The organism is Streptomyces roseirectus (assembly GCF_014489635.1).
Classification (GTDB): domain Bacteria; phylum Actinomycetota; class Actinomycetes; order Streptomycetales; family Streptomycetaceae; genus Streptomyces; species Streptomyces roseirectus.
In genome coordinates, this window is sequence record NZ_CP060828.1 from 2,753,015 (window position 1) to 2,867,249 (window position 114,235).

The 114,235-nt window shown below is 71.0% G+C and carries 100 protein-coding genes, 5 tRNA genes and 2 riboswitches (2 of these 107 cut by a window edge); of the genes, 35 read left to right on the top strand and 70 right to left on the bottom strand.

Features of this window, described 5'->3' with window-relative positions; genetic code table 11:
* Positions 1-738, bottom strand: the 5' portion of a protein-coding gene (gene thiD, locus IAG44_RS11195) for a bifunctional hydroxymethylpyrimidine kinase/phosphomethylpyrimidine kinase (protein WP_187746990.1). It extends 48 nt beyond the left edge of the window; only the first 738 of its 786 coding nucleotides appear in the window; the start codon lies at positions 736-738; its stop codon lies beyond the left edge, outside the window.
* The gene (locus tag IAG44_RS11200) at positions 735-1,697 is read right to left on the bottom strand and encodes a thiamine-phosphate kinase (protein ID WP_187746991.1); all 963 of its coding nucleotides are present in this window, start codon (positions 1,695-1,697) and stop codon (positions 735-737) included. Before IAG44_RS11200 ends, thiD begins: the two co-directional genes overlap by 4 nt.
* A 206-nt stretch (positions 1,698-1,903) precedes the next feature.
* Between IAG44_RS11200 and IAG44_RS11205 the strand changes: the two genes are divergently transcribed.
* Together IAG44_RS11205 and IAG44_RS11210 are read left to right on the top strand one after the other, a co-directional pair.
* Entirely contained in the window at positions 1,904-2,137 is a 234-nt protein-coding gene (locus tag IAG44_RS11205) for an Lrp/AsnC family transcriptional regulator (protein WP_067238984.1), read from the top strand.
* Positions 2,138-2,157: 20 nt separating this feature from the next.
* Entirely contained in the window at positions 2,158-2,637 is a 480-nt protein-coding gene (locus tag IAG44_RS11210; RefSeq protein ID WP_187746992.1) for a DUF3515 domain-containing protein, read from the top strand.
* On the opposite strand, the gene IAG44_RS11215 is transcribed toward IAG44_RS11210, so the two are convergent.
* From IAG44_RS11215 to IAG44_RS11225, 3 genes are all read right to left on the bottom strand, one after another.
* Positions 2,634-3,788 carry a D-alanine--D-alanine ligase family protein gene (locus IAG44_RS11215; RefSeq protein WP_187746993.1) on the bottom strand — a complete coding sequence of 385 codons (1,155 nt, stop codon included), beginning with the start codon at positions 3,786-3,788 and terminating at the stop codon, positions 2,634-2,636. The genes IAG44_RS11210 and IAG44_RS11215 overlap by 4 nt on opposite strands.
* Positions 3,789-4,507: 719 nt before the next feature.
* A complete protein-coding gene (locus IAG44_RS11220) occupies positions 4,508-5,518 on the bottom strand; it encodes an NAD(P)H-dependent glycerol-3-phosphate dehydrogenase (RefSeq protein WP_187746994.1) in 1,011 nt (336 codons plus the stop codon).
* A complete protein-coding gene (locus IAG44_RS11225) occupies positions 5,515-6,279 on the bottom strand; it encodes a lysophospholipid acyltransferase family protein (RefSeq protein ID WP_187746995.1) in 765 nt (254 codons plus the stop codon). The genes IAG44_RS11220 and IAG44_RS11225 overlap by 4 nt, the downstream gene beginning before the upstream one ends.
* A gap of 201 nt (positions 6,280-6,480) precedes the next feature.
* On the opposite strand from IAG44_RS11225, the gene cofC reads away from it, so the two are divergent.
* Positions 6,481-7,119 (top strand): 2-phospho-L-lactate guanylyltransferase, encoded by a 639-nt coding sequence (gene cofC, locus IAG44_RS11230; protein ID WP_187746996.1) that lies wholly within the window; start codon positions 6,481-6,483, stop codon positions 7,117-7,119.
* 9 nt (positions 7,120-7,128) lie between these two features.
* Positions 7,129-7,320: a hypothetical protein gene (locus IAG44_RS11235; protein ID WP_187746997.1), complete on the top strand. Its 192-nt coding sequence runs from the start codon at positions 7,129-7,131 to the stop codon at positions 7,318-7,320.
* Between the two features lie 67 nt (positions 7,321-7,387).
* On the opposite strand, the gene IAG44_RS11240 is transcribed toward IAG44_RS11235, so the two are convergent.
* The 4 genes from IAG44_RS11240 to leuC form a co-directional block, all read right to left on the bottom strand.
* Complete coding sequence (locus IAG44_RS11240; RefSeq protein ID WP_187746998.1) at positions 7,388-7,975, bottom strand: HU family DNA-binding protein; 588 nt, start codon at positions 7,973-7,975, stop codon at positions 7,388-7,390.
* A 136-nt stretch (positions 7,976-8,111) separates the two neighbouring features.
* Positions 8,112-8,342 carry an SCO5555 family protein gene (locus IAG44_RS11245; protein WP_187746999.1) on the bottom strand — a complete coding sequence of 77 codons (231 nt, stop codon included), beginning with the start codon at positions 8,340-8,342 and terminating at the stop codon, positions 8,112-8,114.
* A 254-nt stretch (positions 8,343-8,596) separates the two neighbouring features.
* Entirely contained in the window at positions 8,597-9,190 is a 594-nt protein-coding gene (leuD, locus tag IAG44_RS11250) for a 3-isopropylmalate dehydratase small subunit (RefSeq protein ID WP_187747000.1), read from the bottom strand.
* Between the two features lie 5 nt (positions 9,191-9,195).
* Entirely contained in the window at positions 9,196-10,629 is a 1,434-nt protein-coding gene (leuC, locus tag IAG44_RS11255; protein ID WP_187747001.1) for a 3-isopropylmalate dehydratase large subunit, read from the bottom strand.
* A gap of 185 nt (positions 10,630-10,814) precedes the next feature.
* Between leuC and ndgR the strand changes: the two genes are divergently transcribed.
* Positions 10,815-11,531, top strand: coding sequence for an IclR family transcriptional regulator NdgR (gene ndgR, locus IAG44_RS11260; RefSeq protein WP_015036427.1), 717 nt, complete (start codon positions 10,815-10,817; stop codon positions 11,529-11,531).
* A gap of 130 nt (positions 11,532-11,661) precedes the next feature.
* Here the strand turns inward: ndgR and IAG44_RS11265 are convergent.
* From IAG44_RS11265 to IAG44_RS11305, 9 genes are all read right to left on the bottom strand, one after another.
* Positions 11,662-11,734 (bottom strand) — tRNA-Glu (locus tag IAG44_RS11265).
* A 4-nt stretch (positions 11,735-11,738) separates the two neighbouring features.
* A tRNA-Gln gene (locus IAG44_RS11270) sits at positions 11,739-11,810 on the bottom strand.
* 21 nt (positions 11,811-11,831) lie between these two features.
* Positions 11,832-11,904 (bottom strand) — tRNA-Glu (locus IAG44_RS11275).
* A gap of 31 nt (positions 11,905-11,935) precedes the next feature.
* A tRNA-Glu gene (locus tag IAG44_RS11280) sits at positions 11,936-12,008 on the bottom strand.
* Between the two features lie 39 nt (positions 12,009-12,047).
* A tRNA-Gln gene (locus IAG44_RS11285) sits at positions 12,048-12,119 on the bottom strand.
* 95 nt (positions 12,120-12,214) lie between these two features.
* Positions 12,215-12,946, bottom strand: coding sequence for an HAD family hydrolase (locus tag IAG44_RS11290; protein ID WP_187747002.1), 732 nt, complete (start codon positions 12,944-12,946; stop codon positions 12,215-12,217).
* 70 nt (positions 12,947-13,016) lie between these two features.
* Positions 13,017-14,501, bottom strand: a complete 1,485-nt coding sequence (gene gltX / locus IAG44_RS11295) for a glutamate--tRNA ligase (protein WP_187747003.1) — start codon at positions 14,499-14,501, stop codon at positions 13,017-13,019.
* A complete protein-coding gene (locus IAG44_RS11300; protein WP_187747004.1) occupies positions 14,485-15,261 on the bottom strand; it encodes a fumarylacetoacetate hydrolase family protein in 777 nt (258 codons plus the stop codon). The genes gltX and IAG44_RS11300 overlap by 17 nt, the downstream gene beginning before the upstream one ends.
* A gap of 738 nt (positions 15,262-15,999) precedes the next feature.
* Positions 16,000-16,182 (bottom strand): hypothetical protein, encoded by a 183-nt coding sequence (locus tag IAG44_RS11305; RefSeq protein WP_187747005.1) that lies wholly within the window; start codon positions 16,180-16,182, stop codon positions 16,000-16,002.
* A gap of 545 nt (positions 16,183-16,727) precedes the next feature.
* Between IAG44_RS11305 and IAG44_RS11310 the strand changes: the two genes are divergently transcribed.
* The 9 genes from IAG44_RS11310 to IAG44_RS11350 all read left to right on the top strand — a co-directional run bounded on the left by IAG44_RS11310 (position 16,728) and on the right by IAG44_RS11350 (position 30,753).
* Complete coding sequence (locus IAG44_RS11310) at positions 16,728-20,612, top strand: sensor histidine kinase (RefSeq protein ID WP_187747006.1); 3,885 nt, start codon at positions 16,728-16,730, stop codon at positions 20,610-20,612.
* Positions 20,613-20,621: 9 nt separating this feature from the next.
* A complete protein-coding gene (locus IAG44_RS11315; RefSeq protein WP_003993189.1) occupies positions 20,622-21,035 on the top strand; it encodes a roadblock/LC7 domain-containing protein in 414 nt (137 codons plus the stop codon).
* 112 nt (positions 21,036-21,147) lie between these two features.
* On the top strand, positions 21,148-21,546 hold the full coding sequence (locus IAG44_RS11320) for a DUF742 domain-containing protein (protein WP_055721152.1): 399 nt from the start codon (positions 21,148-21,150) through the stop codon (positions 21,544-21,546).
* Entirely contained in the window at positions 21,527-22,102 is a 576-nt protein-coding gene (locus IAG44_RS11325; RefSeq protein WP_010354691.1) for a GTP-binding protein, read from the top strand. The genes IAG44_RS11320 and IAG44_RS11325 overlap by 20 nt, the downstream gene beginning before the upstream one ends.
* Positions 22,103-22,469: 367 nt before the next feature.
* Entirely contained in the window at positions 22,470-25,844 is a 3,375-nt protein-coding gene (locus IAG44_RS11330; protein ID WP_187747007.1) for a nitrate- and nitrite sensing domain-containing protein, read from the top strand.
* Between the two features lie 10 nt (positions 25,845-25,854).
* On the top strand, positions 25,855-26,268 hold the full coding sequence (locus IAG44_RS11335; protein WP_007384910.1) for a roadblock/LC7 domain-containing protein: 414 nt from the start codon (positions 25,855-25,857) through the stop codon (positions 26,266-26,268).
* A 98-nt stretch (positions 26,269-26,366) separates the two neighbouring features.
* Positions 26,367-26,948 (top strand): DUF742 domain-containing protein, encoded by a 582-nt coding sequence (locus tag IAG44_RS11340; protein ID WP_187747008.1) that lies wholly within the window; start codon positions 26,367-26,369, stop codon positions 26,946-26,948.
* Positions 26,929-27,510 carry a GTP-binding protein gene (locus tag IAG44_RS11345; RefSeq protein WP_029183992.1) on the top strand — a complete coding sequence of 194 codons (582 nt, stop codon included), beginning with the start codon at positions 26,929-26,931 and terminating at the stop codon, positions 27,508-27,510. Before IAG44_RS11340 ends, IAG44_RS11345 begins: the two co-directional genes overlap by 20 nt.
* A gap of 108 nt (positions 27,511-27,618) precedes the next feature.
* The gene (locus IAG44_RS11350) at positions 27,619-30,753 is read left to right on the top strand and encodes an NACHT domain-containing protein (RefSeq protein ID WP_187747009.1); all 3,135 of its coding nucleotides are present in this window, start codon (positions 27,619-27,621) and stop codon (positions 30,751-30,753) included.
* A 48-nt stretch (positions 30,754-30,801) separates the two neighbouring features.
* Here the strand turns inward: IAG44_RS11350 and IAG44_RS11355 are convergent, their stop codons facing one another.
* Positions 30,802-30,993, bottom strand: a complete 192-nt coding sequence (locus tag IAG44_RS11355; RefSeq protein ID WP_187747010.1) for an acyl-CoA carboxylase subunit epsilon — start codon at positions 30,991-30,993, stop codon at positions 30,802-30,804.
* Between the two features lie 34 nt (positions 30,994-31,027).
* Positions 31,028-32,611: an acyl-CoA carboxylase subunit beta gene (locus IAG44_RS11360; RefSeq protein ID WP_187747011.1), complete on the bottom strand. Its 1,584-nt coding sequence runs from the start codon at positions 32,609-32,611 to the stop codon at positions 31,028-31,030.
* A 286-nt stretch (positions 32,612-32,897) separates the two neighbouring features.
* On the opposite strand from IAG44_RS11360, the gene IAG44_RS11365 reads away from it, so the two are divergent.
* Together IAG44_RS11365 and IAG44_RS11370 are read left to right on the top strand one after the other, a co-directional pair.
* Entirely contained in the window at positions 32,898-33,497 is a 600-nt protein-coding gene (locus tag IAG44_RS11365; protein ID WP_187752619.1) for a YceI family protein, read from the top strand.
* A gap of 134 nt (positions 33,498-33,631) precedes the next feature.
* Positions 33,632-34,702 carry a Hint domain-containing protein gene (locus IAG44_RS11370; protein WP_187752620.1) on the top strand — a complete coding sequence of 357 codons (1,071 nt, stop codon included), beginning with the start codon at positions 33,632-33,634 and terminating at the stop codon, positions 34,700-34,702.
* A gap of 33 nt (positions 34,703-34,735) precedes the next feature.
* Here the strand turns inward: IAG44_RS11370 and IAG44_RS11375 are convergent, their stop codons facing one another.
* A complete protein-coding gene (locus IAG44_RS11375) occupies positions 34,736-35,935 on the bottom strand; it encodes a GNAT family N-acetyltransferase (protein WP_187747012.1) in 1,200 nt (399 codons plus the stop codon).
* Positions 35,936-35,989: 54 nt separating this feature from the next.
* On the opposite strand from IAG44_RS11375, the gene IAG44_RS44245 reads away from it, so the two are divergent.
* Entirely contained in the window at positions 35,990-38,308 is a 2,319-nt protein-coding gene (locus IAG44_RS44245; RefSeq protein ID WP_187747013.1) for an ATP-binding protein, read from the top strand.
* Here IAG44_RS44245 and IAG44_RS11385 read toward each other — a convergent pair.
* Entirely contained in the window at positions 38,245-38,715 is a 471-nt protein-coding gene (locus tag IAG44_RS11385) for an ATP-binding protein (protein ID WP_246561642.1), read from the bottom strand. The two genes, IAG44_RS44245 and IAG44_RS11385, sit on opposite strands and share 64 nt — an antisense overlap.
* Positions 38,716-38,827: 112 nt before the next feature.
* Between IAG44_RS11385 and IAG44_RS11390 the strand changes: the two genes are divergently transcribed.
* The 3 genes from IAG44_RS11390 to IAG44_RS11400 all read left to right on the top strand — a co-directional run bounded on the left by IAG44_RS11390 (position 38,828) and on the right by IAG44_RS11400 (position 40,852).
* Complete coding sequence (locus IAG44_RS11390; protein WP_187747015.1) at positions 38,828-39,655, top strand: helix-turn-helix domain-containing protein; 828 nt, start codon at positions 38,828-38,830, stop codon at positions 39,653-39,655.
* Positions 39,652-39,888, top strand: a complete 237-nt coding sequence (locus IAG44_RS11395; protein WP_187747016.1) for a DUF397 domain-containing protein — start codon at positions 39,652-39,654, stop codon at positions 39,886-39,888. The genes IAG44_RS11390 and IAG44_RS11395 overlap by 4 nt, the downstream gene beginning before the upstream one ends.
* A 175-nt stretch (positions 39,889-40,063) precedes the next feature.
* Positions 40,064-40,852 (top strand): S1 family peptidase, encoded by a 789-nt coding sequence (locus IAG44_RS11400; protein ID WP_187747017.1) that lies wholly within the window; start codon positions 40,064-40,066, stop codon positions 40,850-40,852.
* An 88-nt stretch (positions 40,853-40,940) separates the two neighbouring features.
* Here IAG44_RS11400 and IAG44_RS11405 read toward each other — a convergent pair whose 3' ends face one another.
* Entirely contained in the window at positions 40,941-41,216 is a 276-nt protein-coding gene (locus IAG44_RS11405; protein ID WP_187747018.1) for a DUF1905 domain-containing protein, read from the bottom strand.
* 172 nt (positions 41,217-41,388) lie between these two features.
* On the opposite strand from IAG44_RS11405, the gene IAG44_RS11410 reads away from it, so the two are divergent.
* Positions 41,389-42,702 carry an aspartyl protease family protein gene (locus IAG44_RS11410; protein WP_187747019.1) on the top strand — a complete coding sequence of 438 codons (1,314 nt, stop codon included), beginning with the start codon at positions 41,389-41,391 and terminating at the stop codon, positions 42,700-42,702.
* 70 nt (positions 42,703-42,772) lie between these two features.
* Here IAG44_RS11410 and cimA read toward each other — a convergent pair whose 3' ends face one another.
* The 8 genes from cimA to IAG44_RS11445 form a co-directional block, all read right to left on the bottom strand.
* Entirely contained in the window at positions 42,773-44,368 is a 1,596-nt protein-coding gene (gene cimA, locus IAG44_RS11415; protein ID WP_187747020.1) for a citramalate synthase, read from the bottom strand.
* 956 nt (positions 44,369-45,324) lie between these two features.
* On the bottom strand, positions 45,325-46,416 hold the full coding sequence (locus IAG44_RS11420) for a branched-chain amino acid aminotransferase (protein WP_187747021.1): 1,092 nt from the start codon (positions 46,414-46,416) through the stop codon (positions 45,325-45,327).
* Between the two features lie 213 nt (positions 46,417-46,629).
* Entirely contained in the window at positions 46,630-47,673 is a 1,044-nt protein-coding gene (locus IAG44_RS11425; protein ID WP_187747022.1) for a 3-isopropylmalate dehydrogenase, read from the bottom strand.
* Between the two features lie 114 nt (positions 47,674-47,787).
* Entirely contained in the window at positions 47,788-47,919 is a 132-nt protein-coding gene (locus IAG44_RS44250) for a hypothetical protein (RefSeq protein ID WP_010356915.1), read from the bottom strand.
* Between the two features lie 225 nt (positions 47,920-48,144).
* Positions 48,145-48,735, bottom strand: a complete 591-nt coding sequence (locus IAG44_RS11430; protein ID WP_187747023.1) for a hypothetical protein — start codon at positions 48,733-48,735, stop codon at positions 48,145-48,147.
* Positions 48,732-49,346, bottom strand: coding sequence for an HAD family hydrolase (locus IAG44_RS11435; RefSeq protein WP_187747024.1), 615 nt, complete (start codon positions 49,344-49,346; stop codon positions 48,732-48,734). The genes IAG44_RS11430 and IAG44_RS11435 overlap by 4 nt, the downstream gene beginning before the upstream one ends.
* Positions 49,347-49,375: 29 nt before the next feature.
* A complete protein-coding gene (gene pruA, locus IAG44_RS11440) occupies positions 49,376-51,007 on the bottom strand; it encodes an L-glutamate gamma-semialdehyde dehydrogenase (RefSeq protein WP_187747025.1) in 1,632 nt (543 codons plus the stop codon).
* Positions 51,008-51,035: 28 nt separating this feature from the next.
* The gene (locus IAG44_RS11445) at positions 51,036-51,962 is read right to left on the bottom strand and encodes a proline dehydrogenase family protein (protein ID WP_187747026.1); all 927 of its coding nucleotides are present in this window, start codon (positions 51,960-51,962) and stop codon (positions 51,036-51,038) included.
* A 106-nt stretch (positions 51,963-52,068) separates the two neighbouring features.
* On the opposite strand from IAG44_RS11445, the gene IAG44_RS11450 reads away from it, so the two are divergent.
* The 5 genes from IAG44_RS11450 (at position 52,069) to IAG44_RS11470 (ending at position 58,190) form a co-directional block, all read left to right on the top strand.
* Complete coding sequence (locus IAG44_RS11450) at positions 52,069-53,223, top strand: PucR family transcriptional regulator (protein ID WP_187747027.1); 1,155 nt, start codon at positions 52,069-52,071, stop codon at positions 53,221-53,223.
* Positions 53,224-53,337: 114 nt separating this feature from the next.
* Positions 53,338-54,828: an ABC transporter substrate-binding protein gene (locus IAG44_RS11455; protein WP_187747028.1), complete on the top strand. Its 1,491-nt coding sequence runs from the start codon at positions 53,338-53,340 to the stop codon at positions 54,826-54,828.
* Positions 54,825-56,579 (top strand): ABC transporter permease subunit, encoded by a 1,755-nt coding sequence (locus IAG44_RS11460; protein WP_246561644.1) that lies wholly within the window; start codon positions 54,825-54,827, stop codon positions 56,577-56,579. Before IAG44_RS11455 ends, IAG44_RS11460 begins: the two co-directional genes overlap by 4 nt.
* Before the next feature lie 61 nt (positions 56,580-56,640).
* Positions 56,641-57,516 carry an ABC transporter ATP-binding protein gene (locus IAG44_RS11465; protein ID WP_187752622.1) on the top strand — a complete coding sequence of 292 codons (876 nt, stop codon included), beginning with the start codon at positions 56,641-56,643 and terminating at the stop codon, positions 57,514-57,516.
* A complete protein-coding gene (locus IAG44_RS11470; protein WP_187747029.1) occupies positions 57,513-58,190 on the top strand; it encodes an ATP-binding cassette domain-containing protein in 678 nt (225 codons plus the stop codon). The genes IAG44_RS11465 and IAG44_RS11470 overlap by 4 nt, the downstream gene beginning before the upstream one ends.
* 60 nt (positions 58,191-58,250) lie before the next feature.
* Here the strand turns inward: IAG44_RS11470 and serA are convergent, their stop codons facing one another.
* The 6 genes from serA to IAG44_RS11500 all read right to left on the bottom strand — a co-directional run bounded on the left by serA (position 58,251) and on the right by IAG44_RS11500 (position 68,277).
* Positions 58,251-59,840 carry a phosphoglycerate dehydrogenase gene (serA, locus tag IAG44_RS11475; protein ID WP_187747030.1) on the bottom strand — a complete coding sequence of 530 codons (1,590 nt, stop codon included), beginning with the start codon at positions 59,838-59,840 and terminating at the stop codon, positions 58,251-58,253.
* A gap of 249 nt (positions 59,841-60,089) precedes the next feature.
* The gene (gene ilvC / locus IAG44_RS11480; protein ID WP_187747031.1) at positions 60,090-61,088 is read right to left on the bottom strand and encodes a ketol-acid reductoisomerase; all 999 of its coding nucleotides are present in this window, start codon (positions 61,086-61,088) and stop codon (positions 60,090-60,092) included.
* Between the two features lie 85 nt (positions 61,089-61,173).
* Complete coding sequence (ilvN, locus tag IAG44_RS11485; RefSeq protein WP_055723150.1) at positions 61,174-61,698, bottom strand: acetolactate synthase small subunit; 525 nt, start codon at positions 61,696-61,698, stop codon at positions 61,174-61,176.
* A 19-nt stretch (positions 61,699-61,717) separates the two neighbouring features.
* The gene (locus IAG44_RS11490) at positions 61,718-63,568 is read right to left on the bottom strand and encodes an acetolactate synthase large subunit (RefSeq protein ID WP_187747032.1); all 1,851 of its coding nucleotides are present in this window, start codon (positions 63,566-63,568) and stop codon (positions 61,718-61,720) included.
* 327 nt (positions 63,569-63,895) lie between these two features.
* Positions 63,896-66,901, bottom strand: a complete 3,006-nt coding sequence (locus IAG44_RS11495) for a putative bifunctional diguanylate cyclase/phosphodiesterase (protein ID WP_187747033.1) — start codon at positions 66,899-66,901, stop codon at positions 63,896-63,898.
* A 389-nt stretch (positions 66,902-67,290) separates the two neighbouring features.
* Entirely contained in the window at positions 67,291-68,277 is a 987-nt protein-coding gene (locus IAG44_RS11500; protein ID WP_187747034.1) for a 2-hydroxyacid dehydrogenase, read from the bottom strand.
* Positions 68,278-68,355: 78 nt separating this feature from the next.
* On the opposite strand from IAG44_RS11500, the gene IAG44_RS11505 reads away from it, so the two are divergent.
* A complete protein-coding gene (locus IAG44_RS11505; protein WP_187747035.1) occupies positions 68,356-69,348 on the top strand; it encodes an aldo/keto reductase in 993 nt (330 codons plus the stop codon).
* 721 nt (positions 69,349-70,069) lie between these two features.
* Positions 70,070-71,239 (top strand): PQQ-dependent sugar dehydrogenase, encoded by a 1,170-nt coding sequence (locus IAG44_RS11510; RefSeq protein ID WP_246561646.1) that lies wholly within the window; start codon positions 70,070-70,072, stop codon positions 71,237-71,239.
* Between the two features lie 5 nt (positions 71,240-71,244).
* On the opposite strand, the gene IAG44_RS11515 is transcribed toward IAG44_RS11510, so the two are convergent.
* The 14 genes from IAG44_RS11515 to IAG44_RS11580 form a co-directional block, all read right to left on the bottom strand.
* On the bottom strand, positions 71,245-71,445 hold the full coding sequence (locus IAG44_RS11515; protein ID WP_187747036.1) for a DUF6191 domain-containing protein: 201 nt from the start codon (positions 71,443-71,445) through the stop codon (positions 71,245-71,247).
* Between the two features lie 222 nt (positions 71,446-71,667).
* Positions 71,668-74,670, bottom strand: a complete 3,003-nt coding sequence (locus tag IAG44_RS11520) for a helix-turn-helix transcriptional regulator (RefSeq protein ID WP_187752624.1) — start codon at positions 74,668-74,670, stop codon at positions 71,668-71,670.
* Between the two features lie 116 nt (positions 74,671-74,786).
* Positions 74,787-74,957, bottom strand: coding sequence for a hypothetical protein (locus IAG44_RS11525; protein ID WP_187747037.1), 171 nt, complete (start codon positions 74,955-74,957; stop codon positions 74,787-74,789).
* Positions 74,958-75,138: 181 nt separating this feature from the next.
* Entirely contained in the window at positions 75,139-75,684 is a 546-nt protein-coding gene (locus tag IAG44_RS11530; protein WP_187747038.1) for a hypothetical protein, read from the bottom strand.
* 35 nt (positions 75,685-75,719) lie between these two features.
* On the bottom strand, positions 75,720-76,295 hold the full coding sequence (locus IAG44_RS11535) for a GNAT family N-acetyltransferase (protein ID WP_187747039.1): 576 nt from the start codon (positions 76,293-76,295) through the stop codon (positions 75,720-75,722).
* A gap of 15 nt (positions 76,296-76,310) precedes the next feature.
* Positions 76,311-78,461 (bottom strand): MMPL family transporter, encoded by a 2,151-nt coding sequence (locus IAG44_RS11540; protein WP_187747040.1) that lies wholly within the window; start codon positions 78,459-78,461, stop codon positions 76,311-76,313.
* A gap of 182 nt (positions 78,462-78,643) precedes the next feature.
* A complete protein-coding gene (locus IAG44_RS11545) occupies positions 78,644-78,922 on the bottom strand; it encodes a hypothetical protein (protein ID WP_187752625.1) in 279 nt (92 codons plus the stop codon).
* A 208-nt stretch (positions 78,923-79,130) separates the two neighbouring features.
* Positions 79,131-80,645, bottom strand: a complete 1,515-nt coding sequence (gene gatB / locus IAG44_RS11550) for an Asp-tRNA(Asn)/Glu-tRNA(Gln) amidotransferase subunit GatB (RefSeq protein WP_187747041.1) — start codon at positions 80,643-80,645, stop codon at positions 79,131-79,133.
* 16 nt (positions 80,646-80,661) lie between these two features.
* Positions 80,662-80,904: a hypothetical protein gene (locus IAG44_RS11555; protein WP_010356884.1), complete on the bottom strand. Its 243-nt coding sequence runs from the start codon at positions 80,902-80,904 to the stop codon at positions 80,662-80,664.
* Positions 80,901-82,394: an Asp-tRNA(Asn)/Glu-tRNA(Gln) amidotransferase subunit GatA gene (gene gatA / locus IAG44_RS11560; RefSeq protein ID WP_187747042.1), complete on the bottom strand. Its 1,494-nt coding sequence runs from the start codon at positions 82,392-82,394 to the stop codon at positions 80,901-80,903. Before gatA ends, IAG44_RS11555 begins: the two co-directional genes overlap by 4 nt.
* A gap of 3 nt (positions 82,395-82,397) precedes the next feature.
* The gene (gene gatC, locus IAG44_RS11565) at positions 82,398-82,694 is read right to left on the bottom strand and encodes an Asp-tRNA(Asn)/Glu-tRNA(Gln) amidotransferase subunit GatC (protein ID WP_010356882.1); all 297 of its coding nucleotides are present in this window, start codon (positions 82,692-82,694) and stop codon (positions 82,398-82,400) included.
* Between the two features lie 379 nt (positions 82,695-83,073).
* Complete coding sequence (locus IAG44_RS11570) at positions 83,074-85,242, bottom strand: putative bifunctional diguanylate cyclase/phosphodiesterase (protein WP_187747043.1); 2,169 nt, start codon at positions 85,240-85,242, stop codon at positions 83,074-83,076.
* A gap of 202 nt (positions 85,243-85,444) precedes the next feature.
* Entirely contained in the window at positions 85,445-87,619 is a 2,175-nt protein-coding gene (ligA, locus tag IAG44_RS11575; protein ID WP_187747044.1) for an NAD-dependent DNA ligase LigA, read from the bottom strand.
* Positions 87,620-87,631: 12 nt separating this feature from the next.
* Positions 87,632-88,621, bottom strand: a complete 990-nt coding sequence (locus IAG44_RS11580; protein WP_187747045.1) for a methionine synthase — start codon at positions 88,619-88,621, stop codon at positions 87,632-87,634.
* A gap of 108 nt (positions 88,622-88,729) precedes the next feature.
* Here IAG44_RS11580 and IAG44_RS11585 point away from each other — a divergent pair, with 108 nt between their 5' ends.
* On the top strand, positions 88,730-90,184 hold the full coding sequence (locus tag IAG44_RS11585) for a hypothetical protein (protein WP_187747046.1): 1,455 nt from the start codon (positions 88,730-88,732) through the stop codon (positions 90,182-90,184).
* On the opposite strand, the gene IAG44_RS11590 is transcribed toward IAG44_RS11585, so the two are convergent.
* Both IAG44_RS11590 and IAG44_RS11595 read right to left on the bottom strand, forming a co-directional pair.
* The gene (locus tag IAG44_RS11590; protein ID WP_187747047.1) at positions 90,153-90,851 is read right to left on the bottom strand and encodes an SDR family oxidoreductase; all 699 of its coding nucleotides are present in this window, start codon (positions 90,849-90,851) and stop codon (positions 90,153-90,155) included. The genes IAG44_RS11585 and IAG44_RS11590 overlap by 32 nt on opposite strands.
* Before the next feature lie 7 nt (positions 90,852-90,858).
* The gene (locus IAG44_RS11595; RefSeq protein ID WP_187747048.1) at positions 90,859-91,389 is read right to left on the bottom strand and encodes an LOG family protein; all 531 of its coding nucleotides are present in this window, start codon (positions 91,387-91,389) and stop codon (positions 90,859-90,861) included.
* Positions 91,390-91,439: 50 nt separating this feature from the next.
* Here IAG44_RS11595 and IAG44_RS11600 point away from each other — a divergent pair, with 50 nt between their 5' ends.
* Entirely contained in the window at positions 91,440-91,763 is a 324-nt protein-coding gene (locus IAG44_RS11600; protein WP_187747049.1) for a DUF427 domain-containing protein, read from the top strand.
* A gap of 10 nt (positions 91,764-91,773) precedes the next feature.
* Here IAG44_RS11600 and mnmA read toward each other — a convergent pair whose 3' ends face one another.
* Positions 91,774-92,895, bottom strand: coding sequence for a tRNA 2-thiouridine(34) synthase MnmA (gene mnmA / locus IAG44_RS11605; protein ID WP_187747050.1), 1,122 nt, complete (start codon positions 92,893-92,895; stop codon positions 91,774-91,776).
* An 86-nt stretch (positions 92,896-92,981) separates the two neighbouring features.
* On the opposite strand from mnmA, the gene IAG44_RS11610 reads away from it, so the two are divergent.
* Positions 92,982-93,656, top strand: a complete 675-nt coding sequence (locus tag IAG44_RS11610) for an N-acetylmuramoyl-L-alanine amidase (protein WP_187747051.1) — start codon at positions 92,982-92,984, stop codon at positions 93,654-93,656.
* Positions 93,657-93,738: 82 nt separating this feature from the next.
* On the opposite strand, the gene IAG44_RS11615 is transcribed toward IAG44_RS11610, so the two are convergent.
* Positions 93,739-94,908 carry a cysteine desulfurase family protein gene (locus IAG44_RS11615; RefSeq protein ID WP_187747052.1) on the bottom strand — a complete coding sequence of 390 codons (1,170 nt, stop codon included), beginning with the start codon at positions 94,906-94,908 and terminating at the stop codon, positions 93,739-93,741.
* Positions 94,909-95,103: 195 nt separating this feature from the next.
* On the opposite strand from IAG44_RS11615, the gene IAG44_RS11620 reads away from it, so the two are divergent.
* Positions 95,104-95,844: an SDR family NAD(P)-dependent oxidoreductase gene (locus IAG44_RS11620; protein WP_187747053.1), complete on the top strand. Its 741-nt coding sequence runs from the start codon at positions 95,104-95,106 to the stop codon at positions 95,842-95,844.
* Between the two features lie 35 nt (positions 95,845-95,879).
* Here IAG44_RS11620 and IAG44_RS11625 read toward each other — a convergent pair whose 3' ends face one another.
* Positions 95,880-96,149, bottom strand: a complete 270-nt coding sequence (locus IAG44_RS11625; protein ID WP_187747054.1) for a DUF4190 domain-containing protein — start codon at positions 96,147-96,149, stop codon at positions 95,880-95,882.
* Between the two features lie 2 nt (positions 96,150-96,151).
* The gene (locus IAG44_RS11630) at positions 96,152-96,328 is read right to left on the bottom strand and encodes a hypothetical protein (RefSeq protein ID WP_187747055.1); all 177 of its coding nucleotides are present in this window, start codon (positions 96,326-96,328) and stop codon (positions 96,152-96,154) included.
* Positions 96,329-96,454: 126 nt separating this feature from the next.
* On the opposite strand from IAG44_RS11630, the gene IAG44_RS11635 reads away from it, so the two are divergent.
* Positions 96,455-97,081: a TetR family transcriptional regulator gene (locus IAG44_RS11635; protein ID WP_187747056.1), complete on the top strand. Its 627-nt coding sequence runs from the start codon at positions 96,455-96,457 to the stop codon at positions 97,079-97,081.
* A gap of 84 nt (positions 97,082-97,165) precedes the next feature.
* On the opposite strand, the gene IAG44_RS11640 is transcribed toward IAG44_RS11635, so the two are convergent.
* On the bottom strand, positions 97,166-97,486 hold the full coding sequence (locus IAG44_RS11640; protein ID WP_187747057.1) for a hypothetical protein: 321 nt from the start codon (positions 97,484-97,486) through the stop codon (positions 97,166-97,168).
* 120 nt (positions 97,487-97,606) lie between these two features.
* Positions 97,607-98,575, bottom strand: coding sequence for a helix-turn-helix transcriptional regulator (locus tag IAG44_RS11645; RefSeq protein WP_187747058.1), 969 nt, complete (start codon positions 98,573-98,575; stop codon positions 97,607-97,609).
* Positions 98,576-98,659: 84 nt separating this feature from the next.
* Here IAG44_RS11645 and IAG44_RS11650 point away from each other — a divergent pair, with 84 nt between their 5' ends.
* Positions 98,660-99,244, top strand: a complete 585-nt coding sequence (locus IAG44_RS11650) for a TIGR03086 family metal-binding protein (RefSeq protein WP_187747059.1) — start codon at positions 98,660-98,662, stop codon at positions 99,242-99,244.
* A 1,206-nt stretch (positions 99,245-100,450) separates the two neighbouring features.
* On the opposite strand, the gene IAG44_RS11655 is transcribed toward IAG44_RS11650, so the two are convergent.
* Positions 100,451-101,296: a thioesterase family protein gene (locus IAG44_RS11655; protein ID WP_187747060.1), complete on the bottom strand. Its 846-nt coding sequence runs from the start codon at positions 101,294-101,296 to the stop codon at positions 100,451-100,453.
* Between the two features lie 131 nt (positions 101,297-101,427).
* Here IAG44_RS11655 and IAG44_RS11660 point away from each other — a divergent pair, with 131 nt between their 5' ends.
* Positions 101,428-102,663, top strand: coding sequence for an alpha/beta hydrolase (locus IAG44_RS11660; RefSeq protein WP_187747061.1), 1,236 nt, complete (start codon positions 101,428-101,430; stop codon positions 102,661-102,663).
* On the opposite strand, the gene IAG44_RS11665 is transcribed toward IAG44_RS11660, so the two are convergent.
* The 10 genes from IAG44_RS11665 to IAG44_RS11710 all read right to left on the bottom strand — a co-directional run bounded on the left by IAG44_RS11665 (position 102,644) and on the right by IAG44_RS11710 (position 113,900).
* Positions 102,644-103,300 carry a trimeric intracellular cation channel family protein gene (locus IAG44_RS11665; RefSeq protein WP_187747062.1) on the bottom strand — a complete coding sequence of 219 codons (657 nt, stop codon included), beginning with the start codon at positions 103,298-103,300 and terminating at the stop codon, positions 102,644-102,646. The two genes, IAG44_RS11660 and IAG44_RS11665, sit on opposite strands and share 20 nt — an antisense overlap.
* Before the next feature lie 57 nt (positions 103,301-103,357).
* On the bottom strand, positions 103,358-104,749 hold the full coding sequence (locus tag IAG44_RS11670; protein WP_187747063.1) for a M1 family metallopeptidase: 1,392 nt from the start codon (positions 104,747-104,749) through the stop codon (positions 103,358-103,360).
* A gap of 224 nt (positions 104,750-104,973) precedes the next feature.
* Entirely contained in the window at positions 104,974-106,149 is a 1,176-nt protein-coding gene (locus IAG44_RS11675) for an ABC transporter ATP-binding protein (protein ID WP_425508435.1), read from the bottom strand.
* Positions 106,146-107,222 (bottom strand): ABC transporter ATP-binding protein, encoded by a 1,077-nt coding sequence (locus IAG44_RS11680; RefSeq protein ID WP_187747064.1) that lies wholly within the window; start codon positions 107,220-107,222, stop codon positions 106,146-106,148. The genes IAG44_RS11675 and IAG44_RS11680 overlap by 4 nt, the downstream gene beginning before the upstream one ends.
* The gene (locus tag IAG44_RS11685; protein WP_187747065.1) at positions 107,219-108,229 is read right to left on the bottom strand and encodes an ABC transporter permease; all 1,011 of its coding nucleotides are present in this window, start codon (positions 108,227-108,229) and stop codon (positions 107,219-107,221) included. Before IAG44_RS11685 ends, IAG44_RS11680 begins: the two co-directional genes overlap by 4 nt.
* A gap of 93 nt (positions 108,230-108,322) precedes the next feature.
* Positions 108,323-110,071 (bottom strand): ABC transporter substrate-binding protein, encoded by a 1,749-nt coding sequence (locus IAG44_RS11690; RefSeq protein WP_187747066.1) that lies wholly within the window; start codon positions 110,069-110,071, stop codon positions 108,323-108,325.
* A 28-nt stretch (positions 110,072-110,099) separates the two neighbouring features.
* Positions 110,100-111,098: an ABC transporter permease gene (locus tag IAG44_RS11695; RefSeq protein WP_187747067.1), complete on the bottom strand. Its 999-nt coding sequence runs from the start codon at positions 111,096-111,098 to the stop codon at positions 110,100-110,102.
* A 330-nt stretch (positions 111,099-111,428) separates the two neighbouring features.
* Positions 111,429-112,247: an enhanced serine sensitivity protein SseB C-terminal domain-containing protein gene (locus IAG44_RS11700; RefSeq protein WP_187747068.1), complete on the bottom strand. Its 819-nt coding sequence runs from the start codon at positions 112,245-112,247 to the stop codon at positions 111,429-111,431.
* 122 nt (positions 112,248-112,369) lie between these two features.
* Positions 112,370-113,161, bottom strand: a complete 792-nt coding sequence (locus tag IAG44_RS11705; RefSeq protein WP_187747069.1) for an enhanced serine sensitivity protein SseB — start codon at positions 113,159-113,161, stop codon at positions 112,370-112,372.
* Between the two features lie 70 nt (positions 113,162-113,231).
* On the bottom strand, positions 113,232-113,900 hold the full coding sequence (locus tag IAG44_RS11710; RefSeq protein ID WP_187747070.1) for an AAA family ATPase: 669 nt from the start codon (positions 113,898-113,900) through the stop codon (positions 113,232-113,234).
* Between the two features lie 186 nt (positions 113,901-114,086).
* Positions 114,087-114,186, top strand: a riboswitch (glycine riboswitch).
* A riboswitch (glycine riboswitch) is annotated at positions 114,187-114,235 on the top strand (it continues 59 nt past the right edge of the window).

The window sequence follows — 114,235 nt, forward strand, 5'->3', positions numbered from 1 at the left end:
GAGCGCGAACCCGGCCCGGATCGCCCCGGTGACATAACGTTTCGCCGCCGTCACCGCCTCCGGCACCCCCGCCCCCTTCGCCAGCTCCGACGCGATGGCCGACGCGAGGGTGCACCCGGTGCCGTGCGTGTGCCGGTTGTCGTGGCGGGGCGCCCGCAGCCAGTGCTCCTCGCGCCCGTCCGTGAGCAGGTCGACGGCGTCGCCGGGCAGATGACCGCCCTTGATCAGCACCCACGCGGGCCCGTACGCCAGGACGGCCGCCGCGGCCTCCCGCAGGTCGTCCTCCGCCGCGACGTGCACGCCGGTGAGCTGCGCCACCTCGTCGAGGTTGGGCGTGGCGACCGTGGCCGTCGGCAGGAGGAGCCGGCGGACGGATTCGAGGGCCGAGGCGGCGAGGAGGGCGTCGCCGTGCTTGGAGACGCCGACCGGGTCGACGACGACGGGCGCGTCGATCGTCGCCAGCAGTTCGGCGACCGTCTCGACGAGTCCGGCCGAGGACAGCATGCCGGTCTTGACGGCCTGGACGCCGATGTCGTCGACGACGCTGCGGTACTGGGCGCGCACGGCCTCGGCCGGGAGTTCCCAGGCGCCCTGCACGCCCAGGGAGTTCTGCGCGGTGACGGCGGTGACGACGCTCATGCCGTGCACGCCGAGCGCGAGCATCGTCTTCAGGTCGGCCTGGATCCCGGCGCCGCCGCCCGAGTCGGAGCCGGCAACGGTCAGGACGCGGGGGATCACTCGACGTCCCCGAAGTGGTCCCAGCCGCCCTGTCTCGTCCAGGGGGCGCCGTCCACGGTGACCTGGGGCAGCGCGGAGGGGCCCAGGACCTCGCCGATGACCTTCCAGCGGGCGGGGAGCTTCACGTCCGGCGGGAAGGTCGCGACGATCGCGTGGTCCTCTCCGCCGGTCAGCACCCACTGGATGGGGTCGACGCCGACGGCGTGGCCGATGTCGTTCATCTGGGTGGGGATGTCGATCGCGGCGGAGCGGATGTCGATGCGGACGTTGCTGGCCTCGGCGATGTGTCCGAGGTCGGCGATCAGGCCGTCGCTGACGTCGCACATGGCGGTCGCGCCGAGCCCCGCGGCGGCCGGGCCCGCGTGGTAGGGCGGCTCGGGGCGGCGGTGGGCCTCGACGAAGGCGCGCGGCGAGCGGAAACCCCGCGCGAGGACCGCGTACCCGGCCGCCGACCAGCCCAGCCAGCCGGTCACCGCGACCAGGTCGCCGGGCTTGGCGCCGTCCCGGGTGATCGGGTCCCGGCCCCGCAGGTCGCCGAGGGCCGTGATCGACACCATGATCGTGTCGCCGCGTACGACGTCCCCGCCGACGACCGCGGCGCCGGCGACCTGGCACTCGTCGCGCAGGCCGTCCATCAGCTCCGTCGGCCAGGTCACCGGGAGTTCCGCCGGGACAACGAGGCCGAGGAGCAGCGCGGTCGGGACGGCGCCCATCGCGGCGATGTCGGCGAGGTTCTGGGCGGCGGCCTTGCGGCCCACGTCGTAGGCGGTGGACCAGTCCCGGCGGAAGTGCCGGCCCTCCAGCAGGATGTCCGTGCTGGCCACCACCCGGCGGTCGGGCGCGGCGACCACCGCGGCGTCGTCCCCCGGGCCGACCCGGACCGCCGGGGTGGTGGTGAGCCGGGAGGTGAGCTCCCGGATGAGCCCGAACTCACCCAGCTCACCGACAGTGCCCTTCATCGCCCTTGAGCCCCTTCTCTGCCTGCCCGCGCCCGGTCGCGCAGGACCAGTGTCCTCGATACGGTCGAGGTGACCGTCAACTTCTGTCCCGTCCGCGCCCCGGCGCGCGGGCCCCGGTCCTCGCGGGTCTCCCCTCGGCGAGCGGCGACGCGATACCGTGGCGTTCCTTTTCCCCACATGATCCTCGTGGCCGCCCTGGAGGTTCCGTGGTACAGGCGTACATCCTGATCCAGACGGAGGTCGGCAAGGCGTCGACCGTCGCCGAGACGATCGGCAAGATCCCTGGCGTCGTCCAGGCCGAGGACGTGACAGGGCCGTACGACGTGATCGTGCGGGCCCAGGCGGACACGGTCGACGACCTCGGGCGGATGGTGGTCGCCAAGGTGCAGCAGGTGGACGGGATCACCCGGACCCTGACCTGCCCCGTCGTCCATCTCTAGCCCCCGTCTACCCTTGGCCGGTGAACTTCTTCCGTCACCGGCTCAGTGGTCTTTCCGCCCTCGCCCTGCTGTGCGCCGCCGGCTGCTCGTCGGCGGACGACAGCGCGTCGATCGCGGTTCCCAGTCCGTCGGCGAAAGCCGCGGAGATATGCGGGAAGCTGGACGCCGCGCTGCCGGCGACGGTGGACGGACTTCAACGCCGGGACCCCGAGCCCGCGTCGACGCTGACCGCGGGCTGGGGGAACCCGGCGATCATACTGCGGTGCGGTGTCGTGAAGCCGCCGAAGATGGACGACAAGAACGCGGACGCCGGTGAAGCCGACGGCGTCGGCTGGCTCGTCGAGAAACAGGACGACGGCAGCGTGCGGTTCACCAGCGCGCTGCGGGTCGTCTACATCGAGGTGACGCTGCCCGAGTCGCGGGCCGCCGAGGGGATGTCGCCGCTGATCGACCTGGCACCGGCGGTCAAGAAGACGGTGCCCGAGGGGATCGCCGACTAGCGCAGCCCGGTCGGCCGACGCAGGGCCGCCTGGATCAGACGGTCCACCAGCTCGCCGTACGCGACCCCCGACTCCTCCCACATCTTCGGGTACATGGAGATCGGCGTGAAACCGGGCATGGTGTTGATCTCGTTGATGACGAAGTCGCCGTCGTCCGTGAGGAAGAAGTCCGCGCGGACCAGGCCCTCGCAGGACGCCGCGTCGAACGCCTGGACCGCCAACTCGCGGACCTCTCCGGTCTGTTCGGGGGTCAGGGGGGCGGGGACGATGCCGGGGACCGAGTCGATGTACTTCGACTCGAAGTCGTAGTAGGCGTGCGCGGCGGGGATCTCGGCGGGGACGGAGGCGCGGGGGCCGTCCTCGAACTCCAGGACGCCGCACTCGATCTCACGGCCCTTCACGGCCGCCTCGACCAGGATCTTCGGGTCGTGCCGCTGGGCCTCGGCGATCGCCTCGTCCAGGCCGGAGGGGTCGTCGACCTTCGTGATGCCGATGGAGGAGCCGGCGCGGGCGGGCTTCACGAACAGGGGCCAGCCGTGGTCCGCCGCGAACTCGGCGACCCGCTTGCGGACGCCGGGCTCGTCGCCCGCCCACTCGCGGGGGCGGATCACCAGGTAGGGGCCGACCTTCAGGCCGAAGGAGGTGAAGACGCGCTTCATGTACTCCTTGTCCTGTCCGACGGCGGACGCGAGCACGCCCGAGCCGACGTACGGGACGCCGGACAGCTCCAGCATGCCCTGCAGCGTGCCGTCCTCGCCGTACGGGCCGTGCAGCACCGGGAAGACGACGTCGACGTCGCCGAGCGCCTTGGGGACGGAACCCGGCTCGCTGTAGACGACCTCCCGGCTGGCCGGGTCCACCGGGAGCACCACTCCCCCGTCGCCGCCCTCGGCCAGGTCGCCCACCTCGGGCGTCCGCCGGCCCTCGATCGCCATCCGCTCCGGCGCGTCCGCCGTCAGCAGCCAGCGGCCCTCCCGCGTGATGCCGATCGGCAGCACGTCGTACCTCTCCCGGTCGATCGCCTTCAGTACGGCGCCCGCGGTCACCACGGAAATCCCGTGCTCCGAACTGCGCCCACCGAACACGACGGCCACACGCGGCTTCCGCGTGGGCTGGGACTCGGGGCTCTGGGAAAGGTTCTCGGTGCTCATATCGCGACGAGAGTACCCGTTGGTAGCCCCCGAGTCAGCGTCCCCCGACCCGCTGTCGCTCAGCGTCGCGGGGCGTTCGCGGTATGTCGCCGGGTGGGGGGTGAGGGCGGCAGGGGGAACGGGGGGGGGTCGCGCGGGCAGGGGCGCTGAAGCGAGGCGAAGGTGGAACCGGGGCTGGGTTTCGTCGGCGGGTGACGGGTACGTCGTCGCTGGTCGCGCCCACCCGGCGGTAGCCGCACATCGAACACAGCCCCGCGCCGCTAAAGGACTGCGGGTGCGGCGCCGTCGTGGTCATTCGCGCAGTTCCCCGCGCCCCTGAAAGACCGCGGGTGCGGCACCCTCGTGGCTGGTCGCGCGGTGGTGGAGCAGCGGGCCTGCGCGCTTCGGGGCTCCGACTCACCTTCCGTGAGCCGCACTTGGCGGCACTTCGAGGCCGGACCTGCCGCCGGGGCCTCAACTGCCCCTGCCTGGAAGCTCGTCCAGCGGTCCGGCTGCCCCAGGTCCCGCGCATGCGCGCCGACTGCCGCTCGACGGGCCGGAGTTGCGGGCGGGGCCTCGCGGGGCCGGGGCAGCCGGCTGTCGCAGTCAGCCCCAACACCTGGCCCCTGCCGGTCCACCCCAGCCCGGCCCATCTCACCCCGTTCCGGCCACCTCACCTCACGCCGCCCCCGGTCCAAGCGCGTCCGCCAGCCGACGCCCGCCGGACGCCCCCAACTCCCCTACCGGCGTTCCGGTTTCGCGCTGCGGGACATCAGTTCCTTGAGGGCGACGACGGGGGGCTTGGACTCGTGGACGATGTCGACGACCGTCTCGGTGATGGGCATGTCGACGTGGTGGCGGCGGGCGAGGTCGAGGACGGACTGGCAGGACTTGACGCCCTCGGCGGTCTGTTTGGTGACGGCGATGGTCTCCGCGAGGGTCATGCCCTTGCCGAGGTTGGTGCCGAAGGTGTGGTTGCGGGAGAGCGGGGAGGAGCAGGTGGCGACGAGGTCACCGAGGCCCGCGAGACCGGCGAAGGTGAGGGGGTCGGCGCCCATCGCGAGGCCGAGCCGGGTCGTCTCCGCGAGTCCCCGCGTGATGAGGGAGCCCTTCGCGTTGTCGCCGAGCCCCATGCCGTCGGCGATGCCGACCGCGAGCCCGATGACGTTCTTCACCGCGCCACCGAGTTCGCAGCCGACGACGTCCGTGTTGGTGTAGGGCCGGAAGTACGGCGTGTGGCAGGCGAGTTGGAGCCGCTGGGCGACGGCCTCGTCCGGGGCGGCGACGACGGCCGCGGCCGGCATCCGGGACGCGATCTCGCGCGCGAGGTTGGGCCCGGTGACGACGGCGATGCGCTCGGCCCCGACCTTGGTGACGTCCTGGATGACCTCGCTCATGCGCATGGTCGTCCCGAGTTCGACGCCCTTCATGAGGGAGACGAGGACGGTGTCCGGCGCCAACAGGGGCGCCCAAGCGGCCAAGTTGGCGCGCAGCGTCTGCGAGGGGACCGACAGGACCGTGAAGTCGGCGCCCGCCATGGCCTCGGCGGGGTCCGTCGTCGCCCGGATCCGCTCGGGGAGTTCGAGCCCGGGGAAGTAATCGGGGTTCTGCCGCGCCGAGTTGATCGCCTCGGCGACCTCGGGGCGCCGCGCCCACAGCGTCACCTCGCAGCCCGCGTCCGCGAGGACGACGGCGAACGCCGTCCCCCATGAACCTGCGCTGAGGACTGCCGCCTTGACGGGCTCGCTCACTTGCCGATCTCTCCTTCGTGGCCGTGCTGCGCCTCGGTGCGGCGCCGCTGCTCGATCCGCTCCCGGCGCGGATCGTAGGGCGTCTCGGGCGCCTTCTCACCCCGGATGTCCTCCAGGAGGCGGGTGACGGCGGCCATGATGACCTCCGTGACCTCCTTGAGGAGTTCGGGGGTCATCTCCTTGCCGTAGTACGCCGAGAGGTCCAACGGCGGCCCGGCGAGCACGTGATGGGTCTTGCGCGGGAACAGGTCGGGCTTCTTCGCGTACGGCGGCAGCACCTCGTTGACGCCCCACTGCGCGATCGGCACGACGGGGCAGCGGGTCTGCAGGGCGACGCGCGCGGCGCCGGTCTTGCCGGTCATCGGCCAGCCGTCGGGGTCACGGGTGAGCGTGCCCTCGGGGTAGAACACCACGCACTCGCCGCGCTCGACGGCGTCGACCGCGCCCCGGAAGGCGCTGAGCGCGTCGGTGGACTCGCGGTAGACGGGGACCTGGCCCGTGTTCCGCATCCAGGCGCCGACGATTCCCTTCTTGAAAAGCCCGCTCTTCGCCAGGAAACGCGGCATACGTCCGGTGTTGTACTGGAAGTGCGCGTACGCGAAGGGGTCGACGTGGGAATTGTGGTTCACCGCGGTGATAAATCCGCCCTCGGCCGGAATGTGCTCCATTCCGCGCCAGTCCCGCTTGAGGAGAGGCACCAGCAGTGGTTTGCAGATCACCGCGGCGAAGCGGTACCAGAAGCCGATTCTGCGGCGGGGCACGCGGACACCTACCTCTTCCTACTGGGAGCCAGGACTTCCCACGGCCTGTTCCAGGGTCGGTCCGGCGGCCGGGAGCCGCACAAGTGTGGCCCCGGTCGGCGGGTCTGTCGAGAACACCGTACGCCCCGAAGGAAGAACTGCCAGATGGGCCAGGTTGCAGCCGGGTGACAATGACCGCGACGAGCAAGGGACGGTAAGCCGGTGCAGTGGATGTTGGTCATCCCCCTGAAACCCCTCGCGCGGGCCAAGAGCAGGCTGTCGGACACGGCCGGGGACGCGGTGCGGCCGGGTCTCGCGCTGGCCTTCGCGCAGGACACGGTGGCCGCGGCGCTGGCCTCGGCCGCCGTCCGGGATGTGGCGGTCGTCACTGACGACCCGCTGGCCGGGCGGGAACTCGCGGCGCTGGGCGCGCGGATCGTCCCGGACGCGCCGCGAGCGGGCCTGAACGCCGCTCTGGCGCACGGCGAGAGCGTCGTCCGCACTGTGCACCCACAAACGGCTCTCGCGGCCCTGAACGCCGACCTCCCGGCGCTGCGCCCTCATGAATTGACCCGGGTCCTCGATGCCGCCGCGGAATTCCCGCGCGCATTTCTGCCGGATGCCGCGGGCATAGGCACGACTTTGCTCGCCGCGACTCCGGGGCACCCCCTGCTGCCCGCGTTCGGCCCTGATTCCCGCCACCGCCACCGCGCTTCGGGCGCCGCCGAACTCGCCCTCCCCCACGTCGACTCCGTCCGCCAGGACGTCGACACCGGTGACGACCTGCGCGCCGCCCTCACCCTCGGCACCGGCCCCCGCACCACGACCGCCACCGCCCGCCTCCTCATCCCCGGCCAGTAGGCTGCGGCCATGCAGGCGACGGCTTACACCTACGACCCCGACACCCGCACGGGCCAGGTCCTCCTGGACGACGGCACCCCCCTCCCCTTCGACGCGGCGGCGTTCGACGCGGGGGGCCTGCGGCTGCTGCGGGTGGGACAGCGGGTCCGCATCGAGACAGACGGCCCGAGGATCACCCTGGTGACGCTCCAGACGTTCTGAACACACCGCGGGCCGGACTCCACAGGGTGTGGAAGTCCGGCCCGACGCGTGAGTACCTGCGACAGCCTTACGCCTTGGTGGCGACAGCCTTCTTCGCGGTGGTCTTGCGAGCAGTCGACTTCTTGGCCGGCGCCTTCTTCGCCGGGGCCTTCTTGGCGACGGCCTTCTTCGCGGTGGCGGCCTTCTTGGCGGTGGTCTTCTTGGCCGTGGCCGTCTTGGCGGTCGCCTTCTTGGCCGGGGCGGCCTTCTTCGCGGCGGCGGTCGCCTTCTTCGCCGGGGCGGCCTTCTTCGCGGCGGCCTTCTTGACCGTCGCCGAAGCCGTACCGCTCAGGCTGCCCTTGGGGGCCTTCTTGACGGCGACGTCGTTCTTCGGGAGCTTCTTCGACCCGCTCACCAGGTCCTTGAAACCCTGGCCCGCGCGGAAGCGGGGGACGGAGGTCTTCTTGACCCGGACCCGCTCGCCCGTCTGGGGGTTGCGGGCGTACCGCGCCGGGCGGTCGACCTTCTCGAACGAGCCGAAACCGGTGACCGACACGCGGTCACCCGCGACGACCGCGCGGACGATGGCGTCGAGAACCGCGTCGACCGCCTCGGCGGCGTTCTGACGGCCGCCGACCTTGTCGGCAATGGCTTCTACGAGCTGCGCCTTGTTCACGTCTTCCCCTTCGGAGACATTGCTGGAACGAAAGTGTCCAGGCTTTTTCGCACGTTAGGCAGATATATACCGCAAATCAAACACGAAACGGGCCTATCACCCTTGTGCCGCAACGGACTCGACCGCATTGGGCTGTTCAGCGTTCCTCGCCGGGGATTCGTCCCGCGTCGAGCTCCGCCATGAACCGCTCCAGCCGCCTTGTCGCATCGGCGAGATCGTGCTTGGCCGCGGCCGTAATGACCAGCAGCTTCCGGGTCAGCGCCATCCGTACGCCCTCCGGGACTTGCAGTGCGCGCACCCTTCTGTGCGCTTCCTTGAGTTGGTCCGCGACCGCCGCATAGAGCTTGAGTTGGCCGTCGTGTTCCATGCACAGATTGTGCCATCTAGGGCGAGTTGTCGCCCGCCAGGGGTGCAACTGCCGCCTCAGACAGCCGTCCGGGCACTGTTGTACGCCGTGTCCACAGCGGTCGCGTACCCAGTCAACCACCGCTTTAACGTGGGAAGTTGGGAAGATTTCGGGGAGATGTGCGGGGCCGAACGGGTGCAGAAAACGCCGTACCCCCGATCGGACGGATCGGGGGTACGGCGTGGCTTCGCGGTGGCCGAAACTCGCTCTGGCGCTCAGACCTTCAGCGTGCGCGGCTTGAACGCGGGGCGCTTGGCCTCGTAGGCGGCGATGTCGGCCTCGTTCTGGAGGGTGATGGAGATGTCGTCCAGCCCGTTCAGCAGCCGCCAGCGGGCGTTCTCGTCCAGCTCGAAGGAGGCGGTGACGCCCTCGGCGCGGACCTCCAGGGCCTGAAGGTCGACGGTGATCTCGGCCTGCGGGTCGCGCTCGACGAGGTCCCAGAGCGCGTCCACGATCTTCTGGTCGAGGATGACCGTGAGCAGGCCGTTCTTCAGGGAGTTGCCCCGGAAGATGTCGGCGAAGCGGGACGAGATGACCGTCTTGAAGCCGTAGTTCTGCAGCGCCCACACGGCGTGCTCGCGCGAGGAGCCGGTGCCGAAGTCGGGGCCGGCGACCAGGACGCTCGCGCCCGCGTGCTCGGGGCGGTTGAGGACGAACTCCGGGTCCTTGCGCCACGCCTCGAAGAGCCCGTCCTCGAAGCCGTCCCGCGTGACCTTCTTGAGCCAGTGAGCAGGGATGATCTGGTCGGTGTCGACGTTGGAGCGGCGCAGCGGGACGGCCCGGCCGGTGTGCGTGGTGAATGCTTCCATGGCTCTCAGACTCCAGCGGGCGTGCGGTCGGCGGTCGCGTCGGACAGGTCGGCGGGCGAGGCCAGGTGGCCCAGGACGGCCGTGGCGGCGGCGACCTGCGGGGAGACCAGGTGGGTGCGGCCGCCTTTGCCCTGCCGCCCTTCGAAGTTGCGGTTGGAGGTGGACGCGGAACGCTCGCCGGGGGCCAGTTGGTCCGGGTTCATGCCCAGACACATCGAGCAGCCCGCGTGCCGCCACTCGGCGCCGGCCTCCTTGAAGACGACGTCCAGACCCTCGGAGACGGCCTGCAGACCCACGCGCGCGGAGCCCGGGACGACCAGCATCCGTACGCCGTCGGCGACTTTGCGGTCCTTCAGGATCTCGGCGGCGGCGCGCAGGTCCTCGATGCGGCCGTTGGTGCAGGAGCCCACGAAGACGGTGTCCACGCTGATCGAGCGCAGCGGCTGGCCGGCCTCCAACCCCATGTATTCCAGGGCCTTTTCGGCGGCCAGGCGCTCGGAGGCGTCCGTGTAGGAGGCCGGGTCGGGGACGCTCGCCGAAAGGGGCGCGCCCTGACCGGGGTTGGTGCCCCAGGTGACGAACGGGGCGAGTTCTTCAGCCTTGATGACGACCTCGGCGTCGAACTCCGCGTCCTCGTCGGTCTTCAGGGTCTTCCAGTACGCGACCGCAGCGTCCCAGTCCTCGCCCTCGGGCGCGTGGGCGCGGCCCTTGAGGTAGGCGAAGGTGGTCTCGTCGGGGGCGATCATGCCCGCGCGGGCACCGGCCTCGATGGACATGTTGCAGATGGTCATCCGGGCTTCCATCGACAGCTTCTCGATGGCGGAGCCGCGGTACTCCAGGACGTAGCCTTGGCCGCCGCCGGTGCCGATCCGCGCGATGATCGCGAGGATCAGGTCCTTGGCGGTGACGCCGTCGGGCAGCTCGCCGTCGACCGTGATGGCCATGGTCTTCGGGCGGACCAGCGGCAGCGTCTGGGTGGCCAGCACGTGCTCGACCTGCGAGGTCCCGATCCCGAACGCCAGCCCGCCGAACGCGCCGTGCGTCGAGGTGTGCGAGTCACCGCAGACGACGGTCATACCGGGCTGGGTGAGACCGAGCTGGGGGCCCACGACGTGGACGACGCCCTGCTCGACGTCGCCGAGCGGGTGCAGCCGGACGCCGAACTCGGCGCAGTTCTTGCGCAGGGTCTCCAGCTGGGCGCGGGAGACCGGGTCGGCGATGGGCTTGTCGATGTCGAGGGTCGGGGTGTTGTGGTCCTCGGTCGCGATGGTCAGGTCGAGGCGGCGCACCTGGCGGCCGTTCTGACGGAGGCCGTCGAACGCCTGGGGGCTGGTCACCTCGTGCAGCAGGTGCAGATCGATGAAGAGGAGGTCGGGCTCGCCCTCGGCGCGCCGGACGACATGGTCGTCCCAGACCTTCTCCGCGAGTGTCCTACCCATCGCGTTCCCTCCGGCCGGACAGCGTCGCTCCGGCACAAGTTGAGATCTTGGAAGCGGCGCCCGCCCCTGTTCCGGGCACCCGCCACCGCGCCCGTTCGGTCTGCGGGCGGCTACAGAGCCAAGGGTTGCGCGTCTCACGGGAAAATGAACTTGCGTTTCACAGAGTGAGACGGGAGTATCGTTGCATGGACAACAGTAGCGGCGTCGGCGTTCTGGACAAGGCAGCCCTTGTCCTGAGCGCCCTGGAGTCCGGACCCGCCACCCTCGCAGGACTGGTCGCGGCCACCGGACTGGCTCGACCCACGGCCCACAGGCTGGCCGTGGCCCTGGAACACCACCGGATGGTCGCCCGCGACATGCAGGGCCGGTTCATCCTCGGCCCCCGGCTCGCGGAACTGGCGGCGGCGGCCGGCGAGGACCGCCTCCTGGCGACCGCGGGCCCCGTGCTCACGCACCTGCGGGATGTGACCGGCGAGAGCGCGCAGCTCTACCGGCGCCAGGGTGACATGCGGATCTGCGTGGCCGCCGCCGAGCGGCTGTCCGGACTGCGGGACACGGTACCGGTCGGCTCGACGCTCACGATGAAGGCCGGTTCCTCCGCGCAGATCCTCATGGCCTGGGAGGAGCCCGAGCGTCTGCACCGCGGCCTCCAGGGCGCCCGCTTCACCGCCACGGCCCTCTCCGGCGTCCGTCGCCGCGGCTGGGCCCAGTCCATCGGCGAGCGCGAGCCGGGCGTCGCGTCCGTCTCGGCGCCGGTCAGAGGCCCGTCCAACCGCGTCGTGGCCGCCGTCTCCGTCTCCGGCCCGATCGAGCGGCTGACCCGCCACCCGGGCCGTATGCACGCGCAGGCGGTGATCGACGCGGCGGCCCGCCTCTCCGAGGCGCTGCGCAGGACGGGCTGAGGCCCGCAGAACGAACGCAGGTGGCAAGGGTCGGCCTCAACGCCGCGGCAGACCCCTGTCACCTGGGTTTTTGTACAGGGCACAAGAAAATGACCACCCGCCTCGACTGAGGTGGATGGTCATTTATCTGTACCCCCGACCGGATTCGAACCGGCGCTACTGCCGTGAGAGGGCAGCGTGCTAGGCCGCTACACAACGGGGGCGGAGCTGGTCTACCTGGACTCGAACCAAGACTAACTGAACCAGAATCAGTCGTGCTGCCAATTACACCATAGACCAATGTTGGTTTAGACCAGTCAGTACCCCCGACCGGATTCGAACCGGCGCTACTGCCGTGAGAGGGCAGCGTGCTAGGCCGCTACACAACGGGGGCCCTAGCAGTCCCGACACAAGATCGGAACCAGTACCCCCGACCGGATTCGAACCGGCGCTACTGCCGTGAGAGGGCAGCGTGCTAGGCCGCTACACAACGGGGGCTTGTGAACTGTGTCCACTGTTGCAGATAAGCTCTGCGAGCTGGCCTACCTGGACTCGAACCAAGACTAACTGAACCAGAATCAGTCGTGCTGCCAATTACACCATAGGCCACTGGAACGCCATCCCTTGAAGGGGATCTTGCTCTAGCTTTGCTCCCCCGGGTCTCTCGGCCTTTCGGCCCGCTCCCCGGCGGCGCAGAAAGAACATTACCCGAAGGTGGACGGGGCTCCAAAACGGGTATCGGCGCCGAGGAGCGCGGGCAGTTCGGCGAGGCTCGCGATCCGGTGCCGGCCGGGCAGCGCGACGGCGCCCGCGCCGCCGTCGTAGCGGTCGATCCACACGGACAGCAGGCCCGCCTCGGCGGCGCCCCGGCCGTCGATGTCGGGGTGGTCGCCGACGTAGGCGACCTGCTCGGGCGGGAGGGACAGGGCCTCGCAGGCGGCGAGGAAGGCGCCGGGTTCGGGCTTGGAGACGCCGAGTTCGGCGGCGCACAGGATCGCCTCGAAGCGGTCGTGGACGCCGAGGACGCGCAGCTTGTGGTCCTGGACGTGGATGCTGGAGTTCGAGAGGACCGCGTGCCGGTGGGAGGCCGCGAGGAGGTCCAGGACGGGCAGGACGTCCGGGAAGAGCGACCACGCCTGTTCGTAGTGGGCCAGGTAGCGCGCGAACCAGGCGTCGGCCTCGGCGTCGGTCAGCTCCCGGTCCGTGAACACCCGGACGCGATCGCGGCGTTGGCCCTCGAAGGTGGTCTCGCCGGCGGAGAAGCGGGCCCACTGGCGGTCGGTGATCTCACGCCAGCGCGTGACCGCCTGCTCGACGTCGTCGTACCCGGCGTACAGGTCCTCGGCGACCAGGTGGGCCCGCATGCCGAGGCGGTCGGCGGTCGTGTAGTCGAAGAGGGTGTCGTCGACGTCCCAGACCACGGCGCGAATATCCATGATCCGAAGGTAACCCGGCAACGCCGAAGGGCGGCACCCCTGTTGGGTGCCGCCCCGGTGAACTGGCCGGTTACGCGGCCAGTTTGGCGAGGGCCGCGTCGATGCGGGCCAACGACGCCTCCTTGCCGAGGACTTCGAGGGATTCGAAGAGGGGGAGGCCGACCGTGCGGCCGGTGATCGCGACGCGGACGGGGGCCTGGGCCTTGCCGAGCTTGAGGCCGTGGGCCTCGCCGGCGGCCAGGACCGCTTCCTTCAGGGACTCGGGGGACGTCCAGTCGGCGGCGTCCAGCTTCTCGCGGGCCGTCGCGAGGAGGGCGTCGCTGCCGTCCTTCATCGCCTTCGTCCAGGACGTCTCGTCGAAGACGGGCTCCTCGAGGAACAGGAAGTCGACGTTGTCGGTGATCTCCGAGAGGACGCGCAGGCGGGTCTGGGCGTGCGGGGCGATCGCCTGCCACTTCGTCTCGTCGAAGTCCTCCGGGGCCCAGGGGGCGAAGGGAGCCTTCAGCCAGGGGGCGCAGCGCTCGGTGAAGTCCTTCACGTCCAGGAGGCGGATGTGGTCGCCGTTGATGGCCTCGCACTTCTTCAGGTCGAAGCGGGCCGGGTTGGGCTGGACGTCCTTGATGTCGAAGGCCGCGATCAGCTCGTCCGTCGTGAAGACGTCCCGGTCGGCGGAGAGCGACCAGCCCAGCAGGGAGAGGTAGTTGAGCAGGCCCTCGGGGAGGAAGCCCTGCTCGCGGTAGAGGTTCAGGGACGCCTGGGGGTCGCGCTTGGAGAGCTTCTTGTTGCCCTCGCCCATGACGTACGGCAGGTGCCCGAACTCCGGGGTGGTCTTCGCGATACCGAGTTCGATCAGCGCCTTGTAGAGGGCGATCTGGCGCGGGGTGGAGGAGAGCAGGTCCTCGCCGCGCAGGACGTGCGTGATCTCCATCAGGGCGTCGTCGACCGGGTTGACGAGCGTGTAGAGCGGGGCGCCGTTGGCGCGGACGATGCCGTAGTCCGGGACGTTCTCGGGGGTGAACGTCAGCTCGCCGCGGACCAGGTCCGTGAACGTGATGGTCTCGTCGGGCATGCGGAAGCGGACGATCGGCTTGCGGCCCTCCGCCTCGTACCGCTCGACCTGCTCGGGGGTGAGGGCGCGGCAGTGGCCGTCGTAGCCGGAGGGCTTGCCGGCGGCGCGGGCGGCTTCGCGGCGGGCGTCCAGTTCCTCCGTCGAGCAGTAGCAGCGGTAGGCGTGGCCGGCGTCCAGGAGCTTCTGGGCGATGTCCTTGTAGAGGTCCATGCGCTGTGACTGGCGGTACGGGGCGTGCGGGCCGCCGATCTCCGGGCCCTCGTCCCAGTCGAAGCCGAGCCAGCGCATCGCGTCCAGGAGCTGGTTGTACGACTCCTCGCTGTCGCGGGCCGCGTCGGTGTCCTCGATGCGGAAGACCAGGGTGCCCTGGTGGTGGCGGGCGAAGGCCCAGTTGAAGAGGGCCGTGCGGACGAGGCCGACGTGGGGGTTGCCCGTCGGGGAGGGGCAGAAACGTACGCGGACGGATGCGCTAGTCACGCTTGACAACCTTGTTGGTGAGTGTGCCGATACCTTCGATGGTGACGGCGACCTCGTCGCCGATCTCCAGGGGGCCGACCCCGGCGGGGGTGCCCGTGAGGATCACGTCGCCGGGGAGGAGTGTCATGGCCTCGGTGATGTTGACGATCAGGTCCTCGATGGGGGTGATCATCTCGCTGGTGCGGCCGAGCTGGCGCTGCTGGCCGTTGACCGTGAGCTGGATCGTCAGGTCGCCGGGGTCGAGGTCCGTCTCGATCCACGGGCCGAGCGGGCAGGAGGTGTCGAAGCCCTTCGCCCTCGCCCACTGCTTCTCGCGCTTCTGGACGTCCCTCGCGGTGACGTCGATCGCGCAGGTGTAGCCCAGGATGACGTCCTTCACCCGGTCCCTCGGGACCTCCCTGCACATCCTGCCGATGACGACCGCGAGTTCGGCCTCGTGGTGGACGTCCGTGGAGAAGGTGGGGTACTGGATGGCGTCGCCGGGGCCGATCACCGAGGTCGACGGTTTGAAGAAGGCGAAGGGGGTGTCCGGGACCTCGTTGCCCAGTTCCTTCGCGTGGTCGGCGTAGTTGCGGCCGAACGCGACGACCTTGTTGGGCAGGACGGGGGGCAGCAGCCGGACCTTGCTCAGCGGGACCTTCGTCCCGGAGAGCTCGAACTCGGTGAACGGGATGCCCTTGATGATGTCGAGGACGAGTTCGTCCTCCTTCTCCCCCTCGACCGCGCCGAACGCTACGTTGCCGTCGATGGAGAACCTGGCGATACGCACGGGATCCTCGTGCCCCTCTGAACCGACCGAAATCTGACGCCCCAGGCTAACGTGCGCGGCCTGGCGGGGGCTCGCGGAATGCCGGGGGGCGGGGTGGCTGGGCCGGGGAGGGGTGTGAGGTGCGGGTTCGGTGGGCGGGGTGGAGGTGGTCGAGGGCTGGGGGTGTGGGGTGTCTGCGGGCAGCGGGGGCTGGGGTGGGGGCCTTGTCGCTCGCCCGCGCCGGCGGGGTGCCGCTGCGCCCACCCGTGCCGCCAGGGGGTACCCCCTGCTCGAAGAGCTCGGGGGAGACACGACTGCCCGCAGCTGGGGCGGAGGGGGCGGGTGCGGGTTAGTGGGGGGGGCGGCGCGGCTGGCCGTAGCTGGGTGGGCGGCGGTAGCCGAGTGCGGGTGGGTGGGGGTGGCGCGGCTGGCCGCGGCCGGGGGAAGTCGGGTGGGTGGCGTCCCGCCGAGTGGTGTAGCCATGCCGGCCGTGTGGCTCCGCTCAGGGTCGAGACGGCGCCGGCCGGCTCGTGCGGCCGCAACGCGTGCTGCTCGCGGGCGTAAGCACCCCGATCCGGTGCCGAGGCGAACGCGTCGGCCAATTGACGTGCGGAGTCAAGAGCCCTGCGCCGCTACACCACTCGGCGGGACACCAGCGTCGGGTGCGGGTGAGTGGTGGGGTGTGGAAAGGGCGCCTCCTGGGGGAAGCGCCCTTGGATATGTGCGCCGGGGGTGAGTGGGCGGCGGGGTTGGGGCGTATTACTCCGCGGCCGCTGTTTCCGGGGTGTCCATGAGGATGGTGCGGCGGGGGTTGGCGGTCTGGGTGGGGAGGTCGGTGGGGTGGGTTTGGGGGGTGGGGTGCAGGTCGACGGCGTCCTTGAGGTGGGCCAGGGTGGTGCGGCGGGGGTTGGCGATCTTGCGGGACATCGTCGTCGTCTCCACGGTCGTGTCGGATATGCCGAATCTGTAAAGCGTCAGGCTAAACATGGCATTCCCGGGGAAGTCACGGAGGGTGGGACGGGTGGGTGTGAGTTTGCTCACGGGACAGCCGTCAAACCGGTCAATTCAGGCCCGCAAGTGAACGTAATGAAACGGACATTGGTCGAGTGAAGCACTCATTCCGCTCCTGATCATGGCGACTGGGACACCTTGATCGAGAGACCGGTTCGGGGGGAGTTGGGGCAGTTTAGGGGGATAGAAATCTACGGGTGGTGAGCGGTGGCGTACGCGCCGTCACGGATGTCACAGCCCGGCCAACAAGCCTTGTTGGAGATCCGGCACTGTGCTGGAATCTCACGGACCGCCGCGGGATCGAGCCGGCGCGCAGGGGGCGCACAGAAGCGCCGAGTGGCGGCGAGATAGGGGGAACCAGCGCCGGGTCACTCAACGACCATCCCGGGGGGCGTATTTCAGGGCGCCCCTCACAGACGCCGACACCGCCTGTCCGTTCACTCGGAAAGGCGCCTGGTCCAGAGGTTGCGACGCTAGTGCAGGGACGATTCAAGAGGGACGGCAGTGCCCCGGCAGGGCCGGAGCCGCGCGGCGGGACTGGCGCCAACACGGTCAGCTCCTCCCCCCAGCACGCCCAGAACCCGGGTTCCCCCACCCAGGCAGGCGACGGCAAGAGCCGACCCGGCGGCGGCCCCACGGCCCCGCTGACCCCCACCGCCGTCCCCCCGATACCCCCGGTCAAGGCGGCCAAGGGCGACACCGGCAACCGCGTCGCCCTGCGCAACTGGCGTATCTCCACGCGTCTCGTCGCCCTGCTGACCCTCCCCGTGGTCGCGGCGACCACCCTCGGCGCGCTGCGTATCAACCAGTCGATGGAGGACATCCAGCAGCTCGACAACATGCGGCTGCTGACCGACATGACGAAGCAGGCGACCGAGCTGTCGATCGCCCTGCAGAACGAGCGCGACCGCTCGGCCGGTCCCCTCGCCCACGGCGGCGGTGCGAACGACATCACCGTCAAGGGCCTGCGCGCGACGACCGACCGCTCGCTGGACTCCTTCGTCAACGCGTCCGAGGAGATCGACGCCACCAGCCGCAACGGCAACCTCCAGGGCGTCCGCGACAACCTCGTCGGCCTGGTCGGCGACCTCGGCAACCTGGCGAAGCTGCGCTCGACGGCGTACACGGCGTCCGGCAACTCGATGCAGACGGTCGAGGGCTACCACCGGCTGATCAGCCGCCTGGTCGACCTGTCCCAGGACATGGCCGAGGCCACCTCCAACCCGGAGATGATCCAGCGCACCCGCGCCCTGGCCGCGTTCTCCTCCGCCAAGGAGTACTCGTCGATCCAGCGCGCCGTCCTGACGGCCGCGCTGCCCACGAACAGCACCACCTTCGGCGACCTCAGCGACAACGACCGCAACTACGGTGAGACGGCCGTCGAGGGCGAGGACTCCGAGCTCGCGATCTTCCGCTCGATCTACGGCAGCGAGGGCGCCGAGTCGCTGCTCAAGCCGATCGAGTCGGGCAACGCGACGATCAAGGAGGCCGACGAGTACGCGGGCCGCGCGTTCGCCTCCAAGAGCGGTCTTGAGTCGCAGGACAAGCGGTCCTACCAGGACTGGCTGGACGCCTCGGGCACCAAGCTCCAGCAGATGAAGAACATCGAGTCGCAGCTCCTGGAGGACATGGAGCAGAAGGCCCGTGAGCTGCGCAACGAGACCGAGCGCGACGCGATCATCTCCGGTGTCCTGATCCTCCTGGTGCTCGGCGTCTCGCTGGTCGGCGCGTTCGTCGTCGCCCGGTCCATGATCCGCTCGCTGCGGCGCCTCCAGGAGACGGCCACGAAGGTCGCCCAGGAACGCCTGCCCGAGCTGGTCAAGCAGCTCTCGGAGTCGGACCCGCAGGACGTCGACACGTCCGTCGAGTCGGTCGGTGTGCACTCCCGGGACGAGATCGGCCAGGTGGCCGCGGCCTTCGACGACGTGCACCGCGAGGCCGTCCGGCTCGCCGCCGAGCAGGCCCTGCTGCGGGGCAACGTCAACGCGATGTTCACCAACCTCTCGCGCCGCTCCCAGGGCCTCATCCAGCGTCAGCTGTCGCTCATCTCCGAACTGGAGTCCCGCGAGGCCGACCCGGACCAGCTGTCCTCGCTGTTCAAGCTGGACCACCTCGCGACCCGTATGCGCCGGAACGGCGAAAACCTCCTCGTCCTCGCGGGTGAGGAGCCCGGCCGGCGCTGGACGCGTCCGGTGCCGCTGGTCGACGTGTTGCGTGCCGCCGCGTCCGAGGTGGAGCAGTACGAGCGGATCGAGCTGGCGTCGGTGCCGACGACGGAGGTCGCGGGCCGGGTCGTCAACGACCTCGTGCACCTCCTCGCCGAGCTGCTGGAGAACGCCACCTCGTTCTCGTCGCCGCAGACCAAGGTCAAGGTCACCGGTCACGCGCTGCCCGACGGGCGGGTGCTGATCGAGATCCACGACACGGGTATCGGCCTCTCCCCCGAGGACCTGGCCGCGATCAACGAGCGGCTGGCCTCGCCGCCGACCGTGGACGTGTCGGTGTCCCGGCGCATGGGTCTGTTCGTGGTCGGCCGGCTCTCCCAGCGGCACGGCATCCGCATCCAGTTGCGGCCCTCCGACTCCGGTGGCACGACCGCGCTGGTCATGCTGCCGGTCGATGTCGCGCAGGGCGGCAAGAAGCCGCAGCCGAAGCCCGGTCAGGGCGGCGCCCCGGCCGGTGGTCCGGCCGCCGCGCAGGCCGCCGCCGGTGCCGCCGCGGCCCGCCGTCAGAGCGGGCAGGGCGGTCAGGGCGGGCCGCAGGCTCCCGGCGCGTTCGGGAGTGGTCCGGCCGGTGTCGGCGCGCCCGGCAAGGGCGGCAACTTCGGCTCCGGGCCCGGTGGTTCGGGGTCCGGCGGTGCGTTCGGGGACTCCGGTGCCTTCGGCGGGTCCGGCGCGTTCGGCGCGGGTCCGGCCGGCAACGGCAACGGCAACGGCGGGTTCGGTGCGGGTCCCGGGGGCGGTGCCCTCGGTGGCGGTCCACGGACCGCGCTGCCCGGACGGGACGGCGCTCCGGCGCGCGGTCAGCAGCAGGGCGGGCGGCCGTCGGCTCCCGCGCCCGCCGGTACCGGCGCGTTCAACGGGCTCCAGGCCGCTCCCCCGCAGGGCCAGGACATGTTCGGCGGCGGTACGCGTCCGCCGCGCGGCAAGGACGGCCAGGGCGAGCAGGGTCGCGGCCGGCAGCCGCAGCTCCCGGCGCGCGGTGGTCCCCGTGCCGAGCTGCCGGGCGGCAACCCGCCGCCGCGCACGCCGAGTTGGGGCGACGACAGCGCCCGCACGCCGGCGCTGGACGCGCCGCGTGGGCACGACGAGCCGGAGGTGGCGCGCACCTCGCAGATGCCGCGCGTCGAGGGTCCCGGCTCGACCGCCGAAATACCCAGGATCGACGCGGACTTCGGGCGGCCTGGCACCGGTCAGGCGCCCAACTCCGGCCAGCAGACGGGGCAGTTCCCCGCGCTGGGCGCGCCGCAGCCGCAATCGCCATCGCAGGGCAACGGCAACCGGCGCGGCGTCCAGGACGACTTCCAGGCGACGAGCCAGTTCCCGGCGCTCGGCGCTCCGCAACAGGGCGACGGCCAGGGCCAGTTCGGGCGTCCGGGGCACAACCCGCTGGACAACGGCGGGCAGTTCCAGCGGCCGGACGTGTTCGGGACCGGCCAGCAGCCGACCGCACCGCAGTCGAACGCGCAGCAGTCGGGCGCGCCTCAGCACAGCACGCCGTCGCAGCACAGCACGCCGCAGGCGGGCGCGCCCCGTCAGGGGTACGACGGTTCGTCGACCGGGCAGCACGCGCTGCCGGGGGCGCGGGCCAACGGGTACTCCGCCCGGCCGGAGCCGGAGGCGCTGCCGCCGGCCGGTCCCGGGGACGGGCGTACGCCGCTGTACGACACGCTGGAGACGAACTGGTTCCACCAGCAGGGCGGCCAGGTCCAGGGTGCGCAGGGTGTGCCGCAGCAGCCGCAGGCCCAGGCACCGGCTCCGGCGGCCACGCCCGCTTCCGCGCCGTCGGCTCCTACGTCGTCGTCCGCGCCGTCGGCTCCGCAGCGGCCGGCCGCCTCTCCGGCGTCGTCGTCGTGGCGGTCGACGCCCAATGACGAGCTGGTCCGGCAGGCCGAGCGGGTGCGGCAGCCCGCGTCGGGCGGGATCACGACGTCCGGTCTGCCGCGCCGGGTGCCCCGGGCGAACCTCGTGCCGGGCACCGCACAGCAGCAACAGCATCAAACGGGTCCGCAGGTCTCGCGCGCGCCGGACGACGTGCGCGGCCGGCTGACCAATCTCCGTCGGGGCATCGCTCAGGGCCGTCAGGCCGGGAGCGGTCAGACAGACAGCTTCCCGAGCCCCACTCACCAGCAGGAGCGTTAGTTGAGTCAGATGAGCCAGGCGGCACAGAACCTGAACTGGTTGATCACCAACTTCGTGGACAACACCCCGGGCGTCTCGCACACGGTGGTGGTGTCCGCGGACGGGCTCCTGCTCGCGATGTCCGAGGGCTTCCCGAGGGACCGCGCGGACCAGTTGGCGGCGGTCGCCTCCGGGCTGACCTCGCTGACGGCGGGCGCGTCCCGGATCTTCGAGGGCGGCAGCGTCGCGCAGACCGTCGTGGAGATGGAGCGAGGGTTCCTCTTCCTCATGTCCGTCTCCGACGGTTCCTCGCTGGCGGTGCTGGCCCACCCGGAGTGCGACATCGGCCTCGTCGGCTACGAGATGGCGCTGCTCGTCGATCGCGCGGGCGCGGTACTGACGCCCGATCTGCGAGCCGAACTGCAAGGCAGTCTGCTGCACTAGACCGCCCCGGCACCACCCACCTCACCAAATCACCGTCCGGTCGGCACAAACCCCCCACCGGCCAGTACTGACGGCACGAGACCGAGACTTGCTTGTCCCGCCCGGAGGATCCATGACCCCGCCCACCGCCCATCATGATCCGTACGCGGACCCGTACGCGGACGAGGGCGACCAGCCGCTGGTGCGTCCGTACGCGATGACCGGTGGCCGGACCCGGCCGCGCTATCAGCTCGCGATCGAGGCGCTGATCAGCACGACGGCCGACCCGGCGGCGCTGATGGGGCTGCTCCCCGAGCACCAGCGCATCTGCCATCTGTGCCGCGAGGTGAAGTCGGTGGCCGAGGTGTCGGCGCTGCTGGCCATGCCGCTCGGGGTGGCGCGGATCCTGGTCGCGGACCTCGCCGAGGCCGGTCTGGTGGCGATCCACCAGCCGGGCGGCGACGAGAACAACGGTGGCGCTCCGGACGTGACGCTGCTCGAAAGGGTGCTCAGTGGACTTCGCAAGCTCTGACGGGGGACGGGCCACCACCTCCGCGAAGATCGTGGTGGCGGGCGGCTTCGGCGTGGGCAAGACCACGTTCGTGGGCGCCGTCTCCGAGATCAACCCGCTGCGTACCGAGGCCGTGATGACGTCCGCGTCGGCGGGCATCGACGACCTGACCCACACGGGGGACAAGACCACCACCACGGTGGCGATGGACTTCGGGCGTATCACGCTCGACCAGGACCTGATCCTGTACCTGTTCGGCACGCCGGGGCAGGACCGGTTCTGGTTCATGTGGGACGACCTGGTGCGCGGGGCGATCGGGGCGATCGTCCTCGTCGACACGCGCCGGCTCGCGGACTGCTTCCCGGCGGTCGACTACTTCGAGAACAGCGGGCTGCCGTTCGTCATCGCGCTGAACGGCTTCGACGGCAGTCAGCCGTACTCGCCGGACGAGGTGCGCGAGGCGTTGCAGATCGGGCCGGACACGCCGATCATCACGACCGACGCGCGGCATCGGGCCGACGCGAAGTCGGCGCTGATCACGCTGGTGGAGCACGCGTTGATGGCGCGTCTGCGCTAGGTGATCAAGTGGAGGCTGCCGTAGGGCAGTTGTCGTAGGCCGATCCGGAGCCGACTGTGGCCTTTGACACGGTCGGCTCCGGTGTTCATAACGTTTCGGCAGAGGAATCGGGTGGTACCGACACGCGTCGCGTTCGTGCGGTACCGCTGTGCGCATGGCAGCCCCGTCTTTTGACGGGGCTCGCTCTGTATGACCGTTTTATGCGCGCTTTACATCACACGCAATCGGCTCTTCTCACTGTTTGGAAGAGCACTGTTCGCCATGCTGGAATGCCTGAACTGCCCAATAGTCAATGACGTAACCAAGTAGGTCGCGGTCGTTGGACGGCTGGGCGTTGAGACACTGCCGCCGAGAGGTTGTTGGTCGAGTGAGGCGAAGCAAGAAAAGTCCCGAGCCTGAGGCCCGGGGCAACTTCACCCCGCCGCCGCGCGGAGCGGCGACCGCCCCTGTTCCGGGCTCGGAGCCCCAGGCAGCGCCCGCCAAGAGCGGCGGCCGGCTGTCTCCCCGCAACTGGCGGGTGCCGACCCGGCTGAACGCGATCCTGCTCATACCCGTGGTCGTCGGCCTCGTCATGGGTGGCTTCCAGGTGAAGAACTCGATCGACACCTGGCAGGAGGCGCAGGACGCGGAGAACACCGCGAAGCTGGTGCGCGCCGCGCTGTCCTACTCCAACGCGCTCCTCGTCGAGCGTGACGTCACCGCCGCGCCGCTGCTCCAGGGCAAGGGCGAGAACGACCCGACGGTGGTCTCCGCCCGCAAGGCCACCGACAAGGCGTCCGACGAGTTCGACGCCGCCGCGCAGAGCATGCCGGACCGGGCCAACCTCGTCCGCAGGCTGGAGGGCTTCCGCAAGGTCGAGCCCCAGCTCCAGACGCTCCGCGCGAACGCCTACACCGCCAAGATGACCGGCGTGAAGACGGAGGAGGGGTACGTCGAGGTCGAGCACAAGCTCCTGGAGTTCTCCAACGAACTCGGTCTCGGCACCGGCAACATCACCTCCTACGGCCGCACGGTCTACGCGCTCGCACTCGGCCAGGGCGCGCTGTCCCTCCAGCGGTCCATCGGCATGCACCTGCTGATCAAACCGGGCACCAGCCAGACGAGCCTGTCCCAGCAGCGGGTCGCCCTCACCTCGTACGCGTACCTGGAGAACATCGCGACCCAGGAGTACCAGAGCGGCGGCACCGCCGAGGACATCGCGAAGCTGACCGCGGCGCAGAAGCAGATCGAAGTCGACGCCGCGACGATGATCAACGAGCAGAAGGCCAAGAACCCGGACTACGTCGCCCCGCCGGCCGACCCCGTGCAGTTCCTGACCGCGATCGCCTCGATCGACTCGACGGACGCGAGCAAGCGGGCCGCGCTCGCCGAGCAGGGCGTGACCGCCGAGAACTGGTGGGCGCTGACGACCCTGAAGTTCGACGCGTACCGCAAGATCGAGTCGGGGCTGACCAACACCGCGGTGAACGAGGCGTCCGACATCGCTTCCAACGCCCAGCGTGACGCGTACATCACCGGCGCCATCGTCGTCGTCGCCCTGCTGCTGGCGTTCATCCTGGCCAGTGCCGTCGCCCGGCAGATGTCCCGGTCGATGCGGCAGCTGCGCAACGCGGCGTTCGGGATCGCCGAGCAGCGGCTGCCGATGCTGGTCGACCAGCTCTCGCGGACCGACCCGGGCCGGGTGGACACGCGGGTCGCGCCGATCCCGATCAACACGACGGACGAGATCGGCGAGGTCGCCCGCGCCTTCGACCAGGTGCACCGCGAGGCCGTCCGGCTGGCCGCCGAGCAGGCGCTGCTGCGGGGCAACATCAACGCGATCTTCACGAACCTGTCGCGCCGCAACCAGTCGCTGATCGAGGGCCAGCTGACCCTGATCACCGACCTGGAGAACAACGAGGCCGACCCGGACCAGCTGGAGAACCTGTTCCGCCTGGACCACCTCGCGACCCGTATGCGGCGCAACGGCGAGAACCTGCTGGTCCTCGCCGGTGAGGAGCCGGGCCGCCGCTGGGACCAGCCGGTTCCGCTGGTCGACGTGTTGCGCGCCGCCTCCTCCGAGGTGGAGCAGTACGAGCGCATCGAGCTGTCGGGCGTGCCGGAGGCCGAGATCCACGGCCGCGCGGTGACCGACCTCGTGCACCTGCTGGCCGAGCTGCTTGAGAACGCGACGACGTTCTCGTCCCCGCAGACCAAGGTCCGCGTCACCGCGACCCGGCTGCCCGACGGCCGTGTGATGATCGAGATCCACGACAAGGGCATCGGTCTGACCGCCGAGGACTTCGCGGACATCAACCACAAGCTGGCCAACCCGCCGACCGTGGACGCCGCGATCTCGCAGCGCATGGGCCTGTTCGTGGTCGGGCGGCTGTCCGACCGGCACGGCATCCGCGTCCAGTTGCGCCCCTCGGGCGAGCAGGCGGGCACGACGTCGCTGGTCATGCTGCCGGACGCGATCACGCACGGCGGCGGTGGCGAACAGCAGCCGGAGCAGGACCAGTTCACGGTCTCGCAGATCATCCCGGAGCAGCAGTTCGGCAAGGGCGGCCCCGAGGGCTTCGGCGGCGGCCAGCCGCAGCAGCCGATGCGGACGGCGGCCGAACTCGGCTTCGACGACACCCGCTACGAGGTGCCGGACGACATCCGCGACCTGGACCCGGTGGGCCGTTCGCTGATGCGCGACGAGCGGCGCGCGGCGCTGGAGTCGCCGCAGCCGCGCCCGGACACCTCCTTCGGTGGTCCTGACGCCGCCTTCGGTGGGCCGGACGCCTCCTTCGGCGGGCCGCAGGCCCAGCAGCCGGCGCATCCGCAGCCGACGCGGGAGACCCCGCTCTACGGCGATTCCTTCACGGATTCTCCGCAAGTCACCCAGCAGACTCCGCAACTCCCCTACGAATCCGCGCAGAACGGCTTCGACGGGGCCCCCACGGGCTTCGCGGAGCAGCCGCAGGCCCCCCAGTCCCCCTACGGTGCGCAGGCGCCGTACGAGACGACACAGCAGACCCCGTACTACCCGCCCCAGCAGGGCGACGGGTTCGCGCTGGGCGGCGGGTACCCGGAGCCGGCCGCCGAGGAGCGCTCCCCGGCCGCGTCGAACGGATACCCGGCGTTCGAGGAGCCGTCCTACCAGGACGACTGGCCGCAGCAGGGCGACTACCGCAACGGCTACCCGGACCAGTACGCTCCCGAAGCGGAATCCGCGCAGGTCGCTGACGCGGCCGAGGCGGAGCCCGTAGGCTTCGACCGTCCGGGTCCGGCCCCTTCCGCCGCCCAGTCGCTGACCGACGCCGGGCTTCCGCGCCGTGGCGGCGCGGCCGGTGGCGGCGCGGTGAACGGTGGCGGTACGGCCGGGGCACCCGGTGGCGGGATGAGCGGCGGTGGGGTGAACGGCGCCGCGCAGCCCGCGCAGCAGGAGACGGCGGCGGCGTCCGACGACGGTGGGGAAGGCTCATGGCGTTCCGCGAACGACGAACGCTGGCAGCAGGCTTCGCAGTTGCGCAAGCCCAAGGCGGGCGGGGTCACCTCCTCCGGCCTGCCCCGGCGGGTGCCCAAGGCCAACCTGGTCGAGGGCGCGGCGGAGGCCACCCCGCAGGGGGGTCCGCAGATCTCCCGTGCCCCGGAGGACGTCCGAGGCAGGCTGAGCAACCTGCGCCGGGGTGTCCAGCGCGGGCGCAACAACGCAGGCAGTGAAACGAACGGCCAGGGCTTCGGCCCTGACAGCACCTACAACCAGGAGCGTTAGTGTGAGCCCGATGAGCCAGGCGGCACAGAACCTGAACTGGTTGATCACCAACTTCGTGGACAACACCCCGGGGGTGTCCCACACGGTGGTGGTCTCCGCCGACGGCCTCCTTCTGGCGATGTCCGAAGGCTTTCCCCGCGACCGTGCCGACCAGCTCGCGGCCGTCGCCTCCGGTCTGACGTCCCTGACGGCGGGCGCCTCCCGGATCTTCGAGGGCGGCGCCGTGAACCAGACGGTCGTGGAGATGGAGAGGGGATTCCTCTTCATCATGTCCGTATCCGACGGCTCCTCGCTGGCGGTGCTGGCCCACCCCGAGGCGGACATCGGCCTCATCGGGTACGAAATGGCCCTTCTGGTGGACCGTGCCGGTTCGGTCCTGACGCCCGACCTTCGTGCGGAGCTCCAAGGGAGCCTGCTCAACTAGCAGACGGACGGTGCGTATTGACGTCCCGAGGCCGTAGGGTTTCGGGACGCGGCTCCACACACGGTGCGGGGCCCGGCACAGTCGGAGGAGGAGAGAAAGTGGCAACACCCCCAGGCGGTTCCCATCCGGGCGATTGGTCCTACGGCTCCGGCCACGGCGAGAACGCCCCGAACCCGAACCGCTACAACTTCCCCTCCGCACCGAGCCAGCCACGGCAGCCGTACGCCCCGCAGGGCCCCGGCCCCTCCCCGTACGACCAGCAGCCGGCCGCGCCGCGCATCCAGCCGGTGCAGCCGCCGCAGCGCCGCGCCCCCGAGCCGTCGCCCGCCGGTTCCTCGCACAACCCCCTGGTGCGTCCGTACGCCATGACCGGCGGCCGGACGCGCCCGCGCTACCAGCTCGCCATCGAGGCGCTGGTGCACACCACCGCGCAGCCGCACCAGATGCAGGGGCAGTTGCCCGAGCATCAGCGGATCTGCAACCTCTGCCGCGAGATCAAGTCGGTGGCGGAAATCTCCGCCCTGCTGACCATTCCTCTCGGCGTGGCCAGGATCCTCGTCGCCGACTTGGCGGAGGCGGGCCTGGTCGCCATCCATCAGCCCGGCGGCGACGAGAACGCCGGAGGCCAGCCAGACGTGACACTGCTCGAAAGGGTGCTCAGTGGACTTCGCAAGCTCTAGCGGCGGTCCTTCCCGCTCCACCACCTCCGCGAAAATCGTGGTGGCGGGCGGCTTCGGCGTGGGCAAGACCACGTTCGTTGGTGCTGTCTCGGAGATCAATCCGCTGCGTACCGAGGCCGTCATGACGTCCGCTTCCGCGGGCATCGACGACCTCACCCACACGGGGGACAAGACGACGACGACCGTCGCCATGGACTTCGGCCGTATCACGCTCGACCAGGACCTGATCCTCTACCTGTTCGGCACGCCCGGCCAGGACCGGTTCTGGTTCATGTGGGACGACCTGGTGCGCGGGGCGATCGGCGCGATCGTCCTCGTCGACACCCGCCGGCTCGCCGACTGCTTCCCCGCCGTCGACTACTTCGAGAACAGCGGGCTCCCCTTCGTCATCGCCCTCAACGGCTTCGACGGGAACCAGCCGTACTCGCCGGACGAGGTCCGCGAAGCCCTCCAGATCGGGCCCGACACGCCGATCATCACGACTGACGCGCGGCACCGGGCCGACGCGAAGTCGGCGCTGATCACGCTGGTCGAGCACGCGCTGATGGCCCGGCTCCGGTAGCCGACGTCCCGAGGGGCCCCTTCCGTCGCGTTTCCGGCGGAAGGGGCCCCTTCGTCGTGCTCCCCTGCCACACTCGTCTCCCAGGGGGTGTTTCCCAGGGGGTGGGGCATGAGCGTCGAAGTGGCCGCCGTGCGGCTCGGGCAGACCGTCGCGACCAGTGCCGTGCGGCTGTGGCTCGGCGGACGCCGGACCGAGCAGGAACGCCGGGCCGGGATGGGCGAGTTGATCCGACTCCGGGTGCCGGGGCTGCGTGCCCGGCGGAGTGTGGAGCGGCAGTTCGAGGAGATCGCGGACGCGGTGGCGGCGCGCGTGGAGCCGTTGCTGGCCCACGAGTTCGCGGGGCTCGCGGAGAACGAACGGCTCGCGGCGGTGCAAGCGGTGACCGACACCTTCGGCCGGGCCGACCTCTCCGACGCGTCGGTGTTCGAGTCCGACGCGGATCCGGTGGAGCTGGAGCGGCGGATCCGCAGCGAGGTGCCCCGGCCCGCGGGGCTCGGTGAGGCCGCCGAACGCTACTACGACACGTTGTTCGCGGAGTGCTGCGACTGCTACGTACGGATCCTGCGCCGACTGCCGGTCTTCACCGAGCGCGCGGTGAGCGAACTCCTCTCCCGCACCACGTCGTTGGGGGCGGAGCTGGCCCGGGTGCTGGAGCGGCTGCCGGTGCGGTCGCTGTACGCGCCGGACGGGTCGGACGAGGACGCCGGGTTCCTGCGGGAGTACCTGGGGCTGGTCAGCCGCTCGCTGGACGAGGTGGAACTGTTCCAGGCGGCCTCGGAACGGCCGCCGCGCACGAAGCTGTCGGTGGCGTACGTGAGTCTGCGCGCCTCCGGGGACCACGTGACGCGCCCTCGCTCGCTGCCCCGGCACGGTCTGCGTGACTGGCAGGAGTCCGAGGGCACCGGCATGCGGGTGGAGGCGGCGCTGGCCGGCGCCTCCCGGGTGCTGTTACGGGGCGAAGCGGGCTCCGGCAAGACGACCTTGATGCAGTGGCTGGCCGTCATGGCCGCCCGGGGCGGTTTCTCCGGCTCGCTGGAGAGCTGGAACGGCCTGATCCCCGTCCTGGTCAAGCTGCGCCGCTACGCGGGCCGTCCGCTGCCCGCCCCGGAAGCCCTGCTGGACGGCGTCGCCGGTCCCCTCACCGGGCACCTGCCCAAGGGCTGGATGGATCGTGCGCTGCGGGACGACCGTGTCCTGCTGCTCGTCGACGGGGTGGACGAACTCCTCGCCGACGAACGCCGGGCCGTGCGGGAGTGGTTGCGGGGGCTGCTGCTCGCCTATCCCGGCGTCCGGACCATCGTGACCTCACGGCCGTCCGCCGCCCGCACGGACTGGCTGCGCGCGGAGGGGTTCGTCTCCTTCCAACTGGACCGCATGGCCCCGGCCGACCTGACGGCGTTCGTCCGGCAGTGGCATCGGGCCGTGCGGGAGCAGGGGGACGAGTTGCCCTGTGCCGTGGAGGAACTTCCCACGTTCGAACGGGCGTTGCTGACGAGCCTGCGGGACCGGCCGCACCTTCGCTCCCTCGCCGCGAACCCGCTGCTCGCCGCGCTGATCTGCGCCCTGCACCTGCTCAAGGGGGACCAACTCCCCCGCAACCGCATGGAGTTGTACGCCATCGCGCTGGAGACGCTGGTGCAGCGGCGGGACGCGGACCGGCGCGTGCCCAGCGCCCTCGCCTCGCCGCTCGGGCTGCCGGACAAGCTGTGTGTGCTGCGGAACCTCGCCTGGCGGCTGTCCGACAACAACCGTACGGAGATCGGGGTGGAGCAGGCCGTACGGTTCGTGTCGGCGCGGCTGGCCACCATGCGGCACCTCGACGGGGTGCCGGGTGACGACGTCCTGGACCACCTGATCGCCCGGTCCGGGGTGCTCCGCTCGCCCGTCGAGGGCCGCGTCGACTTTCTGCACCGGACCTTCCAGGAATACCTCGCCGCCCAGGACGCGGCCGACGAGGACAACATGGGGAACCTGGTCGGGCGTGCGCATCTCGACCTGTGGCGGGAGACGATCGTGATGGCCGCGGGGCACGGGAATCTGCGGCAGCGGCGGGAGTTGGTCGGCGGGATCCTCGACCGCGCGGAGGCGGAGCCTCGGTATCGGCGCCGGCTGCGGCTGTTGGCGGCTTCGTGTCTGGAGACGATGCGTACGGTGCCCGGCGAGGTGGTCGGGCGGCTGGACGAGGCGATGGAGACGCTGTTGCCTCCTCGGCGGGAGTCGGAGGCGGTGTCGTTGGCGGCGGTGGGGCCGCCTCTGGTGCCGTGGTTGCCCAAGTCCTTGGAGGGCCTGACTCCCAAGGCCGCTCGCCAGACGGTTCGGGCGGCGGCGCTGGTGGGGGGTGCGGCGGCGATGGAGCGGTTGGCGGGGTACGTCGGCGCCGGTGTTCATGACGAACTGGTCGACGCCTGGGAGTACTTCGATCCCGACGAGTACGCGGAGACGGTACTGGCGAAGCTCCGGCTGGAGAGGCGGCCTGTCAGAGTGCAGCATCCCGCGCAGTGGCCCGCGCTGACCCGGCTCCGGCATGCGCGTCACGTCCACATCAGGTACGGGTTCACACACGGATTAGGTGCCGTCCGAGCACTCGGCGACCTGGAAACGCTCTGGATCACACACCTGCTTGAGGACAACGACCTTTCACCGCTGCGGAAGTTCACGGCCCTCAGAAACCTGGTTCTCTGTCGCGACGACGTCCTGCCCTTGGTGGACTTGGGGCCGCTGAGCGACCTGACGAAGCTCACCAACCTCCAGTTGCAGGACTGGGGTTCACTGCCCAGCCTGGAGAACATTCCGGCGTTGGAGAGGCTGACAAGCCTGGGGCTGGGCATGCTCGACTCCGACGACGACCTCAGTCCCCTGGCCGGACACCGTCGCCTGCAGTGGCTCTTGCTTCAGGGCCGCAGCATCCCTCGTGGGCTCGACAGCCTGGCAGCCCTCGGCGATCTGACGAGTCTGGAACTGCACCACTTCGACCTCACCCGATGGCTGCCCTCCGCCGCCTACCCCCCTGGGCTCCGCAGGCTCGGTCTCCACGGCACCGTGCTGCCCGCCGACCTGTCACCCGTCGGGACGATCCAGGGGTTGCGGGAATTGGACCTGCATTATTGCCGCACACCTGATGGATCACGCCCCGCCCTGCACACCCTCGCCCGAAGCCCGGACCAGCCCAAGCTGGTCGTCACCGTCGGCCGAGGTGCACCCCGCCCCACCGACATCCCCGGCGTCCAGGTCAAATACCGCTGACAGCCCCGCCCTCCCAAGGAGAACGGGGCTGTCGGAGAAGCGTCCGGCTCAGCGCCAGCTGTGCGGTGCCCTGAACCCGTTCTCGCGCTCAAGCCGACGCCAGCCGGCCCGTACGCGGCCTCGGTGTGCCGGGGTCTCGGCGGGGCGGGCGGCGGCGCGGGCCAGCAGGATCGCCGTGATGGCGGCGACTTCCTCGGGCTCGGCGTTGCCCTTCTCGACGCGGATGTCTGGGGTCGTCATAGGAAGAGTCTCCGTGAGAGAGGTTTCCGCAGGGTTACTGCGGGGGGTTGCCGTGCTTGCGGGACGGCAGGTCCGCGTGCTTGGACTGGAGCATCTGGAGGGACTTGATGAGGACTTCGCGGGTCTGCGCGGGGTCGATCACGTCGTCCACGAGGCCGCGTTCGGCGGCGTAGTACGGGTGCATCAGCTCGGCCTTGTACTCCTTGACCATGCGTGCGCGCATCGCCTCGGGGTCCTCGGCGCCGGCGATCTGGCGGCGGAAGATGACGTTGGCCGCGCCCTCGGCGCCCATGACGGCGATCTCGTTGGTGGGCCAGGCGTAGGTGAGGTCCGCGCCGATGGACTGGCTGTCCATGACGATGTAGGCACCGCCGTACGCCTTGCGCAGGATCAGGGAGATGCGCGGGACGGTGGCGTTGCAGTACGCGTAGAGCAGCTTCGCGCCGTGGCGGATGATGCCGCCGTGTTCCTGGTCGACGCCGGGGAGGAAGCCCGGGACGTCCAGAAAAGTAACGATCGGGATGTTGAAAGCGTCGCACATCTGCACGAAGCGCGCAGCTTTTTCGGACGCCTCGATGTCGAGGACGCCGGCGAGAGTCTGGGGCTGGTTGGCGACGATGCCGACGACCTGGCCGTCGAGGCGGGCGAGCGCGCAGATGATGTTGCGGGCCCAGCGCTCGTGGACCTCGACGTAGTCGCCGTCGTCGACGATCTCCTCGATGACCTTGGTCATGTCGTAGGGGCGGTTGCCGTCGGCGGGGACGAGGTCGAGGAGGACGTCGCTGCGGCGGTCGGCGGGGTCCGTGGAGTCGACGCGCGGGGGGTTCTCGCGGTTGTTCTGCGGGAGCAGGGAGAGCAGGTACCGCACCTCCGCGATGCACGTCTCCTCGTCGTCGTAGGCGAAGTGGCAGACGCCGGAGGTCTCCGCGTGGACGTCGGCGCCGCCGAGGCCGTTCTGGGTGATCTCCTCGCCGGTGACCGCCTTGACGACGTCGGGGCCGGTGATGAACATCTGCGAGGTCTCGCGGACCATGAAGACGAAGTCGGTGAGGGCGGGGCTGTAGGCCGCGCCGCCCGCGCAGGGGCCGAGCATCACGGAGATCTGCGGGATGACGCCGGACGCCTTGGTGTTGCGCTGGAAGATGCCGCCGTACCCGGCGAGGGCGGAGACGCCCTCCTGGATGCGGGCGCCGGCGCCGTCGTTGAGGGAGACCAGGGGCGCGCCGGCCGCGATGGCCATGTCCATGATCTTGTGGATCTTCGTGGCGTGGGCCTCGCCCAGCGCGCCGCCGAAGATGCGGAAGTCGTGGGCGTAGACGAAGACCGTGCGGCCCTCGACGGTGCCCCAGCCGGTGATGACGCCGTCGGTGTAGGGCTTCTTGGCCTCCAGGCCGAAGCCGACCGCGCGGTGCCGGCGCAGTTGCTCGACCTCCTGGAAGGAGCCCGGGTCGAGCAGCAGCTCGATGCGCTCGCGGGCGGTCAGCTTGCCCTTGGCGTGCTGCGCCTCGGTCGCCTTCTCGCTCGGCCCGGCCAGCGCGGCGGCGCGGATCTCGTGCAGCTCGGCGACCCGGCCCCGCGCGTCCGTCGGCTCACCCGTGGCATCTTCCAAAACGGTCATGTAGTGACCATACGAAGTGCGCCGAGGATTGCGAGACGTCGACTCTGCACAGTCTCCGGCCCGTTTTCCTGGTACCCCTGAACAGAAGCCGAGGTCGGTGCAGGTCTTCCGACTGTTTCAGGGGGCCGCGCGTTGTCGGGGGTCCACAAAGAACGCGAGTGAGAGTCGAGTCACACACACGGGTGCGCTTGAGTGACACGGCTGAGCTTATAGCCCCTCTGGAGGCGATCTTCCGCGACGGAGAGTAGCTTCGTCAGCACGGTAGGGAAGTTGAATGGAGGACATGATGGGCATCTTCGGCCGTAAGAACGACGACGCCTCCGAGGCTCCGGCACCGAGCGCGGACCTGGCCGCCCTCACCGGCGACTACACGATCGACCCGGCGCACTCGACGCTCGGCTTCACCGCGCGCCACGCGATGGTGACGAACGTGAAGGGCAAGTTCACCGACTTCACCGGCGAACTGCACCTGGACGGCACCGACCCGTCCGCGTCCACGGCCTCCCTCGACGTCGTGATGGACAGCATCGACACCGGCTCCCCCGACCGCGACGGCCACCTGAAGAGCGCGGACTTCTTCAAGACGGACGAGTTCCCGTCGATGACGTTCCGTTCGACGAAGGCGGAGTCGCTGGGCGGGGAGGAGTACCGGCTGACCGGGGACCTGACGATCCTCGGCACGACCAGGCCGCTCACCATCGACCTGGAGTTCAACGGCGCCGCGAAGGACCCGTTCGGCAACGAGCGCGTCGGCTTCGAGGGCCGGGCGGAGATCCTGCGCTCGGAGTGGGGGGTGACCTGGAACGCGGCGCTGGAGACGGGCGGCGTCCTGGTCTCCGACAAGATCAAGCTCAACTTCGACATCTCGGCGATCAAGAAGGGCTGATAACCGGTCGTCGAATCGGTCGTCCGGGGCAGTTTCTGTCTCTTCCTGGCAATCGGAACCAACTGTGACTCTTGGGTCGTATTCCGGGCATCACCCAGGCTCGGAACCACGCACCGGGAGGCAGCTTGAGCAAGATGTCAGGTCCGCAGAACTACCCCGGCGCGGACCGGGGCCACTGGTACCAGACGAAGTACGGCGGCAGCTCGATGGAGGTCAACGTGGTGGTCCTCCATACGACGGAGGGCCGCAGCCTCCCCGACTACCAGGGCGGCGCCTCCGCCCCCAACCTCACCGCGCTGCCCGACCTGGCCGCGAAGAAGCTCCGCTGGTACCAGCACTTCCAGATCGACGTCTCCTCGCGCGCCCTGGTCAACTCCCCCGGCGGCGTCCAGACGAACACGCTGAACGTGTGCCAGGTGGAGCTGGTCGGCACCTGCGACCCCGAACTGCACGGCAAGTGGAAGGCGAACAACACCCCGCACCTCTACTGGCCGCAGGCCCCCGAGTGGGCGCTGCGCGAGGTCGCCCGCTTCCTGTCCTGGATGCACCACCAGCACGGCGTCCCGCTCAGGGGCCCCTCGTCGTGGCCCTCGTACCCCACGTCGGCCGGCAACCGGGGCGGCCAGCGCATGAGTCACGACCGCTGGAACGGCTTCCGGGGCATCTGCGGCCACATGCACGTCCCCGAGAACTGCGTCCACCCCGACACCCCCGTCCTGCGCGCCGACCTCACCTGGCAGCGGGCCGGCGATCTCCCGGTGGGCGCCGAGATCGTGTCGTTCGACGAGGACGACGCCCCTGACGCCCCCCGGGTCTTCCGCACCGCCACCGTCACCCGCAACGAACCCGGCGTGAAGGGCTCGTACCGGATCACCACCCCCGACGCCGAGATCACCGCCACCCACGACCACCCGTGGCTGGTCCGCGCGGACGGCCGGATCGCCTGGGTGCCGAGCAAGGAACTCGACCCCTTCCGGCACCGCGTGCTGCGGGCGCTGCCCACGAGCGGCTGGGAAGGCGCCCCCGTCGCCGGGGCGGGTGACACGGCCGTCCTCGGGGTCGAGTACGTGGGTGAGCGGCCCATCGCGTCGTTGTCGACGAGTACGCGGACATACGTGGCCGGTGGGCTGCTCTGTCACAACACCCATGGGGATCCGGGGTCGATCGACTTCGAGACGCTGATCAGGTTCGCCAAGGGGGCGTGAGCCGGGGGGAGTCGAGGAGGGAGGGAAGGGGGCTCAGAACCAGTGCGGGCAGTGCGGGGTGCGGTCGGGGCGGAACAGGGCATCGGCGAGGGGGAGGGCGTCCGGGTGGTGGGCCTGGACGCGGCCGGCGCGGGCGAGGGTGGTCGGGGTGGTGCCGCCGAGGTAGACCGAGCCCAGGTCGCTGACGTCCAGGGAGAGGTCCGGGGCCCGGTCCGTCCGTACGCACTCCGCCCCGCCGTCCCTGACGGTGAGCAGGTAGCGGCCGCGTTCGCCGAGGAAGGGGTCGTCGACGTCGAGGACCAGCTCGCCGTCGGTGAACCAGCCCCGGGCGGTCAGGGCGCGCGGGACGTCGAGGACGCGGACCCAGAGCCAGTCGCCGTGGCCGCTCGCCTCGGCGGCGCGGAAGTCCTCGAACCGCCAGCGCAGGGGGTGGCCCGGCGGGAGCTGCTTGAGGACGACCTTCTCGACGAGGTCGTGGTCGAGGACGTAGCGGGCGAGGGCGGTGAACGCCTCGTCGGTCACGGCGATGGTCTCGTCGACGGAGAGGGTGCCGCTGTCGACGGTGTAGCCGGCGTAGCCGTCGGGGGTGCCGTCCTGGGCGCGGTGGACGGCGATGTAGCGGTGGGCCGGGGCGATCGGGGGCTGGCCGGCGCGCGTGGCCCACCAGCGGTGGGGGCGGGACAGGGCGCCGGGCTGGGTGCGGCGGTGGCGGTCGTAGATCTCTTCCATGAGGTCCACGGCGTCGTCGCGGCGCAGGACCTCGACCGTGCCCTTGTCCTCGTGGGGCCGCGCGAAGGCCGACCGGTGGCGCTGGACCGTCAGGCGCTCGTTGTACGTCGCCGGGCCGTAGCCGTACCTGCGGTAGATCGTGGCCTCGGAACACAGCAGGACGGCCAGGGCCTCGCCCCGGGCGCGGACGTCCGCGAGCTGGTGGCGCATCATCGCCGTCAGCACGCCCTGGCGGCGGTGGGTGGGCACGACGCCGACGGCCGAGACGCCGGCGACCGGGATCACGTGCTCGCCGGGGAGGGTGAGTTCGAAGCTGTAGGCGCCCGCCGTGCCGATGAGCTTTCCGTCGTCCGCCACCGCGAAGAAGTTGCGGTCGTGCTCGTGGGCCGCCCACCAGACTCCGCCGCCGTCCTCCGCGCGGGGTTCCGGGAAGAGGCCGAACGCGGAGTGCATCGTGGTGACGAAGAGGTCGTGTTCCTCTTCGGTGGTGGGGCGGATGTGCATGGGTGCGGGTGCCTTCCGGAGGGGGGTGGTTGTTGTCGTCAGGGTGCCGTGGTGGTGTGCGGTGAGGTCAAGCCAATTACCGGGTGCGGGCGGCAGAATGGGGGGATGCGCGGGGATCACATCGATTTCGGGGGCGCGACCTTCTACGGGCCGGTGTACGGGAAGGTCAAGGGCGGGGTCGTGGCGGTGCCGGTGTCGACGCTGCCCGGGGCGCCCGAGGGGTTCACCGGGCGGGAGAGGGAAGTCGCCGCCGTGCTGGGGGCGTTGGGGCGGGAGCGGGTCGTCTCCGTGTCCGGGCTCGCGGGGGTGGGGAAGACCGCGCTCGCCGTGGCCGTCGCTCATGAGGCGCGGGGGCGGGGGATGTTTCCCGGAGGTGTGCTGTTCGTCGATCTTCGAGGGTACGACGAGGTTCCCGTGAGCGCGGAGCAGGCCGTGTCGTCGTTGCTGCTGGCGCTCGGGGTGCGGGAAGGGGAGTTCGCGCGGTACCGGAGTGAACTGGCGTCCCGTGAGGCGATGTTGGTCGTGCTCGACAATGCGGGCGGGAGTGAGCAGGTGGTGCCCCTGCTGCCCGGGGAGGGAGCCGGGCATCGGGTGTTGGTGACGTCCCGGGACGTGCTGGATTCGTTCGCCGTGGGGTCCGTGGTGGTGGAGGCGTTGTCGGTGGGGGCCGGTGTGGAGTTGGTGGGGCGGGTGTTGGGCGGGGATCGGCGGGTTTCCGAAGAGGGGGGTGCCGTACGGGAGTTGGTGGAGGTGTGTGGGCGGTTGCCGTTGGCATTGGTGATCGTGGCGGCGTTGTTGCGGCGGCGACGGGGGCTGGGGGTCGGGGAGTTGGTGGCGGAGTTGAGGGGGGCGCGGGATCGAGTCGGGGCGTTTGTGGCGCGTGGGGTGGATCAGTACGGGAGGTCGCTTGTGTTGCGGCCGGTTTTTGATGCGATGTACCGGAGGTTGGGGGTGGAGGCGGCTCGGGTTTTCGGGGTGTTGGGGCTCGCGCCGGGGGAGGTGATCCGGGCGGATGTGGGGCGGGTGTTGGCGGGGGTGGGTGAGCGGGAGTGGGGGGTGGTTGTTGATGATTTGGTTGCTGCTTCGTTGTTGAGTGTGGTGGGGGGTGGTGGGGAGGGGTGGCGGATGCATGACTTGGTGCGGGTTTATGCGGCTTCTCGGGTGTCGGGGGAAGTGGCGGAGGAGGCCAAGAAGGCTTTGCTGCGCTTCTATTCGGTTCAGCTGGAGGCGGCCGACGCGGTCATCGAGAACCCCAACGTCCTGCTGCGGGAGATGTTTCCCGGTGGGCAGGAGGAGGCTTTGGGGTGGTTCGAGACTGAGCGGACGGGGTTGATCAACGCGGTGTCGTGGGCCGAGGGGGGTGATGCGCGGACTGCGGTTCTCGTCCTGCGTCTCTCCCGCACCCTCATACCTCGCCTGGGCGCGTATCGGGCCCTCGACGATGTGACCAGGGTTTCGGGGATCGCCAGGGACACGGCACGGCGGCTGGGGCGACCGCTTGACGAAGCAGCCGCGTTGGGAGGTCTCGCCTTCCTGCTGACGGAGTTGCGCAGGTTCGACGAGGCGATCGGCGTCTGGCAGCAGGCGCTGAACCTGCAAGACGGTGCCCCGATAGGGCAGGCCAAGGCATGGAGTTACATGGCGGCCACGCTGAGCGGCCTGGGCAGGTTCGACGAGGCAATCGACACCTGCGCGAAGAGTCTGCGGTACCACCTCACGCTGGACGACCGGCCCCAAGTGGCCACCACCCGAGCCCAGTTGGCGATGGTGCTCGCCGAGAGCGGGCGGCTCGACGAGGCGTGCGCCATGTCGTACCAGGCGGCCACCGAGTTCGAACAGCTCGGCATGGCACGTGAGTTGGCAGATTCTCTGCACAACTTGGGCAATGGCCTGCGACTCCTCGGCCGCCCGGCGGAAGCGCTGCCGCACATCGTCCACTCCTTGCGGATCCGGATCGAACTCAACGACTGGCGCTACAAGACGAACACCTGGATTGTCCTCGGTTTCCTCTTCCTCGACCTAGGCCAGCCCGACAGAGCGTTGCGGGCATTCACCCGCACCCTGGACTGGAGCGCTCTCCTCGGGGACAAGTACCAAGCGGCTGTGGCCTGGGCGAATATCGGCACCGCCCTGGGCAACCTGAAGCGATATCGCGAGGCGGTCGATGCCTGCGGAACGGCCATCGAACTCGGTGCCGCCCTCGAAGAATGGCGGATCGTCGGCGCCGCGCACTTCGCAATGGGCTCAAACCTGTTCCGGAAGAAACGGAAGCGGGATGCCACCCGTTCCTTCCAAGCCGCCGCCGACGCCTACGAACGCGCCGGCATGTCCGAAGCGGCAGCCAACATGCGGGAGTTGGCAGACGGGTCGTAACTCATCCTCGGCGTCACCGCGAATTCACACCATACGATTTTCCCGGGGTTCCGCTCGTCCACGCCCCACTTGTCCGCGAGGGCGGTGACGAGGCGGAGGCCGCGGCCGTGTTCCGACTCCGGGGCGGGGTCGGGGAGATGGAGTTCGCCGGGGCCGCTGTCGTGGACCTCGACGCGGAGGGTGTTGTCGGGGTGGAGGGTGAGGCGGAGGAGGAAACCCCGGCCGGGGAGGACGCCGTGGAGGAGGGCGTTCGTGGCCAACTCTCTGACGCAGAGGAGGACTTCGTCGAGGCGGGTGGTCATGTCCCAGTCCGTCAGGGCGTAACGGGTGAAGTGGCGGGCCTTGGTGACCGAGCGGGGGGTCCGGCGGTAGAAGGCTTCGCGGGTCTGGGGAGTTTGGTCGTTCACGGGATCAGGGTCGACCCAAGTCACTACTGTGAACCAGGGAGTGAGGTCGTAACACGGTTTATTACGACCTTTTCGTGAGGACTTCGGGTGTGGCCGGGGAAAAGGAACTCGCATGAGCTCACGCAGGAGGAAGCGGCCGAAGAAGCTGGGATCGTGGGTAGCGATCGGTCAGTTGGTGGCCCATCACCGGAAACTCAAGGGGTACACGCAGGAGCAGTTCGCCGAGGTGGTGAAGCTTAGCGTGGACACGATCGGCTCGATCGAACAGGGGAGAATGCCACTTCAGTTCGACCGGGCGGAGCAGTTCGACCAAGTGCTCGGAACCAATGGGACGTTCGCCTTTTTGGTGAGCAAGCTGGCGCTGTGGGAGAAGATCCCGTTGCTCGTGCAGAACTTGGGGACGTACGAGCGGGAGGCCATCGCCATCCTGACGTATCAGGCCCAGGTGGTTCCGGGATTGCTTCAGACCCGGGACTACTGCCTCGCCACCTTCGCCGCCCGGCACCCCGCCCTCCGGGACCAGACCGCCGAGGAATGGGTCAACGACCGCATGGAACGCCAGCAGATCTGGGAGGACGAGGAGCCGCCCATCGGGCACTTCATCATCGAGGAGAGCATCCTGCGGCGCCAGGTCGGCGGCCCGGAGGTCATGCGGGCGCAGTACCGTCGCATCCTGGAACTCTGCGAGCCGCAGCACATGGCGTTCCAGATCATGCCTATGGACCGCATGCCGCACGCCGGGCTCGCGGGGCCGATGACGCTGCTGGAAACCTTCGAGCACCACCGCGTCGTGTACGTGGAAGTGCAGACGGTCAGCTTCCTGGTCGATGACCTAGACGAGGTCAGTGACTATCACCGCAAGTATGGAATGCTGCAATCACAGGCTCTCTCGCCCGGCGAGAGCGTGGACCTCCTGGAAGGACTGCTCCGAGAGCTATGAACAACCTCGCGTGGTTCAAGTCGAGTTACAGCAGCAACGAGGGCGGCGAATGCCTCGAAACCGCTTACACCTGGCGGAAGTCGAGCTACAGCAGCAACGAGGGCGGCAACTGCGTCGAGGTCGCCTCCCACCCCTCCGCCGTCCACATCCGTGACTCGAAGAACCCCGCCGGCCCCGTCCTCACCCTCGCAACTTCCGCCTGGACCAGCTTCCTTGGCTGCCTAGACGGCTAGCCCCGGAGGGGGGTGGCCTGAAACTCCCCCCTGCCCCGGCTCAAACCCACCCCTTGCGCCAGCACTTACCGTTTTCTCATAATCCACCGAAAGATCCTTGACGTGCCCACGTCAGCGATCGGTACCCGTTGCAGGTCCGTCACGCGTCATACCCCCCTCACGGAAGGCAACAACGGTGAAGAAGCTCCTCACGCTGGCCAAGAGATGTATGGCCGCCGCCGCGGTCACCCTCGCGGTCGTCAGCCTCCAGCCCCTCTCCACGGCGACCGCCGCCCCCGCACCGGTCGTCGGCGGAACCCGCGCCGCGCAGGGCGAGTTCCCGTTCATGGTGCGTCTCTCCATGGGCTGCGGCGGCTCGCTCTACACGTCCCAGATCGTGCTGACCGCCGCGCACTGCGTGAACGGCACCGGCGCGAACACGAGCATCACCGCGACCGCGGGCGTCGTGGACCTCCAGTCCAGCACCGGCCGCCAGCAGGTCCGTTCGACGTACGTCTACCGCGCGCCGGGCTACAACGGCACCGGCAAGGACTGGGCGCTGATCAAGCTCGCGTCGCCGATCACCGGCCTCGCGACGCTGCCGATCGCGACCAACACCACGTACAACACGGGGACGTTCACCGTCGCCGGTTGGGGCGCGGCCGTCGAGGGCGGGGCCCAGCAGCGGTACATGCTGAAGGCCAACGTGCCGTTCATCTCCGACGCGACCTGCCGTGGCTACGGCGGGCTGTACAACGGCCTCGTCGCGAGCGAGGAGATCTGCGCCGGGTTCGCCGCGGGCGGCGTCGACACCTGCCAGGGTGACTCCGGCGGTCCGATGTTCCGCCGTGACGCGAACAACGCCTGGATCCAGGTCGGCATCGTGAGCTGGGGCGACGGCTGCGCCCAGCGCAACGCGCCCGGCGTCTACACCGAGGTCTCGACCTTCGCGTCCGCGATCGCGTCGGCGGCCCGCACTCTCTGACGCCGGCCGCGCCGTCGTCGTCCACGCCTTCGCGGCCCCCGGGAACCCATCCGTTCCCGGGGGCTGTGCGATGCCCGCACATCCGTTGTCACGAGATGCGTTCCTGGAGGTGGATCGTGACCTCGTCGCCGGGGCCCTTGCCCAGCAGGTCGCGTACGTCGGCTCTGACGGGGAGCTTGTGTGTGCCGTCGCCGAGGGCCATGAAGGAACTCCGGAACGGGTGGCCGTCGATCGTCCCCCGGATCTTCACCAGGCCGCGGGTGCCGAAGTACTCGGCGGACCCGGGCATCACCACATAGGTCCAGCCGCCGTTGTTCGGGCTCTTCCGCAGGGTCGCGGTGAACTCTTTGTCCAGTGCGGTCATGGCACACGCTCCTTCTCGGCGGTCGCTCACACCCGTCAAGACCCGCGCGCCCGGCAGAACTCATCGCTGCGGCCTCCGTATCGCGGGCGTATCGGAAAACGAATACGCCGCCGCAACACGCTTCCGGCTTCAGTGGGGCTCCGGAAGCTGATCACGACGAGGGGAGAGGGCCGTGGCTGTGGACGGGCGATGGGACCGGCGTGCGCTGCTCCGGGGAGCCGCCGTGGTGGCCGGTGCCGCCGCGAGCACGCCGCTGCTGGGCGGGGTGGCCGGGGCGCGGGACGCCGAGGACGGGGACGCGTTGTTCAGGGCCGGGAAGTTCGAGCAGGCCGCCCGCGCGTACGAGGAGGTGCTGGCGGGCGACCCCGCGAACCTGCACGCCGCCCGCCAACGCGGGTACGTCGGGCTGCTGAGCAACAGGTTCCCCGAGGCGGAGAAGTACCTCACGGCGGCCCTCGCCCTCGCGCCCGACGACAAGCAGACCAACGAGCTGCTGGCCGACTGCTACCTCCGGCAGGACAAGTTCTCGCTCGCCGCACCCCGCTGGAAGGCGGCCGGTGAGGACGCCATGGCCGCCTGGTTCGCGGCGGTTCCCGGCGACGCGTACCGGATCCACGGCGACGTCGGGCGGGTGCCCTGGACGCGGATGGATCCGGAGCCGCAGATCGAGGCCACGGTCAACGGCGGGCCGCCCAGACGCTTCACCTTCTACACCGGCGCGCCCTGGCTGAGCCTGTCCCCGGAAGCCGCCCAGGAGGCCGGGGTGCGCCCCGTGCACCAGGAGAAGAGCGAGTTCGAGGGCCGCGTCGTGCGGTCGTACTACGGGGTGCTGGACTCCTTCGCGCTGGGCGGCATCGAGCTGCGCGGCGTCCCCGTGGCCTGGTCGGACTCGGGGCCTGCCCCCGGTGCGCCCGCCGCTGCCCACGACGGCATGATCGGCACCTGGGTCTTCTACCACCTGCTGACGACCTTCGACTACCGGGGCCGTCAGCTGATCCTGCGCCGCCCGACCACCCGCGCGGCCCGGGAGGTGCGCGCCGCCGCCACCCGGGCGGGCGCCGAGCCCCTGCCGCTGTGGCTGGCCCGGGATCACTACGTGCACAGCCTGGGCAGCATCGCCGGTTCCGGCCCGCGCGTCGTGGGCGTGAACCTCGGCGGAGGCGGCGAGGCCGTCGCGGGCATGCCCGGGGAGGTGGCCAGGAGGCTGGGGGTACGCACCGACCACGACCGCCCGATCGAGACCGGCGCCCAGGGCCACCCCGCCACCACCTACCCCTGCTACCCGACGCGGATCCGCCTCGGTGACGCCGTCGCCGACCACGTCTACTGCGAGACGAACCCCGGCATGCCGGTCAACGTGCCCTGGCCCTACGGCACCGGCATCGACTCGACGGGGTGGTTCGCCCACGCCTTCTTCAAGCCCTACGCCGTCACCCTCGACTTCACCCGCATGAGCATCTACATCGGTCGCGGCGAAGCCCCCTGATCGGCGGGCCGGCGTCTCCCGGCGCGGGAGGCGGGGCCGGTGTGTGCCCCGCCTTTCGCTTTCGTGACCCCTACTCCGCCGGGGTGACTCCCGCGCGCAGCAGGCCGTACGTGTACGCGTCCTCCAGGGCCTGCCAGGAGGCGGCGATGACGTTCTCGGCGACGCCGACAGTCTGCCACTCGCCGGAGCCGTCCGTGGTGGAGATGAGGACGCGGGTGGTGGACTGGGTGCCGTGGACGCCTTCGAGGATGCGGACCTTGTAGTCGACGAGGTCGAGCTTGGCGAGCTGGGGGTAGATCTTTTCGAGGGCTACGCGCAGGGCGCGGTCCAGGGCGTTGACGGGGCCGTTGCCCTCGGCCGTCGCGACGATGCGCTCGCCCTTCGCCCAGAGTTTCACCGTCGCCTCGTTCGCGTGGCTGCCGTCGGGGCGGTCCTCGACGATCGCGCGCCAGGACTCGACGCGGAAGTAGGTGAGCGGGCGGCCCTTGACCTCGGAGCGCAGGAGGAGTTCGAAGCTGGCGTCCGCCGCTTCGTACGTGTAGCCCTTCAGCTCGCGTTCCTTGACGCGGTCCACCACCCGGCCGACGAGTTCCCGGTCGCCACCCAGGTCGACGCCGAGTTCCTTGCCCTTCAGCTCGACGGAGGCCCGGCCGGCCATGTCGGAGACGAGCATGCGCATGCTGTTGCCGACGAGCGCGGGGTCCGTGTGCTGGTAGAGGTCCGGGTCGACCTTGATCGCGGAGGCGTGCAGGCCCGCCTTGTGGGCGAACGCCGAGACGCCGACGTAGGGCTGGTGCGTGGAGGGCGTCAGGTTGACGACCTCGGCGATGGCGTGCGAGATCCGGGTCATCTCGCGCAGCCTGCCCTCGGGGAGGACCCGCTTGCCGTACTTCAGTTCCAGGGCGGCGACGACGGGGAAGAGGTTGGCGTTGCCGACGCGCTCGCCGTAGCCGTTCGCCGTGCACTGGACGTGCGTCGCGCCCGCGTCCACCGCGGCGAGGGTGTTGGCGACCGCGCAGCCGGTGTCGTCCTGGGCGTGGATGCCGAGGCGGGCGCCGGTGTCCGCGAGGACCGTCGCGACGACGGCCTGGATCTGGGCGGGGAGCATGCCGCCGTTGGTGTCGCACAGGATGACGACGTCGGCGCCCGCGTCGCTCGCGGCGCGGACGACCGACTTCGCGTACTCGGGGTTCGCGCGGTAGCCGTCGAAGAAGTGTTCGCAGTCCACGAAGACGCGGCGGCCCTGGGAGGTCAGGTGGGCGACCGTGTCCCTCACCATCTCCAGGTTCTCGTCCAGGGTCGTGCGCAGGGCGAGTTCCACGTGGCGGTCGTGGGACTTCGCGACCAGCGTGATGACCGGGGCGCCGGAGTCCAGGAGGGCCTTGACCTGGGGGTCCTCCGCTGCCTTCGCGTTCGCTCGGCGGGTCGCGCCGAAGGCGACCAGCTGGGCGTGCTTGAACGTGATCTCTTCCCGCGCCCTCGCGAAGAACTCCGTGTCCCTCGGGTTCGCGCCCGGCCAGCCGCCCTCGATGAAGCCGACGCCGAAGTCGTCCAGGTGGCGGGCGATGGCCAGCTTGTCCGCGACGGTGAGGTTGATGCCCTCGCGCTGGGCGCCGTCTCGGAGGGTGGTGTCGAAGACGTGGAACGAGTCGTCGGTGTCGGTCATGGTCGGGGGCTCCTGATGTTCCTGGAAAACGAAAAGACCCCTCGCGGGATGCGAGAGGTCTGCGCGCGGGGCACTGCGTGGCTTCAGCAGGGTCCGGCGCGCCTGTTGCCAATAATCGCGGCGAACGAGAGCACACGGCAGTGTTGCACGGGTTGGGGGTGGGGCTAGGGGGTGTCTCAGAATGCGGGCGGAGTGTGGGACGCGCCTAATCGTCTGCCAGGTGAGGGTAGGGGGCGGGTGCGGGTGCGTCGTGGTTGTTCGCGCAGTTCCCCGCGCCCCTGAAGGACTTCGGGTGCGGAAAGTGGGGGCTGGTCGCGCCCACGCGGCGGTAGCCGCACATCAGACACAGCCCCGCACCCCTGAAGGACTTCGGGTGCGGAGACTGGGGGCTGGTCGCGCCCACGCGGCGGTAGCCGCACATCAGACACAGCCCCGCACCCCTGAAGGACTTCGGGTGCGGAAAGTGGGGGCTGGTCGCGCCCACGCGGCGGTAGCCGCACATCAGACACAGCCCCGCACCCCTGAAGGACTTCGGGTGCGGAAAGTGGGGGCTGGTCGCGCCCACGCGGCGGTAGCCGCACATCAGACACAGCCCCGCACCCCTGAAGGACTTCGGGTGCGGAAAGTGGGGGCTGGTCGCGCCCACGCGGCGGTAGCCGCACATCGACACAGCCCCGCACCCCTGAAGGACTTCGGGTGCGGAGACTGGGGCTGGTCGCGCCCACGCGGCGGTAGCCGCACATCAGACACAGCCCCGCACCCCTGAAGGACTTCGGGTGCGGAGACTGGGGGCTGGTCGCGCCCACGCGGCGGTAGCCGCACATCAGACACAGCCCCGCACCCCTGAAGGACTTCGGGTGCGGAGACTGGGGGCTGGTCGCGCCCACGCGGCGGTAGCCGCACATCAGACACAGCCCCGCACCCCTGAAAGCACCCGCTCCCGCCTGCTTCCGAGCTCAGCCCTCGATCTTGTGCATCCAGCCGTGCTTGTCCTCGGCCACGCCCCGCTGGATGCCGAGCAGGGCCTCGCGGAGGCGGAGGGTGACCGGGCCCGGGGTGCCGTTGCCGTGGGTCCACTCGTCCGTCTTTGTTTTGGCGGAGCCGATGGGGGTGACGACTGCTGCGGTGCCGCAGGCGAAGACCTCGGTCAGGGCGCCGGAGGCGGCGTCCGCGCGCCACTGGTCGAGGGTGATGACGCCTTCTTCGGCCGTGTAGCCGAGGTCGTTCGCGACCTGGAGGAGGGAGTCTCGGGTGATGCCCTCCAGGATGGAGCCGGTGAGTTCGGGGGTGATGATGCGGTCGCCGTAGACGAAGGCGACGTTCATGGAGCCGGACTCCTCGACCTTGGTGCGGGTGACCGCGTCGAGGTAGACGACCTGGGCGCAGCCGTGCGCGGCGGCCTCGGCCTGGGGGAGGAGGGAGGCCGCGTAGTTGCCGCCGGTCTTCGCGTCACCCGTGCCACCGGGGACCGCGCGGACGTGGTCTTCGGCGATCCAGATCTTGACGGGCTTGACGCCGCCCTCGAAGTAGGCGCCGGAGGGCGAGGCGATGAGCATGAAGAGGTATTCGTTGGCCGGGTGGACGCCGAGCGCGGCCTCCGTGGCGAACATGAAGGGGCGCAGGTAGAGGGATTCCTCGCCGCCGTGCGGGGGCACCCAGTCCGCGTCCTGGGCGAGCAGCGCGTCCAGCGCCGCGATGAAGAGGTCGTCCGGGAGTTCCGCCATGGCCATCCGCCGCGCGGAGTTGCGGAAGCGGCGCGCGTTGGCCTCGGGGCGGAAGACGGCGACGGAGCCGTCCGCCTGGCGGTACGCCTTCAGGCCCTCGAAGATCTCCTGGCCGTAGTGGAGGACGGCGGTGGAGGGGTCGAGGGAGATGGGGCCGTACGGGACGAGCTGGGCGTCGTGCCAGCCGCGGCCCTCGGTCCACTTGATCGTCACCATGTGGTCGGTGAAGTGCCGCCCGAACCCGGGGTTCTTCAGGATGGCCTCGCGCTCGGCGGCGGCCAGCGGGCCGGCGGATGGCTTGAGCTCGATCGTGGGCGTCGTCATGACTGGTTGTCCTTCACCGGTTGTAGTGACGGCCGCGCACACCGTCGTAACAGCTCTCCCGCATTTCGCGGCTCCGCGTTCGATTATCGCGCGGATGGCGACGAGCACGGCGAAACGGGGTGTTTGCGGCCTGGGGCAATGGTTTCACCCGGCGGAGGAATGGCGAAAGCCGCCGGGTGCGAGATGCGACCCGACGGCTTCGGCAGCGCGGGCCTATCCGGCTACGCGTACGACGAGGGCGTCGCCGATCTCGGAGGTCGACCGCGCCGGGAGGCTCGCGCGCTCCGTGAGGTCGGCCGTGACGGCCGCCTCGACGCGGGCCGCCTCGGTCTCGTAGCCGAGGTGGCGCAGGAGCAGGGCGACGGAGAGGACCGTGGCGGTGGGGTCGGCCTTGCCCTGGCCGGCGATGTCGGGGGCCGAGCCGTGGACGGGCTCGAACATCGACGGGAACTCGCCGGACGGGTTGATGTTCCCGCTGGCGGCGACGCCGATGCCGCCGGAGACGGCCGCGGCGAGGTCGGTGATGATGTCGCCGAAGAGGTTGTCGGTGACGATGACGTCGAACCGGGCGGGGTCGGTGACGAGGTAGATCGTCGCCGCGTCGACGTGGATGTAGTCGGTGGTGACCTCGGGGTACTCCTCGGCCACCTTGTTGAAGACGTTCGTCCACAGGTGTCCGGCGAAGGCCAGCACGTTGTTCTTGTGGACCAGCGTGAGCTTCTTGCGCGGACGGGCCTGCGCGCGGGCGAACGCGTCGCGGACGACCCGCTCGACGCCGTACGCCGTGTTGACGGAGACCTCGGTGGCGACCTCGTGGGGCGTGCCCTTGCGGATCGTGCCGCCGTTGCCCGTGTACGGGCCCTCGGTGCCTTCGCGGACGACGATGAAGTCGATCTCCGGCTGGCCGGCGAGGGGGGTCGCGACGCCGGGGAGCAGCTTCGACGGGCGCAGGTTGACGTGGTGGTCGAAGAGGAAGCGGAGCTTGAGCAGGAACCCGCGCTCCAGGACGCCGGACGGCACCGACGGGTCGCCGATCGCGCCGAGCAGGATCGCGTCGTGGGCCTTGAGGGCGTCGGCGTCGGCGTCCGTGAGGGTTTCGCCGGTCGCGTGGTAGCGCTTGGCGCCGAAGTCGTACTCGGTCGTCTCCAGCTTCACGTCCTCGGGGAGGACGGCGGAGAGGACCTTGAGGCCCTCGGCCACGACTTCCTGCCCGATGCCGTCACCGGGGATCACTGCGAGATCGATGCTGCGAGACATGTCGGCACCCTACTCCGGGTCCCAGTGCGTGACACGGGGCGTCCGCGATACGGACACCCCGTGCCCCTCGGGCGCGGCTCCCGAACAGGGGTCGATCAGCTCTCGGCGCCGCCCTCAGTGCCCCGTCTCACCGCCGTTGTCACGGCGGTCGAGCGCCCTCTGAAGCGCGGCCGCGGCGTTCTTCCGGTCGTTCTCGCTGGTACGGGACACGTGGCGGACTCGGCGGCGGACGGTCGTCTCGGCCATGGCTGATCGGCTCCTTCTTCACCAAGGGGGCTACTACGAGACGCCGGTCGGGCGGGAAAGCTCACGGACCGCAGGGGTGGCTGCGTGAAGGCCCGGCTCACATCCGCCGTTCGCTTGGTCGAGCGAGTCGTTCGGCTCCTACAAAGTTACGGGTCGGGAGCGCCGTTGTCTGCACAGTTATTCGGACTTCCTACTATCTGAGACGGCACCCCTTCCGACCTGCGACTACGCACTGTGCGTGGCCCCCCGGATCGCGCGCCAGCGGCGCAGGAAGAACCACAGGTACCCGGCCTCGGCGGCGACCGCGTACACCAGCACCCCGGCCGCGATCAGCAGGTCACCCCCGAAGGACCCGGCGTGCGCCTCGACGAGGAAGTACGCGCCCAGCACCTCGGCGAGCGCCCCGGTGCTGAGGATGAAGACGGCCGTCGCCACATACGGGTACCCCATGTGGGTGCCGGACGAGACGAGCCGGCCCTCCCACTCCAGGTACTGCCCGCCGAGGTGGGCGTTGATCTGGCGCTCGACCTTCATGACGCCGCGCCCGGCGCGCTGGGAGCGGTGGTACTCCCCCAGCCAGATCAGCAGGCTCGCCTTGCCCGCGCCGGGCACGAAGACGAGGCAGGCGGGGATCAGCACCTCGTTGGGGAGGCTGGAGTTGAGGACGGCGGCGATGACGACCGCGAGGGACGTGAACGCGAAGTTCATGATGGTGATGCGGTTGCTGATCGCCTGAAGGCTCTCCTGGCGCAGGGAGTTGTACTCGGCGAGCAGCGCGATGAGAACGGGGTCGTCCCGGGAGGTTCTGTCCGTCATCCCCTGATGTTTTCCAGCACCTCCGGCGGCAAGGCACCCGAGGTGGCTGAGAACGAGTACGCCAGGGTGCGGAAGCCGGCCGCGTGGGCGCGGGCCAGGTTGCGGGGGCGGTCCTCGACGACGAGCGTGGTCGCGGGGTCGAGGTGCTGGGCGGCGCGTTCGAAGAGCCCTTGGCCGGGGGTGCCTTTGGAGACGCCCTCGCGGCAGGAGAGGAACACCAACTCCGGGTCGATCCACTTGTCGAGGCGGAGGCGGCCGGACTGTTTGGCGTACCAGAAGGTCGTGTTATTGGAGACGATGCCGACGCGGTGGGTCGCGGCGGCGGAGAGCATGGTCTCCGCCGCCGGGTTGGCGACGAGCAGGGTCTCCTCCAACTCTCTTATGAGGAAGGGGGAAACGGGGAGGCGCAGTCTGCGGGACAGCGCCTTCCAGTAGTCCTGTTCATCGGTCTCGCGGAGGCTGAAGCGGTGCCACAACTTCCGGCCGGTCTCGGCGACTTGGTCACGATCGAGGCCCAACCGGTCGGCCAGGCCGGCGTGTTCGGTGAGGAGGAGGGTTTCCCAGGGGTCGCAGAAGAGCACGTCGCCGAGGTCGAAGAGGACTGCGTTCATCTGCCTAGCCTTCCCACCGGGCCACGGAGTCAGCCCATGTGCGGGTACGTGTAGTCGGTCGGTGCCACCAGGGTCTCCTTGATGGCCCGGGTCAGGGTCCAGCGGGTGAGGTTCTGCGGGGCCCCGGCCTTGTCGTTGGTGCCGGAGGCTCGCCCACCGCCGAAGGGCTGCTGGCCGACGACCGCGCCGGTGGACTTGTCGTTGATGTAGAAGTTCCCGGCGGCGTACCGGAGTTTGTCCATCGTGTGGGCCGCCGCCGCGCGGTCACCGGCGATGACGGAGCCCGTGAGCGCGTAGTCGGAGACCGACTCCATCTGCGTCAACATCTCGTCGTACTTCTCGTCCTCGTAGACGTGCACCGCGAGGAACGGGCCGAAGTACTCGGTGCGGAACACCTCGTTGGCGGGGTCGGTGCACTCGACGACCGTCGGACGGACGAAATAGCCGACCGAGTCGTCGTACGTGCCGCCCGCGACGATCGTGCACGCCGGGTCCTGCTTCGCCCGGTCGATGGCGGCCTTGTTCTTGGCGAAGGCGCGCTCGTCGATGACGGCGCCGATGAAGTGGGACAGGTCGGTGACGTCGCCCATGGTGATGCCGTCGACCTCGGCGGCGAACTCCTCGCGGAAACCGTCGTTCCAGATGGAGGCCGGGATGTAGGCGCGGGAGGTCGCCGAACACTTCTGGCCCTGGTACTCGAACGCGCCGCGCGTGAGCGCCGTCTTGAGGACCGCGCGGTCGGCGCTGGGGTGGGCGACGACGAAGTCCTTGCCGCCGGTCTCGCCGACGAGGCGCGGATAGGCGCGGTACTTCTCGATGTTGGCGCCGACCGTCTTCCACAGGTACTGGAAGGTCTTGGTGGAGCCGGTGAAGTGGATGCCCGCCAAGTCGCGGTGTTCCAGGGCGACTTCGGAGACGGCGATGCCGTCGCCGGTGACGAGGTTGATGACGCCCTTGGGCAGTCCCGCCTCTTCGAGGAGCCGCATGAGGAGGACGGCCGCGTGGGTCTGCGTCGGGGACGGCTTCCACACGACGACGTTGCCCATCAGGGCCGGCGCGGTCGGCAGGTTGCCCGCGATCGCGCTGAAGTTGAAGGGAGTGATCGCGTAGACGAACCCCTCCAGCGGGCGGTGGTCGAGACGGTTCCAGACGCCCGGGGAGTTCGCCGGGGGCTGCTCGGCGAGGATCTGGCGGGCGTAGTGGACGTTGAAGCGCCAGAAGTCGACGAGTTCGCAGGGCGTGTCGATCTCGGCCTGCTGGACGGTCTTCGACTGGCCGAGCATCGTGGACGCGGCGATCGTCTCCCGCCAGGGCCCGGCGAGGAGTTCGGCGGCGCGCAGGATGATCGCGGCACGGTCGTCGAAGGCCATCGCCCGCCAGGCGGGGGCCGCCGCGAGGGCCGCGTCGATGGCGTCGCGGGCGTCCTGCTGGGTGGCGTTGCGGTAAGTCCCGAGAACGGCACGGTGGTTGTGGGGCTGGACGACGTCGAAGGCGTCACCGCCGCCCATCCGCTTCTCGCCGCCGATCGTGCAGGGCAGGTCGATCGGGTTGTCGGCCAGCTCCTTCAACTTCGCTTCCAGCCGGGCCCGTTCGGGCGAGCCGGGGGCGTAGCCGCGCACCGGCTCGTTGACGGGGGTGGGGACCTGGGTCACAGCGTCCATCGGTAACTCCCTTGTGAGTGACAGTGCTTCAGTGCTTGGTGAGCGTCGAGCGGACGAAGAAGCGCAGGTTCGCCGGCTTCTCCGCGAGGCGTCGCATGAAGTACCCGTACCAGTCCGTCCCGTACGCGGTGTAGACGCGCATCCGGTGCCCCTCGGCGGCCAGCCGCAGGTGTTCCTCGCCGCGGATGCCGTACAGCATCTGGAACTCGTACTCGTCGGGCTTGCGCTGGGCGCGGTGGGCGAGTTCCTGGGCGATGGAGATCAGGCGGGGGTCGTGGGAGCCGACCATCGGGTAGCAGTCGCCGTCCATCAGCACGCGCAGGATGCGGACGTACGCCTTGTCGATCTCGCGCTTGTCCTGGTACGCGACCTCGGCGGGCTCCTTGTAGGCGCCCTTGACCAGGCGGACGCGGCTGCCGCTCGCGGCGAGGCGGCGGGCGTCGGCCTCGGTACGGAACAGGTACGCCTGGATGACGCAGCCGGTCTTCGGGAAGTCGCGGCGCAGGTCCTCGTGGATCGCGAACATCGAGTCGAGGGTGGTGTGGTCCTCGGCGTCCAGCGTCACCGTCGTCCCGATGGCGTCGGCGGCCTCGACGACGCGGCGGACGTTGCGGTGGGCGATGTCGTGGCCGTCCGGCAGGGCCTGGCCGAACATCGAGAGCTTGACGGAGACCTCGGCCCGCTCGCCGAGGCCGAGCGCGCCGAGGCGGTCGATCAGCAGGAGGTAGGCGTCGCGGGCGGCCGTCGCCTGCTCGGGCGTCGTGATGTCCTCGCCGACGACGTCGAGGGTCAGCTCCAGGCCCTTCGCGGTGAGGTCGCGGACGATCGGGACGACGTCGTCGACGGTCTCGCCCGCGATGAAGCGGTCGACGACCTGCCTGGTGACCGGGGCCGCCGTCACCAGGCGTCGCATCCGGTCGCTGCGCGAGGCGGCGAGAATCACGGGACCCAGCACGGGGCACCTCCACAGACATGAGCACCAAGTCACCGTGAACCTAAGGATCTCTCCGATCCTGGGCCATCGACAGGTGTCACGCATCCGTGGCGGGGATCTCAGACAGATGTATGAAAAGGGGTCTCCGGTGGCGCAGAATGTCCCGGTGACCCCGGATTATCAGGACCTCGTGGACGAGATCTCCGCCCTCCTCGGCGCCCCCGCGACCCTGGAGAGCCGCGACTTCGAGCTGATCGCGTTCGGGGTGTACGACAGCGAGGACGAGCTGGACGCGTCCGCGCTCGACCCCGTCCGCGCGCGCTCGATCCTCACCCGGCGCTCGACGACGGCCGTGCGCGCCTGGTTCGAGGGGTTCGGGATCACGCGGGCGACGGGTCCGGTGCGGATCCCGCCGACGCCGGAGGCGGGGGTGTACCGGGGGCGGATCTGTCTGCCGGTGCGCCATCGGGGGGTGGTGCTGGGGTACGTCTGGCTCCTCGACTCCGGGTCCCTGGCCGGGTCGCCCGACGACGCCCGGCTGGCCGCGGCCATGGAGGTGACGGAGCGGATCGGGGTGCTCCTCGGGGACGAGGCGCGGCACGGGGCGGACCTCAGCCGGGAGCTGCGGGCCGTGCTGACCGCCGGGGGCGGGTGGCAGCGGGACATGGCCGTCGCCGAGCTGCGGACGGGCCTGGGGGCGCGCGCGGAGGGGGCGTACGCGGTGGTGTGCGTGGCGCCCTGGGGCGGGGAGGCGCCGTCGGCGCGGACGGTGGCGGGGGCGCTGGCGCTGTGCGAGACGGGCGGCTCCCTCGCCGTGCTCGTCCGGCCCCGGCCCGGCACGGACGCCGGGGCGCGGCTGCTGGAGCTGGCCGGGGCGGGCGCCGTCGCCGGCGTCTCCTCGGTCCGGGACGGGCTCGACGCGCTCGCGGCGTCCTGGACGGAGGCGTCGGCCGCCGCGCGGGCCGCGCACGCCGAACCCCGGCTCGGGCCGGTCGCGGAGTGGGAGCGGATCGGGGCGTACCGGCTGCTGACGTCGCTGACGGGCGCGCGGGATCCCGCCGTCGCACCTCTTCTCGCCCCCGCGCACCGGGAGTTGGCGCGGACCGCCGAGGTGTACCTGGACTGCGCGGGGCAGGCGGGGCGGGCGGCGGCGGCGCTGGGGATCCACCGGCAGACGTTGTACTACCGGCTGTCGCGGGTCGAGCAGTTGACGGGGCTCGATCTGGACGACGGTGAGGACCGGTTGTTGCTGCACATGGTGTTGAAGGGGGCGCGGTTGTAGGGCTTGGGCCGGCAGCAGGTCAGTGTGAAGCGGGAGCGGCTATTGAAAACGATTGTCATCGTGCTACGGTCTGGGCGACTCTGCCCTTGACTTCCCCTTTACCCGGAGGGTTCCGTGCGCCTGCCCGCTCGCCGCCTGCTCCCCGCTTCTGCTCTCGCGGCGGCGTCGATGATGCTCGTCTCCGGCTGCTTCACCGGCTCGCCCGGGACGAGCGACGGCGAGGGCAAGCGCATACGCGTCGCGATGATGCTGCCGCCCAGATCGGCGCTGTCCCCGCTGTCCGACGACGCGTTCAAGCTGTCGCGCTGGTCGACGGCGGAGACGCTGGTGAAGCTCGACGCCGACGGCGACGCCCAACCCGCGCTCGCCACCAAGTGGACGCACTCCGGCCGGAGTTGGACGTTCACCCTGCGCGACGGCGTCACCTTCCACGACGGCACGAAGCTGGACGCCGCCGCCGTGGTGAGGTCGCTCACGAAGGCCGCCGGCGCCTCCCCCAAGCCGCGCATCCTGGACGGCGTCGAGCTGACCGTACGGGCGTCCGGCAACGATGTCGTCGTCACGACCGGCGACGAGGACCCCCTCCTCCCCCAGCGGCTCAGCTCGCCCCAGCTGTCGATCCTCGCGGCGAAGGCGTACACGGGGAGGACGGTCAACCCCGTCGGCGCCGGGACCGGGGCGTTCAAGCTGGTCACCGTGAACGGGACGTCGTCCGCCGCCCTCGACCGGTACGACGGGTACTGGGGCACCAAGGCCAAGGCCCCCGGCATCGACGTGAAGTTCGTGCCGGACGGCACCGCGCGGGCCGCCGCGCTGCGCAGTGGCGAGGCGGACATCGTGGAGGCGGTGCCGGTGTCGCAGGCCGCGCTCCTCGACCAGAAGCTGATCACCGAGGTGCCGATGCCGCGCACCAACACCCTTTACCTGAACACCTCTTCGGGCCCCTTCAAGGACGCCTCGCTGCGGGCCGCCGCCCGGCAGGCGATCGACGCGAAGTCCATCGTGCAGGGCGTCTACGAGGGCCGCGCGGACGTCGCCCAGGGGCTGCTCGGACCGGCGCTGCCCTGGGCCGCCGGACTGCGCAAGCCGGTGACGCGCGCTGCCGCCGGGCAGCCGAAGGGGGCGAGCGTCACGATCGGGACGTTCACCGACCGCGCCGAGCTGCCCGAGGTGGCCGCGGCTCTCCAACAGCAGCTCCAGAAGGCCGGGTTCAAGGTCAAGCTGGAGGTGCGGGAGTACTCGGCGATCGAAGCGGACGCGCTGGCCGGGAAGTTCGACGCGTTCATCCTGTCGCGGGCGACCGTGCTGGACTCCGGGGACCCCGTCGCGTACCTCTACAGCGACTTCGCGTCCGACGGCTCCTTCAACATCGCCCAGCTCGAGAACCCCACCGTGGACGCCGCGCTGCGCAAGGCCGGGGAGGCGCCGACCGGTGACGTGCGGCGGGCCGCGGTCATCGCCGGCGAGGCGTCCGTGCTGGCGACCGACGCCGCTGTGCCGATGCTGCACGAGCGGGTCATCCAGGGTGACGCGGCCGGGGTCGTGGACGCCGCGCACGACCCCCGGGAGCGGGAGCTGATCACGCCGGGTACGTACGTCAAGTGAAGCGGTTCGTCTTCGTGGACCGGGTCCGGGTCTCCCCCGCCGCGCTGACCCGCGCCCTCGGGCTCCTCGCCGTCGTCGCCGCCGTCGGGCTGCTGCCCTGGCTCTCCGGGAACGACCCCGCGCTGACCGTCCTGCGGGCGCGGTCCGCCGAGCAGGAGCCGACGAAGGAGGCGCTGGATTCGATCCGGCGCGACCTCGGGCTGGACTCCGGTCCCCTCTCCCTGCTGGGGAGTTGGGGCGGGGACCTGCTGCGCGGGGACCTCGGGACGTCGTGGGTGTCCGGCACGGACGTCCTGCCCTCGGTGACCGCCGGGCTCCAGGTGTCGCTCGCGCTGATGGGCGCGGCGCTCGCCGTCGCCGTGCTGCTCGGCGCGCTGCTCGTGGCGCCGGTGCTGGTGCGGGGGCGGGGGTCGGCCGGGGCCGGGGCGGCGATGCTGGCCGCCGTGCCCGAATTCCTGCTGGCGACCGTGGTGTTGCTGGTGTTCGGGGTGTGGCTGCGCCGGCTGCCGACGTCCGGCTGGGAGGGGCCCGTCCACCTGGTGCTGCCCGCCGTCGCGCTCGGCGTGCCGGCCGGCGGGTTGCTCGGGCGGCTCGTCGCGGACGCGCTGCCGTCCGTGCTCGACGAACGCTGGGTCGAGCTGTGGCGGGGGGCCGGGGTGAGCCGGGCGCGGATCGCCGGGGCGGCGCTTCGGCGCGTACTGCCGCCGCTGGTACCGCAGTTCGGGATGGCCGCCGTCGGTCTCACCGGGGGCGCCGTCGCCGTCGAGACCGTCTTCGCGGTGCCCGGCATCGGGCGGACGGCGCTCGGCGCGGCCAAGTCGCAGGACCTGCCGCTGCTTCAGGGGGCGGTGCTGGCGCTGCTGCTGCTCGGGCTCGTGATCGGGGCGGCGTCGGCGGTGCTGCGGCGCCGGCTGCTGGGGCCCGCTCTGCGGGACGCGTCGCTGGCCCTGCCGCCGCCGCGTCCGGTGCGGGTGCCCGTCGCCGTGCCGCTGTCCCTGTTCGCGCTGCTCGCGGTGACCATCGGGTGGGGGCTGCTGCGGGACCCCTACGCCGTGCACACGAACGAGCGTCTTGACGCGCCGAGTTGGGGGCATCCGCTGGGGACCGACGGGCTGGGGCGCGATGTGCTGGCCCGCCTCGGGCACGGGGCGGCGGCGACGGTCGGGACGGCCGCGGCCGTCTGTCTGCTGGGGCTGCTCGTCGGGCTCGCCCTGGGGTTCCTGCCGGGGGTCGCCTCCGGGGCGGCCGACATCGCCAACGCGTTGCCGCCGGTCATCATGGGCATCCTGGTCGCCGCCGTGACCGGGCCCGGCACGGGCGGCGCCGGGCTCGCGGTCGCCCTGCTCTCCTGGCCCGCGCTCGCCGCGCACACGGCCGCGCTGGTCCAGGAGGTCCGGGCGTCGGCGTTCCTGACGGCCCAACGGGCCATCGGGGCACCGCCGTTGTGGATCCTGACCCGGCACGTGCTGCCCACGGTCGCGGCGCCGGTCGCCCGGCACGCGCTGCTGCGGCTGCCCGGGATCGCGCTCGCGCTGGCGTCCCTCGGGTTCCTGGGGCTCGGCGCGCAACCTCCCTCCCCCGAGTGGGGGTTGCTGCTCGACGAGTCGCGGGCTTACGTGGAGCGTGCGCCCTGGGCGGCGCTGGCGCCCGCCGTGGCACTGGCGGTGCTGGCCGGGCTCGCGGTGTCGGGAGCGGCGTTCGTGGAGGGGCGGGAGCGGAAGGTCAAGGGGGAGGTTTCTCTTGCTGCGTGACGAATTGCCGCCCGCCGGAGCTACTGCGCCCGCGAGCGTTCCCCTCCTCTCCGTCCGGGACATGCGCATCTCCTTCTCCGGCGTCGAGGCCGTCCGCGGCGTCTCCTTCGACGTGCTGCCCGGTGAAGTCCTCGCGCTCGTCGGGGAGTCGGGCGCCGGGAAGTCGCTGACGGCTCGGGCGCTGCTCGGCATGCTGCCGAGGGAGGCGGTGCGATCGGGTTCCGTGGAGCCGGAGTTGTCGCGTCAGCGGGGGCGGCGGATCGCGCTCGTGCCGCAGGACGCGCTGTCGGCGCTGTCGCCCGTGCACCCCGTCGGTGACCAACTCGCCGCCGCCGTACGGTCGGTGCGGCGCGTCTCGCGCGGGGAGGCCCGTGCGCTGGCCGTCGCCGCGCTGGAGCGGGTCGGGATCGCGGACGCGGCGCGCCGGGCGCGGGCGTATCCGCACGAGTTCTCCGGCGGGATGCGGCAGCGGGCGGTCATCGCGATGGCGACGATCAACGAGCCGGAGATCCTGGTGGCCGACGAGCCGACGACCGCGCTGGACGAGGAGCGCCGGGAGCTGGTCCTCGGGCTGCTGCGGGCGCAGCCGTCCGCGCTGGTGCTGGTCACGCACGACGTGGAGGCCGTGCGTCGGCACGCGGACCGGGTGCTGGTGATGTACGCGGGCCGGCTGGTCGAAGCCGGGGGCGTGGAGCGGGTGTTGGAGGCGCCGCGCGCGCCTTACACGGCCGGGCTGCTGGCCTCGCTGCCCCGGCCCGGGGGTCCGAAGCGGCTGCCGGTGCTGGCCGGCCACCCCCCGTTGCCGGGGGCCGTGGCGGCGGGGTGCGCGTTCGCGCCGCGCTGTTCGTTCGCGGCGCCGGAGTGCGGAGTGTCGGAGCCCGAACTGCGGGAGGGCGACGGGCGGTTGGTCGCGTGTCATCACTGGGAGCTGGTGTGAGCGGGTATCTGCTGGAGGTCCGTGACCTCGTCGTCCGGTACGGTGCGGCCACCGCCGTGGACGGGGTGTCGTTCGCCCTCTCCCCCGGCGAGACCCTTGCCCTGGACGGGCCGAGCGGCTGCGGCAAGTCGACGACCGCCCTCGCCGTGCTCCAGTTGCGGCGCCCCGACGCCGGTGAAGTCCTCTTCGAGGGGCGGGAGTTGACGGCCCTCTCGGAGCGCGAGCTGCGCCCCCTGCGGCGGCGCGTGCAGCCCGTCTTCCAGGACCCGTACGGCTCGCTGAGCCCCCGTCACCGCATCCGGGACACCGTCGCCGAACCCCTGAAGGTCCAGGGCCGCTGGAACCCGGACACCGGCCCGGCGAAAGTCACCGAACTGCTTGAGCGGGTCGGCCTCGACCCCTCCTACGCGGCCCGGCGCCCGCACGAGTTGTCCGGCGGCCAGTGCCAACGCGTCGGCATCGCACGGGCCTTGGCGTCCGAGCCCCGGCTGCTCGTCCTGGACGAGCCGGTCTCGGCCCTGGATCCGTCCGTCCGGGCGGGAGTCCTGAACCTCCTCGCCGACCTGCGTGACGAGCTGGGCCTCGGCTACCTGTTCATCTGCCACGACCGCGCCGTCGTCCGCCACTTCGCGGACCGCGTCATCGAGATGCGGGACGGCCGCATCACCTCGTGAGCCGGCGCACATGCGTAGGGACGGACCGAAGCGACTCGGTCCGCCCCTGAGGAACCTGCGTCAGACCAGGTTCACCGCGCGGGCCGACGTCGCGCCGATCTCCGCGGCGACCTCCGTCAGGACACCGGCGGCGACGGCCTCGTCGACGGTGAGGACGGCCAGTGCCTCGCCGCCGGCGGCGGCGCGGGCGACCTGCATGCCGGCGATGTTGATGCCGGCCTCGCCGAAGATGCGGCCGACGGTGCCGACGACACCGGGGCGGTCCTCGTAGCGCAGGACGACGAGGTGGTCCGCGACCGCGAGGTCCACGTCGTAGTCGCCGACCGCGACGATCTTCTGGACGTTCTTGGGCCCGGCGAGCGTGCCGGAGACGGAGACCTCCTCGCCGTCCGCGAGGGTGCCGCGCACGGTGACGACGTTGCGGTGGTCGGTCGCCTCGGAGCTGGTCGTCAGCCGGACCTCGACGCCGCGCTCCTGCGCGAACAGGGGGGCGTTGACGTAGGAGACCGTCTCGGCGACGACGTCCTCGAAGACGCCCTTGAGCGCCGACAGTTCGAGGACCTTCACGTCGTGCTGCGTGATCTCCCCGTACACCTCGACGTCGAGGCGGACGGCGACCTCGCCGGCGAGCGCGGTGAAGATGCGGCCCAGGCGCTCGGCGAGAGGCAGGCCGGGCTTGACGTCCTCGGCGATGACGCCGCCCTGGACGTTGACGGCGTCGGGGACCAGCTCACCGGCGAGCGCGAGGCGCACCGACTTCGCGACCGCGATACCGGCCTTCTCCTGGGCCTCGTCCGTGGACGCGCCGAGGTGCGGCGTGGAGATGACCTGGTCGAACTCGAAGAGCGGGGAGTCGGTGCACGGTTCCTTGGCGTAGACGTCGAGGCCGGCGCCGGCCACGCGCCCTTCCTTCAGCGCCGAGTACAGCGCCTCCTCGTCGACGATCCCTCCGCGCGCGGCGTTGACGATGCGGACGGTCGGCTTGACCTTGCGCAGCGCCTCGTCGCCGATGAGGCCGACGGTCTCGGGGGTCTTGGGGAGGTGCACGGTGATGAAGTCGGAGACCTCGAGCAGCTCGTCCAGCGAGAGGATCTTGACGCCCATCTGGGCGGCGCGCGCGGGCTGGATGTAGGGGTCGTAGGCGACGACCTTCATCCCGAACGCGGACATGCGCTGGGCGACGAGCGCGCCGATGCGGCCGAGGCCGACGACACCGAGGGTCTTCTCGGCCAGCTCGACGCCGGTGTACTTGCTCCGCTTCCACTCGCCGTTCTTCAGCGCGGCGTTGGCCTGCGGGATGTGCCGGGCGGTGGCGAGCAGCAGACCGCAGGCGAGTTCGGCGGCGGTGACGATGTTGGAGGTCGGCGCGTTGACGACCATCACGCCGGCCTTGGTGGCGGCGGACACGTCGACGTTGTCGAGGCCGACGCCGGCTCGTGCGACGACCTTCAGCTTGTTCGCGGCGGCGATGGCCTCGGCGTCCACCTTGGTGGCGGAGCGGATCAGGATCGCGTCGACATCGGCGATGGCGGGCAGCAGATCGGCCCGGTCGGCGCCGTTGCAGTGCCGGATCTCGAAGTCGGGGCCAAGCGCGTCCACGGTCGCGGGCGACAGCTCTTCAGCGATGAGTACGACAGGTTTCGAGCTCACGTGAGTCCTCACAGGTCCATTGCGCGGACGGCCGTCCCGACGGCCGCGGCGGAGGAGGGGGCTACCGCGGAAGACGCACGACGCTGTGGGCCTGACGCGTGTTTGTGCAGCAGTGTAATGGCGCCGGGAGGTGTCGTAGGCGTCTCGTGTCGATTACGAGACGGCTCGCGAGGGAGGTCTCGCGGACGTCTTCCGGAACGGGTGCGCGGCGGGGCCGGAACGCGTCGTACCGGCCCCGCCGCGGGAGGCTCACGCCTCTTCGTTCACCCAGCTCATCAGCTTGCGGAGCTGCTTGCCGGTGGTCTCCAGCAGGTGCTCGGAGTCAGCCTTCTTGTACTCGTTGTACTTCTTCAGGCCGCCGTGGTACTCGTCCATCCAGTTCTTGGCGAAGGTGCCGTCCTGGATCTCGGCGAGGATCTGCTTCATCTCGGCCTTGGTGGCGTCCGTGATGATGCGGGGGCCGGTGATGTAGTCGCCCCACTCGGCGGTCTCGGAGATCGACCAGCGCATCTTCTCCAGGCCGCCCTCGTACATGAGGTCGACGATGAGCTTCAGCTCGTGCAGGCACTCGAAGTAGGCGATCTCGGGCTGGTAGCCGGCCTCGGTCAGCGTCTCGAAGCCCGCCTTGACCAGCGCGGCCGTACCACCGGCGAGCACGGCCTGCTCACCGAACAGGTCCGTCTCGGTCTCCTCGGTGAAGGTCGTCTTGATGACGCCGGCGCGGGTGCCGCCGATGCCCTTGGAGTACGACAGGGCAAGCGCGAACCCGTTGCCGGTGGCGTCCTGCTCGACGGCGACGATGCACGGAACGCCGCGGCCCTCCTCGTACTGGCGGCGCACCAGGTGGCCGGGGCCCTTGGGGGCGACCATGCAGACGTCGACGCCGGCCGGGGGCTTGATGAAGCCGTAGCGGATGTTGAGGCCGTGGCCGAAGAACAGCGCGTCGCCGTCCTTCAGGTTGTCCTTGACGGACTCCTCGTAGACCTGGGCCTGGATCGGGTCCGGCACCAGGATCATGATGACGTCGGCCTCGGCGGCGGCCTCGGCCGGGGTCACCACGCGCAGGCCCTGCTCCTCGGCCTTGGCCTTGGACTTGGAGCCCTCGTGCAGACCGACGCGGACGTCGACACCCGAGTCGCGCAGCGACAGCGCGTGGGCGTGGCCCTGGCTGCCGTAGCCGATGACCGCGACCTTGCGGCCTTGGATGATGGACAGGTCGGCGTCGGCGTCGTAGAACAGCTCGGCCACTGTGGGTTCTCTCCTTGGGTACAGGTGTTGCGTCCCACCGTATGACGGCGGGGTGGGGGGAGGATTCGGGGTCTCGGTATACGGATCAGGCGCTGCGGTCGAGGGCGCGCAGCGAGCGGTCCGTGATGGAGCGGGCGCCCCGGCCGATGGCGATCGTGCCGGACTGGACGAGCTCCTTGATGCCGAAGGGTTCCAGCATCTTCAGCATGGCGCCGAGTTTGTCGGCGCCGCCGGTGGCCTCGATGGTGACGGCCTCCGGGGAGACGTCGACGGTCTTGGCGCGGAACAGCTGGACGATCTCGACGATCTGGGAACGGGTCTCGTTGTCCGCGCGGACCTTCACCAGAACGAGTTCGCGGTGGACGGCCTGTGCGGGTTCCAGTTCGACGATCTTGAGGACTTCGACGAGCTTGTTGAGCTGCTTGGTGACCTGTTCGAGGGGCAGCGCGTCGACGCTCACGACGATGGTGATGCGGGAGATGTCGGCGTGCTCGGTGACTCCGACGGCGAGGGAGTCGATGTTGAAGCCGCGGCGGGAGAACAGGGCGGCGATCCGGGCGAGGATGCCGGGCTTGTTCTCGACCAGGACGGAGAGCGTGTGCTTGGACATGTTCTGCTGAAGCCTTCTCTCAGTCGTCTTCGTTGTCGCCGAAGTCGGGGCGGACGTTCAGGGCGGCCATGACCTCGTCGTTGGAGGCGCCGGCGGCGACCATCGGCCACACCATGGCGTCCTCGTGGACGATGAAGTCGATGACGACCGGCCGGTCGTTGATGGCGTTGGCCTCTTCGATGACCTTGTCGAGGTCGGCCGGGGACTCGCAGCGGATCGCGTGGCAGCCCATGGCCTCGGACAGCTTCACGAAGTCGGGGATGCGCGTGCCGCGCGCCTGCGGGTTGACGTCGTCCGGGCCCGAGTGCAGGACCGTGTTCGAGTACCGCTGGTTGTAGAACAGGGTCTGCCACTGGCGGACCATCCCGAGGGCGCCGTTGTTGATGACGGCGACCTTGATCGGGATGTTGTTCAGGGCGCAGGTGGTGAGTTCCTGGTTGGTCATCTGGAAGCAGCCGTCGCCGTCGATGGCCCACACCGTGCGCTCGGGCTGCCCTGCCTTGGCGCCCATGGCGGCGGGGACGGCGTAGCCCATGGTCCCGGCGCCGCCGGAGTTGAGCCAGGTCGCCGGCTTCTCGTACTGGATGAAGTGGGCGGCCCACATCTGGTGCTGGCCGACGCCGGCGGTGAAGATCGTGCCCTCGGGGGCGAGCTGCCCGATCCGCTCGATCACCTGCTGCGGGGAGAGCGTGCCGTCGTCGGGCAGGTCGTAGCCGAGCGGGTAGGTGTCGCGCCAGCGGTTGAGGTCCTTCCACCAGGTCGCGTAGTCGCCCTGGTGCCCCTCGCTGTGCTCCTTCTGGACGGCCTGGACAAGGTCGGCGATGACCTCGCGCGCGTCCCCGACGATCGGGACGTCGGCCGCGCGGTTCTTGCCGATCTCCGCCGGGTCGATGTCGGCGTGGACGATCTTGGCGTAGGGGGCGAAGCTGTCGAGCTTGCCGGTGACGCGGTCGTCGAAGCGGGCGCCGAGGGCCACGATCAGGTCGGCCTTCTGCAGGCCGGTGACGGCGGCGACGGAGCCGTGCATGCCCGGCATGCCGAGGTGCTGGGGGTGGCTGTCGGGGAAGGCGCCGAGCGCCATCAGGGTGGTGACGACGGGGGCGCCGGTCAGCTCGGCCAGGACCTTCAGCTCGGCCGTCGCCCGGGCCTTGATGACGCCGCCGCCGACGTACAGGACCGGGCGCTTGGCGGCGGTGATCAGCTTGGCGGCCTCGCGGATCTGCTTGGCGTGCGGCTTGGTCACCGGGCGGTAGCCCGGCAGGTCCATCACCGGCGGCCAGGAGAACGTCGTCTTCGCCTGGAGGATGTCCTTGGGGATGTCGACCAGCACCGGCCCCGGGCGGCCCGTCGAGGCGATGTGGAACGCCTGCGCGATGGTGCGGGGGATGTCCTCGGCCTTGGTGACCAGGAAGCTGTGCTTGGTGATCGGCATGGTGATGCCGACGATGTCCGCCTCCTGGAAGGCGTCCGTGCCGATCGCGGCGGAGACGACCTGCCCGGTGATCGCCACGAGCGGCACCGAGTCCATGTTCGCGTCCGCGATGGGGGTGACCAGGTTGGTCGCGCCGGGGCCGCTGGTCGCCATGCAGACGCCGACCTTGCCGGTGGCCTGCGCGTATCCGGTGGCCGCGTGTCCCGCGCCCTGCTCGTGCCGGACCAGGACGTGGCGCACCCGCTTCGAGTCCATCATCGGGTCGTACGCCGGCAGGATCGTGCCGCCCGGGATGCCGAAGACGGTGTCGGCGCCGACCTCCTCAAGCGAGCGGACGAGGGACTGCGCGCCCGTGACGTGCTCGACGGGCGAGGAGTGCTGTCCTCCGGATCGGGGCCGCGGCTGCGGATGCGGGGCCCCGGTGGCCTGCTCGGTCATCGGCATTCTCTTCTCGATGCTGAGGGTTTTTTGCGGGTTTTGTGCGGAGTTCGGCTGTTACCCGGAGGGCGTCCGTGCAACAAAAAACCCCTCGTGCCAAAAGGCAAGCGAGGGGAGCGCGTCGGTGCGTGCGCTGGGAGTTCCGGATGGTCCGGGCGTCCACAGCTTCAGCCGACGCGCTGTCCAAGTACGAGAATTCGGGTGCGCATGGCATTGACCCTCCCCCCGACGCGCATCCACTGTCAAGCGGGTGGGACGGGGGTCTCAGTATGTGAGCCAGGGCCATGGTGGTCGGGGTGGTCGGGGTGGTCGGGGTGGTCAGGGTCGTCAGCCGAGCGCCGGTCCCCCGCCCGCCAGCGCCGGCTGTGCCGGTCCGTGCGGGACCGGGTAGTGGCCGCGGGCGAGCGCGCGGCGCAGCCGGTACTCGTCGAGGGGTCCGGAGAAGGCGGTGCCCTGTCCGTGGGTGCAGCCCATCTCCCGCAGGGCGACGACCTGTTCGGGCAGGTCGACCCCTTCGGCGACGGTGTCGAGGCCCAGGTCGGCGGCGATCCGCAGGACCCCGGCGGTGATCTTGCCGAGGCGCGCGGACTCGACGACGCCCTCGACGAGCCCCCGGTCCAGCTTGAGGACGTCGACGGGGAGCCTGCGCAGCGCCATGAGCCCCGTGGAGCCGGCGCCGAGCCCGTCGAGCACGATCCGGACACCGAGGCGCCGCAGCGCGCTCAGACGGCGTTCCAGCTCGTCCAGGGGCACCGCCTGGCCGACGTCGGCCAGCTCTATCGCGAGCGCACCGGACGGCAGCCCGTGCCGGGTCAGCAGCGCCTCGACGGAGGCGAGCGGCGAGGAGCGGTCCAGGAGCCGGCGCGCGCTCACGCGGACGGTCACCGGCACGCTCAGCCCGGTCGCCGCGCGGTCGGCGGCCCGCTCGACGGCCTCGGCGAGCACCCACTGCCCGAGTTCGGCGGTCTTGTCGCTGTCCTCGGCGACCCGCAGGAACTCGCCCGGCGTGAACAGCACGCCCTGCGAGGAGCGCCAGCGGGCGGCCGCCGCGACGGACGAGATCCGGCCGTCCGCGAGCCGTACGACGGGCTGGTGCAGCAGCGTGAACTCGCCGTCGTTGAGCGCCGCGCGCAACCGCGTGGCCAGTTCCGCCTTGCGGACGACGTCCTGCTGCATCTGCGGCTGGTACAGCTCGACGCGGCCCTTGCCGCCGGACTTGGCGCGGTACATCGCGAGGTCGGCGTTGCGCAGCAGCTCGCCCGCGCCGAGGCCGGGTTCGGCGAAGGCGACGCCGATGGAGGCGTTGACGCGGACGTCGTTGCCGTCGATGGCGTAGGGCTGCGAGAGGGCGATCCTGAGGCGGTCGGCGAGCTCCAGGATGTGCCGCTCGCGCGCGGCGCGGTCGCGGGTGTTGTCGCCCATGATCAGCGCCGCGAACTCGTCGCCGCCGAGCCGGGAGGCCGTGTCGCCCTGGCGGACGGCGTCCTGGAGGCGGCGGGCGGCCTGGACGAGGAGGTCGTCGCCCGCGGCGTGGCCGATGGTGTCGTTGACGGCCTTGAAGCCGTCGAGGTCGATGAACAGGACCGCCGTGTTGCGCAGGGCGTGGCCCCGGTCGGAGCTGCGGCGGCCGGAGAGGGCCTGCTGGACGCGCTGGGTGAACAGGGCGCGGTTGGGCAGGTCGGTGAGCGGGTCGTGCTCGGCGCTGTGCTGGAGCTGGGCCTGGAGCCGGACGCGTTCGGTGACGTCGCGGCTGTTGAAGATCAGGCCGCCGTGGTGGCGGTTGACGGTGGACTCCACGTTCAGCCAGCCGCCGTCGCCGGAGCGGAAGCGGCACTCGATGCGGGTGGTGGGTTCCTCGCGCGGGCTGGTGGCGAGGAAGCGGCGCACCTCGTGGACGACGCCGCCGAGGTCGTCGGGGTGGATGAAGTGGGCCAGCTCCCGGCCGTGCATCTCCTCGGCGGGGCGGCCGTAGACGCCGGCGGCGGCCGGGGAGACGTACTTCAGGGAGCCGTTCGGGGCGGCGATCATGATGACGTCGCTGGAGCCCTGGACCAGGGAGCGGAAGTAGTTCTCCTTCTGCGCCAGCTCCTGGGTGAGCTTGACGTTGTCCATCAGCATGATCGCCTGGCGGACGACGAGCGCGAGGACGACGGCGCCCCCGGTGAACAGGACGACGCGGTCGACGCTGCGGCCGTTGAGGACGTTGTAGAGGATGCCCAGGGTGCAGACGGCCGCCGCGAGGTAGGGCGTGAGGGCGGCCAGCGAGCCGGTCATCGGGCGGGTGACCGGGACGCGGTCGGGCGGGGGCGTGGCCGGCTGGGGCCTCGGGTGGTCGAAGGCCGGCGGGGTCGGGCGGCCCGGGATGTGTTCGTGGACCACGCGCGCGGGGGCGTGGTCGCCGCTCCACAGGCCGGGTTCGCCGTACGCGCGGACCGGGGAGCGGCCGTGCGCGCGGGCCTGTCCGGAGCCCTGCGCGCGGGCCTGGGAGCGGGCCGCGGCCCAGGGCGCGTACGCCAGCAGGAGGGAGCCGGCGAACCAGCCGGCGTCCAGGAGCTGGCCCGAGCGGTAGTCGTTGTGCAGCAGGGGCGAGGTGAACAGGGCGTCGCACATCACCGTGAGCGCGAGGGCGCCGACGGCGGTGTTGACGGCCGTGCGGTTCACCGCGGACCTGCGGAAGTGCAGCACCAGGACCATGCTGACCAGCGCGATGTCCAGCAGCGGGTAGGCCAGGGGCAGCGCGGTGTCCGCGACGCCGGTGCCGCCGCTCTTGGCGGTCTGGGCGAGGGCGAGGCTCCAGGAGAGCGTGAGCAGGGAGCCGGCGATCAGCCAGGCGTCGAGCGCGAGACAGACCCAGCCGGCCTTGGTGACGGGCCGGGTCGCGAGGACCAGGAGGCCGACGATGGCGGGCGGGGCGAAGCACACGAAGAACAGGTCGGCGTAGCCGGGGCTCGGCACCTTGACGCCGAGGACGACCTCGTACCAGCCCCAGACCAGGTTGCCGAGGGAGGCCATCGTCGAGGACAGCGCGAACAGCAGCCACGCGGGTCGAAAGCGGACGTGGCGGCTGCGGGCGTAGAGGAAACAGGAGACGGCGGCGGTGCCCGCGGCGGCGCCGAGGCCGAAGTCGCCCATGATCAGGGCGAGTTGCTTGGATCCCCAGCCGAGCGCGGAGCCGACGGCGTAGCCCGCGCAGACCAGGGCGATGAGGAGTTGGTGGACGAGGTTGCGGGTGCCCGCGCCGGCCGGGGGCCGGGGGCGGGAGGCGCCCGGCACGGGGTGGGGGCGCAGGACGTCGTCGAGCGTCGTCGTCATGATGGAGGGCGGCGAGTTCACCAGGGCCTCCCGGAATGCTTCGGCCCCTGGCGCCGGCGGGTGCCGGTGCGGGGCGGGTGGTCGGTGCCGGCGTGGGACGCGCTGTTCCGGTTGCGGTGTGCGGTGTGACCGTCGTCCTGACCGTGTCTGCGTGGCGCGGTGCTCCAGGGTCGCCGTCGGCGGCCTCGCCGCGTCGGATCGTTCGCCCGTAGGCCGTGCATCGCCCGTCGCCCCCCTCACATGTCCGTTACGTCCATCCCCGGCGCCGAACAGTGCGCGGCGCAGCCCCTGTCGGGGACGATACACCAGTCTCGTCACTCAGGGACATAGTCTCTCTACTCTCCGTGACGACCAGCGACGATGCCGGTACACCCCGCGTCCGGAGGACTGCGGAGGGTACCTGTATCCGATTACATGACCGCCGTGCCCGTCGTCAGAATCACGTTCCGAAGAGGTTCACGGTTCACATATCGCGTCAACTGGTCCACCAGCAGACGCTTGGCGCGTGGCAGAAAAGCGCTGCTCGGGCCGCCGACATGGGGGCTGATCAGGACTCCCGGCGCGCGCCACAGCGGATGACCGGCCGGAAGCGGTTCGGGGTCGGTGACGTCCAGCGCGGCCGTCAGACGCTCCGACTCCAGCTCGGCCAGCAGCGCCTTGGTGTCCACCACCGCCCCACGCGCCACATTGACCAGCAGCGCGCCGTCCTTCATGCGCGCGAGAAACGGCTCGTTAACGAGCCTGTGCGTGCTCTCCGTGAGCGGCGTCACCACGATGACGACGTCCGCGAGCGGAAGCAGTTCCGGCAGCTCCTCGATGGAATGCACCGGTCCGCGCTCCGTCGTGCGCCGGGCGCGCGCGACCCGTACCACCCGCGCGACCTCGAACGCCGCGAGCCGGTCCTCGATCGCGGCGCCGATCGCGCCGTAGCCGAGGATCAGGACCGTGCGGTCCGCGAGCGCCGGGTGGAACGCGCTGCGCCACTCCTGGCGGTCCTGGGCCCGCACGAAGCCCGGGACGCCGCGCAGGGAGGCGAGGGTGAGGGTGAGGGCGAGTTCGGCGGTGCTGGTCTCGTGGACGCCGCGCGCGTTGCAGAGCCGCACGCCGGGGGGCAGCCGGGTGACGTGGGGGACGACGTCGTCGACGCCGGCGGTGAGGGTCTGGACGAGGCGGACGTTCGGCATGTGCGCGAGCGGGCCGACCCTGACCTCCTGGGCCTTCATGTACGGCACGACGTAGACGGCGCACCGCGCGGGATCGCCGGGGTAGGGCTGGGTGCCGTCCGGGCCGCCGTCCCAGAAAAGGTAGTCGGGGCCCTCCGGGAGGCCCGGCATCTCCTCCGGCGGGATGGAGAGCCAGACGTCTTGAACGCTGTGACGTGCGGTGTCGTCAGTCATGGTCAGGAGGCTATGTCAGGCACGCGCGCGTGCAGAGGTTAGGTTTGAGGGTCGGTACTGAGGGAGGGTCACGAGCAGGTGGAGCGCAGGACGATCGGCGCCGGCGCACTCTCGGCGGGGGCCGTCGGGCTCGGGTGCATGCCGATGAGCTGGGGGTACAGCGGTTCGCGGCGGCGGGGCGACGAATCGGTGCGGGCGGTGCACCGGGCGCTGGACGTGGGCTCGTCCCTGCTGGACACCGCCGACATGTACGGGCCGTTCACCAACGAGCTGCTGCTGGGGCGGGTGTTGCGGGAGCGGCGCTCCGACGCGTTCGTCTCCACGAAGGTCGGGCTGCTGGTCGGGGATCAGCACATCGTCGCCAACGGCCGTCCCGGGTACGTCCGTCGGGCCTGCGACGCGTCGCTGCGGCGGCTGCAGACCGACGTCATCGACCTCTACCAGCTCCACCGGGCCGATCCCGAGGTGCCCGTCGAGGAGACCTGGGGGGCCATGGCGGAGCTGGTCGCGGCGGGCAAGGTGCGGGCGCTCGGGTTCTGCGCGCTGGGGGCGCGCGGGCGGCGGCGGACCGGCGCACACCTCCACGAACCGACGCTCCGTCAGTTGACGCGCGTCCAGCAGGTGTTCCCCGTCAGCGCGGTCCAGGCGGAGCTGTCCGTCTGGTCCCCCGAGGCGCTGGCCTCCCTCCTCCCCTGGTGCGCCTCCCGCGACATCACCTTCCTCGCCGCCATGCCCCTCGGCAACGGCTACCTCACCGGCACCCTCACGCCGGGGCAGGGCTTCGAACCCGACGACATGCGCGCCCACCACCCCCGCTTCACCGCCGAGATGATGGCCGCGAACCAGCCCATCGTCGCGGGCCTACGCCGCATCGCCGCCCGCCACGGAGCGACGGTCGCTCAGATCGCCCTCGCCTGGGTACTGGCCCAGGGCGACCACGTGATCGCCGTACCGGGCGCCAAACAGGAACGCTGGGTCACGGAGAACGCGGGCGCCGCAGAGGTACGTCTGACGGAGGAGGACCTGACGGAGGTACGGAGGCTGCCGGGGGCGCTGGGGTCCTGGGACTGAGGGGTGCGGGGGTGGTCGGGGCCGACTTGTTGCACGCGCCCCGATCCAGGCGGTCGCGTCGGTACTGTCCCACTCTCCACAGGGCACCTCGCCGACCGAGGGCACCGGCCGGGTTCCAGAGCGACGCACCCGTGCGTCCTGCTGGCCGCCCTCGCCGTGTGCCGTCTCGTGGGGCTCGCACGAGTTCCCCCGGCAGGACCGGGCGGCCCGGTCTCGGGGGCGCGGACGTTACGAAGCCGGCGAGACGTGCGCTGGCGGAGGCTGTGCGGGCGCACACGGGCGGCTTCCGCGGGGAGTCGCCGTCCAAGATCTCGCGGTTCCGCAACGGCCGGACGTTGCCGCCGTGGAGCACGGTCGCGCACATCCACGCGTACGTGCTGACACACGGGACGTACAGCGAGCCGCCCGTGCAGGAGAGCGGGCGGGCCGAGGTGGAGCAGGAGAGCGTGCCGGAGCGGCGGGTGCGGAGGCGGTCTCGGAAGGTGACGATGGGAAGCGGCAGAGACTCGCGCGGCAGAGCCCTCCGTGCCGTCGCCGTAAGCCGTCTTCCCCGCCTTCGTCCCGTCCGAACGGCTTTCCTCCCGAGTCGTGACGGGCCGGTCCGTGCCCCGATTTCGGCTTCCCCACCTGGGAGTTCGGGTTCGGGGTGGCGGGGACGGGAACTTGTGGGGCGGTCGGGAGGTATGACAGGTAGGAGTCGGCGGAGGAAGGGAGCGGGATCGTGGGACGTCGTGGTGTGGTGGCCGGGGTGGTTGTGGGGGTGCTGTTGTTGGGGGCCGGGTGTTCGTCCGGGGAGTCCTCCGAGGGTGCCGAGGAGTCTCGGGGCGGGGGTGTGTCGTCCGGAGGGGGTGTGCCGTCCGGTGGGGGGTCGCCCTCGGCTCGGGGGGAGGTGCCGCCGGACAAGGGGAGTGTGCGGGTGGTGCGGACGGTCGTCGAGGGGTTGGAGTCGCCTTGGGGGGTGGTGGCGTTGCCCGGTGGGGGGCTGTTGGTGGCGTCGCGGGACGAGGGGACGGTCACGTCGGTCGACGCCGGCGGGCGGCGGAGCGAGGCCGGGGAGGTGGCCGGGGTCGCGCCGGACGGGGAGGGCGGGCTGCTCGGGCTCGCGCTGTCGCCGGGGTTCGCGTCGGACCGGATGGTGTACGCGTACTTCACGTCCGAGTCCGACAACCGCATCGTCCGGATGCGCTACGACGAGCGGGAGCCGGCGGGGCGGCGGCTCGGGGCGCCGGACACGGTGTTCCGGGGGATCCCCAAGGGGCACATCCACAACGGCGGGCGGATCGCGTTCGGGCCGGACGGGATGCTGTACGTCGGCACGGGCGAATCCGGTGACACGGGGCTCTCGCAGGACCGGGGCTCCCTCGGCGGCAAGATCCTCCGTCTCACCCCGGAGGGCGAGCCGGCCCCCGGCAACCCCTTCCCGGGCTCCGCCGTCTACTCCTACGGCCACCGCAACGTGCAGGGCCTCGCCTGGGACTCCCGCCGGCGCCTGTTCGCCGCCGAGTTCGGCCAGAACACCTGGGACGAGCTGAACGCGATCGCCCCCGGCGGCAACTACGGCTGGCCCGAGGCGGAAGGCACGTCCGACAACCCCCGGTACCGCAACCCCCTCGCCAAGTGGCCCACCGCCGACGCCTCCCCCAGCGGCATCGCCTACGCCGAGGGCTCCCTCTGGATGGCCGGCCTGCGCGGGCAACGCCTGTGGCGCGTCCCCCTGAACGGCACGGAGGCGTCCGCCGCGCCCCAGGCCTTCCTCGGCGAGGAGTACGGCCGTCTCCGCACGGTCGTCTCCGTCGGCGGCAACAAGCTCTGGGTGACGACCAGCAACACCGACGGCCGTGGCGACCCCCGCGACGGCGACGACCGCATCCTGGAACTGGAGGTGAGCTGACCCGCTCAGTCGTCCGCGTCCGGGCTCGTGTCCGGCCCCTCCACCGCCTTCGGCGCCCGCACCGTCACCTTCCCGGACGACAGATCTATCGGCCCCCTCCCCGGATCCCCGTCCCCCACGTCCTCCCGCGTCAGCTCCAGCCGGTTCTGCTCGTCCCGCGTGTGCTTGCGACCCGGCGAGAACAGTTCCTCGAAGGCGTTGAACATCGCACTTCCTTTCCGGGCCGGGGCGGATGGTCAGTCAGGAAGGCCCGGTGCGTGAACGGGTCCTGGGCCAGCTCGCGCAGGCCGCGCTCCAGGGGCTCGCGGCGGTGCGCGGGGAGCGCGTCGCGCTGGGCTGCGGCGCCCTCGGTGAAGTGGATCTGGTACACGCGGCTCCCTCCGGGGTACCTGGTCCTCCCATTGTCCCGCATCGGTCCCCCAACGGCCCTACCGCCGCCCGGCCCCGGCCGGCTCCCCCGCCGGGAACAGGCCCAGCCGGTGGGCGAGGGCCGCTGCCTCGCCCCGGCTGGACACCGAGAGCTTCGCGAGGATGTTGGAGACGTGGACGCTGGCGGTCTTGGGGGAGATGAAGAGCTGTTCGGCGATCTGGCGGTTGGTGTGGCCGGCGGAGACGAGGCGGAGGACATCCTGTTCGCGGGTGGTGAGGCCGAGGGGGTCGGTGGGGGCGGGCGGGGTGAGGGAGAGGCGGGCGCGCTGGGAGAGGTGGGCCGTGGACTCCAGGAGGGGGCGGGCCCCGAGGTGGTCGGCGAGGGCCCGGACCAGGCGCAGGAGTTCGGCCGCGCGGGCGCGGTCGTCGGGCTCGGGCGAGCTCAGCAGCGCCTCGGCGAGCCGGTGGCGCACGCGCGCGAGGTCGTAGGGGCGCTCCAGGCACTCGAACGCGGTGACGACGTCGGACCACTCGTCCGCCGTGTCGCGGCCCTCCGCCCGGTGGAGTTCCGCGCGGACCCACAGATCGTGCGCACGCCAGATGGGCACGGGGGTGGCGAGCTTGCGGGCGGTCTCACGGATGAGGGCGACCTGCTCGGGGGACGCCTCACGGACGTCCGCCTCGGCGGTCGCGGCGGCGAGCAGGAGGGCCCAGGCGTCGCGGTGGACGTGCGGGGCGAGCCCGGCGTCGAGGACGGCGGTGAGTTCCGCGCGGGCGTCGTCGATCCGGCCCTCGGCGGAGGCGAGGGCGACGGTGAGCGCGGCGAACGGCAGGACGTACTGGGGCATCTGGTCGTGCGGCCCGAAGGACGCGCGCCCCTCGGCGAGATACCGCGCCGCGTCGGTGAGGCGCCCGCGCGCGAGGGCGAGCCGGGCGAGGAAGAAGAAGCCAGCGCCGCGCGGCTTGGTCGCCTGGACGGAGTGCCGCGCGGTGGACGCCGCCTCGGCGGCCTCGTCCCACCGCCCGAGGGAGATCAGCGACTCGGCGAGGTTGGCCCAGATCCAGGGTTCGTTGCTGCGCAGCCCCCACTCCTTGACGATCCTGAGCCCTTCCCGCAGGACGGCCACGGCCTCGCCGGAGCGGCCGACGCTCTCCAGCGCGGACGGCAGGTTCACGTGGCTGCGGCCGACCTCGAAGAAGATCCGGCGGTCCAGCACCTGCTCCTTGACCTCGCGCATCTCCGCCAGCCCGGTCTCCACGTCCCCCGCGTTGACCATGAGCCCGCCGAGGTTCAGCCGGGCGTGGAACTCGATGTCCTCGGCGCCCACCATGCGCGCGTACTCGACGGCACGCTCGGCCGCCCGGATCGCGTCGGGACCGGGTTCGTGGAGCATCGACCAGGCGGCGGAGGCGGCCAGCACCTCGGCGTGCACCTCGGACGGCGGCAGCCCGCGCACGAGGTCCTGCGCGGTGGCCAGCTCCTGCCAGCCGTCGGAGCGCCCGAGCGCGGGCACCAGCCGGGACCGCTGGACCCAGAACCAGGCCGCGCGCAGCGGGTCGGGGTCCTCCTCCAGCAGCCGCAGCGCCCGCTTGGTGATCTTCAGGGCCCTCTCCCGCTCCCCCGACAGGCGCCCGGCGACCGCCGCCTCGGCCATGAGGTCGAGGTAGCGCAGGGGCGTCGTCTCCGGGTCGCAGCCGCACGGGGGGTAGACCTCCGCGTAGTCGACGGGCCGCAGGCTCGCCCGCACCTCGGCCGGGGCCGCGTCCCACAGTTCCATCGCCCGCTCCAGCAGCCGCAGTTGCTCGCTGTAGGCGTGCCGGGCGCGCGTCTCCACGGCGGCGTCCAGGACGGCCGGCAGCGCCTTCGCGGGGTCGTGCGCGTGGTACCAGTAGCTGGCGAGGCGGGTCGCGCGCTGGTCGGCGGGGACGAGCCCGGGGTCGGCCTCCAGCGCCTGCGCGTAGCGCCGGTTCAGCCGGGACCGCTCGCCCGGCAGCAGGTCGTCGCCGACGGCTTCCCGCACGAGCGCGTGCCGGAACCGGTAGCCGTCGCCGCCGGGCGTCGCCAGCAGGATGTTCGCGCCGACGGCCGCGCGCAGGGCCTCGATCAGGTCGTCCTCGGGAAGGCCCGCGACGGCGGCGAGCAGCGGGTACTCGACCGTCGACCCGCCCTCGGCGGTGACGCGTACGACGCGCTGCGCGTGGTCGGGCAGCGCCTCCACGCGCACGAGGAGCAGGTCGCGCAGGGAGTCCGTGAGGCCCGCGCAGCAGTCGCCGGAGCAGGCGACGGCCAGTTCCTCGACGAAGAAGGCGTTGCCGTCGGAGCGGGCGAAGATCTCGTCGACCTTCGCGGGGTCGGGCTCGGCTGCGAGGATCCCGGCGATCTGCCGGCCGACCTCCTCGCGCGTGAAGCGGGCGAGTTCGATGCGGCGGACCGTGCGCAGCCGGTCCAGTTCGGCGAGGAGGGGGCGCAGGGGGTGGCGGCGGTGGATGTCGTCGCTGCGGTAGGTCGCCAGCACGAGGAGGCGGCCCGTGCGCAGTGTGCGGAACAGGTAGGCCAGGAGGTGGCGCGTGGAGGTGTCGGCCCAGTGCAGGTCCTCGATGACCAGGACGACCGTGTGCTCGGCGGCGGCGCGCTCCAGGAGGCGGGCGGTCAGCTCGAACAGGCGGGCGGTGCCCTCCTCGTCGTGCCGCCCGCGCGCGGTCTCGCCGAGTTCCGGCAGCAGCCGGGCCAGCTCCTCCTCCTGCCCGGCGGCAGCGGCGGCCAGCTCCTCGGGCAGGGCCCGGCGCAGCGCGCGCAGGGCGGTCGAGAACGGCGCGAACGGCAGCCCGTCGGCGCCGATCTCGACGCATCCGCCGAGGGCGACGACGGCGCCCTGCCGCTCGGCGCCGGCCCCGAACTCCTCGACGAGCCGCGTCTTCCCGACGCCGGCCTCACCCCCGACCACCAGCGCCTGCGGCTCCCCCGCCGCCGCCCGCGCCAGGGCGTCGTTCAGCGAGCCGAGCTCATCCGCTCGACCTACGAACACGGGGCTGACCGACATCGTCTCCACGCTGCCGAGCATCGCACAGGGGTCTGACAACGCCCCAGCGGATATCGCCCCGGCCGATGCGGACGTCGGGAGCGCGGGAACGGCGAAGGGGCGGCCGACCCCCGTACGGCCGCCCCCGTGCGTCACGCTCACGCCGCCCGGGTGAACCGGTGCCGCAGCGGCCGGCCGGTATGGGAGTGCGCCGTGGCGTCCTGTTCGGTCTCCCGGCGCGCGCGGGTGGCCTCGTTGACCAGGCGCTCGTGGTCGGCGCGGCGGATGAGTTCGGCGGAACGCAGCTGGTGGGTCTCGTACTGGAACATCTGGGGCTCCCGTTTCTCTCTCGGTGTGGGCTCCAGCCTCCGTCGCGGAGGGGGTCCGGCACATCGGGAGAGTTCCGCATCTTGGCGGCGGGCAGGGGGCCTTAGAGACGGGATGAGGGTCCTTAGGGAGCGCCGTAGGTGCCTACGTCGCCCCTCTGAGGACCCTCATGCCGGTAGTGGTTCAGCTCGCGGACGGCAGCCCCAGAAGCGCGTCGCTGTACTTCAGGACGGCCAGCAGCAGGCCGATCACCCCGAGGGCGACGCCGCCCCACGCGATGGACTTGATCCACGCGGGCTGCGCCGTGCCGGGCGCCCCGAAGGCGGGGCGGACCAGGACGACGACGGCGGTCACGAGGGCGGTGAGGGCGAAGAGCCCGGCCCACATCGCGCTGGTCTTCCACGCGTCGCCGTACACCTCCTTGACCTGCGTCGCGACACTCGCCGACGACGACGTCCGCAATTGCCCGATCAGCGTCTCGCGCGCGGACGCGACCGTGCCGATCCAACTGCCGCTCAGCGAGACGAAGCCGAGCACGACGGCGACGACGGCCGCCGCGCCCTGGCCGACGAACGAGGGCTCCTTCTCCGCGCCGCCGGCTTCCTCGTCCGCCCCTTCGAGCAGTTCGGCGTCACCGTCGTCCGGAGTGCCGTCCTCGGCCGGCTCCACTTCGGAGATGTCCGCGACGGCTCCTGTGGCGTCGCTGTTCTCTTCTGTCTTCGTTGCCATGCCCCGCACCGTACGGACGCCGTCTGAGAGGTTCCTTAATGATCGTCGCGGGCGGTACGCGCGCGGAGGGCGTGCCATTCGGGGGCGAGGAGGGACCAGATCTCGATGTCGTGGCGTGTGCCCTTGTGGAGGTGGCTGCCGCGCAGGACGCCGTCGCGCCGCATGCCGAGGCGACGGGCGACGTTGAGGCTGGGGGTGTTGCCGGAGGCGGCGTGCCATTCGACGCGGTGCATGCCGCGTTCGAGGACGGCCCAGTCGATGAGGACGTGCATCGCGCGCGTGATGAGCCCCTTGCCGACGCCGGCGGGCTCCAGCCAGCAGCCGACCTCGCAGACGCCGGTGGCCGCGTCGAACGTCCGGAAGAGGACGCCGCCGATGAGCTTCCCGTCGGACCAGATGCCGTGCAGGCTGCCGGAGTCCTCGGTGCGTTTGTCGGCGAACCGCTTGAGCAACGCGCGCGTGGAGTCGACGTCGGTCTCGCGGGAGCCGAAGCCGATGAACTGGCCTATGTGTTCGCGCCCCCGGTCGAAGTGGGCGAGAAGTTCCTCGGCGTGCCACGTCTCAAGGGGCCTCAGCTCGGCCCCGTCGTCCCCCAGGGACACCCCGTACATGTACCGCTCCTCATCTCATACGACGATCTTCTCCGGCACCCTCTCACGCGTCCGCCCCTCGATGCTCACCCGAGGCAGCACCCGCCCCAGCCACCCCGGCAGCCACCAGTTCGCGCCGCCGAGCAGGTGCATCAGCGCCGGCACGAGCAGTGTCCGCAGGACGAACGCGTCCAGGGCGACGGCCGCCGCGAGGGCGATGCCGAACATGGCGATCACCCGGTCCCCGCTGAGCACGAACGCGAGGAACACCGAGATCATGATGACGGCCGCCGAGTTGATGACCCGGCTGGTCTCGGCGAGCCCCACGCGCACCGCGCGCCGGTTGTCGCCGGTCTCCAGCCACTCCTCGTACATGCGGCTGACCAGGAACACCTGGTAGTCCATCGAGAGCCCGAACAGCACGGACACGAGGATCACCGGCAGGAACGGCTCGATCGGCCCGGCCCGCCCGAGCCCCAGCGGCTCGCTCCCCCACCCCCACTGGAACACGGCGACGACGACCCCGAAGGCGCCCGCGACGGCCGCGAGGTTCATCGCGGCGGCCTTGAGGGGTATCCCGACCGACCGGAACGCGAGGAGCAGCAGCACGCACCCGAGCCCGATCACGACCCCGACGAACAGCGGCAGTTTCCCGACTACGACGTCCGCGAAGTCGTCGTACCCGGCGGTCACCCCGCCGACCGTCACGTCCAGCGAGGTCCCCGCGTGCGCGCGCGGCAGCACCTCGCCGCGCAGCCGCTCGACGAGTTCGCTGGTGCGCCGGGACTGCGGCGCGGAGTCGGGGACGACGGTGAGGTAGGCGACGTCCCCGCGCGCGTCGAACGTCACCGGGGTCACCGACGCGACGCCCGGCGTCGTCCGCAGCACGGTGTCGAGGCTGTCGAGCGCGAGCCGGTCCTCGGCGCCGGAGACGGGTGTGACGAGCGTCAGGGGGCCGTTGACGCCGGGGCCGAAGCCGGCGGCGAGGAGGTCGTACGCCTGCCGGGTGGTGCTGGCGCGCGGGTCGTTGCCCTGGTCGGAGGTGCCCAGGCGCAGGGCGAAGGTGGGCAGGGCGAGGACGGTGACGAGGGCCAGAGCGAGCGTGCCGAGGAGGCGGGGGTGGCGTTCGACGAACGCGGACCAGCGGGCGGCGAGTCCTGTGGGCAGTTCCGGCGCGGGGCCGTGTTCGGTGAGCCGTCGTCGCTCCCGGCCGCTCAGCGCGCGCGTGCCGATGTACGACAGCAGCGCGGGCAGCAGGGTGACGGCCGCGGCGACGGTGAGGACGACCGTCAGGGACGCGGCGATCGCGACGCCGTCGAGGAAGCTCAGGCGCAGGATCAGCATCCCGAGGAGGGCGATGCACACGGTGGCGCCCGCGAAGACGACGGCCCGCCCGGTCGTCGTGACGGCCTCGGTGGCGGCGTCCGTGACCGTCAGGCCGCGTTTGAGTCCGCGCCGGTGGCGGGTGACGACGAACAGGGCGTAGTCGATGCCCACTCCGAGGCCGACGAGCATCCCGAGCATCGGCGCGAAGTCGGCGACGGTCATCGCGTGCCCGAGGAGCACGGTCGCGCCGTACGCGGTGCCGACGCTGACGAGGGCGGTCGCGATCGGCAGGAGGGAGGCGGCGAGGGAGCCGAAGGCGAGGAAGAGGACGACCGCCGCGACGACGACGCCCACGGCCTCGGCGAGGTGCCCGCCGGAGGGCTCCGCGAGGGCGACCGCGCTGCCGCCGAGCGCGACCTGGAGGCCGTCGCCCTCGGCGGCCTTCGCGGTCGTCACGAGGGCCCGCGCCTCCCGCGTCGAGACGTCCCGCGCGGGGGCGTCGAAGGTGACGGTCGCGTAGGCGGTGTGCGCGTCCCGGCTGACCTGGCGTTCGCCGACCGAGGCGATGCCGGGGAGGGCGGCGATCCGGTCGAGGGTCGCGGTCATGGTCTGTTCGACGGCGGCGTCCCGCACGGACCCCTTCACGTGCCAGACGACGGTGTCGGTGTCCCCGCCGAGCTTCGGGAAGCCCCGCTCCAGGAGGGCGGCGGCGCGGCCCGACTCGGTGCCGGGTATCTCGTAGTCGTTGGAGTACGCCGGGCCCATGACGGCCGCCGCCGCGCTCACCCCGGCGAGGGTGCACAGCCACAGCAGGACGGTGAGAAGGCGGTGCTGGACACACCAACGAGCGAGCGCTGCCACGAAACGTGCTCCCGGACGCATGAGCAAGAGAAGACGCGTGAGCGACTTCTGTCACTCTTCGAGCACTCTTTCAGGGGAAGATGATCGTTTGCCCTGTTCGTGGGGTTACTCACGGAAATGCAAGCCAGATCACAGGACAATAACAACGTCTCTGTCAGCTGGTCGGCCTGGCCCGGCTTGGTCTAGTCGGTCTGGTCCCCGAAGGCCATCACCATGACACCGAGGATCAGCAGCCACAGGGCGCGCCGGGTGTGGCCGCGCGAGCCGAGGAACGCGGCGAACGCGCAGACCGCGGCGCCGGTCGCGAACGCCGCGGGGACGAGGGCCGAGGAGGGGCCGCCCAGCCGCATGAGGGCGGCGGCGAGACCGGCGAGGGCGAGCAGGGCGCCGGTGCCGGTCGCCGTCCAGCGGGCCCGGCGCGCGTCCTCGGCGGGGTCCGTGTCGTCGTCGTAGGCGTCCATGGGAGGGTGCGCGGTCACGTCGGCTGTCTCGTCCCGGGTGTCGGTCCTCATGGCGCGCGAGCGTAGCGCGTCATGTTGAGAGCGGTTCGGTGAGGAGTACGGCCCCGCTGCCCCGGATCACTCAACGCGGAATCTCAACGCGGGAAAGCGGGAAAGGGGGCCGGCGCGTCGCGGCGCCAACCCCCTTCGGGACTTCAGGACGTGAGGGTCAGCCCTCCGTCACACCCAGCTGCGCCAGGATCAGCTCCTTGACGCGTGCCGCGTCCGCCTGGCCCCGCGTCGCCTTCATGACGGCGCCGACCAGCGCGCCGGCCGCCGCGACCTTGCCGCCGCGGATCTTGTCGGCGATGCCGGGGTTGCCGGCGATGGCGTCCTCGACGGCCTTGGTGAGGGCGCCGTCGTCCGAGACGACCTTCAGGCCCCGCTTGTCGACGACCTCGTCCGGGGTGCCTTCGCCCGCGAGGACGCCTTCGATGACCTGGCGGGCCAACTTGTCGTTCAGGTCACCCTTGGCGACGAGTTCGGAGACCCGGGCGACCTGCGCCGGGGTGATCGCCAGCTCGTCCAGGGAGACCTGGGCCTCGTTGGCGCTGCGCGCGAGTTCGCCCATCCACCACTTGCGGGCGGAGGCCGCGTCGGCGCCGGCGTCGATCGTCGCGACAATCGGGTCCAGCGCGCCCGCGTTGAGGATCGCCTGCATGTCGGTGGCGGAGATGCCCCACTCGTCGAGCAGCCGGTTGCGGCGGGCCAGCGGCAACTCCGGGAGCCCGGCGCGCAGTTCCTCGACCCACTCGCGGGACGGGGCGACCGGCACGAGGTCGGGCTCCGGGAAGTACCGGTAGTCCTCGGCCTCCTCCTTCACGCGGCCCGAGGTCGTCGACCCGGTGTCCTCGTGGAAGTGGCGGGTCTCCTGGACGATCGTGCCGCCGCCGTTCAGGACGGCCGCGTGCCGCATGATCTCGAAGCGGGCCGCGCGCTCGACGGACCGCAGCGAGTTGACGTTCTTCGTCTCGCTGCGGGTGCCGAACTTCTCCCGGCCGTGCGGGCGCAGCGACAGGTTGACGTCGCAGCGCATCTGGCCCATCTCCATGCGGGCCTCGGAGACGCCGAGCGCCTTGATCAGCTCGCGCAGCTCACGGACGTAGGCGCGGGCGACCTCGGGGGCACGCTCGCCGGCGCCCTCGATCGGCTTGGTGACGATCTCGATGAGCGGGATGCCGGCCCGGTTGTAGTCGAGCAGGGAGTGGGACGCGCCGTGGATCCGGCCGGTGGCGCCGCCGACGTGCGTCGACTTGCCGGTGTCCTCCTCCATGTGGGCGCGCTCGATCTGCACGCGGAAGGTCTCGCCGTCCTCCAGTTGGACGTCCAGATAGCCGTTGAAGGCGATCGGCTCGTCGTACTGGGAGGTCTGGAAGTTCTTCGGCATGTCCGGATAGAAGTAGTTCTTCCGGGCGAAGCGGCACCACTCGGCGATCTCGCAGTTCAGCGCGAGGCCGATCTTGATCGCGGACTCGACGCCGGTCGCGTTGACGACGGGCAGCGCACCGGGCAGGCCGAGGCAGACCGGGCAGGTCTGGGTGTTCGCGTCCTGCCCGAGGGCGGTCGAACAGCCGCAGAACATCTTGGTCTTGGTGCCGAGTTCGACATGGACCTCAAGGCCCATGACGGGGTCGTACGACGCGAGAGCGTCCTCGTACGACACCAGGTCGGTCGTGGTGGTCACGGTGAAAACTTCCCTCTCAGCCCAGCAGGACGTCGTCGTCGCCCAGCCGCTTCAGCTCGCGGTACAGGATGGCGAGGCCGGTGACGATCGCGACCGCGGAGACGGTGGCGTCGATCAGGCGCAGGGTGTCCTGCTCGGCGCGGGCCTTCTTGATCTGCTTGGCGACACCGAACGCGCCGAACGCGGTGGTGGCGATGGACACGTACGTACCGGACTTGGACTTCTTGAAGCCCTTGGCCTTCGACAGTGCGTTGCTCACAGCGACGGAGCCTCCTCCAGGAGCGGGTGACCCCACTTTTCCACGAAGGCGGCCTCGACGGCGGCCCCGACCTTGTAAAGCCGGTCGTCCTTGAGGGCCGGCGCGATGATCTGGAGCCCGACCGGCAGCCCGTCCTCCGGCGCGAGACCGCACGGCAGGGACATCGCCGCGTTGCCCGCGAGGTTGGTCGGGATGGTGCACAGGTCGGCCAGGTACATCGCCATCGGGTCGTCGGCGCGCTCGCCGATCGCGAAGGCGGTGGTCGGCGTGGTCGGCGAGACGATGACGTCGACCTGCTCGAACGCCTTCTCGAAGTCCCGCGTGATGAGCGTGCGGACCTTCTGGGCGCTGCCGTAGTAGGCGTCGTAGTAGCCGCTGCTCAGCGCGTACGTGCCGAGGATGATCCGGCGCTTCACCTCGGGGCCGAAGCCGTCGGCGCGGGTGATCGACGTGACCTCCTCCGCCGAGTGCGTGCCGTCGTCGCCGGTCCGCCGGCCGTAGCGCAGGCCGTCGAAGCGGGCCAGGTTGGAGGAGCACTCGGACGGCGCGATCAGGTAGTACGCCGACAGCGCGAGGTCGAAGCTCGGGCAGTCCAGCTCGACGATCTCGGCGCCCAGCTCCTTCAGGAGCTGCACGGACTCGTCGAAGCGCTGGACGACGCCGGCCTGGTAGCCCTCGCCGCGGAACTGCTTGACGACGCCGACACGCATCCCGGCGACGCTGCCGTTGCGGGCCGCCTCGACGACCGGCGGGACGGGGGCGTCGATCGACGTCGAGTCCATCGGGTCGTGGCCGGCGATGACCTCGTGCAGCAGCGCCGCGTCCAGGACCGTGCGCGCGCAGGGGCCGCCCTGGTCGAGGGAGCTGGAGAACGCGACCATGCCGTAGCGGGACACGGCCCCGTACGTCGGCTTCACGCCGACCGTGCCGGTGACGGCGGCGGGCTGGCGGATCGAGCCGCCGGTGTCCGTGCCGATCGCGAGGGGCGCCATGTGCGCGGCGAGCGCGGCGGACGAGCCGCCGCCGGAGCCGCCGGGGATCTTCGTCAGGTCCCAGGGGTTGCCGGTCGGGCCGTACGCGCTGTTCTCGGTGGAGGACCCCATGGCGAACTCGTCCATGTTGGTCTTGCCGAGGATGACGACGTCGGCGGCCTTCAGGCGCTTGGTGAGCGTCGCGTCGTAGGGCGGGATCCAGCCCTCGAGGATCTTCGAGCCGACCGTCGTGGGGATGCCCTCGGTCGTGAAGATGTCCTTCAGCGCGAGGGGGACGCCCGCGAGGGGGCCCAGCTTCTCGCCGTTCGCCCGCTTCTCGTCGACGGCGCGCGCCTGCTTGAGCGCGCCCTCGCGGTCGACGTGCAGGAAGGCGTGCACCTTCTCGTCGACGGCCTCGATGCGGGCCAGGTGGGCCTCGGTGACCTGTACGGCGGTGAGTTCGCCGGACGCGATCTTCTCCGCCGTCTCGGCGGCCGTGAGCTTGATGATGTCCGTCACTGTTTAGTCCTCCCCCAGGATCTGCGGCACCTTGAAACGCTGCTGCTCCTGGGCCGGGGCGCCGGAGAGCGCCTGCACGGGGGTGAGCGAGGGACGGACCTCGTCCGCCCGCATGACGTTCGTCAGCGGCAGCGGGTGTGAGGTCGGGGGTACGTCTTGATCCGCGACCTCACTGACGCGGGCGACCGCGCCGATGATGTCGTCCAGCTGTCCCGCGAAGTGATCCAACTCTTCGCTCTCCAGCTCCAGACGCGCCAGCCGGGCGAGGTGGGCGACCTCCTCGCGCGTAATGCCAGGCATGCAGCGTTCCTCTGGGGTGAGTGTGTGTGGTTTGGGGCCAATCCTAGGGGGCGGGGGTGGGTGGGCGGTAAACGGTTATGGCGGGGCCGGGCGGTCGGGCTTTGGTTGCCCTCGGTTCCGCTGCGGGGGGCGTTGTGGATTTTTGAGCATTAAGGGGCAGGTGGGGGGTCAGTCGGAATTCGAACCGGCACCAGCTACCGTCCCGGCGGGCGCGCCAGCGCACGTTGGGACGGCCACCGGCATCAGCCACCCACCCTGGCGGGCGCGCAGCGCCCGTTCCAGGGGCGCGGGGAACTGCGCGACCAGCCACAACGGCGCAGCACCGCCATCGCACAGCACCCGGCAGGACGCACGAACTGTCCACGCACCCGCAGACGCGTCACTCTGCGGCAGGCAGCGCGGCGCGAGGACGTTGCCAACCCCGGGCACCCCGCGCGCGGAGCCACGCGGTCGTCTCCTCGGGAGGCATCGCGGCGGCGACCAGCCAACCCTGGACGGCGTCGCAGCCGAGGTCACGGAGGCGTTCCCACGTCTCGTCGTCCTCGACGCCCTCCGCGACGACCAGCAGACCCAGGGAGTGCGCGAGGTCGACGGTGCAGCGGACGATCTCCGCGTCCTGGGTGTCGACGGCGAGGCGGGCGACGAAGGAGCGGTCGATCTTCAGCTCGCTGACGGGCAACCGTCGAAGGTGGACCAAGGAGGAGTACCCGGTGCCGAAGTCGTCGAGGGACATCTTGACGCCGTGCCCGGTGAGCCCGTTGAGCGTGTCGGCGGCCCGCTGAGGGTCTTCGAGGAGCACATGTTCGGTGATCTCCAGCTGCAAGGCCCCCGCGGGGACCCCGTGGCGGGCCAGCCGCGCCGCGACGGACCCGGCGAACCCGGGCGTGTGGACGTCACGCGGCGAGACGTTCACCGCGACCGGCACCCGCAGTCCCTGAGCCCGCCAGCGCGCGACCTGCGCGAGGGCCGTCTCCAGCACGTACTCGGTGAGGTGCGGCATCAGTCCGGACGACTCGGCGATCGCGATGAACTCGTCCGGCGGCACCTTCCCCCGCTCGGGGTGCACCCACCGCACCAGGGCCTCAAGTCCGGCCACCTGCCCGTCGAACCGCACCTTGGGCTGGTAGTGCAGCTGCACCTCGTGCGCGTCGAGGGCCCGCCGCAGATCCCCCAACAGCCCCAGCCGGTCGGGGGTGTTGGAGTCCCGCTTGGACTCGTACACCTCGACGCCGGTCTGGTCCCGCTTCGCCTGGTACATCGCGACGTCGGCACGCCGCAGCAGCCCTTCCGCGTCGACGGCGTGGTCGGGGAAGACGGCGACCCCGGCGCTGGCCTCCAGCACGAGGGTGAGTCCGTCGAGGTCGAGGGGTGAGCTGAGCGTCGTCACCAGTCCCCGCGCGACCCGCGTCGCGGACGTCGTCGAGTCGGCGACCGGCAGCAGGACCGCGAACTCGTCCCCGCCCAGCCGCGCGACCTCGGCCCCGCGCGGGAGCGCCGTCTTGAGCCGGTCGGCAATCTGGAGGAGAAGCCGGTCACCGGCGAGATGCCCGAGTGTGTCGTTGACGGACCTGAAACGGTCGAGGTCGATCAGCATGAGGGCGGCCCGCGCCCCGATCCGCTCGGCGTCGTCGAGCGCCGTCCAGGTCCGCTCCAGCAGCCACTGCCGGTTGGGCAGCCCGGTGAGCGGGTCCCTGAGCTGTTCCTCGGCCCTGATGCGCGCGATCCACAGCGTGGAGTCGAGCGCGATGAGCGGGATGGAGAACAGCGGCAGCAGCACGGGCTCCGCGTCCGCGACGACGCACACCAGCGGCGCGATCCCGAGGAGCGCGACGGCGACGATGCCCTGCCGCACGAGCGCCGTCCGCGCGACGGTCGGCACGCCGCCGTTCGCGGGCGCCTGGAGGAACCAGAGCAGCACGCGTGTGACGGCGAGGTAGGCGACGGCGACGAGGACGATCTGCGGCGCCGTGTAGAGCGTCCACGTCTCGGGGTCCCAGGGCGCCTCGACGGTCGGCACCCGTCCGCCCACCGCGAGCACCAGCGCGCCCGCGCCGATGCCGAGGATGTCGACGGCGCCGTGCAGCACCCCCTGCCGCCAGCGGTGGCGCCGGGCGATGCCGACGAGGACGACGACGGTGAGGCTGACGAGTCCGGCGGGGACCCAGCCGTACAGCAGCAGGACGGCGAGCGTGAGGGCCGCGCCCGAGCCCGTGCCGCCCCACCAGCGCGCCCGCCCCAGCATGACGAGGTGTCCGACGACGACGCCCGTCAGGAGCGCCAGCGACCAGCCCAGTTCGCCGGAGGGGAACAGGGCGTGTCCGCCCGTGAAGGCCCGGTAGAACCCGGCGCCCAGCGCGAACGCGGCGGCCGCGACGACGACGGCGGGCAGCGCCGGCCAGGTCTGCCGCTCCCCCTCGCCCTCGGCGGCCGGCAGCGCCACCACGGCCTCCTCGGCCGTGCGACCGGCCCACAGGCTCCGCCAGCTGATCCCGGCCGTCCGGCGCGGGCGCAGCCGGGAGTCCGGGGCGGCGCTCTCGGTCGGTTCCATTCCCGTCCCTCTCACAGCCGGCGGTGCCCACGCCGTGCGGCGCGCGCCCGGCCGTGCTCCGGGCGGCGCCGCGTGGGAAAACCCTGGTCCCCAACAGTAGGCCGCTCAGGGCGAGTAGGGGCAGCGCTCGGTGACGGTTGCCCGATTACGCACCGGCCACCCGTATCGCCGTGGAATGCGCCGAACGGGTGGCCTTTCACGGCTACTCCTCGACCGGAAGGGCCGCGTCCGCCGCCGCCTCGGGGCCCTGCTCCAGGAGGACGGCGAAGCCCTCCTCGTTCAGCACGGGCACCTTGAGCTGCATCGCCTTGTCGTACTTGGAGCCGGGATTGTCACCCACGACCACGAAGGACGTCTTCTTCGAAACCGAACCGGTGACCTTTGCTCCCCTCGTCTGAAGGGCCTCCTTGGCGCCGTCTCTGGTGTGGTGCTCCAGGGTGCCGGTGACGACGACGGTCAGGCCCTCCAGCGGGCGCGGGCCCTCGTCCTCGCCGTTGTGCTCGTCCTCCATGCGGACGCCGGCCGCCTTCCACTTGCGCAGGATCTCGCGGTGCCAGTCCTCGGCGAACCACTCCTTGACGGCGGCGGCGACGATCGGGCCGACGCCGTCCGTGTCCTTGAGTTCGTCCTCGGTGGCCTGGTCGATGCGCTCGATGGAGCGGAACTCCCGCGCCAGCGCCTCGGCGGCGACCGGGCCGACGTGCCGGATGGACAGGCCCGTCAGGACGCGCGCCAGGGGGCGTTCCTTGGCCGCCGCGATGTTCTCCAGCATCGCGAGCGCGTTCTTCTTCGGCTCGCCCTGCTGGTTGGCGAAGACGGTCGCGATCTTCTCCTCGCCGGTCTTCGGGTCGCGCTTGGGCAGCCCGCTGTCCTGGTCGAGGACGTACGCCTTGATCGGCAGGAGCTGGTCGATGGTGAGGTCGAAGAGGTCGCCCTCGTCGAGCAGGGGCGGGGTGTCGGGCTCCAGCGGCTTGGTGAGGGCGGCCGCCGCGACGTACCCGAAGTGCTCGATGTCCAGGGACTTGCGGCCCGCGAGGTAGAACAGGCGCTCGCGCAACTGGGCCGGGCAACTGCGGGCGTTGGGGCAGCGCAGGTCGACGTCCGCCTCCTTCATGGGCCGCAGCGGGGTGCCGCACTCGGGGCACTCGGCGGGCATCACGAACGCGCGCTCGGTGCCGTCACGCAGGTCCGCGACCGGGCCCAGGATCTCCGGGATGACGTCGCCGGCCTTGCGCAGCACGACCGTGTCCCCGATGAGGACGCCCTTGGCCTTGACGACGTCCTGGTTGTGCAGGGTCGCGAACTCGACCTCGGAGCCGGCGACCGTGACCGGTTCGACCTGGGCGTACGGGGTGACGCGGCCGGTGCGGCCCACGCCCACGCGGATGTTGATCAGCTTGGTGTTGACCTCCTCGGGCGCGTACTTCCAGGCGATGGCCCAGCGGGGCGCGCGGGAGGTGGAGCCGAGGCGGCCCTGGAGGGGGATCTCGTCGAGCTTGACGACGACGCCGTCGATCTCGTGTTCCACGGAGTGGCGGTTCTCGCCGAAGTGGGCGATGAACTGCCGTACGCCGTCGAGGTCGTTGACGACCTTGTTGTGGCGGGCGGTGGGCAGGCCCCAGCCCTTGAGGAGGTCGTACGCCTCGGACAGGCGCGTGAGGCCGTCGTAGCCCTCCAGGGCGCCGATGCCGTGGACGACCATGTGCAGCGGGCGGGAGGCGGTCTTGCGGGGGTCCTTCTGGCGGAGCGAACCGGCCGCCGCGTTGCGCGGGTTGGCGAAGGGCTTGTCGCCGGCCTCGACCAACTGGGCGTTCAGCTCGGCGAACTTCTCCATCGGGAAGTACACCTCGCCCCGGATCTCGACGAGGTCGGGGACGCGCTCGCCCGCGAGGCGGTCGGGGATCTCGGCGATCGTGCGGACGTTGGGCGTGATGTCCTCGCCCGTGCGGCCGTCGCCGCGCGTCGCCGCGCGCGTGAGGCGGCCGTGTTCGTAGGTGAGGTTGACGGCGAGGCCGTCGACCTTCAGCTCGCACAGGAAGTGGTGGACGGTGGTGCCGACGTCCTTGTGGACGCGCTCGGCCCAGGCGGCGAGTTCGAGGTCGTCGAAGGCGTTGTCCAGGGACAGCATGCGCTGGCGGTGTTCGACGGACGTGAACTCCGTCTCGTAGGCGCCCGCGACCTTCTGGGTCGGGGAATCCGGCGTGCGCAGCTCGGGGAACTCGTCCTCCACGGCCTCCAGGGAGCGCAGGAGCGTGTCGAACTCCGCGTCGCTGATGACCGGGGCGTCCTTCACGTAGTACCGGAAGCGGTGTTCCTCGATCTGCTCCGCGAGCTGCGCGTGCCGCTCCCGGGCCTCGGTCTGCTTGTCGCCGGCCACCTTTGTCCTCCGTTACTCAGGGTCGTCCGCGAGGGATCTCGCCGCCCGGACGCAGTGGGCGAGCGCGGTGCGGGCGTACGCGGGGGAAGCACCCGCGAGCCCGCACGCCGGGGTCACCGTCACGGCCTCGGCGAGAAGCGCCGGTGACAGCCCCAGCCTGCGCCACAGCGTCCTGACACCCATGACGCTACCGGCAGGGTCTGACAATGCCGTGTCCGTGCCCGGCACGACACCGGCGAAGAGCCGCGTCCCCGCCTCCACGGCCTCCCCGATCACCTCGTCGTCACGCTCGGTGAGCAGCGCGAAGTCGAAGGAGACGGCGTTCGCCCCGGCCCGGCGCAGCAGTGCGAACGGGACGTCGGGGGCGCAGGAATGCACGACCGTCGCCGGGTTGACGGCGAGGACGTCCCGCAGTGTCGCCTCGACGATCTGCCGGTCCACGGCCCGGTGGGTGCGATAGCCGCTGGCGGTCTTCACCTGACCGCGCAGGACGGCGGTGAGGGACGGTTCGTCGAGCTGGAGCACGAGTTGCGCGCCGGGTACGCGGCGCTGGACGTCCGCCAGGTGGCCGCGCAGGCCCTCCGCGAGGGAGGCGGCGAGGTCGCGGCAGGCTCCGGGGTCGGAGAGCGCGGACTCTCCGTTGCGCAGTTCCAGGGCGGCGGCCAGCGTCCAGGGGCCGACGGCCTGGACCTTGAGGAGGCCGTCGTACTCCTGCGTGAACTCCTCCAGGGCGTCCAGGTCCTCGCCCAGCCAGGAGCGCGCCCGCTTCGTGTCGCGTCCGGGGCGGTCGCCCAGGCGCCAGCCGCTGGGCTCCACGCGCGCGTACATCTCGACGAGCATCCCCGCCGTCCGGCCGATCATGTCGGCGCCCGGCCCGCGCGCGGGGAGTTCGGGCAGGTGCGGGAAGTCCTCGAACGAGCCGGTGACGGTCTTGGCGGCCTCGCGGGCGTCACCGCCCGGCAGGGAGCCGACGCCGGTGGCGGGGGGAAATTCTGGGTTCACGGGTGAAGCCTACGTAGCCCGGCGGGGCGGGACCTCCGCGCAACCTCCTCCGGCGATCGGCACTCTTCCTGTCCGGCCGTCAGCAGCCGTTCCGGGGGGAGCCTTCTCGTGTCATGCCGTCGCACGCCCGTGGTGTGGGCCGTTCCGGTCCTGTGGACGCTCGCGCTGGGGCTGTGGGGGCTGACGCGGCAGGGCAGCGTGTGGCGGGACGAGGCGGCGACCTGGCAGGTCGCGGAGCGCTCCCCCGGCGAGATCTGGCGGATGCTGGCCAACGTCGACGTCGTGCACGGGTGTTACTACCTGCTGATGCACGTCGTGTTCGAGTGGTTCGGGGCGGGCGTGGTGTCGCTGCGGATGCCCTCGGTGCTCGCGGGCGCGGTCGCGGCGGGGTGTGTGGCGGTCGTGGGGAGCCGGCTGGGCGGGGTGTGGGTGGGGCTGGTCGCGGGGACCGCGTTCGGGCTGCTGCCGGCCGTGCAGTTCCAGCTCCAGGAGGGGCGCGCGTACGCGTTGGTGGCGGCGGGGGCGGCCGTGGCGACGCTGCTGCTGGTGAACGCGCTCCAGGGGGAGGGCCGTCGGTGGCTGTGGGCCGCGTACGGGGGTGTCGTGCTGTTCGCGGGGCTGCTGAACTGGCTCTCGCTGATGCTGCTCGCGGCGCACGCGGTGACGTTGCTGTGGTGCGGGGCCGGGCGCCGGGTGTGGGCGCGCTGGGCGGTCGCCTCCGGGGCCGCCGTCGCGGGGGTGCTGCCGTTGGTGCTGTTCAGCCGGGGGCAGGCCGAACAGGTGTCGTGGATACCGCCGCTGAGCTGGCAGATGCTGATCGGGCCGACGGTGCTGGTGGCGATCGGGTGCGCGGGGGCGCTGGTGGACCGCCCGCGTGTGGGGCGGCTGTCGGTGACGGCCGTGGGGCTGCCGCTGCTGGTGGTGCCGCAGGCCGGGCTCGTCCTGGTGTCGCTGGTGAAGCCGCTCTACATGGACCGGTATGTCCTTTACAGCATGCTGGGGCTGACGCTTCTGATCGGATCGTCCCTAGGGGCGGCGATACGGACATTTCCGAAAGCGCGGGGGTGGGTGCTCGCGGGGGTGCTGGGGCTGGCGACGGTCGCCCTGCTGCCGTACTCGCTGGCGAAGCGGGCGCCGGAGAGCCGGGTGGACGACGTCCTGGCCGTCGCCTCCGACGTGCGGCGGCTGAAGGGGGACGGGGACGCCGTGGTGTTCGTTCCGGCGGCCCGGCGGGACGCGTGGCTGGTGTCGCCGGACGCGTTCGCCGGGCTGCGGGACGTCGCGCTGGTGGAGGGGCCCCGGGAGTCCGGGACGCTGAAGGGGATCGAGGCGGAGCCAGGGCGCATCCGGGACGTGTTGCTGGGTGAGCGGCGGGTGCTGCTGGTGACCGACGCGAAGGACATCGCGCGGCCCGCGCGCGCGGCGCGGGACCGGGCGAAGGCGGAGGTGCTGGGGCGGTACTTCAGGGTGGTCGCGGACGAACAGGTGCGGGGGCGGCGGGTGACCGTGTACGAGCGGCTGCCCGTGGGGGTCAGCGTCCCGGGCGGACCGTCAGGTCGTTGATCTCGGCGTCCCTCGGGAGGTCGATCGCCGTCAGGATCGCCGTCGCGACGGACTCCGGGTCGATCCAGCGCGCGGGGTCGTACTCCTTGCCCTCCTGCTGGTGCACCTTGGCCTGCATGGGGCTCGCCGTGCGGCCCGGGTAGACCGAGGTGACGCGGACGCCGTTCGCGTGCTCCTCGTGGCGCAGGGAGTCGGCGAGGGCCTTCAGGCCGTGCTTGGACGCGGCGTACGCGGACCACTCGGCGTGCGCGTTCAGGCCGGCGCCGGAGTTGACGAAGACGACGTGGCCCTTCGTCGTGCGGAGCTGGGGCAGGAGGTGGCGGGTCAGCTCGGCGGGCGCGATCAGGTTGACGTTGAGCTGGTGGCGCCAGGTCTTCGGGGTGAGGTCGCCGACGGGGCCCAGGTCGACGACCCCGGCGATGTGCAGGAGCGTGTCGACGCGGTCGGGGAGGGACTGGTGGGAGAACGCCCAGCTGAGCTTGTCGGGGTCGGCCAGGTCGCCCACGAGGGTGCGGGCGCCGGGGAACTCCTTCGCCAGCTCCTTCGCCCGGCCCGCGTCGCGCGCGTGGAGCACGAGGTCGTCCCCGCGCGCGTGCAGGCGCCGGGCGACCGCTGCGCCGATTCCCGAACCGGCGCCGGTGATCACATGTGTTGGCATGTCCGCCATGCTCGCATCAGGCGGCGCCCGTGAGGTACGCGAGCGCTTCCGCCGGGTCCTTCGCGAAGGCGATCAGGTCGGCGAGGGGCAGGGGGAGGAAACCTTCCGCCTCCATCCGCTCCAACTGGAGCTTCAGGCCGTCGTAGAAGCCCTCGGTGTTCAGCAGGACGACCGGCTTCGCCGTGTGGCCGTGCTTCTTCAGCTCCAGGATCTCCGTCGCCTCGTCGAGCGTGCCCATGCCGCCGACCAGGATCGCGACCGCGTCCGCCTTCTCCACGAGCAGTTTCTTGCGCTCGGCCAGGTCCTTCGCGACGACCATCTCGTCCACGCCGGGGCGGACCTTCGCGGCCAAGAACTCCACGGACACCCCGCACAGACGCCCGCCGGCGGCCTCCGTGCCGTCCGCGACGACCTTCATCAGGCCGCTGTCCGAGCCGCCCCACACCAGCGTGTGGCCGCCCTTGCCGAGCAGCGTCGCGAACTCCCTCGCGGGGGTCGTGTAGCGGTCGTCGAGGTCGGCGGCGGAGAGGAAGACACAGATGCGCATGCGGGACACGGTACGGGGAACGTCCGCGGGGGTCCCGGCGTTTTCCTGGCATGACCAACGGACACCGCATCACCGTCGAGCCGTCCTCCGCGCACGTGCGCGTGGTGCACGGCGATCAGGTCCTGGCCGAGAGCGAGCGGGCGCTGCTCCTTGAGGAGACCGGCTGTCCCCCGCGCTACTACCTCCCCGCCGAGGACGTCCGCCTCGACCTCCTGACCCCCTCCGACACCCACACCGTCTGCCCCTTCAAGGGCACCGCGTCCTACTGGTCCCTGCCGGACGCCCCCGACCTGGCCTGGTCGTACCCCGAGCCCCTGCCCGACGTCGCGGCGATCAAGGGGCATGTGTGCTTCTACGCGCCGGAGGTGTCCTAGCCTCGGACCCTCAGACGCCGGCCGGGGTCCGGCGGGTGGTCGTCGCGATGGTGGCGGAGCCGACGACGCGGGTGTCGTCGTACAGGACGATCGCCTGGCCGGGGGCGACGCCTCGGACCGGGTCGGTGAAGGTGACCTGGAGTTCGTCGCCGACCAGTTCGGCCGTGACCTCGGTCTCGCCGCCGTGGGCGCGGAGCTGGGCGGTGTAGGTGGCCGGTCCTGTGGGGGCGGTGCCGCACCAGCGGGGCTTGATCGCGGTGAGGGCGGTGACGTCGAGGGAGGCCGCCGGGCCCACCGTCACCGTGTTGTTCACCGGGGAGATGTCGAGGACGTAGCGGGGCTTGCCGTCGGGGGCGGGGGTGCCGATGCGCAGGCCCTTGCGCTGGCCGATGGTGAAGCCGAAGGCGCCGTCGTGGGTGCCCAGCTTCTCGCCGGACTCGTCGAGGATGTCGCCCTCGGACTTGCCGAGGCGGTTGGCCAGGAAGCCCTGGGTGTCGCCGTCCGCGATGAAGCAGATGTCGTGGGAGTCGGGCTTCTTGGCGACCGCGAGGCCACGGCGTTCGGCCTCCGCGCGGATCTCGTCCTTGGTCGTGAGGGTGTCGCCGAGCGGGAACATCGCGTGCGCGAGCTGCTTCTCGTCGAGGACGCCGAGGACGTACGACTGGTCCTTCGCCATGTCGCTGGCGCGGTGGAGTTCGCGGGTGCCGTCCTCGCGGAGCACGACCGTCGCGTAGTGGCCCGTGCACACCGCGTCGAAGCCGAGGGCGAGGGCCTTGTCGAGGAGCGCGGCGAACTTGATCTTCTCGTTGCAGCGCAGGCACGGGTTGGGGGTGCGGCCGGCCTCGTACTCGGCGATGAAGTCCTCGACGACGTCCTCGCGGAAGCGGTCCGCCAGGTCCCAGACGTAGAACGGGATCCCGATCACGTCCGCCGCGCGGCGCGCGTCGCGGGAGTCCTCGATCGTGCAACAGCCACGCGCGCCCGTGCGGAAGGATTGCGGGTTGGCGGAGAGGGCCAGGTGGACACCGGTCACGTCGTGGCCGGCTTCCGCTGCTCGGGCAGCGGCTACAGCGGAGTCGACCCCGCCGGACATGGCGGCGAGGACTCGGAGGGGGCGCGCGGTCTCAGTCATAGCTCCTCCAGGGTACGGGGCGGCGGGAACTCGGGTGGCCGGATATCCGTTGGGGATCATGTGGGGGCAGGGCGAGAGAGGGTTCCATGGGGTCCAGGAAGCGGGACGGCGAGCGGCGGATCGGGCGGCGCGCGCTGATCGCCGGGGGTGCGGCGGCGGTCGTCGGCGGCGGGGCGTTCGCCGTGCGTGACGATCTGTCGCGGCTGTGGTGGCAGCTGCCGGGCAACCAGCGGCCTCGCGTCGAGGGCGCCGTCGACTTCCAGGGCGCGCGCTGGGTGGAGGCGTCGGACGCGAACTTCCGCTGGGCGGACCGGCCCGACGACTACGACGTCGACATGATCGTCGTCCATGTCACCCAGGGCGACTTCGACAGTGCCGTCAAGGCGTTCCAGGACCCCGGGCACCGGGCCGCCGCGCACTACATCGTCGGGCAGGACGGCCGGATCGCGCAGATGATCCGGGAGCTGGACGTCGCGTACCACGCGGGGAACCGCTCCTACAACGAGCGGAGCGTGGGCATCGAGCACGAGGGGTTCGTGGACCGGCCGCAGGACCTCACGGACGCGATGTACACGGCCTCGGCCCGGCTGGCGGCCGGGATCTGCGCGCGGTACGGGATCCCGGTCGACCGGAAGCACATCATCGGGCACGTGGAGGTGCCGGGGACGGACCACACGGACCCCGGGGAGCACTGGGACTGGGACCGGTACCTGAAGCTGGTGAGTGAGGCGCGGGAGGCGTTGTCTAAGGCGGAGGCGTGAGGTGCGGAGGCGTGAGGGGGTGGGGGTGGTGGTGAGCTAGGGGCAACGGGGTTGCGGGAGCGCGGAGTCGAGCGAGTCCCGGTTACGACAGCCCCGCCGCTCGCGCCCGCTCCACCGCCGGGCCGATCGCCTTCGCGACCGCCTCGACGTCGTCCTCCGTGGAGGTGTGGCCCAGGGAGAAGCGGAGGGTGCCGCGGGCGAGGTCGGGGTCGGTGCCGACGGCCAGCAGGACGTGGCTCGGCTGGGCCACACCGGCCGTGCAGGCGGAGCCCGTCGAGCACTCGATGCCCTGCGCGTCGAGGAGGAGGAGCAGGGAGTCGCCCTCGCAGCCGGGGAACGTGAAGTGGGCGTTCGCGGGCAGGCGGCCCTCGCGCGCCGGGTCGCCGCCGAGGATCGCGTCCGGGACGGCCGTCCGGACCGCCTCGACGAGGCTGTCGCGCAGGGCGCCGATCTCCCGCGCGAACGTCTCCCGGTTCGCGGCGGCGTGGTGGCCGGCGACCGCGAACGACGCGATGGCCGGGGTGTCCAACGTGCCCGAGCGGACGTGGCGTTCCTGGCCGCCGCCGTGCAGGACGGGGACGGGGGTGTACTCGCGGCCGAGCAGCAGGGCGCCGATGCCGTACGGGCCGCCGACCTTGTGGCCCGAGACCGTCATCGCGGCGAGGCCCGACTCCGCGAAGTCCAGGGGGAGTTGGCCGAACGCCTGGACGGCGTCCGCGTGCATCGGGATGCCGTACTCCCGGGCGACGTCCGCGAGTTCACGGACCGGCAGCACCGTGCCGATCTCGTTGTTCGCCCACATGATCGTGGCGAGGGCGACGTCGTCGGGGTTCTTCTCGATGGCCTCGCGCAGGGCGTCCGGGTGGACCCTGCCGTACCCGTCCACCGGCAGGTACTCGACCGTCGCGCCCTCGTGCTCCGCGAGCCAGTCGACGGCGTCGAGGACGGCGTGGTGTTCGACGGGGCTGGCCAGGACGCGGGTGCGCGCCGGGTCGTTGTCGCGGCGCTCCCAGTAGAGGCCCTTCACCGCGAGGTTGTCCGCCTCGGTGCCGCCGGAGGTGAACACGACCTCGCTGGGCCGGGCCCCCAACGCCTCCGCCAGGGTCTCCCTGGCCTCCTCGACCGTACGCCGGGCTCTGCGCCCCGCCGCGTGCAGCGCTGAGGCGTTGCCGGTGACTCCCAGGTGCGCGGTCAGTGCCTCTGCCGCCTGCGGGAGCATCGGGGTGGTTGCGGCGTGGTCGAGATAGGCCATGGTTCAGCGATTGTACGGGCCGGGGGGTAGGGGGTGCGGGGCGGTGGGGGGCTGTGGGGTGGTGCGCGGGGCGGGCGGCGTCCGGCGGCGTGTCCGGCGGGCCGGTTCGGGGGTGAACGCCGGGGCGGTTCAGGGGTGAACGCCGTGTCCGATTCCTGCCAGCTTTCGGTGGCGGGGGTCGGCATGCTCCTTCACATGAAGCGACTTGAGGGACATGTGGCACTGGTCACGGGCGGCAGCCGGGGCATCGGGGCGGCCGTGGCGGTGCGGTTGGCGGAAGAAGGGGCCGACGTCGTCGTCACGTACGAGCGGCGGGCGGAGGCGGCCGGCGAGGTGGTGCGGCGGATCGAGGACGCGGGCCGGCGGGGGGTGGCGGTTCAGGCCGACTGCGCCGTGCCGGAGGCGCCGGCCGACGCCGTGGAGGAGGCCGTCTCCGCGTTCGGGCGGCTGGACGTGCTCGTCAACAACGCGGCCGTCTTTCCGACCGGGCCGATCGACGCGTGGAAGGTCGACGAGGTGGACCGGACCCTCGCCGTCAACGTCCGGGCGCCCTTCCTCGCCGCGCAGGCCGCCGTGCGGTACATGGGGCGGGGCGGGCGGATCATCAGCGTCGGGAGCAACGTCGCCGACCGGGTGCCGTTCCCGGGGCTGGCGCTGTACTCGATGAGCAAGACGGCGCTGGAGGGGATGACGCGGGGGCTGGCCAGGGAGCTGGGGCCGCGCGGGATCACCGTCAACCTGCTGCACCCGGGGCCGACCGACACGGACGCCAATCCGGCGGACGGGCCGAACGCGGGCGGTATCGCGGGGTTCACGGCGGTGGGGCGGTACGCGGAGCCGGCGGAGATCGCGGCGACGGTGGCGCATCTCGCGGGGCCGGAGGGGGCGTTCATCACCGGCGCGTCGATCCATGTGGACGGGGGGTTCACCGGCTGAGGGTCATGGGCGGGCGGGGGCTCGGGCGCGGGCGGTCACAGGCTCCAGGAGATCGTCGAGTCGGCCTGCATGAACGCCGCGAGGACCACGAGGTCGGCGATGCCGAGGGTGAGGCCGAGGAGGGCTCGCCCCCGGCGGGTGGTGCCCCGGAGGAGGGCGACGGCCGCGAGGGTGATGGCGATGGGGCCCAGGAAGAGGTTCAGGGCGAGCAGGCCGACCAGGCCGAGGACGAAGGAGGCCACGGCCATGCCGTCGGGGTCCCGGCGGGTCGTGGGGGTGGTGGCGGGGGCGGTGAGGTGCGGCATGGTCAGGCTTCCCTTCGGGCGCCCGGGGCGCGGCGGCGGGCGGTGCGTTCACGGATGGCGAAGATCGTGAGCCAGGTGGCGACGACGGCGGTGGCGACGAGGGTGACGCTCAGGGGGGCGTGGGCCACTGTGCCCATCGCTACGCCCAGGAGGAGGAGCGCGGCTACCAGGAACAGCATGGGGGGTCCCTTCGCGAGGCGTGTTTCCGGTCGGTGAACAGTTGTAGGTACAGTTGTTCACTGACTTGGAAGTCTAGTACCCCACCCCGGCTTTTCAATTACGGAGAACAGTTGTTAACTGGAGAGATGAGTCACACCGTCGGCATCCGGCAGGCGCAGAAGCTGAAGACCCGCCAGGCCATCCTGGACGCCGCGCTGGAACTCCTTGAGGAGCAGAGTCTCAGCAGCCTCGGGCTGCGGGAGGTGACACGTGCCGTCGGAATCGCGCCGACCGCCTTCTACCGGCACTTCCGCTCCATCCCCGACCTCGGTGTCGCCCTGGTCGAAGCGGCGCTGGGCAGCCTGCACCCGATGATCGGCACGACGGTGATCGCGACCGACGACCCCGAGCAACGCATCGCCCGCGCACTGGAGTTGATCGACCACCACGTCTCCGCCAACCCCGCGCACGTCCGCTTCATCGCCCGCGAGCGGCACGGCGGGGTCCAGCCGGTCCGCGAGGCGATCCGCTCCCAACTCGACCGGTTCGCCGAGGAGGTGCGCGACGAACTCGCCAAGGACCCCCAGGCGCACGGCTGGAGCGACGCCGACCTCCTCATGCTGGCCCAGCTCTACGTCGACCAGATGCTCATCGTCGCCTCCCTGTTCCTGGACACCCTCGACGCACCGGCCCAGGAACGCGCCCTCGTCGTCGACCGGGTCGCCCGCCAGATGCGGTTGATCGCCGTCGGGCGCACGCATTGGAACGACTGAGGGGGGACGGGGGCAGGGACGTGGACGGGTTCGGCGCCGCGTAAGTCGGAGGCGACGCCCGGTGTTCCGGTGCGCCGCCGAAGCTCAGCCCTGCTGCTGGGTGCCCTGCTGACCCTGGCCGCCACCGGGTCCGCCGCAGCCACCGCCGCCGGCCTGGCCGCCACCCCCGGGCCCACCCGACGGCGCTCCCGACGGCAACGCGGTCGGCACCCCCGTCGGCTGCCCGCTCGGCGCCCCGTTCAGCATCGCCGTCGGCTGTCCCGTGGGCGCCCCGCTCGGTGCCTGGCACTGCTGCTGCCCGGAGTTCCCGCTGGTGGACGACGAGTCGCCGGAGCCGCAGGCGGCGAGGGTGAGGGGCGAGAGCGCGAGGAGGGCCACCGCGGGGACGAGACGCGCACGCTTCATGAGAGAACAGCTCCTAGGAGGATGAGTAAGTCCTGAGGGCTTGAACTCAACCAACCGCGTCTGGGGCTTCCTTGGGATCTGTCTGTTCGCCGCCTGTCGATCGGGGAAAGCCCGCTCCGGTCAGGCGTCCTCGTACAGGGCCGTGACCGAGGCCGCCGCCGCGCGCAGTTCGGCGCGCACCTCGGGCGGTGAGACCACCTCCACCCGGTCGGAGAACATGAGGAGTTGGCGGGTCGCCCCGAGCTGGTTGTAGCTGAGCCGGACGGTGACCCAGTCGCCGGAGAGGTCCAACTTCTCCTGCGGATCGGCGAGTTGGGCCGCCGCGAGCCGGAGGAAGAAGTCGATCCGGTCGCGCGGGACCCGTACGACGACCTCGATGCCGTCGGGACGTTCCTCCACCTGGCGCCTCAACACCTCCCAGGCGTCGGAGAGTTCGACGCCGGGGCGGCGGCGGACGAGATCGGGGAGCGGCTTCGCCCGCTGGATCCGCTCCGCGCGGAACAGTTGGGGCGTGCCGCGCCGGTCGGCGACGAGGTACCAGACGCCGGCCTTGGAGACGAGGCCATAGGGGTCGACGGTGTAGGTGCGGGGCTCGGTGGCGCCGCTGTGCCGGTAACTCAGGCGCAGGCGGCGGTCGCTGAAGACGGCGTCCTGGAGGACGTCCAGGTCCACGGCGGTGTGCTCGCCGCTCATCCACCACCGGGTCGCGTCCACGAGGATGCGGCGGCTGGTCACCTCGGCGGCCGGGCGGTGCGGGGCGGGGAGCGCGGCCATCACCTTGCGCAGGGCGGAGCCCAACGCCGAGTCCAGGCCCAGGGCTTCGTGCGCGCCCTGGGCCGCCAGCACGAACAGGGCCCGCGACTCGTCGGCGGTCAGGCCGGTGACGTCCGTGCGGAAACCGGACAGGAGGCGGATGCCGCCGTGCCGGCCCCGTTCCGCGTACACCGGAACGCCCGCTGCCGACAGGGCCTCGATGTCCCGGTAGATCGTCCGGTCGGAGACCTCCAGGCGGTCGGCCAACTCGCGGGCGGGGACCAGGGACCGGGTCTGGAGCAGCAGCAGGATGGAGAGCAGGCGATCTGATTTCACCGGCCAAGCATCTCGTAAACCTGACGGCGGGTGTCAGGTATCGGCGTGAACATCCTCGTACTCAGCCGTTACGGAAGGCACGCCATGCTCCTCGATCCCCGTCCCCTCTACGCCCGAGCCGCCGCGCAGGTCGGCGAACTGATCCACACGGTACGCCCCGACGCGCTCGACTCACCCACCCCCTGCCCCGACTTCGACGTCCGCACCCTCCTCTCCCACCTCGTCGGCGTGACCGTCCGCGTCGCCGTCACCGGGGAAACCGGCGACGGCCTCACGGTTGACGCGTTCGCGCCGGGCATCGACGACGACGCCTGGAGCACCGCCTTCACCGAGGCACACGCCCGTTCGGTAAAGGCATGGCAGGACGACGCCCTGCTCGCCACACCGGTACGAGTCCCCTGGGGCGAAGTCCCCGGCGCCGCCGCGCTGTCCGGATACGTAATGGAACTAGCCACCCACACCTGGGACTTGAACGAATCCCTGGGCCACCCCCTCCACCTCTCCCCCGAGATCGGCGAGTTCGCCCTCAACACCGCCCTCCACGCCCTCCCCGGCCCCGACCGCCCCACCGGCATCCCGTTCGCCTCAGCAACGCCGGCCCCCGAAGGCACCGACGCGTACGGGAAGTTGGCGGCTTGGACGGGGCGGCCAGTTACCGGGGTCGCGTGAGTTGGCCGGGGCGGAGGTACTGGCCGGGGTCGCGTGAGCTGACCGGGGCGGAGGTACTGGCCGGGGGCGGGGAGCCGGCCGGGGGCGGGCACTGGCCGGAGGCGGGCACTGGCCGGAGGCGGGGAGCCGGCCGGAGGCGGGCACTGGCCGGAGGCGGGGAGCCAGCCCCGGACATGTGCACCAGCCCGGGGACGAGGGCATCCCCCAAGGCAAGGGCACCAGCCCAGGAACAAGGACGCCAACCCGGGACGAGGGCGCCAGCCCAGGGCGGGGATGCGGGCCGGTCACAGCAAGTGCGGCCAGTGACGGGGGGCGTGGCTGCCGCCCGGCCGGATACGCGTCGCGAGCCGCGCACGTCGAGGTGGACCGCCCCGAGCGCGGCCGGAGCCCGCAGCGCCTGGACCTCGCGGCGGGGCGATGTCCCGCCGGGTGGCGTACCGACGCGGAACCGGTGACTCGGCAGGCCAGCCCGCCGGGGCTGCCGCCGGCGAATCGCATCGGGCGCCAGCGCCGGCGAGCAGCACGCGTCGCGGCTGGACAGGCAGGCTCGCGGCAGCCGCGTCGGCTCCGGGGCGCAGGCCAACACCCCCGCACGCTCACACCACCCAGCGGGACACCTGCCAATGCCGCACAGGGCTGGGCCGACGCGGACGCCGGAGAACACGGGCCGTTCAGATCCCGGCGTGAACGAGGAGGCACGCGGCCCGAGTTACAAGTGGCCCGGCGTAAACGCCGAAGCCCGCCCCGGTTCCCGAGCGACACGGCGTGAACCCGGCAGCGTGCGACCCGACTTCCAGTGGCGCGGCATGAATTGAAAGGCGCGCGGCCCGCGAGCCCCGAGCAGCGCCGCGTGCCCCCGGAAACGTGCGCCCCGGGTTCCAACGGCACGGCATGAACTCAGGAGCGCGTATCCCACGAGCCCCGATCAGCACCACGTGAACCCGAAAGCCCACGGCCCGAGTTCCACACGGCGCGGCACTGACCCGAGAGCGCGCACCCCGCGCACCCCGACCAGCGCGACGCGAACCCGAAAGCCCACGGCCCGAGTTCCAGCACGACATGAACCCGGAAGCGCGGACCCCGGTCACCACAGCGTGAACCCGGAAGCGCGCGGCCCGCGAGTCCCGATCGGCGCGGCGTGAACCCGGGAGCGCGCGGCCCGAGTTCATGCGGGTCGGCGTCAACTCGGAGCCCCACAGCCCGTGTTCACGACTGCATGACTCGCGCCAGTTGCCGGGACTGTGCGACCAAGCGGTTCTCGCTGTCCCAGACCTCCGCGTCCTCCTCGAGGAAGCCGCCGGCGAGGTTGCGGGTGGTGGTGGAGACGCGGAGGGGGCCGGGGGCGGGGAGGGCGCGGATGTGGGCGGTGAGTTCGATGGTGGGGACCCAGCCTTTGATGCCCATGTCGAAGACTGTTGGGGGGAGGGCGTCGACGGCGAGGAGGAGGGAGAGGGGGTCGGCGTCGCGGCCGTCCGCGAGGCCGAACCAGGCGCGGGACTCGCCCTTGCCGGAGGGTTGGCCGAGGGCCCAGCCGACGGTGGCCGGGTCGAGCTTGAGCAGGACGCGGTCGGCGATGGGCTGGTGGTCGGCGGAGCCGGGTGCGTCGTCGGGCCCGACGCAGTGCGCGAGGGGCGGGAAGGCGGGCGGCTTCGCCGTGGTGCGGACGTCGTCGGGGAGGGACGCCAGGTCGCCGTAGGAGGCGAGGACGCGGATGCGCTCGGTCTCGGTGCCGTCGGCCTCGTACTGGAACAGGGACGCCTGGCCGGTGGAGAGCGTGCGGCCGGTGCGGATCGTCTCCGCGCGGACGGTCGCCGGGCCGGGGCGCGACGCGCTCAGGTAGTGGGCCGAGATCGTGAAGGGGTGGGGGTGCGCCAGCGTCTCACCGAGGGCGCGGGCGAGGACGGCCAGGAGGTAGCCGCCGTTGAGGGCACCAAAGATCGTCCAGCCCTCTGGGAGGTCGATGCCGTACACACCGGGTTCGTGTGGGGTGAGTGCCGTCGCGCGGTCGAACTCGCTGTTTCCGACGGTGGCGGGGGCGGCTGTCTCTGGCATGCGTGAACGATACAGCAGGTGATTACTAAGCGGTAGCTTTATGTCCCGCCCTGGTGAGGGCCCAGCAATTTCTCGGTAAGTGTCCGCACACGTCCGTAAACCCGACGCCCGGGTTTTCCCTCTGTAGAGACATGAGCCTTACCGGGACCCCCTTCCTCTACACGCTGATCGTGCTGGCCGTCGTCGCCGTCGCGCTGCCGCTCTTCCTGTGGACGCGGCTGCGGGGTCCACGCGTCCTGCGGGCCGGGGTCCGCTTCCTGATGCTGCTGTTCGCGCAGGGGACGGCCGTCGCGCTGGTCTTCACCCTCGTCAACAACTCCAACAACCTGTACGACAACTGGGCGGACCTGCTCGGCACGGGTTCCCACGTCAACCAGGCCCGTGACCTCGGCGCGAGCGGGACCGGCGGGATAGCGCTGAAGAAGCTCCCGAAGGTCAAGCAGAAGTTCACCGAGGCCACCGGTCCCGGGATGAGCGCGGCCGGCGGGGTCATGCAGACCGAGCTGAAGGGCCAGGTCTCCGGCGTCACCGCGGAGGTCTACGTCTGGCTGCCGCCGCAGTACAACGACCCCTCGCTCAAGAACATCCACTTCCCGGTCGTCGAACTGCTGCCCGGCTACCCCGGCTCCGCCAAGGCGTGGTTCGGCTCCCTGCACGCCCACGAACAGCTCGCCTCCCTCATGCGCCAGGGCAAGGTCGCGCCGTTCATCCTGGTCGCCCCGCGGACGACGCTGCTGGCGGGCGTCGACACGGGGTGCGCGAACGTCCCGGGCACCGTCAACGCGGACACCTGGCTCAGCATCGACGTCCCGAAGATGGTGACCGACAACTTCCGCGCGCTGCCCGCGCCCAAGGGCTGGGCGGTCGCCGGGTACTCGGCCGGCGCGCACTGCGCGACGAAGCTGGCCATCGCCCACCCCGACCGCTACCGGGCCGCCGTCAGCATGTCGGGGTACAACGACCCGATGGGCGAGCGCTCCTCGCTGACCGCGCAGGACCCGGCGCTGCGGCGGTCGACCAACCCCTACTTCATGCTGAAGAAGGCGGCCACTCCCCCGGCGATCTCCCTCTACCAGTCCGGGCAGCCCGGCGACGGCTACGAGGCGGGGCTCGCGCTGAAGAAGGAGGCGAAGGCGCCGACGGTCGTGGACGTGATCTACATCCCGAAGAAGGTCGGCGGGCACAACATGAAGCTGTGGAAGCCGCAGGTGGTGCCGGCGTTCGAGTGGCTGACCCGGCAGATGGGGCTGACGAACGTGAACGGCGGGGGCGGGGCCGGGGACGGCGCCGGAGGTACTACGGGTACTACGGGTACCAGCGGAACGGACGCCGCCGGAGAGCGGAGTACTACTCCTCTCGGACAGTAGAGCGGCGGTTCCACGCGCGCGGCGCCCGCCAGTGGAACCGCATCGCCAGCAGCCGCAGCACGAACGCGGTGACGGCCGCGAGGCCGCTGGTCAGCGGCGTGAGGACGCCGTAGTGGATGCAGACGGCGACCATCGTCGCGCCGACCATCGCCGGGACCGCGTAGAGATCGCGGTCCCAGCGCAGCAGGGACGGGACCTCGTTGGCGAGGACGTCCCGCAGGACACCGCCGCCGACCCCGGTCGCGAGGCCGAGGGTCGCGGACGCGGTGAGGCCGAGACCGTGGTCGTACGCCTTCGTCGTCCCCGTGACACAGAACAGGCCGAGGCCGGCCGCGTCGAAGACGTTCACCGCGTTCTGGATGCGCTCCACCTCCGGGTGGAGGAAGACGACCAGCAGGGCGGCGATCAGCGGGGTGAGGAAGTAGCCCAGGTCCGTGAAGGCCGCCGGGGGCACCGCGCCGATCACCAGGTCCCGGATCAGCCCGCCGCCCAGCGCGGTGACCTCGGCGAGGACGGCGATGCCGAAGACGTCGAAGTTCTTGCGGACGGCCAGCAGGGCGCCGGAGAGCGCGAAGACGAAGATGCCGGCCAGGTCCAGGGTGTGCTGGACGGAGGGGCTGAAGATTTGCTGGAGCACCCGCACATTCTTCCCTATGAGCGGGCGTCCTCCTTGCTATGCAAGGTCATGCGCGGGTCAGAGCGCCGGTTTCCCTGTGGTGAAGAGCCAGGTGTCGAAGAGGTCGTCGAGCTGCCGCCCGGAGATCTTCTCCGCGAGCCGGATGAACTCGGCCGTGTTCGCGTTGCCGTACCGGTGGAGCTTCGTCCAGGTCGGCAGGAGCTTGAAGAAGGCCGCGTCGCCGATGCGTTCACGCAGGACCTGGAGGGTCATCGCGCCGCGCTGGTAGACCGCCGAGGCGAACATCGTGTCGCGCTGCGGGTCTCCGACGGTGACCTGCCAGAACGCGCTGTTCGAGGGGCGGGAGTTGTACCCGGCGAGGAACGCGTCGTGCGCGGTGCGGGTGCCCTTGTGCTCGTCCCACAGCCACTGGCTGTACGTCGCGAAGCCCTCGTTGAGCCAGATGTCCTTCCAGCGCTCCACGGTGACCGAGTCGCCGAACCACTGGTGGGCCAGCTCGTGGACGATCGTCGACTCGCTGCGGACGGCCGAGTAGACGGGCTTGCTCTGCACCTCCAGGGAGAAGCCCGCCTCCGGCATGTCGTCCACGATCGCGCCGGTCTCCTCGAAGGGGTAGGGGCCGAAGACCGTGGACCAGTAGTCGGTGGCCTCCGCCGTGACGGCGTACACGTCGACGTCGTTGCTGTTGGCCAGGACGGGGTCGATCGCCACGTAGATGGGGGTGCCGCCCGGGGTGACGCCGGTCCGCACGTCGAACTTGCCGATCGTCGCCGTCGCGAGGTAGGTCGCCATCGGCTTCGACTCGCGCCAGTGCGTGTACGTCGCGTCGCCCTTGTCGTACGTCGAGACCAGGCGGCCGTTCGAGACCGCCGTCAGGCCCTTGGGCGTGCGGATGCGGATGTCGTACGTCGCCTTGTCCGAGGGGTGGTCGCTGGACGGGAACCAGGTCGACGCGGCGTTCGGTTCGCAGGCGACGAAGACGCCGTCCGTCGTCTTCATCCAGCCGTAGTTCGAGCCGAAGACGATGGGGCCGCCCAGGGGTTCGGGCACACCGCCGTAGGTGACGCGCACCTTGAACGTCCGGCCCTCGCGCAGGCTCTGACGGGGTGTCACCTGTATCTCGTCGCCGGACCTCGTGAACTCCGCCTTCTTTCCGTTCACTTCGACCCTCGTCACCGCCAACTTCTGGAGGTCCAGGTCGAATGCGGAGAGGTGCTGGGTCGCTCTGGCCGTCAGCGTCGTCTCGCCGTCCAGGCGGTCGGTGTCCGGGTTGTACGCGAGGCCCAGGTCGTAGTGCAGGGCGTCGTAGCCCCCGTTGCCCAACTGCGGGAAGTACGTGTCGCCCACGCCGTCCGCCCCCGGGGTGGGGGCGGGTGCGGCGGCTACGACGAAGAGGGTGGCGGCAGCGGCTACGGCGGTACCTGCCCAGGCCGAACGGGAGAGTGCCATGGTCGTCCCTTTCGCGCGGGGTGTCGGACAAGGTGATCTTGCCCGTCGGCGACTGGACGTGTTCATGACTTTGCCAACTCGTCATGAGGGGGCGGGGATTGCTCGCCTAAGAGCGCCTAAGAGGGTGCCGCAGAAGGTCGTTTGGCGAGTGCGGCGCCCGTCGTGGCTTGTCGCGCCCGCGCGGCGGGAGCCGCACATCAGCACGGCCCCGCGCCCCCAAACGGCTACGGCTTCGCCTCGCCGTCCGCCTCCGGCGTCTCGACCTCCGACGTCTCCGACACCTCCGCCGCCACCGCCGTCGACGTCTCCGCCGACTCCGCCAGGACCTCGTCCGCGACCAGTTCCGCAGCCTGCTTGGCCTCCGTCAGGAGGACCGTCTCCTGCGGGGCCTGGTCAGCGAAGTTCTCCGGGTGGTGGCAGGCGACCCGCTGGCCCGGGATCAGCTCCAGCAGCGGGGGCTCCGTCGTGCGGCAGAGCTCCGTCGCCTTCCAGCAGCGGGTGTGGAACCGGCAGCCGCTGGGGGGCGAGATCGGGGACGGGACGTCACCGCGCAGGAGGATGCGTTCGCTCTTGGCGCCCCGGCGCTTCGGGTCCGGGATGGGGACGGCCGAGAGCAGCGCCTTGGTGTAGGGGTGCATCGGCGACTTGTAGAGCTTGTCCCGGTCCGCCAGCTCGACGATCTTGCCGAGGTACATCACCGCGATGCGGTCGGAGACGTGCCGGACGACCGAGAGGTCGTGGGCGATGATGACGTACGTCAGGCCCAGCTCGCTCTGGAGGTCGTCCAGCAGGTTCACCACCTGCGCCTGGATCGAGACGTCCAGCGCGGAGACCGGCTCGTCGGCCACGACCAGCTTGGGGTTGAGCGCCAACGCCCGCGCGATGCCGATGCGTTGCCGCTGCCCGCCGGAGAATTCGTGCGGATACCGGTTGTAGTGCTCGGGGTTGAGCCCCACGACCGACAACAGCCGCTGCACCTCGGCCTTGACGCCGCCCTCGGGGGTCACGCCCTGGAGCTTGAAGGGCGCGCTGACGATCGTCCCGATGGTGTGCCGGGGGTTCAGCGACGAGTACGGGTCCTGGAAGATCATCTGGACGTCGCGGCGCAGCGGACGCATGCCCGCGACGCCGAGGTGCGTGATGTCCTTGCCCTGGAACTCGACGCTGCCGCCGGTCGGTTCGAGGAGCCGCGTGATGAGCCGGCCCATCGTCGACTTGCCGCATCCGGACTCGCCGACGACGCCCAGCGTCTCGCCCTTGCGGACCTCGAAGTCGATGCCGTCGACGGCGCGCACGGCACCTGACTGGCGCTGGAAGAGGCCCTTGCGGATGGGGAAGTGCTTCTGGAGACCGGTGACCTTCAGCAGGACCTCGGGCGTCTCGTTCACAACATCACTCACAGCTTCGGCGCAATCTCTTCGGTCCAGATCCGCTCCCGCTGCTCCTGCCCGAGATGGCAGGCGGCCCAGTGTCCGCCGCCGACCTCGGTCAGCTCGGGCCGGACGGTGCGGGTGACGTTGTCCTTGGGGAGGTCCGCGTACGGGCAGCGGGGGTTGAAGGCGCAGCCGGACGGGATGTTGATCAGGGACGGCGGCGCGCCCTTGATCGGGATCAGGCGGTCCGTCTCGTCGCGGTCGAGCCGCGGCATCGAACCGAGCAGACCCCAGGTGTAGGGGTGGCGGGGTGCGGCGAACACGTCCTCGGCGGGCCCGCGTTCGACGCACCGGCCGCCGTACATGACGAGCAGGTCGTCGGCCATCTCGGCGACCACCCCGAGGTCGTGCGTGATCATGATGACCGCGGAGCCGAACTCCTTCTGGAGGTCACGGATCAGGTCGAGGATCTGCGCCTGGACGGTCACGTCGAGCGCGGTCGTCGGCTCGTCGGCGATCAGCAGCTCGGGGTTGTTGACCAGCGCCATGGCGATCATCGCGCGCTGGCGCATACCGCCGGAGAACTCGTGCGGGTAGCCGTCGACGCGCTTGTCGGGCTCGGGGATGCCGACCCGGTCGAGCATCTCGACGGCGCGCTTGCGGGCCTCCTTCTTGGTGACCTCGTGGTGGACCCGGTACGCCTCGACGATCTGCTGCCCGACCGTGTAGTACGGGTGCATCGCGGAGAGCGGGTCCTGGAAGATCATCGCCATCTTCCGGCCGCGCAGCCGCCGCACCTCGTCGGTGGGGGCGGCGATCAGCTCCTGGCCGTCGAGCCAGACCTCGCCGCTGACGCGGGCGTTCTTCGCGGAGCGGTGCAGGCCCATGAGGCCGAGCGAGGTGACGGACTTGCCGGAGCCGGACTCGCCGACGATGCCGAGGGTGCGGCCGCGCCGGACGTCGAAGCTGACGCCGTCGACGGACTTGACGAGGCCGTCGTCCGTGTTGAAGTGGATCTTCAGGTCACGGACGGAGAGGAAGGCGTCGTCCGGGGCGTCCACGACCGGCTCTCCCGGGGCCGCTTTGTCGAGCTTGCTCACGAATACCTCACCCGGGGGTCGATGGCTGCGTACACCAGGTCGACGACGAGGTTGCAGAAGACGATGAAGAACGCGGCGACCAGCGTCACGCCCATCACGATCGGCAGGTCGTTGTCGCGGATCGACTGCACCGAGTAGGCGCCGATGCCCTGGAGGGAGAAGACGGTCTCGGTGAGGACGGCGGTGCCGACGAGGGTGCCGAAGTCCATGCCGAAGATGGTGACGATCGGGGTGAGCGCGGCGCGCAGGCCGTGCTTGGTGACGACCGTGCTCTCCTTGAGGCCCTTGGCGCGGGCGGTGCGGATGTAGTCCTCGCCCATGGTCTCCAGCATGCCCGCCCGGGTGAGCCGGGCGTAGAGCGCGGAGAACAGGAAGGCGAGGCTGATCCAGGGCAGCAGCAGGTGCCACGCCCATTCCGCCGGGTTCTCGGTGAACGGGATGTACTCGATGGAGTCCCAGATGGGGACTTCGTACACGAACACCGCGCTCAGGATCTGACCGGTGAAGAAGATCGGGAGGGAGACGCCGGCGAGCGCGATGAACATGGAGACGCGGTCGACGGGGCTGCCCTTGCGCAGGGCGGAGACGACACCCGTGGTGACACCGAAGATCAGCCAGATCACCGCGGCGCCGATGGCGAGCGAGAAGGAGACCGGGATGCGCTCGGTGAGCTGGGGCCAGACCTCGACGTGGCTCTTGAAGGAGTAGCCGAAGCAGGGGGCACCGCAGTGGGTGGCGTCCGGGCCGAACTTGTAGTCGGCGCCGACGAACAGGGCCTTGATGAAGTGCCAGTACTGGGTGTAGATGGGCTGGTCGAAGCCCAGGTTCTTCTTGATCGCGGCGACGGACTCCGGGTTGGCGTCCTTGCCGACGTACTGGGTGGCAAGCTGGTCGGCCGTCTGGCCGCCGAGCCGCGGGACCAAGAAGAAGATCGCGAAGGTGACTGCGCTGACCACCAGCAGCAGTACCAGGGCGCCGAATACGCGCCGGATGATGTACGCAGCCACAGCTGTCCGGCTCCGGGTGACCGGGGCGGATCGTCTCCGCCCCGGTCACCCGGAGCCTTCACCTGCCTTTCGAGAAGATTCCAGCCTGCTCTGCTACTTGGACGAGCTCATCAGCAGGTAGTCGTACATACCCAGGTACGCCTCGGTGACCGTGACGTTCGTCGCGGACGCCGGACGGAAGAGCAGGTTCTTGCGGTAGAGGGTCGGGACGACCGTGGCGGTGTCCATGACCATCTTGTCGATGTCGCCCCACGCCTTGGTGCGGGCGGCGGTGTCGGTGTTGGCGATCGCGGCGGACAGGGCCGCGTTGATCTTCGGGTCGTTCAGCTCCATCAGGTTGTTGCCGCCCGAGGGCTTGATGGCGGAGCCGTTGACGATCTGGTCGAGGAAGCCGAAGCCGGTCGGCCAGTCGGCGCCCCACGCCATGGAGAGCATGCCCAGCTTCTGCTGGTGGACGTAGGACGGGACGCCCGCGAAGTTCGAGAAGTACTTGCCGGCCGGGAACTGCCGGATCTCGACGTTGATGCCGTACTTCTTCAGCGACGCCTGGACGGCGGTGGCCTGCGCGATCTCGGCGGGCCGGTCGGAGCGGGCCGTCAGGATCGTGCTGAAGCCGTTCGGCTTGCCGCAGGCGGTCAGGAACTCCTTGACCTTGGCCGCGTCGCCCTTGCTGCCGGGCGTGGCGTAGGTGTCGAACTTGGTGTAGCCGTTGACCGACGGCGGCAGCAGCGTGGTGGCGATGTCACCCTTCGGGGACCCGCCGGCCGCGTCGAGGATGGACTGCTTGTCGACGGCGTACTGCACGGCCTTGCGGCAGTTGATGTTGTTGAACGGCTCGACGTTCTGGTTCAGCGCGATGTACTGCGTGGCGCCGGCGTACGAGCTGTCCGTCTGGTTGGCGTACTTGCCCTTGAGGACCTTCGGCTGGGTCGCGGCCTGGACGCCGGTGCCGGCCGCGTCGACGGTGACCTTGTCGGAGAGCAGGTCGTTGTCGATCGTGACCGCGTTCACCTTGAACTTGATCGTGATCTTGTCCGGCAGGGCCTTGCGGATCGGGTCCGTCTTGGCGTCCCACTGCGGGTTGCGCACGAGGGTGGCGCTGCGGCCCTCCTCGTAGGACTGGAACTGGTAGGGGCCCGAGGAGACCATGTGCTGGACGTACTTGGCGCCGTCGTCCTTCGCGGCCGGCACGGGGGCCGTCTGCGAGAAGGTCGCCAGGTAGTCGAAGTCCGCGAACGGCTGCTTCAGCTTGAAGACGATCGTCTGCGCGTCCGGGGTCTCGATGGACGCGAGCCCGTTGGGGTTCTTGTCCTTGTACGGGCCCTGGTACTTGTCGCCGCCGACCAGGTACGACTTGAAGTACGTCGGGCCGTTGGACAGCACCTCGGGCGCGAAGTTGGAGCGCTCGACGGCGTACTTGACGTCCTTGGACGTGACCGGGGTCCCGTCCTGGAACTTGACGCCCGTGCGCAGCTTGTACGTCCACGTCTTGGCGCCGTCGCTCGGCACGCCCAGCGACTCGGCCAGGTCGGGGACGACGGTCAGGCCGTCCTTGCCGGCGGCCGGCTTGAACGTGGTGAGCGTACGGCCGTACAGGCGGGAGAAGTTCTGCACCCAGCCGTAGTACGTGTTGCCGGGGTCGAGGGAGTCCGCCACGTCGGAGTGCTCGAAGCTGAGGGTGCCCCCCTTCTTGTTCGAGACGTTGACGATGGAGGTCAGCGCCTCGTCCTTCTTGCCCTTGGCCGAGCCACTGCCACTGTCGCTGTCGCCGCCGCAGGCGCTAGCGCCCAGCGTGATCGCCAGGACCGACGCGATCGCGGCGGTCACCTTTCTCGTCTTCACCGAGGAAAGCCCCCTCTGTCGTAGTGGATCACTTGCTGCGAGGGTCGAGTGCGTCGCGCAGCCCGTCACCCAGCAGGTTGAACGCCAGGACCGTGATGAAGATCGCCAGTCCGGGCACGAACATGTACTGCGGATCCGCGGTGTAGAGATCCACTGCGTTGCTGAGCATCCCGCCCCAGGAAGCCTGCGGCGGAGCGATGCCGACCCCGAGGAAGCTCAGGCTGGCCTCGAAGAGGATGTTCGTCGGGATGATCAGCGTCGAGTAGACGAGGATCGGCGCGACGAGGTTCGGGAGGAGTTCCCGGAACAGGACGTACGGGCCGCGTGCGCCCATGCTGTGCGCGGCCTCGACGAACTCCCGCTTGCGCAGGGTCATCGTCTGGGCGCGCACGATGCGGCCGATGTACGGCCAGCTGAAGAAGCCGATCACGAAGATCAGCACGCAGATCCGCAGCGGGAGCCCGTTCAGGCCGAAGAAGCCGTCCTGCACGGAGGCGGAGATGGCGATGGCGAAGAGCAGCAGCGGGAAGGCGAGGAAGGTGTCCATCAGCCGGCTGATGATCGAGTCGACCCAGCCGCCGTAGTAGCCGGCGACGACGCCGAGGACGGTGCCGATGACCACGGACAGGAGGGTCGCGCCGCCCGCGACGAGCAGGGAGACCCAGGAGCCGTCGATGATGCGGGCGAGCATGTCGCGGCCGTACTGCGGGTCGACGCCGAGCGGGTGGTCCCAGCTCATGCCGCCCCAGCCGCCGATCGGGGCCTGCATCGCCGGGTCGATGAGGTCCTGGTTGAACTCGTTGGGGTCGAGGCCGAAGATCGCCTCGATGGGCTTGGCGAGCACCGCCATGAGGACGAGCAGCACCACGACGATGCCGCCGGCCACGGCCAGCTTGTCGCGTTTGAACCGGGTCCAGGCGATCTGGGTGAGTGAACGCCCCTCGATCTGACTCTGTTTGGCTCCGGCGAGCACGGCCTCCGGCTGTGCTCCGGCCTCCGACCCGGTGGTCTCGATCGGTGCGGTCACAGTGCACTGACCCTTCCCGCCGGTGGTGACCGGCCTTACTCGCGTCTTATGGGAGGCGAGTCTTCAACGCGCTCGCGATCACGCGCCAGGTCTGGCGGCGAAAGTATGCACAACCGTGATGCCGACTGCGGGATTCCGTTATCCGAACAGCAGGTAACGGCCGCCGGACGAGGGCAAGTTGACCAAAAGGTGCAGGTCGCCGCGATAGGGTTCAGCGCTACGCGCGGAGATGAACAGGGGGCGGTGTAACGACCACGTTTCCTGAGATGACGGAGCGTCAGGAGGTACTGGTGAGTAGGCGGTGGTCGTAGGCCGTGATCTCAGCCGGCCTCAGTACGCGCCCGGCGTCGCCGGATAGCCGTAGCCGGCCGCCGGGGACTGCTGCCGCACCGGGGGCTGCTGCTGCGCCGGGGCGTGCGCCTCGCGGTCGTAGAACGGGCGGGCGTTGGCCCGCATCCACATCACGACCGGGTCGTACTCGTCGGTCATCGCGACCGTCGACACGGACAGGCCGTCCGGGACGGCGCCGATGGACTGCTGCATCATCGCCCGCACCGCGTCCACGGACTGCGGGGACGCGTCGTAGACGTCCAGGCCGATCGACAGGTACGGCTGGCCGAGGGCCGGCTGGACCCACGCGCGGCGCAGCGAGCGGATCGCCGGGGTGCGGTGGGCGTTCTGGCCGAGCAGGGCGTAGAAGTGCGGGATCTCCACCGCCGGGTCCGAGAGCCGGAGCGGGCCGGGGGGCTGGCGGTCCAGGCCCGTCGCGATCCGGCGCAGGTCCGCCCACGGGACGCCGACGCCGCCGCCCGGCGCGTGCGGGTTCAGCCACAGGCCGTGCCGGTCCGGGTACAGCGTGCGGGCCGCGTCGAGGCCGTCGACCACCTCGTACGAGCGGTTCCAGCCGCTCGCGGAGAGCTCCTGGGCGGAGGTGACGGCGGGCGCGTAGGCGTGGCCGTCGACCTCCATCGAGCCGTACTGGGCGTCCGGGGAGCCGGCCTGGCCGTGCCACAGCAGCATCCAGACCTGGCCGGTGGCGGGGGTGGAGAGGGCGCGCAGAAGTGCCTCGTAGGCGTCGTAGCGGCCAGGCGTGACCTGCCGCAGCATGTGCTCGACCTCGCCGGTCGCAGCGGTGCCGCTCACGCTCACGCCCACGTCTCTACCGCCCCTTCGTGAGTTGCCCCGTGTGTGCCGTTGCCCTGCGTCGTGGTCAAGCTTAAGCGCCTACGGGGGGTTCGCCGGTTGGGTGTTCGGCGGGTGCGGGGTGCCGGTCACCTGCCGTGGGTGTGGAAGGGCCGCACATTCGCCTTCATCCACACCCCCACCGGGTCCTCCGCCACGTCCAGGAGGATCAGGTTCACCTGCCAGGGGATCGGGACGCGGCCGAGCGCCCGGCCCAGGGCGTCCAGCGGGCGTTCCCTCACGTCGCCCTCCCACTGGCTGAGTTCGACGCCCACGAACAGCACCGGGGCCGAGGTCTCGATCGCCGCGAGGCAGCGGCGGGCGGTGAGGACGACGCCCGTCGCCTCGAACTCCTTGGACGCCTCGGCGAGGAAGTCCACGGGGTCGTCCTGCCAGTCCGGTTCGAAGAGGCGGACGCGGGCGCCGGAGGCGGTGCCGTCGAGGGGGGTGCGGCCGGCCCGGCAGAGGTCGGCGACGGCCGGGGGCGGGAGGGGGACGCCGACGACGCCGTCGGGGTTGAGGGCGATGCCGACCTGGGGCGGGAGGCCCCGCGCGAACTCGACCGCCGGGGCGATCGTGTACGACATGTGGGCGCCGGCGACCTGGCGGAACTGTTCCTCCGAGGTGAACACGGGGACGTGGACCTGGCCGGCGATGTCGATCGTGGGGAGGTCCAGCGGGCCGGTGCGGGGGCCGCCGCCGTTGGGGAGGGGGATCCAGACGAAGCTGCGGGCCAGGACCTCGATTATTCGGCCGCCCGCCGAGGGGACGCCCAGGGAGGCGGACAGCACCTCCTCCAGTTCGTTGCCCGGCCAGCCGCCGTGGGGATAGGGGTGTGCGGGGGCCGGGAAGTCGGTCGGGAGGTCCGCCGGGAAGTCCATCTCTGTCTACCGCCTGCTGGGAACCGCTGTTGGAGAGGAGAGTTTAAGGGGGCGCGGGCCGGCCCGGTGGTCAGCCGGTGAACGCGATCCTGCGCAGCACGTCCACCGCCTGGCGGTCCATGAGCACCGCCGCCCCGCAGCCGTCCGGCAGGTTGCCCTTCTCCACCGAGCGGATCAGGCGGGACGCCGCGTGCCGGTGGCGCAGGAACGCGTACTTCGACACACCCCTCCCCCGCTCGCGCTGGCCCTGGAGCGCCGTGTCCGGGGTGACGTCCAGCAGCAGCAGGTGGAGCGTGCCGCCCCGGCGGCGGGCCGCGCGGGCGAGCCAGGAGCGGACCCAGGACTGGGTGCCGCAGTCGTGGACGACGACGCCCTCGCCGGAGCGCAGCGCCCGCCACAGGCCCGCGTAGTGGGCGACGCGGACGAGGGGGCGGTAGACGGCGTACGGGAGGTACGCCGGCGTCCGCTCGTCCCAGCGGTCGCGGGTGTCCTGGGAGTCGACGCGGGTGCCGTGGACGGCGCGGCGCATCAGCGTGGACTTGCCGCTGCCGGGCAGGCCCGTGACGACGACGAGGTCGCGGGGGCCGAAGAGGAGGGCGTGGGGGCTGTGGCCCGCGCGGTCGCGCAGGTCGCGGACGACCGGTGCGGGGCGGTCGGCGCACGACTCCCTGGCCGGGGCGCCGGGCTGTGCGGGCAGGGTGAGCGCCGAGGTCGTCGCGTACGCCGTGGTCCTGTTCACCGTGATCGTCCTCCCCTTGGGGCCACACCTTTCAGGTACGGGTCTCCCCATAGACAGTAAAGAGAAGGTAATGGAATCTGTCTCCCGATTTCATGCGCGTACGGGTACAGGCCGGTTACAGATGCGGCCTGCCGCGGGGTGGGGTTCACGTGCGATGATGGCCGCGCCAACTGCATACCGGCCGTTTGAATCCGCGCGGGAGAGTCCTCAGCAGCCGTTTCGCTGGGGCGCCGAAGGAGCAAGTCCCTCCCTTGAATCTCTCAGGCACCGTTACCGCGCGGGCGAGGCACATCTGAAAAGCGGGCCGCCTGCGGTGGCCCCACCCAAGGTGCAAG

Bases quoted from the DNA above. Each gene is read 5' to 3' on its own strand.
- IAG44_RS11615 (WP_187747052.1), bottom strand. From the start codon at position 94,908: ATGGCCTATCTCGACCACGCCGCAACCACCCCGATGCTCCCGCAGGCG.
- IAG44_RS11365 (WP_187752619.1), top strand. From the start codon at position 32,898: ATGGGCATCTTCGGCCGTAAGAACGACGACGCCTCCGAGGCTCCGGCA.
- IAG44_RS11395 (WP_187747016.1), top strand. From the start codon at position 39,652: ATGAACAACCTCGCGTGGTTCAAGTCGAGTTACAGCAGCAACGAGGGC.
- IAG44_RS11425 (WP_187747022.1), bottom strand. From the start codon at position 47,673: ATGTCTCGCAGCATCGATCTCGCAGTGATCCCCGGTGACGGCATCGGG.
- IAG44_RS11350 (WP_187747009.1), top strand. From the start codon at position 27,619: ATGAGCGTCGAAGTGGCCGCCGTGCGGCTCGGGCAGACCGTCGCGACC.
- IAG44_RS11620 (WP_187747053.1), top strand. From the start codon at position 95,104: ATGAAGCGACTTGAGGGACATGTGGCACTGGTCACGGGCGGCAGCCGG.
- IAG44_RS11490 (WP_187747032.1), bottom strand. From the start codon at position 63,568: ATGACCGAGCAGGCCACCGGGGCCCCGCATCCGCAGCCGCGGCCCCGA.
- IAG44_RS11290 (WP_187747002.1), bottom strand. From the start codon at position 12,946: ATGGATATTCGCGCCGTGGTCTGGGACGTCGACGACACCCTCTTCGAC.
- IAG44_RS11375 (WP_187747012.1), bottom strand. From the start codon at position 35,935: ATGCACATCCGCCCCACCACCGAAGAGGAACACGACCTCTTCGTCACC.
- IAG44_RS11625 (WP_187747054.1), bottom strand. From the start codon at position 96,149: ATGCCGCACCTCACCGCCCCCGCCACCACCCCCACGACCCGCCGGGAC.
- IAG44_RS11705 (WP_187747069.1), bottom strand. From the start codon at position 113,161: ATGGACTTCCCGGCGGACCTCCCGACCGACTTCCCGGCCCCCGCACAC.
- IAG44_RS11405 (WP_187747018.1), bottom strand. From the start codon at position 41,216: ATGACCGCACTGGACAAAGAGTTCACCGCGACCCTGCGGAAGAGCCCG.
- IAG44_RS11465 (WP_187752622.1), top strand. From the start codon at position 56,641: ATGCGCATCTCCTTCTCCGGCGTCGAGGCCGTCCGCGGCGTCTCCTTC.
- IAG44_RS11520 (WP_187752624.1), bottom strand. From the start codon at position 74,670: ATGCTCGGCAGCGTGGAGACGATGTCGGTCAGCCCCGTGTTCGTAGGT.
- IAG44_RS11355 (WP_187747010.1), bottom strand. From the start codon at position 30,993: ATGACGACCCCAGACATCCGCGTCGAGAAGGGCAACGCCGAGCCCGAG.
- IAG44_RS11315 (WP_003993189.1), top strand. From the start codon at position 20,622: ATGAGCCAGGCGGCACAGAACCTGAACTGGTTGATCACCAACTTCGTG.
- leuD (WP_187747000.1), bottom strand. From the start codon at position 9,190: ATGGAAGCATTCACCACGCACACCGGCCGGGCCGTCCCGCTGCGCCGC.
- IAG44_RS11530 (WP_187747038.1), bottom strand. From the start codon at position 75,684: ATGGCAACGAAGACAGAAGAGAACAGCGACGCCACAGGAGCCGTCGCG.
- IAG44_RS11390 (WP_187747015.1), top strand. From the start codon at position 38,828: ATGAGCTCACGCAGGAGGAAGCGGCCGAAGAAGCTGGGATCGTGGGTA.
- IAG44_RS11370 (WP_187752620.1), top strand. From the start codon at position 33,632: ATGTCAGGTCCGCAGAACTACCCCGGCGCGGACCGGGGCCACTGGTAC.
- ndgR (WP_015036427.1), top strand. From the start codon at position 10,815: ATGGACAACAGTAGCGGCGTCGGCGTTCTGGACAAGGCAGCCCTTGTC.
- IAG44_RS11500 (WP_187747034.1), bottom strand. From the start codon at position 68,277: ATGACTGACGACACCGCACGTCACAGCGTTCAAGACGTCTGGCTCTCC.
- IAG44_RS11640 (WP_187747057.1), bottom strand. From the start codon at position 97,486: ATGAAGCGTGCGCGTCTCGTCCCCGCGGTGGCCCTCCTCGCGCTCTCG.
- IAG44_RS11630 (WP_187747055.1), bottom strand. From the start codon at position 96,328: ATGCTGTTCCTGGTAGCCGCGCTCCTCCTCCTGGGCGTAGCGATGGGC.
- IAG44_RS11335 (WP_007384910.1), top strand. From the start codon at position 25,855: ATGAGCCAGGCGGCACAGAACCTGAACTGGTTGATCACCAACTTCGTG.
- IAG44_RS11655 (WP_187747060.1), bottom strand. From the start codon at position 101,296: ATGCCAGAGACAGCCGCCCCCGCCACCGTCGGAAACAGCGAGTTCGAC.
- IAG44_RS11670 (WP_187747063.1), bottom strand. From the start codon at position 104,749: ATGGCACTCTCCCGTTCGGCCTGGGCAGGTACCGCCGTAGCCGCTGCC.
- IAG44_RS11660 (WP_187747061.1), top strand. From the start codon at position 101,428: ATGAGCCTTACCGGGACCCCCTTCCTCTACACGCTGATCGTGCTGGCC.
- IAG44_RS11595 (WP_187747048.1), bottom strand. From the start codon at position 91,389: ATGCGCATCTGTGTCTTCCTCTCCGCCGCCGACCTCGACGACCGCTAC.
- IAG44_RS11360 (WP_187747011.1), bottom strand. From the start codon at position 32,611: ATGACCGTTTTGGAAGATGCCACGGGTGAGCCGACGGACGCGCGGGGC.
- IAG44_RS11535 (WP_187747039.1), bottom strand. From the start codon at position 76,295: ATGTACGGGGTGTCCCTGGGGGACGACGGGGCCGAGCTGAGGCCCCTT.
- IAG44_RS11215 (WP_187746993.1), bottom strand. From the start codon at position 3,788: ATGAGCACCGAGAACCTTTCCCAGAGCCCCGAGTCCCAGCCCACGCGG.
- IAG44_RS11235 (WP_187746997.1), top strand. From the start codon at position 7,129: ATGCAGGCGACGGCTTACACCTACGACCCCGACACCCGCACGGGCCAG.
- IAG44_RS11200 (WP_187746991.1), bottom strand. From the start codon at position 1,697: ATGAAGGGCACTGTCGGTGAGCTGGGTGAGTTCGGGCTCATCCGGGAG.
- IAG44_RS11420 (WP_187747021.1), bottom strand. From the start codon at position 46,416: ATGACGACGCCCACGATCGAGCTCAAGCCATCCGCCGGCCCGCTGGCC.
- gatC (WP_010356882.1), bottom strand. From the start codon at position 82,694: ATGCCTGGCATTACGCGCGAGGAGGTCGCCCACCTCGCCCGGCTGGCG.
- cimA (WP_187747020.1), bottom strand. From the start codon at position 44,368: ATGACCGACACCGACGACTCGTTCCACGTCTTCGACACCACCCTCCGA.
- IAG44_RS11320 (WP_055721152.1), top strand. From the start codon at position 21,148: ATGACCCCGCCCACCGCCCATCATGATCCGTACGCGGACCCGTACGCG.
- IAG44_RS11245 (WP_187746999.1), bottom strand. From the start codon at position 8,342: ATGGAACACGACGGCCAACTCAAGCTCTATGCGGCGGTCGCGGACCAA.
- IAG44_RS11635 (WP_187747056.1), top strand. From the start codon at position 96,455: ATGAGTCACACCGTCGGCATCCGGCAGGCGCAGAAGCTGAAGACCCGC.
- leuC (WP_187747001.1), bottom strand. From the start codon at position 10,629: ATGGGTAGGACACTCGCGGAGAAGGTCTGGGACGACCATGTCGTCCGG.
- IAG44_RS11590 (WP_187747047.1), bottom strand. From the start codon at position 90,851: ATGGCGGACATGCCAACACATGTGATCACCGGCGCCGGTTCGGGAATC.
- IAG44_RS11600 (WP_187747049.1), top strand. From the start codon at position 91,440: ATGACCAACGGACACCGCATCACCGTCGAGCCGTCCTCCGCGCACGTG.
- IAG44_RS11515 (WP_187747036.1), bottom strand. From the start codon at position 71,445: ATGTTCAACGCCTTCGAGGAACTGTTCTCGCCGGGTCGCAAGCACACG.
- IAG44_RS11430 (WP_187747023.1), bottom strand. From the start codon at position 48,735: ATGACGGACAGAACCTCCCGGGACGACCCCGTTCTCATCGCGCTGCTC.
- IAG44_RS11545 (WP_187752625.1), bottom strand. From the start codon at position 78,922: ATGGACGCCTACGACGACGACACGGACCCCGCCGAGGACGCGCGCCGG.
- IAG44_RS11525 (WP_187747037.1), bottom strand. From the start codon at position 74,957: ATGTTCCAGTACGAGACCCACCAGCTGCGTTCCGCCGAACTCATCCGC.
- IAG44_RS11450 (WP_187747027.1), top strand. From the start codon at position 52,069: ATGTATGAAAAGGGGTCTCCGGTGGCGCAGAATGTCCCGGTGACCCCG.
- IAG44_RS11610 (WP_187747051.1), top strand. From the start codon at position 92,982: ATGGGGTCCAGGAAGCGGGACGGCGAGCGGCGGATCGGGCGGCGCGCG.
- mnmA (WP_187747050.1), bottom strand. From the start codon at position 92,895: ATGACTGAGACCGCGCGCCCCCTCCGAGTCCTCGCCGCCATGTCCGGC.
- IAG44_RS11650 (WP_187747059.1), top strand. From the start codon at position 98,660: ATGCTCCTCGATCCCCGTCCCCTCTACGCCCGAGCCGCCGCGCAGGTC.
- pruA (WP_187747025.1), bottom strand. From the start codon at position 51,007: ATGGACGCTGTGACCCAGGTCCCCACCCCCGTCAACGAGCCGGTGCGC.
- IAG44_RS11435 (WP_187747024.1), bottom strand. From the start codon at position 49,346: ATGAACGCAGTCCTCTTCGACCTCGGCGACGTGCTCTTCTGCGACCCC.
- IAG44_RS44250 (WP_010356915.1), bottom strand. From the start codon at position 47,919: ATGGCCGAGACGACCGTCCGCCGCCGAGTCCGCCACGTGTCCCGTACC.
- ilvN (WP_055723150.1), bottom strand. From the start codon at position 61,698: ATGTCCAAGCACACGCTCTCCGTCCTGGTCGAGAACAAGCCCGGCATC.
- IAG44_RS11570 (WP_187747043.1), bottom strand. From the start codon at position 85,242: ATGGAACCGACCGAGAGCGCCGCCCCGGACTCCCGGCTGCGCCCGCGC.